This is a genomic window from Shewanella fidelis ATCC BAA-318, assembly GCF_000518605.1.
Taxonomy (GTDB): Bacteria; Pseudomonadota; Gammaproteobacteria; order Enterobacterales; family Shewanellaceae; genus Shewanella; species Shewanella fidelis.
The window spans coordinates 183,083-298,425 of record NZ_KI912460.1 but is presented as its reverse complement, the minus strand read 5'-3'; the positions used below and the strand labels follow the sequence as shown (position 1 = coordinate 298,425).

General features: G+C 41.3%; 97 protein-coding genes, 5 tRNA genes and 1 pseudogene (2 of these 103 running past the window's edge). 49 read left to right on the top strand and 54 right to left on the bottom strand.

Annotated features, from left to right (window positions below; translation table 11 throughout):
* Positions 1–670: the 3' portion of a 30S ribosomal protein S6--L-glutamate ligase gene (gene rimK, locus L884_RS23330; protein WP_237162656.1), read on the top strand. The gene continues 224 nt to the left of window position 1, outside the view; the window shows 670 of its 894 coding nt (coding positions 225–894); its start codon lies beyond the left edge, outside the window; the stop codon is at positions 668–670.
* 340 nt (positions 671–1,010) lie between these two features.
* Positions 1,011–1,286, top strand: a complete 276-nt coding sequence (locus tag L884_RS0119195; RefSeq protein WP_028769006.1) for a hypothetical protein — start codon at positions 1,011–1,013, stop codon at positions 1,284–1,286.
* A gap of 95 nt (positions 1,287–1,381) precedes the next feature.
* Here L884_RS0119195 and gap read toward each other — a convergent pair whose 3' ends face one another.
* On the bottom strand, positions 1,382–2,392 hold the full coding sequence (gap, locus tag L884_RS0119190) for a type I glyceraldehyde-3-phosphate dehydrogenase (protein ID WP_028769005.1): 1,011 nt from the start codon (positions 2,390–2,392) through the stop codon (positions 1,382–1,384).
* Positions 2,393–2,601: 209 nt separating this feature from the next.
* Positions 2,602–3,453 (bottom strand): DUF2989 domain-containing protein, encoded by an 852-nt coding sequence (locus L884_RS0119185; RefSeq protein WP_028769004.1) that lies wholly within the window; start codon positions 3,451–3,453, stop codon positions 2,602–2,604.
* A gap of 203 nt (positions 3,454–3,656) precedes the next feature.
* Between L884_RS0119185 and L884_RS0119180 the strand changes: the two genes are divergently transcribed.
* From L884_RS0119180 to L884_RS0119155, 5 genes are all read left to right on the top strand, one after another.
* Complete coding sequence (locus L884_RS0119180; protein WP_028769003.1) at positions 3,657–5,093, top strand: glyceraldehyde-3-phosphate dehydrogenase; 1,437 nt, start codon at positions 3,657–3,659, stop codon at positions 5,091–5,093.
* Between the two features lie 307 nt (positions 5,094–5,400).
* A tRNA-Gly gene (locus tag L884_RS0119175) sits at positions 5,401–5,476 on the top strand.
* 13 nt (positions 5,477–5,489) lie between these two features.
* Positions 5,490–5,563 (top strand) — tRNA-Cys (locus L884_RS0119170).
* A gap of 110 nt (positions 5,564–5,673) precedes the next feature.
* Positions 5,674–5,759 (top strand) — tRNA-Leu (locus L884_RS0119165).
* Between the two features lie 708 nt (positions 5,760–6,467).
* Positions 6,468–6,920 carry a hypothetical protein gene (locus L884_RS0119155; protein WP_156925725.1) on the top strand — a complete coding sequence of 151 codons (453 nt, stop codon included), beginning with the start codon at positions 6,468–6,470 and terminating at the stop codon, positions 6,918–6,920.
* Positions 6,921–6,991: 71 nt separating this feature from the next.
* Here L884_RS0119155 and L884_RS0119150 read toward each other — a convergent pair whose 3' ends face one another.
* The 6 genes from L884_RS0119150 to punR form a co-directional block, all read right to left on the bottom strand.
* Positions 6,992–7,321, bottom strand: coding sequence for a TusE/DsrC/DsvC family sulfur relay protein (locus L884_RS0119150; protein WP_028769000.1), 330 nt, complete (start codon positions 7,319–7,321; stop codon positions 6,992–6,994).
* A 1-nt stretch (position 7,322) separates the two neighbouring features.
* The gene (tusB, locus tag L884_RS0119145; protein WP_028768999.1) at positions 7,323–7,607 is read right to left on the bottom strand and encodes a sulfurtransferase complex subunit TusB; all 285 of its coding nucleotides are present in this window, start codon (positions 7,605–7,607) and stop codon (positions 7,323–7,325) included.
* Complete coding sequence (tusC, locus tag L884_RS0119140) at positions 7,607–7,963, bottom strand: sulfurtransferase complex subunit TusC (protein ID WP_028768998.1); 357 nt, start codon at positions 7,961–7,963, stop codon at positions 7,607–7,609. The genes tusB and tusC overlap by 1 nt, the downstream gene beginning before the upstream one ends.
* 19 nt (positions 7,964–7,982) lie before the next feature.
* Positions 7,983–8,372, bottom strand: coding sequence for a sulfurtransferase complex subunit TusD (tusD, locus tag L884_RS0119135; RefSeq protein WP_028768997.1), 390 nt, complete (start codon positions 8,370–8,372; stop codon positions 7,983–7,985).
* A 57-nt stretch (positions 8,373–8,429) separates the two neighbouring features.
* Complete coding sequence (locus tag L884_RS0119130) at positions 8,430–9,083, bottom strand: Bax inhibitor-1/YccA family protein (RefSeq protein WP_028768996.1); 654 nt, start codon at positions 9,081–9,083, stop codon at positions 8,430–8,432.
* A gap of 179 nt (positions 9,084–9,262) precedes the next feature.
* The gene (punR, locus tag L884_RS0119125; protein ID WP_028768995.1) at positions 9,263–10,165 is read right to left on the bottom strand and encodes a DNA-binding transcriptional activator PunR; all 903 of its coding nucleotides are present in this window, start codon (positions 10,163–10,165) and stop codon (positions 9,263–9,265) included.
* 117 nt (positions 10,166–10,282) lie between these two features.
* On the opposite strand from punR, the gene punC reads away from it, so the two are divergent.
* A complete protein-coding gene (punC, locus tag L884_RS0119120; protein WP_156925724.1) occupies positions 10,283–11,527 on the top strand; it encodes a purine nucleoside transporter PunC in 1,245 nt (414 codons plus the stop codon).
* Positions 11,528–11,616: 89 nt separating this feature from the next.
* A tRNA-Ser gene (locus L884_RS0119115) sits at positions 11,617–11,707 on the top strand.
* A gap of 282 nt (positions 11,708–11,989) precedes the next feature.
* Here L884_RS0119115 and L884_RS0119110 read toward each other — a convergent pair.
* The 3 genes from L884_RS0119110 to L884_RS0119100 form a co-directional block, all read right to left on the bottom strand.
* Positions 11,990–15,166, bottom strand: a complete 3,177-nt coding sequence (locus L884_RS0119110) for an efflux RND transporter permease subunit (protein WP_028768993.1) — start codon at positions 15,164–15,166, stop codon at positions 11,990–11,992.
* Entirely contained in the window at positions 15,163–16,359 is a 1,197-nt protein-coding gene (locus L884_RS0119105) for an efflux RND transporter periplasmic adaptor subunit (protein WP_028768992.1), read from the bottom strand. The genes L884_RS0119110 and L884_RS0119105 overlap by 4 nt, the downstream gene beginning before the upstream one ends.
* Before the next feature lie 451 nt (positions 16,360–16,810).
* Entirely contained in the window at positions 16,811–17,146 is a 336-nt protein-coding gene (locus tag L884_RS0119100) for a PBPRA1643 family SWIM/SEC-C metal-binding motif protein (protein WP_028768991.1), read from the bottom strand.
* Positions 17,147–17,494: 348 nt separating this feature from the next.
* Between L884_RS0119100 and L884_RS0119095 the strand changes: the two genes are divergently transcribed.
* A complete protein-coding gene (locus L884_RS0119095; RefSeq protein WP_028768990.1) occupies positions 17,495–18,415 on the top strand; it encodes a manganese-dependent inorganic pyrophosphatase in 921 nt (306 codons plus the stop codon).
* Between the two features lie 63 nt (positions 18,416–18,478).
* On the opposite strand, the gene L884_RS0119090 is transcribed toward L884_RS0119095, so the two are convergent.
* Positions 18,479–20,866 (bottom strand): Lon protease family protein, encoded by a 2,388-nt coding sequence (locus L884_RS0119090; protein WP_028768989.1) that lies wholly within the window; start codon positions 20,864–20,866, stop codon positions 18,479–18,481.
* 343 nt (positions 20,867–21,209) lie between these two features.
* Positions 21,210–23,597, bottom strand: a complete 2,388-nt coding sequence (locus tag L884_RS0119085; protein ID WP_028768988.1) for a U32 family peptidase — start codon at positions 23,595–23,597, stop codon at positions 21,210–21,212.
* Positions 23,598–24,060: 463 nt separating this feature from the next.
* Here L884_RS0119085 and L884_RS0119080 point away from each other — a divergent pair, with 463 nt between their 5' ends.
* A complete protein-coding gene (locus tag L884_RS0119080; protein WP_028768987.1) occupies positions 24,061–25,113 on the top strand; it encodes a hypothetical protein in 1,053 nt (350 codons plus the stop codon).
* Positions 25,114–25,283: 170 nt separating this feature from the next.
* A complete protein-coding gene (locus L884_RS0119075; RefSeq protein ID WP_037411210.1) occupies positions 25,284–25,925 on the top strand; it encodes a protein disulfide-isomerase in 642 nt (213 codons plus the stop codon).
* 368 nt (positions 25,926–26,293) lie between these two features.
* Here L884_RS0119075 and cmoM read toward each other — a convergent pair whose 3' ends face one another.
* Entirely contained in the window at positions 26,294–27,091 is a 798-nt protein-coding gene (gene cmoM / locus L884_RS0119070) for a tRNA uridine 5-oxyacetic acid(34) methyltransferase CmoM (RefSeq protein WP_211239216.1), read from the bottom strand.
* Positions 27,092–27,435: 344 nt separating this feature from the next.
* On the opposite strand from cmoM, the gene L884_RS0119065 reads away from it, so the two are divergent.
* Positions 27,436–27,774, top strand: a complete 339-nt coding sequence (locus tag L884_RS0119065; protein WP_028768984.1) for a DUF3703 domain-containing protein — start codon at positions 27,436–27,438, stop codon at positions 27,772–27,774.
* Positions 27,775–28,120: 346 nt separating this feature from the next.
* Here the strand turns inward: L884_RS0119065 and L884_RS0119060 are convergent, their stop codons facing one another.
* The 4 genes from L884_RS0119060 to L884_RS22415 all read right to left on the bottom strand — a co-directional run bounded on the left by L884_RS0119060 (position 28,121) and on the right by L884_RS22415 (position 31,863).
* Positions 28,121–29,410, bottom strand: coding sequence for a cytosine deaminase (locus L884_RS0119060; protein WP_028768983.1), 1,290 nt, complete (start codon positions 29,408–29,410; stop codon positions 28,121–28,123).
* Between the two features lie 10 nt (positions 29,411–29,420).
* Positions 29,421–30,686, bottom strand: a complete 1,266-nt coding sequence (gene codB / locus L884_RS0119055) for a cytosine permease (RefSeq protein ID WP_028768982.1) — start codon at positions 30,684–30,686, stop codon at positions 29,421–29,423.
* Positions 30,687–31,282: 596 nt separating this feature from the next.
* The gene (locus L884_RS22420; protein ID WP_037411208.1) at positions 31,283–31,576 is read right to left on the bottom strand and encodes an HU family DNA-binding protein; all 294 of its coding nucleotides are present in this window, start codon (positions 31,574–31,576) and stop codon (positions 31,283–31,285) included.
* A 2-nt stretch (positions 31,577–31,578) separates the two neighbouring features.
* Positions 31,579–31,863: an HU family DNA-binding protein gene (locus L884_RS22415; protein WP_037411206.1), complete on the bottom strand. Its 285-nt coding sequence runs from the start codon at positions 31,861–31,863 to the stop codon at positions 31,579–31,581.
* Positions 31,864–32,495: 632 nt separating this feature from the next.
* Here L884_RS22415 and L884_RS0119025 point away from each other — a divergent pair.
* Genes L884_RS0119025 through L884_RS0119005 form a run of 5 tightly spaced genes read left to right on the top strand, consistent with a single transcriptional unit; the run spans position 32,496 to position 38,551 of the window.
* Entirely contained in the window at positions 32,496–33,038 is a 543-nt protein-coding gene (locus tag L884_RS0119025; RefSeq protein ID WP_028768980.1) for a fimbrial protein, read from the top strand.
* 60 nt (positions 33,039–33,098) lie between these two features.
* The gene (locus tag L884_RS0119020; protein ID WP_028768979.1) at positions 33,099–33,860 is read left to right on the top strand and encodes a fimbrial biogenesis chaperone; all 762 of its coding nucleotides are present in this window, start codon (positions 33,099–33,101) and stop codon (positions 33,858–33,860) included.
* Positions 33,857–36,457, top strand: coding sequence for a fimbria/pilus outer membrane usher protein (locus L884_RS0119015; protein WP_028768978.1), 2,601 nt, complete (start codon positions 33,857–33,859; stop codon positions 36,455–36,457). Before L884_RS0119020 ends, L884_RS0119015 begins: the two co-directional genes overlap by 4 nt.
* Positions 36,450–37,274: a fimbrial biogenesis chaperone gene (locus tag L884_RS0119010; protein ID WP_028768977.1), complete on the top strand. Its 825-nt coding sequence runs from the start codon at positions 36,450–36,452 to the stop codon at positions 37,272–37,274. The genes L884_RS0119015 and L884_RS0119010 overlap by 8 nt, the downstream gene beginning before the upstream one ends.
* 2 nt (positions 37,275–37,276) lie before the next feature.
* Positions 37,277–38,551 (top strand): fimbrial protein, encoded by a 1,275-nt coding sequence (locus L884_RS0119005; protein WP_028768976.1) that lies wholly within the window; start codon positions 37,277–37,279, stop codon positions 38,549–38,551.
* Between the two features lie 82 nt (positions 38,552–38,633).
* Here the strand turns inward: L884_RS0119005 and L884_RS0119000 are convergent, their stop codons facing one another.
* From L884_RS0119000 to L884_RS22410, 4 genes are all read right to left on the bottom strand, one after another.
* Positions 38,634–39,836: a DUF3440 domain-containing protein gene (locus L884_RS0119000; protein ID WP_028768975.1), complete on the bottom strand. Its 1,203-nt coding sequence runs from the start codon at positions 39,834–39,836 to the stop codon at positions 38,634–38,636.
* Positions 39,837–39,839: 3 nt separating this feature from the next.
* Positions 39,840–40,484 (bottom strand): ParB N-terminal domain-containing protein, encoded by a 645-nt coding sequence (locus L884_RS0118995; protein WP_211239215.1) that lies wholly within the window; start codon positions 40,482–40,484, stop codon positions 39,840–39,842.
* Between the two features lie 180 nt (positions 40,485–40,664).
* Positions 40,665–42,221: a DHA2 family efflux MFS transporter permease subunit gene (locus L884_RS0118990; RefSeq protein ID WP_037411202.1), complete on the bottom strand. Its 1,557-nt coding sequence runs from the start codon at positions 42,219–42,221 to the stop codon at positions 40,665–40,667.
* 6 nt (positions 42,222–42,227) lie between these two features.
* Entirely contained in the window at positions 42,228–43,301 is a 1,074-nt protein-coding gene (locus tag L884_RS22410; RefSeq protein ID WP_051435696.1) for an HlyD family secretion protein, read from the bottom strand.
* A gap of 278 nt (positions 43,302–43,579) precedes the next feature.
* Here L884_RS22410 and L884_RS0118980 point away from each other — a divergent pair, with 278 nt between their 5' ends.
* From L884_RS0118980 to L884_RS22400, 3 genes and pseudogenes are all read left to right on the top strand, one after another.
* A complete protein-coding gene (locus tag L884_RS0118980; RefSeq protein ID WP_028768972.1) occupies positions 43,580–44,509 on the top strand; it encodes a PP2C family protein-serine/threonine phosphatase in 930 nt (309 codons plus the stop codon).
* A 366-nt stretch (positions 44,510–44,875) separates the two neighbouring features.
* Positions 44,876–45,867 (top strand): annotated as a pseudogene (locus L884_RS22405) (catalase family peroxidase).
* 895 nt (positions 45,868–46,762) lie between these two features.
* Positions 46,763–47,404 carry a DUF5677 domain-containing protein gene (locus L884_RS22400; RefSeq protein ID WP_037411200.1) on the top strand — a complete coding sequence of 214 codons (642 nt, stop codon included), beginning with the start codon at positions 46,763–46,765 and terminating at the stop codon, positions 47,402–47,404.
* 241 nt (positions 47,405–47,645) lie between these two features.
* On the opposite strand, the gene L884_RS0118960 is transcribed toward L884_RS22400, so the two are convergent.
* The 3 genes from L884_RS0118960 to L884_RS0118950 all read right to left on the bottom strand — a co-directional run bounded on the left by L884_RS0118960 (position 47,646) and on the right by L884_RS0118950 (position 50,169).
* A complete protein-coding gene (locus L884_RS0118960) occupies positions 47,646–48,398 on the bottom strand; it encodes an endonuclease (RefSeq protein ID WP_028768970.1) in 753 nt (250 codons plus the stop codon).
* Between the two features lie 107 nt (positions 48,399–48,505).
* Positions 48,506–49,759, bottom strand: coding sequence for a Y-family DNA polymerase (locus L884_RS0118955; RefSeq protein ID WP_028768969.1), 1,254 nt, complete (start codon positions 49,757–49,759; stop codon positions 48,506–48,508).
* A gap of 2 nt (positions 49,760–49,761) precedes the next feature.
* Positions 49,762–50,169, bottom strand: coding sequence for a LexA family protein (locus L884_RS0118950; RefSeq protein WP_028768968.1), 408 nt, complete (start codon positions 50,167–50,169; stop codon positions 49,762–49,764).
* Between the two features lie 726 nt (positions 50,170–50,895).
* Here L884_RS0118950 and L884_RS0118945 point away from each other — a divergent pair.
* Both L884_RS0118945 and L884_RS23325 read left to right on the top strand, forming a co-directional pair.
* Positions 50,896–55,140, top strand: coding sequence for an RHS repeat domain-containing protein (locus L884_RS0118945; RefSeq protein WP_028768967.1), 4,245 nt, complete (start codon positions 50,896–50,898; stop codon positions 55,138–55,140).
* Positions 55,130–56,050 carry an RHS repeat domain-containing protein gene (locus L884_RS23325; protein ID WP_245603169.1) on the top strand — a complete coding sequence of 307 codons (921 nt, stop codon included), beginning with the start codon at positions 55,130–55,132 and terminating at the stop codon, positions 56,048–56,050. The genes L884_RS0118945 and L884_RS23325 overlap by 11 nt, the downstream gene beginning before the upstream one ends.
* A gap of 2,294 nt (positions 56,051–58,344) precedes the next feature.
* Here the strand turns inward: L884_RS23325 and L884_RS0118930 are convergent.
* From L884_RS0118930 to L884_RS0118915, 5 genes are all read right to left on the bottom strand, one after another.
* Entirely contained in the window at positions 58,345–58,884 is a 540-nt protein-coding gene (locus tag L884_RS0118930) for a GNAT family N-acetyltransferase (RefSeq protein WP_028768965.1), read from the bottom strand.
* A 117-nt stretch (positions 58,885–59,001) separates the two neighbouring features.
* On the bottom strand, positions 59,002–59,343 hold the full coding sequence (locus tag L884_RS0118925) for a hypothetical protein (protein WP_028768964.1): 342 nt from the start codon (positions 59,341–59,343) through the stop codon (positions 59,002–59,004).
* A 246-nt stretch (positions 59,344–59,589) separates the two neighbouring features.
* Positions 59,590–60,882 (bottom strand): tyrosine-type recombinase/integrase, encoded by a 1,293-nt coding sequence (locus L884_RS0118920; RefSeq protein ID WP_028768963.1) that lies wholly within the window; start codon positions 60,880–60,882, stop codon positions 59,590–59,592.
* A 184-nt stretch (positions 60,883–61,066) separates the two neighbouring features.
* On the bottom strand, positions 61,067–61,309 hold the full coding sequence (locus L884_RS22940) for a hypothetical protein (protein ID WP_084221471.1): 243 nt from the start codon (positions 61,307–61,309) through the stop codon (positions 61,067–61,069).
* 141 nt (positions 61,310–61,450) lie between these two features.
* Positions 61,451–61,915 carry a hypothetical protein gene (locus tag L884_RS0118915; protein ID WP_028768962.1) on the bottom strand — a complete coding sequence of 155 codons (465 nt, stop codon included), beginning with the start codon at positions 61,913–61,915 and terminating at the stop codon, positions 61,451–61,453.
* A gap of 259 nt (positions 61,916–62,174) precedes the next feature.
* Here L884_RS0118915 and ccoN point away from each other — a divergent pair, with 259 nt between their 5' ends.
* The 11 genes from ccoN to ttcA all read left to right on the top strand — a co-directional run bounded on the left by ccoN (position 62,175) and on the right by ttcA (position 72,240).
* Positions 62,175–63,611, top strand: coding sequence for a cytochrome-c oxidase, cbb3-type subunit I (gene ccoN / locus L884_RS0118910; RefSeq protein ID WP_028768961.1), 1,437 nt, complete (start codon positions 62,175–62,177; stop codon positions 63,609–63,611).
* A gap of 12 nt (positions 63,612–63,623) precedes the next feature.
* Positions 63,624–64,238 (top strand): cytochrome-c oxidase, cbb3-type subunit II, encoded by a 615-nt coding sequence (gene ccoO / locus L884_RS0118905; protein ID WP_028768960.1) that lies wholly within the window; start codon positions 63,624–63,626, stop codon positions 64,236–64,238.
* A gap of 10 nt (positions 64,239–64,248) precedes the next feature.
* Positions 64,249–64,425 carry a cbb3-type cytochrome oxidase subunit 3 gene (locus L884_RS0118900; RefSeq protein ID WP_028768959.1) on the top strand — a complete coding sequence of 59 codons (177 nt, stop codon included), beginning with the start codon at positions 64,249–64,251 and terminating at the stop codon, positions 64,423–64,425.
* Positions 64,425–65,381, top strand: coding sequence for a cytochrome-c oxidase, cbb3-type subunit III (ccoP, locus tag L884_RS0118895; RefSeq protein ID WP_028768958.1), 957 nt, complete (start codon positions 64,425–64,427; stop codon positions 65,379–65,381). The genes L884_RS0118900 and ccoP overlap by 1 nt, the downstream gene beginning before the upstream one ends.
* A 147-nt stretch (positions 65,382–65,528) precedes the next feature.
* Positions 65,529–66,008, top strand: a complete 480-nt coding sequence (locus L884_RS0118890) for a FixH family protein (RefSeq protein WP_028768957.1) — start codon at positions 65,529–65,531, stop codon at positions 66,006–66,008.
* Between the two features lie 63 nt (positions 66,009–66,071).
* Positions 66,072–68,456 carry a heavy metal translocating P-type ATPase gene (locus L884_RS0118885; RefSeq protein WP_028768956.1) on the top strand — a complete coding sequence of 795 codons (2,385 nt, stop codon included), beginning with the start codon at positions 66,072–66,074 and terminating at the stop codon, positions 68,454–68,456.
* Complete coding sequence (ccoS, locus tag L884_RS0118880; protein WP_028768955.1) at positions 68,453–68,698, top strand: cbb3-type cytochrome oxidase assembly protein CcoS; 246 nt, start codon at positions 68,453–68,455, stop codon at positions 68,696–68,698. Before L884_RS0118885 ends, ccoS begins: the two co-directional genes overlap by 4 nt.
* Entirely contained in the window at positions 68,698–69,390 is a 693-nt protein-coding gene (locus tag L884_RS0118875) for a sulfite exporter TauE/SafE family protein (protein WP_028768954.1), read from the top strand. Before ccoS ends, L884_RS0118875 begins: the two co-directional genes overlap by 1 nt.
* Before the next feature lie 57 nt (positions 69,391–69,447).
* Entirely contained in the window at positions 69,448–70,200 is a 753-nt protein-coding gene (gene etrA / locus L884_RS0118870) for an electron transport transcriptional regulator EtrA (RefSeq protein WP_028768953.1), read from the top strand.
* A gap of 91 nt (positions 70,201–70,291) precedes the next feature.
* Positions 70,292–71,224, top strand: a complete 933-nt coding sequence (gene uspE, locus L884_RS0118865; RefSeq protein ID WP_028768952.1) for a universal stress protein UspE — start codon at positions 70,292–70,294, stop codon at positions 71,222–71,224.
* A gap of 80 nt (positions 71,225–71,304) precedes the next feature.
* On the top strand, positions 71,305–72,240 hold the full coding sequence (gene ttcA, locus L884_RS0118860) for a tRNA 2-thiocytidine(32) synthetase TtcA (RefSeq protein WP_028768951.1): 936 nt from the start codon (positions 71,305–71,307) through the stop codon (positions 72,238–72,240).
* 57 nt (positions 72,241–72,297) lie between these two features.
* Here the strand turns inward: ttcA and L884_RS0118855 are convergent, their stop codons facing one another.
* Together L884_RS0118855 and L884_RS0118850 are read right to left on the bottom strand one after the other, a co-directional pair.
* The gene (locus L884_RS0118855) at positions 72,298–72,921 is read right to left on the bottom strand and encodes a DUF2987 domain-containing protein (RefSeq protein WP_028768950.1); all 624 of its coding nucleotides are present in this window, start codon (positions 72,919–72,921) and stop codon (positions 72,298–72,300) included.
* Entirely contained in the window at positions 72,899–73,726 is an 828-nt protein-coding gene (locus L884_RS0118850; RefSeq protein ID WP_028768949.1) for a glucosaminidase domain-containing protein, read from the bottom strand. Before L884_RS0118850 ends, L884_RS0118855 begins: the two co-directional genes overlap by 23 nt.
* Positions 73,727–73,877: 151 nt before the next feature.
* On the opposite strand from L884_RS0118850, the gene yvcK reads away from it, so the two are divergent.
* The gene (gene yvcK / locus L884_RS0118845; protein WP_028768948.1) at positions 73,878–74,798 is read left to right on the top strand and encodes a uridine diphosphate-N-acetylglucosamine-binding protein YvcK; all 921 of its coding nucleotides are present in this window, start codon (positions 73,878–73,880) and stop codon (positions 74,796–74,798) included.
* Positions 74,799–74,862: 64 nt separating this feature from the next.
* Here yvcK and L884_RS0118840 read toward each other — a convergent pair whose 3' ends face one another.
* From L884_RS0118840 to lrp, 7 genes are all read right to left on the bottom strand, one after another.
* A complete protein-coding gene (locus L884_RS0118840; protein WP_028768947.1) occupies positions 74,863–76,056 on the bottom strand; it encodes an amino acid aminotransferase in 1,194 nt (397 codons plus the stop codon).
* A 288-nt stretch (positions 76,057–76,344) separates the two neighbouring features.
* The gene (gene serS / locus L884_RS0118835; RefSeq protein WP_028768946.1) at positions 76,345–77,631 is read right to left on the bottom strand and encodes a serine--tRNA ligase; all 1,287 of its coding nucleotides are present in this window, start codon (positions 77,629–77,631) and stop codon (positions 76,345–76,347) included.
* An 18-nt stretch (positions 77,632–77,649) separates the two neighbouring features.
* Complete coding sequence (gene crcB / locus L884_RS0118830) at positions 77,650–78,024, bottom strand: fluoride efflux transporter CrcB (RefSeq protein ID WP_028768945.1); 375 nt, start codon at positions 78,022–78,024, stop codon at positions 77,650–77,652.
* A complete protein-coding gene (locus L884_RS0118825; RefSeq protein WP_028768944.1) occupies positions 78,017–79,348 on the bottom strand; it encodes a replication-associated recombination protein A in 1,332 nt (443 codons plus the stop codon). Before L884_RS0118825 ends, crcB begins: the two co-directional genes overlap by 8 nt.
* Positions 79,349–79,357: 9 nt before the next feature.
* Positions 79,358–79,984 carry an outer membrane lipoprotein periplasmic chaperone LolA gene (gene lolA, locus L884_RS0118820; protein ID WP_028768943.1) on the bottom strand — a complete coding sequence of 209 codons (627 nt, stop codon included), beginning with the start codon at positions 79,982–79,984 and terminating at the stop codon, positions 79,358–79,360.
* 66 nt (positions 79,985–80,050) lie between these two features.
* On the bottom strand, positions 80,051–82,615 hold the full coding sequence (locus L884_RS0118815) for a DNA translocase FtsK (RefSeq protein WP_028768942.1): 2,565 nt from the start codon (positions 82,613–82,615) through the stop codon (positions 80,051–80,053).
* Positions 82,616–82,804: 189 nt separating this feature from the next.
* On the bottom strand, positions 82,805–83,308 hold the full coding sequence (lrp, locus tag L884_RS0118810; protein ID WP_028768941.1) for a leucine-responsive transcriptional regulator Lrp: 504 nt from the start codon (positions 83,306–83,308) through the stop codon (positions 82,805–82,807).
* Positions 83,309–83,488: 180 nt separating this feature from the next.
* Here lrp and ald point away from each other — a divergent pair, with 180 nt between their 5' ends.
* Entirely contained in the window at positions 83,489–84,604 is a 1,116-nt protein-coding gene (gene ald, locus L884_RS0118805) for an alanine dehydrogenase (RefSeq protein WP_028768940.1), read from the top strand.
* Positions 84,605–84,839: 235 nt separating this feature from the next.
* On the opposite strand, the gene L884_RS0118800 is transcribed toward ald, so the two are convergent.
* From L884_RS0118800 to L884_RS0118785, 4 genes are all read right to left on the bottom strand, one after another.
* The gene (locus tag L884_RS0118800) at positions 84,840–85,520 is read right to left on the bottom strand and encodes a response regulator transcription factor (RefSeq protein ID WP_028768939.1); all 681 of its coding nucleotides are present in this window, start codon (positions 85,518–85,520) and stop codon (positions 84,840–84,842) included.
* Positions 85,521–85,703: 183 nt separating this feature from the next.
* Positions 85,704–87,476: a DUF885 domain-containing protein gene (locus tag L884_RS0118795; protein WP_028768938.1), complete on the bottom strand. Its 1,773-nt coding sequence runs from the start codon at positions 87,474–87,476 to the stop codon at positions 85,704–85,706.
* Between the two features lie 227 nt (positions 87,477–87,703).
* Positions 87,704–89,635, bottom strand: coding sequence for a RecQ family ATP-dependent DNA helicase (locus L884_RS0118790; RefSeq protein ID WP_028768937.1), 1,932 nt, complete (start codon positions 89,633–89,635; stop codon positions 87,704–87,706).
* 95 nt (positions 89,636–89,730) lie between these two features.
* A complete protein-coding gene (locus L884_RS0118785; protein ID WP_028768936.1) occupies positions 89,731–90,609 on the bottom strand; it encodes an endonuclease/exonuclease/phosphatase family protein in 879 nt (292 codons plus the stop codon).
* Between the two features lie 159 nt (positions 90,610–90,768).
* Between L884_RS0118785 and cls the strand changes: the two genes are divergently transcribed.
* Both cls and L884_RS0118775 read left to right on the top strand, forming a co-directional pair.
* Entirely contained in the window at positions 90,769–92,226 is a 1,458-nt protein-coding gene (cls, locus tag L884_RS0118780) for a cardiolipin synthase (protein ID WP_028768935.1), read from the top strand.
* A gap of 78 nt (positions 92,227–92,304) precedes the next feature.
* Positions 92,305–92,961: a sulfotransferase family protein gene (locus tag L884_RS0118775; protein ID WP_028768934.1), complete on the top strand. Its 657-nt coding sequence runs from the start codon at positions 92,305–92,307 to the stop codon at positions 92,959–92,961.
* Between the two features lie 195 nt (positions 92,962–93,156).
* On the opposite strand, the gene L884_RS0118770 is transcribed toward L884_RS0118775, so the two are convergent.
* From L884_RS0118770 to astE, 6 genes are all read right to left on the bottom strand, one after another.
* A tRNA-Ser gene (locus L884_RS0118770) sits at positions 93,157–93,246 on the bottom strand.
* Between the two features lie 252 nt (positions 93,247–93,498).
* On the bottom strand, positions 93,499–94,566 hold the full coding sequence (gene nadA, locus L884_RS0118765) for a quinolinate synthase NadA (RefSeq protein WP_028768933.1): 1,068 nt from the start codon (positions 94,564–94,566) through the stop codon (positions 93,499–93,501).
* 133 nt (positions 94,567–94,699) lie between these two features.
* The gene (locus L884_RS0118760) at positions 94,700–96,280 is read right to left on the bottom strand and encodes a dihydrolipoyllysine-residue acetyltransferase (protein WP_028768932.1); all 1,581 of its coding nucleotides are present in this window, start codon (positions 96,278–96,280) and stop codon (positions 94,700–94,702) included.
* A 9-nt stretch (positions 96,281–96,289) separates the two neighbouring features.
* The gene (locus tag L884_RS0118755; RefSeq protein WP_028768931.1) at positions 96,290–97,267 is read right to left on the bottom strand and encodes an alpha-ketoacid dehydrogenase subunit beta; all 978 of its coding nucleotides are present in this window, start codon (positions 97,265–97,267) and stop codon (positions 96,290–96,292) included.
* A gap of 3 nt (positions 97,268–97,270) precedes the next feature.
* Entirely contained in the window at positions 97,271–98,449 is a 1,179-nt protein-coding gene (locus tag L884_RS0118750; protein ID WP_028768930.1) for a thiamine pyrophosphate-dependent dehydrogenase E1 component subunit alpha, read from the bottom strand.
* A gap of 183 nt (positions 98,450–98,632) precedes the next feature.
* Positions 98,633–99,670, bottom strand: a complete 1,038-nt coding sequence (astE, locus tag L884_RS0118745) for a succinylglutamate desuccinylase (protein WP_028768929.1) — start codon at positions 99,668–99,670, stop codon at positions 98,633–98,635.
* A gap of 284 nt (positions 99,671–99,954) precedes the next feature.
* Here astE and msrA point away from each other — a divergent pair, with 284 nt between their 5' ends.
* Positions 99,955–100,434 carry a peptide-methionine (S)-S-oxide reductase MsrA gene (gene msrA, locus L884_RS0118740; protein WP_028768928.1) on the top strand — a complete coding sequence of 160 codons (480 nt, stop codon included), beginning with the start codon at positions 99,955–99,957 and terminating at the stop codon, positions 100,432–100,434.
* A 57-nt stretch (positions 100,435–100,491) separates the two neighbouring features.
* On the opposite strand, the gene pgm is transcribed toward msrA, so the two are convergent.
* Both pgm and seqA read right to left on the bottom strand, forming a co-directional pair.
* The gene (gene pgm / locus L884_RS0118735; RefSeq protein ID WP_028768927.1) at positions 100,492–102,135 is read right to left on the bottom strand and encodes a phosphoglucomutase (alpha-D-glucose-1,6-bisphosphate-dependent); all 1,644 of its coding nucleotides are present in this window, start codon (positions 102,133–102,135) and stop codon (positions 100,492–100,494) included.
* Between the two features lie 159 nt (positions 102,136–102,294).
* Positions 102,295–102,852, bottom strand: a complete 558-nt coding sequence (seqA, locus tag L884_RS0118730; RefSeq protein WP_028768926.1) for a replication initiation negative regulator SeqA — start codon at positions 102,850–102,852, stop codon at positions 102,295–102,297.
* Between the two features lie 277 nt (positions 102,853–103,129).
* Here seqA and L884_RS0118725 point away from each other — a divergent pair, with 277 nt between their 5' ends.
* The 9 genes from L884_RS0118725 (at position 103,130) to L884_RS0118685 (ending at position 110,657) form a co-directional block, all read left to right on the top strand.
* Positions 103,130–103,897, top strand: a complete 768-nt coding sequence (locus tag L884_RS0118725) for an alpha/beta fold hydrolase (protein ID WP_028768925.1) — start codon at positions 103,130–103,132, stop codon at positions 103,895–103,897.
* Positions 103,898–103,996: 99 nt separating this feature from the next.
* Positions 103,997–104,218 carry a DUF2788 domain-containing protein gene (locus tag L884_RS0118720; RefSeq protein ID WP_028768924.1) on the top strand — a complete coding sequence of 74 codons (222 nt, stop codon included), beginning with the start codon at positions 103,997–103,999 and terminating at the stop codon, positions 104,216–104,218.
* A gap of 11 nt (positions 104,219–104,229) precedes the next feature.
* Complete coding sequence (gene ybfE / locus L884_RS0118715) at positions 104,230–104,502, top strand: LexA regulated protein (protein ID WP_028768923.1); 273 nt, start codon at positions 104,230–104,232, stop codon at positions 104,500–104,502.
* Between the two features lie 54 nt (positions 104,503–104,556).
* Positions 104,557–105,084: a flavodoxin FldA gene (gene fldA, locus L884_RS0118710; RefSeq protein WP_028768922.1), complete on the top strand. Its 528-nt coding sequence runs from the start codon at positions 104,557–104,559 to the stop codon at positions 105,082–105,084.
* 127 nt (positions 105,085–105,211) lie between these two features.
* Entirely contained in the window at positions 105,212–106,408 is a 1,197-nt protein-coding gene (earP, locus tag L884_RS0118705) for an elongation factor P maturation arginine rhamnosyltransferase EarP (protein WP_028768921.1), read from the top strand.
* A 45-nt stretch (positions 106,409–106,453) separates the two neighbouring features.
* Entirely contained in the window at positions 106,454–107,014 is a 561-nt protein-coding gene (efp, locus tag L884_RS0118700) for an elongation factor P (protein ID WP_028768920.1), read from the top strand.
* 354 nt (positions 107,015–107,368) lie between these two features.
* Positions 107,369–108,583, top strand: a complete 1,215-nt coding sequence (locus tag L884_RS0118695; protein ID WP_028768919.1) for a pyridoxal phosphate-dependent aminotransferase — start codon at positions 107,369–107,371, stop codon at positions 108,581–108,583.
* A 142-nt stretch (positions 108,584–108,725) separates the two neighbouring features.
* Positions 108,726–109,313, top strand: coding sequence for a 5'-deoxynucleotidase (gene yfbR, locus L884_RS0118690; protein ID WP_028768918.1), 588 nt, complete (start codon positions 108,726–108,728; stop codon positions 109,311–109,313).
* Positions 109,314–109,322: 9 nt separating this feature from the next.
* The gene (locus tag L884_RS0118685; protein ID WP_028768917.1) at positions 109,323–110,657 is read left to right on the top strand and encodes an anti-phage deoxyguanosine triphosphatase; all 1,335 of its coding nucleotides are present in this window, start codon (positions 109,323–109,325) and stop codon (positions 110,655–110,657) included.
* 187 nt (positions 110,658–110,844) lie between these two features.
* Here the strand turns inward: L884_RS0118685 and L884_RS0118680 are convergent, their stop codons facing one another.
* Entirely contained in the window at positions 110,845–111,468 is a 624-nt protein-coding gene (locus L884_RS0118680) for a YchE family NAAT transporter (protein ID WP_028768916.1), read from the bottom strand.
* Positions 111,469–111,798: 330 nt separating this feature from the next.
* Between L884_RS0118680 and adhE the strand changes: the two genes are divergently transcribed.
* Positions 111,799–114,414 carry a bifunctional acetaldehyde-CoA/alcohol dehydrogenase gene (gene adhE / locus L884_RS0118675; protein ID WP_028768915.1) on the top strand — a complete coding sequence of 872 codons (2,616 nt, stop codon included), beginning with the start codon at positions 111,799–111,801 and terminating at the stop codon, positions 114,412–114,414.
* Positions 114,415–114,493: 79 nt separating this feature from the next.
* Here adhE and L884_RS22390 read toward each other — a convergent pair whose 3' ends face one another.
* Complete coding sequence (locus L884_RS22390) at positions 114,494–114,949, bottom strand: ribosomal maturation YjgA family protein (RefSeq protein ID WP_156925723.1); 456 nt, start codon at positions 114,947–114,949, stop codon at positions 114,494–114,496.
* On the bottom strand, positions 114,936–115,343 hold the end of the coding sequence (creD, locus tag L884_RS0118665) for a cell envelope integrity protein CreD (RefSeq protein WP_028768914.1). 978 nt of this gene lie beyond the right edge of the window; 408 of the gene's 1,386 nt are visible here — the last part of the coding sequence; the start codon falls outside the window, past its right edge; it ends in the stop codon at positions 114,936–114,938. The genes L884_RS22390 and creD overlap by 14 nt, the downstream gene beginning before the upstream one ends.

The following is a 115,343-nucleotide window of genomic DNA, read 5'->3' as shown; positions in this document are numbered from 1 at the left end:
TGCACTTACACGTCACTTTGAAAGTTTAAATATTGAAGCACTCAATACGTCAGACGCGATCACACGCTCTAGAGATAAATTATTTTCTCTACAGTTGTTACAAAAGAATAATTTAGATATTCCTACCAGTGGTTTTGCTAACTCACCGGTTGATACTAAAGATCTTATCGATATGGTTGGTGGTGCACCACTTATCGTTAAATTGCTTGAAGGTACGCAAGGTAAAGGTGTGGTACTGGCTGAAACGACCAAAGCTGCAGAAAGTGTAATTAATGCATTTAAGTCGTTACGCGTTAACCTTTTGGTCCAAGAGTTCATTAAAGAAGCCCAAGGCAAAGATCTACGCTGTTTTGTGATTGATGGTAAGGTCGTAGCATCAATTGAGCGTACAGCAGCTCCTGGAGAGTTCAGAGCCAACATTCATATGGGCGGTAGTGCGTCTATTGTGTCTGTAAGTGCAGCAGAAAGACAATTAGCGATTAAAGCTGCTAAAACAATGGGTCTACGTGTTGCTGGTGTTGATATTATTCGCTCTAGCCGTGGTCCATTGTTACTTGAGATCAACTCATCACCAGGACTTGAAGGTATTGAATCTGCTACAGGTATCGATATCGCCGGTGCAATGATTGAATCGATTGAAAAGAAATTAGGTTGGAAAGCAGAAGATTAATTAGCTGACGCTCTAACACTGTTACTAAAGCGCAATGTAGTACTGACTACGTTGCGCTTTTTTATTGGCAAGAGGGCAACTTTTGAATTAATACCAATTAACCTTAAACTCGCATTAGCGGTTATTTATATCTCCTTGTTACCTCTATCTACACCTTAGTGCTTTCTTATGCCTAAGGCATCTAGGAAGCCTGCAAAGCCATGTAGTCTGACTGATACAGTATGACTGAGATTTTGCACTAGGGTGGCTAATAACACTTAGTCACTAACAGCAATTAGTATGACTCAAAATCTCTATGTGCTATTTTTAATGATTAGATTTTCAAGATTTGGAGTGAGCAGTGAAAACCGATGTCGATAAAATGTTAGTCAAGCATGATCAACTGATCCATTCGGAAGGCGTGAAAGTTTGCTCCCATACTCAAAGAGTCAAAGATGACTGGGTTTTACACACAGTTATGATAGATGACTGTGATACACCGTTTACTTTTAAGCGAACCAAAAAATATAAGAGCCTGTCAGGTGCACGAGTCAACATGACATATTATGCAGATAAACAGGGGATAGCTGGATTTGAAATTGATATTTTCAAAGTCGTACGAATTAAGCGTAGTTAAACGAGAAAGAGAACTTGTCAGTTTTTACAATTTTCTCAATGTCGGACACAAAAAAGCCCAGTAAAAACTGGGCTTTATCTTATATAGCTAACGAATTACTTCGCTGTCATTAATGCAACCGCGTTATCAAGCATACGGTTACTGAAGCCCCATTCGTTGTCGTACCAAGCCATCACTTTAACTAGGCGACCATTAACACGAGTTTGTGTTGCGTCGAAGTTAGAAGAGAATGGGTTATGGTTAAAGTCGATAGACACTAAAGGCTCGTGGTTAACAGCCAATACTTCACTTAACGGTGCTACTGAAGCTGCTTTCTCGATGATTGCATTAACTTCTTCTACAGTGGTATCACGTGCAGCAACAAACGATAGGTCAACCAGTGACACGTTTACTGTTGGAACGCGAACAGCCATACCGTCGAATTTACCAGCTAACTCAGGAACAACTAAACCAACTGCAGCTGCTGCACCAGTTTTTGTTGGGATCATTGACATCGCCGCTGCACGGGCACGACGTAAGTCTGTGTGGTAAACGTCTGATAGGCGCTGATCATTAGTATAAGCGTGAATCGTAGTCATTAGACCTGATTCAATACCAATTTCATCGTTTAATGGCTTAGCAAATGGCGCAAGACAGTTAGTGGTACAAGATGCGTTAGAGATCACAGTCATGTCGCTGGTGATCAGATCGTTATTTACACCGTAAACAACAGTTGCATCAACATTTTTACCAGGAGCTGAGATAATTACTTTTTTAGCACCAGCGTCTAAGTGTGATTGAACAGACTCTTTAGAAGTAAAGATACCTGTACATTCAAATACAACGTCAACTTCTAGTTCTTTCCAAGGTAACTTTGAAGGATCGCGCTCTTGGAAGGTGAGAATTTTGTCTTCGTTAACAAAAATGGCATCGTCAGCGTGTTCAACTTTAGCGTTGAAACGACCATGTACAGAGTCATATTTAGTTAAATGAGCATTGATCGATGCATCGCCTAAATCATTAAGTGCAACAATCTTGATAGGATAGTTCTTTTCGCTTTCGTATAGAGCACGTAGAACATTGCGGCCGATACGGCCATAGCCGTTAATTGCAACTCGGATAGTCATCTCATATCCCTCAGGTAAATGTTTTAAATAGGATCTGGTAGTAAAATTACCAAATTGACAGCCTTCGTCAAGTTTTATCGCTGATAAAAGGCCAATTATGGCAATATATTAAGTAATTTTTTTACACATCTCTCGATTTTACGCGAATTGAACACAATTTATTCATTTGCTTGATGTAGTACACGCTATTAGCTTAGAACTAAATGTGTTTATCCTGCCAAGTTTGTTTCTTTATCCAGCAACATTTTTAGCTTACTTTGCTGATAATTTCCAGCAGCCAATAAGCTGGCTAACTCATTCGCATCTTTATCGAGTTTTTGCTGTAATTTTCTATTGCCTTTAACTAAGGCTAACATTTGTGATTCAGTATATTTTGCATCGGTCATCAAAATATTAGTCATTGATAACCAGTATTCAACTTCTTGATTATTCTCATTACGGTAAAGTGTCGCTAACGCTAACAACCAATCAGGCTGGAAATTATCCTTGTTACTGCCATTTAGTGCTTGAGCATAAAGCGCCTTAGCTTTTGCAGGGTTAATTCTAAGGTAATAAGCAGCAAGCTGCGCGATAAGTTCGACATCTTTTATCGTGCCTGCTTTTTCGGCCGCAAAAAAAATATCTCCTGCTTTTACGTCATTAAAACGTGACCAGTGATAATAGGCGAGGTGAGGGTCGTTACTGCCTTTAGTGGTTTGCTGTAATTCAAATAATGTTTGCGAACTTAAGCCAAATGCTCTGGCTCTGTCGTTGGTGCGCTCTGGGTGTAATATATGCTGGACACCGGCGGCCAATTCGACACATTTGTTGTAATCTTCAAGGTACACTAATTGGTCATAAATTAGCTTGCCTGAAGGCTCTGGTGTGATTTTTAACTTATATCGGTTGCGAATTAGGTCGCCTTTTTCGAATCTACACCAACTATCTTTATGCAAATCTGCACAAAGTTCAGGATTTTTGTTACAAATAACCTGAGTATTTGAGGGGCCTTCACAGCCTAAAAGGCCAAAAAAACCGACAAATCCTAAAAATGATGTAAACATTACAAAATTTTTATTCAAACTCGACTCCGAGCGTAAAATTATCTAATAAAATTACAGCGTTACAGAAAATTTCTGACTAGCCTGACAGCTAACTTTTCATTACAATGGCGCCGACCAAACGGGGAAAGACACCCTACATAACACTAGATTATTGGTCTTTTCTTTTTGTTACTCAAACATTTCTGAATTTTAATCGGAAAAGTGAGATAAAGGATCTGTTAATGAGCGCTGATAAACACCTACAAAGTTGGCAAGAACGTTTCGAAATGGCTGAAGCAATGCAGCCGTTACTTGGTAAACTATACCGTAACCAAGGTGTAGAAGTTGTCGTCTATGGCAAACCGCTACTAAATGCTTCTACTATCGAAATCATCAAATCGCACCGTTTAGTGCGTCGCCATGTTGGTGAAAAACTAAGATTACGTGAAAGCTTCCCATTTGTTGAGGCTTTAAGTAAGTTAGCGGTAAAACAGTGTAAAGTCGATATCGGCAAACTCGCTGTTAACTACTGGCGCGAATATGCCGATGCGAGCCAAATCGAAGCATACATGAGCCGCGAACTTGCTGATGCAATCAGTCATGAAGATACTGAAGAAGCAAGAGATGTCGTACTTTATGGTTTTGGACGTATTGGCCGTTTACTTGCTCGCCTATTAATCGAAAGAACAGGTGTCAGCAATAAACTACGCCTACGCGCAATCGTTCTACGTGGCGGTCGTAAAGGTGATTTGGAAAAGCGTGCTAGTTTATTACGTCGCGATTCAGTACACGGACCTTTCAATGGTTCTGTGGAAGTCGATGAAGAAAACAACGCTATCATCGCTAACGGCACATACATTCAAGTGATTTATGCCAACTCTCCAGATGAAGTAGATTACACTAAGTTTGGTATCTCAAACGCATTAGTTGTTGATAATACCGGGATCTGGAAAGATGAAGATGGCTTAGGTTTACATCTGAAATCACCAGGCGCGAGCAAAGTGCTACTAACAGCACCTGCAAAGGGTGCGATTAAGAATGTTGTATACGGTGTGAATGAGTCAGATATTCTTGACGAAGATAAGATCGTATCTGCTGCAAGTTGTACCACTAACGCAATTACTCCTATCTTAAAAGCAGTAAATGATAAGTACGTTATCGTTAATGGCCACGTTGAAACGATCCATTCGTATACCAATGACCAAAACTTAATTGATAACTATCACAAAGCAGATCGTCGCGGTCGTAGTGCACCACTCAACATGGTTATCACTGAAACCGGCGCAGCTAAAGCGGTATCTAAAGCATTACCAGTACTTGAAGGTAAGCTAACCGGTAACGCTATTCGTGTTCCAACACCTAATGTGTCTATGGCAATTATTAGCCTAAACCTTGAGGGTGAAACGAATAAGCACGAAATGAACGAATATCTAAAAGATATGGCGTTGCAATCAGATCTACAAAACCAAATCGATTACACTGACTCAACTGAAATCGTATCGAGTGACTTAGTTGGCTCTCGTTACGCAGGTGTTCTTGATTCACAGGCAACCATTGCTGAAGGCAACCGTACAATTCTTTATGTATGGTATGACAACGAGTTTGGCTATAGCTGTCAGGTTGTAGGTGTTATGCAAAAAATGCTTAACCTAAACTACCAGTCACTACCTGTTGCATAAATAAGCTTAGTTAGTTATTTGTACAAATCGATAAAAGCCTTTTAATTATAAGAGGCTTTTTATTGCTGCTTTATATAAATCCGTCTGCCTTTTTCAGCAAACAGGGGAGAGCATCAATAAGCCACGAGCAGCAGAACTACGAAAAAGCAGGAAAAATAAGCGGCTTAGTTGTTTTTGATGAATTATGCGGCAAACAAACATAAAAATGGTTTTCTATGATTGACTCTGATGAGCAAATCGGTAGAATGCCATTCCGTAGTCAAGGGGAAGCGAACTAAGCGTCTACTTGATTAACTTAGATTGAAAGGCGACATTAGCTCAGTTGGTAGAGCGATACCTTGCCAAGGTATAGGTCATCGGTTCGAACCCGATATGTCGCTCCAATTTAATCAAAATGGCGCGATGGCAGAATGGCTATGCTGCGGATTGCAAATCCGTCGATCTCGGTTCGACTCCGGGTCGCGCCTCCATAAACTTAAGTGTTTATGAAGACAGAACAAGAATTTGGTGAGCTTTGTTTCTTCAACAAGAACGAGCAGTATTGATACCGACAGTACGTATCATCAAAATCAAAGAGTTTGCCCGTGTGGTGGAATCGGTAGACACAAGGGATTTAAAATCCCTCGCTGAATAAGCGTGCCAGTTCAAGTCTGGCCACGGGTACCATCTTCTCAAAGAAGAGTATTTAAACCAGCCATCGAGCTGGTTTTTTTACGTCTGAATTAAAGTAAAATCCCTCGCACTCTTCATTGAAATTAGGCGTGTCAGTTCAAGTCTGGCCACGGGTACCATCATTAAAGCCTCTGCATATGCGGGGGCTTTTTTGTATCTGATCATTTGAGTTGCGCTAAAGCACAAGGGATTACTTTTAATAAGATCGGTCTCGCTGAATAAGCGTGCCAGTTCAAGTCTGGCCACGGGTACCATCATTAAAGCCTCCGCATAAGCGGGGGCTTTTTTGTATCTTAGTACAAAGTGATTTTGAAATCCCTCGCACTCTTCATTGAAATCAGGCGTTTCAGTTCAAGTCTGGCCACGGGTACCATCATTAAAGCCTCCGCATAAGCGGGGGCTTTTTTTGTATCTTAGTACAAAGTGATTTTGAAATCCCTCTCGCTCTACATTGAAATTAGGCGTATCAGTTCAAGTCTTGCCACGGCGACCATCTTCATAAGGAAGAGTATTTAAAGCTACCATCGAGTTGTTCTTTTGTGTTTGAAATACTCTATATGACTAACATCTTGATTTGCCGGCGCTATAACTGTTGCCCTTATGACGGGTTATCCGGATTGTTGATCAGCTTAGATTAAGTGAACCTTAATCTAAGCGCCTTGTCTTATTGTAGAAATGTACTAGCGGTTCATAGGAGGAACTTTGAAGATAACCAGTACTATTCTAATAATGGCTTGCGCGGCACTAATCATATACCCGTTATGGGGCTTACTTAGCCCTGAGTCTTACTTGCATGAGCTGCTAGAAGAATTCCCCTCAGTGAATAAAACCAGTGTTAACCAAATTAAACTGGCAGCGCTAATACAGCTAGTAGAAAACGTAATTTTAGCTTCAGTGTTTATCAATCTGGCTCGCTATATACAAACGCCAACAAAACCTGCGCTACTTAAGTTTGCAGCATGCACTTTAATGATCTATCCATTGTTCGCAATGATTAGCCATTTTTTTATGGCAATGGCACTATCACAACACTTAAAGCAACCACTGTTGCACATTGAGTTGTCTGCAAATTCTTTGTTTTATATGGTGATGGGGGCTGCATTACTTGGGATTAATAAAGCTCAGTCGGCGACTTTTAACAATCAAATCGACTAATGCAATGCTGAACACTGTTTTATAGTGCTTTTTATATATTAACGCCCTCAAATGAGGGCGTTATTATTACATCAAATACATTTCGCAGGTTTAGGAAGACCTGCGATTTTAGTGGCCTGTTTAGCCGGTCCAACAGGGAAGAGGGTATAAAGATATTTTGAGTTACCTTTATCTTCCCCTAATTTTTGACCAATCGCCTTAACTAATACCCGGATAGCTGGGCTTGTTTTAAATTCGAGATAAAACTCTCTAACGAAGTTAACGACTTCCCAATGGGCATCGGTTAGCGTAATGTCTTCTTCTGCTGCAATAATTGGAGCGAGTTCAGGGCTCCAATCACTTACAGATTTTAGATAGCCTTGATGATCTGTCTCTATTTGTTTACCGTTAAACTCAATCATATTACCAACTAATTACTTTATCGTACTTAAGGCTAAGTGCTACAAACTCGCTGTAGTTCACTTGCTCTATCTGTTTTAAAAACCGCGTTAACCCGCGTGCAGCCACATCTTCTTGCGAGACATAGATTTTGTAGTCAGCTAAATGAGCTAAAACCTCAGCTTGTAGCAAGCAATTTACCGCATTGCCAGAGAGCAAAATACAGTCTGTTTGTTTGCGTGCGTAACGCAAGCAGGTGTTTAATGCACTACTGTTCGCAGGCGTATCTTTTATCAGATGTAAAATCATTAAAAAACCATCACCTCATCGACATGATCAAAATGTGCAGCTATCTCTTCAGCTGAGGATACTAATGCTGGAATACGCAGGTCGTTTTGCTGCAAATTAAATTCATGCATCGACTCCTGGCAAACAAGTACTGTATCAATATCATACAAGCCTAACGCGCCTAGGGTTGATATGTAATCTTTGCAACCAATAGATTCTGGATCTTGCTCTTTAAGTAAGGTTAATAATCCTTCTCCGGTAAATACTAAACTTACCTCTTGTTCGAAACTTGCACTTAATAACGCAAAGTCTAGGCCTTCACGACCGTGGGCTGTGCCGTGGGGTGCTTGCTTAAACACTATACATAACTTTTTCATAAACACTCACTGGCTAAAGCTAAAAGCAAATCAGCTTATCTGACTTTTCGATCCCGCTGACTAATTCACCCAAGCCGCCCATGGTAAAAGGGGGTTGCATATTCCAATGTTGCACTTGGTTTTCGCCTGCTTCAACTTCTGACAGTACACCACGCCGTAGCGCAGCTGATACGCAATTAACAAGTGCAATATTGTATTGCTGATGTAACTCAATCCACGCTTGTTTAAGATCAAATTCATCACTGGCTGGGCTATTAAGATGATTGGTGTTCAATACGCCGTCTTGATAGAAAAAAACCTTATCAATAGTGTGTCCGCTAGCCAAAGCTGCTTTCGCGAACTGGTAGGCATTAAAACTCGCTCCATTGCCGTAAGGGGCTGAGTTGACCTGAATAATAAATTTGCTCATGGAAAAAAAAATGGCCCTGTAATAGGACCATTTTAACTCAATTAAAATTAATTGGTATTAGTCATCACCGCCAACGCCCATTAAATGTAGTAGGGCAACGAACAAGTTTAAGAAATCTAGGTATAAAGCAATCGTAGCGCGAATGTAGTTGGTTTCGCCACCATTAACAATGTTGCTTGTATCGTAAAGAATGAAACCTGTCATCAATAGCGCAATACCTGCGTTTAGTGCCATAAACACCATGCCATTACCAAGGAACAAGTTTACAAGTAAACCCACAACCATAATAACTAGGCCGGCGATTAAGAAGCCACGCATAAATGAGAAGTCTTTCTTAGTCGTAACCGCATAACCTGAAAGTGCGATGAAGATAACTGAAGTTAAACCTAACGCTTGCATGATTAACTGCGGGCCATTGGCCATGCCTGCGTAGTGGTTAAGAATGTAACCTAATGACGCACCTTGCATACCGGTAAATGCAAATACCCAGAAGATCCCCGCACTTGAATCTGATTTACGTAGAGTCACAAATAACAATACTAAACTACCGATTGATAACCCAAGTGACATCATTGGACTGATAGCCAGTGCCATTGCTAGTCCAGCACATACTGCTGAAAATGCAAGCGTCATTGAGAGTAGCATATATGTGTTTTTTAGCAGTTTATTAACCTCAACGATTGGTCTGCTATACACGGACTGTTGCGTCATATCTTTCATTTCTTTCTCCGAAGACAAATATTCTAGCTATATATTTGAGCACAAGATAACCAAGGAGTTCCCAATTACCGCAAAAACGGGCTATTCCTATATGTAAGTTATTGAATCATACAGTAGCTAAAACCAGGTATAAAGGATTTAGCCACTTAAATTAGCTAGGTTAACCTAAGTTAATCTAACCAATCCTTATGCAGTTTTTCACTATCGCCTAAATAATCAAGCACCCAAGCCATCGCCGGGCTCTTATTCGTCGCATTCCAAGCTAAGCAGCAAGGACTCTTTTTATTCGGACGTTCTAACTGCTTTTCGATAAGCGCACCGGTTTTAATAAACGGAAAGGCGAAATGCGCGGGCATATAACCCACGCCCAGACCTTCACGAAAACAGTTTATTGCTCTGATCCAATCCGGTACCACCAGACGGCGCTGATTCTCTAGCAACCATGTCATTCGTTTTGGGATCTCCCGTGAAGTGTCTTCTAGGCAAATTGAAGGATATTGTCTAAGCTCATCATCAGTGAGCGGCCTGTCAATATCTGCTAAAGGGTGGTTTTTACCTACAAGAAAACACCATTCGATTTCTCCCATGTCGCGAAAGTGGTAATCGCCACCCACAGGAATGGCTGTGGTAGCGCCGATAGCGATATCACTACGACCAGTCGCGATGGATTCCCACACACCATTAAAGACTTCGATACGGATGATAAGCTCGACGTTGTCAAAGGTGCGGTAAAAATCGGCAATCAAATTACTGATTTTGTCGGCACGGACGATATTGTCGAGGGCGATAGACAGAGTAGGTTGCCAACCATTTGCAACACGGATGGTGTCTGCTCGCATGGTATCGATATCAGTCAATAAGGCTCTTGATTGCTTAACGAAATGTTCGCCGGCGGGGGTGAGGCTCACGCTTCTGTGATGTCGTTCAAACAGCACTACACCAAGCTCTTCCTCAATTTGCTTGACTGCATAACTGACGGCCGATGGTACCTTATGCAGTTTATTAGCCGCGGCGGTAAAACTCCCAACCCGGGCTACCATATCGATGAGTTGTAACGATTGTTCTGAAAGCATACTCACATCCTGCTGTGATTTTTTTTGATAGCTAATGTGAAAAATAAACGTTTCACAGCACATTAGCAAGTGTTTACACTGCGCGACTTTATTAAATCAAGATCAGAATTTTTAATTATGAACTCACTAACAAATGTAAAATACTACATTTTTCTAGCATATCTAGCGATATTAAGCATGTTAGGCTTTATTGCAACCGATATGTATTTACCTGCATTCAAAGCAATTGAAGACACAATGGCAACTTCGCCGTCTCAAGTGGCTATGTCTTTGACTTTCTTCTTAGCAGGTTTAGCCTTAGGTCAATTGCTATATGGCCCATTAGTAGAGCGCATTGGTAAACGTAACTCACTTATATTAGGTCTTGTCCTATTCGCTGCAGCAAGCTTTTCATTAGCGGTGAGTGACTCTATTTTAGTATTTAATATTTCACGCTTTATGCAAGCGCTTGGAGCCTGTTCTGCTGGGGTTATTTGGCAAGCGATTGTGATTGAAAAATATGATGCAGAAAAAGCCCAAGGCGTGTTCTCAAACATCATGCCGTTAGTTGCGCTATCGCCAGCATTAGCACCAATCCTAGGCGCGTTCATTTTAGAATCTATGGGTTGGCAGAGTATTTTTATCGCGTTAACAGGATTAGCTGCGGTAATGATCTTATTAACAGTTTGGTTCGTTCCAGCTGAAACTAAGGCAATTAGTCACGATAAAAAAGAGATCCGTTATTTCTCTATCCTAAAAAATACCAAGTTTTTGGGTAATGTGATTATTTTCGGTGCGTGTTCAGGTGCGTTCTTTTCGTACTTAACTTTATGGCCAGTGGTGATGGAACAACATGGTTTTGACGCTACAGCAATCGGACTTAGTTTTATTCCACAAACGATTACGTTTATTTTAGGTGGCTACGCGAGCAAGATCTTAATCCGCAAACTTGGCTCAGAAAAGACATTAAAGATCCTGTTATCAGTGTTTGGTACTTGTGCTATGTCTATTGCTGTTGTGACTATCGTGATCCAGGGACTAAGTATTTTCCCTCTACTAACGATTTTCTCAGTACTAGCTGCATGTAGTGGTGGTATTTATCCGATTGTTGTTAACGGTGCTCTTCAGGAGTTTCCTGAAAACGCTGCTAAAGCTGCGGGTTTACAGAACTTCCTACAAATCAGTTTATCGTTTGGTGCTTCAAGTCTAGTGGCTATGTGGGCGACAAGCGGAGAAGTGGCAATTGGCTGGGGGATCATGATCTGTTCTTTCATCGTATTTTTGGGCTTCAAGCTACGTAACTACAAAACTTGGAACGAAGTAAGCGAAGAGATAGTCATGCCAGATCCAGCACGTATTGCTATCGAGCAGGACGACAAATAATCGAATTGTATTAATCTTGGCCAAAGAGATAAATTTATTAATTTATCTCTTTACAAGCAAATTAGACCGCTATATTATTCGCGGCGTTCGGAGAGATGGCAGAGTGGTCGAATGCACCGGTCTTGAAAACCGGCATGGGTTTGTAGCCCATCTAGGGTTCAAATCCCTATCTCTCCGCCATATTAAGAGGAAAGGCTTCTAGTTATAGAAGCCTTTTTTCGTATTGGGAAACATTTTGACCCCTAGGGTTCCTATTGTTTAAAGCCTGCTATCTCTCGGCTAGATTTAGGGCATTAGGCTACGTATTTTCATAACGTAACAAACTCTAAGGTTAACTTTTTATGTAATGAAGCTCACTTTAAAATCGAAGCATAAGTTGAAGGGCTCTTATAGTTACTGTAATAAAAGATAAATAAAAAGCCTGAGCATTGCTCAGGCTTTTAGGTACATCAATAATGTCACTTACACGCTAACCGCTTCAGTCGTTGGCGTAGGCTCTTCAACACGAGACTTACTACCTATCATACGCTTGATATCCTCTATCATTACGTACAAACATGGGATTAGCACTAAGGTAACCACAGTTGCAAACATAACACCAAAGGCGAGGGATACTGCCATTGGGATCACCATTTGTGCCTGCATACTCGTTTCAGTCATGATTGGTACTAGACCAATGAAGGTAGTTAATGAGGTAAGCAAAATTGCTCTGAAGCGTCGGCAACCGGCTTCTAGCACCGCCAACTTCATTGCCACTCCAGACTCACGAGACTTGTTAATATAATCAACCATCACCAATGAGTCATTCACCACCACACCGGCAGCTGCAATAATACCGAAAACAGACAGTGCACTTAAATCGATACCGAGTAACATATGCCCAAGCACCGAGCCAATGATGCCAAATGGGATCACTGCCATAATCATAATTGGCTGAGAATATGACTTTAAAGGTACCGCCAATAAACTGTAAATCACCAGCATAGAGATAAGGAAGTCTCTTAGCTGAGTATCAGCGCTATCAAGCTGCTCTTGAATGTTACCAGCAACCTCACTTTTTACGCGCGGGTATTTAGTTAATAACTGCGGTAAAAAGTTATCACGAATATCTTTAGCTAGCTTAAATGGTTCAGCTTGATCAGCATCAACTGAGGCCCACACATTGATAGTGCGATTACCGTTCTCACGGCGGATGCTATTCACTCCGTCTGTGACAATAATATTGGCAACTTCAGAAAGGGGGATCTCAGCCCCTTGTGGAGTTTTAATCATCACATCAGAAACCTGAGCGATAGAGTTACGTTGCTCCTCTGGATAACGCAACATCACCTTGATCTCCTCACCATTACGCAAAATGCGTTGCGCTTCTAGACCATAAAAACTATTGCCTACTTGTCGTGCAATATTGGCAAGAGTCAATCCTAAGCTATTGGCTAATGGCTTTAACTCAAACTGGATCTCCTTGGTACTCGATTGTCGGCTATCGTTGACATCACCAACACCTTTGAGGCTATTGAGTTTTGCTTTTAGCTCTTTTGCAGCAGCAACTAATTGCGCATCATCTTTGCCTTCAAGTCTGAAACTAATGTCACCATCATCGCGGCCACCACCAAATAAACTATCTTGGATTGAAAAAGACTTCATGCCCGGAATTGACGGCATATTCTTGCGCCATAACTCCGCAACCGCGAAAGTATCAATAGGACGAATTTCAGGATCAACCAGTTTGGTTCTGATCTCTGCAGCAGTTCTACCTCTAAGCTCGACTTGTAGATCTGAAATCATTTTTTGGCCGTATTCGGCTTCAATTTCAGAATCGACTTTTTTCAACGCTTGCTCAACAGCTAAAGCTGCACTTAAGGTAGAGCGTTCTGACGCATCGGTATTCATCTCAAACGAAATGCGAGGGAAATCATGGGGGATTTTTGGTTGACCAATAAAGCGCACCAAACCGCCAGTATAAAGCCCTGCACAGACAAGAATAAGACTAATAAATACCATAATAACGGTATAGCGATATTTCACTGCAACTTCTAAAGAGGGGCGGTAATACTTAACGATGAGTATTTTTAAGCCTGAATCGACTTTACCTTGTAAGAAGTTAACCAGATTACGTAGCCAATCTAATGGGTTTTTCGAACCAGGTTTTACAATGGTTTTCTGTTTCATCCGCGCTAAATGAGCCGGCAGAATAAGTTTAGACTCAATAAGTGAAAAGATTAAACATAGGATCACCACGAAACCAATTGCCTGACCAAAGGCAGAGGAAGGGCCCGTGTCTAGTGTGATTGGTAAAAACGCGGCAATAGTCGTTAATACCCCAAAGGTTGCTGGAATCGCTACCCGTTTAACTCCGCGAATAACGTTATCTATGTGCTGGCCTTTTTCCTCGCACTCAGCATGGGCGCTTTCCCCCATAACAATGGCGTCATCAACGACAATACCTAACACTAAAATAAACGCGAACAGGCTTATCACATTGATGGTAACGTCAATCATAGCTAGCGGCATGAACAGTAGGGTACCTAAAAAACACACTGGTAAACCCATCATTACCCAAAATGCTAATCTTACCCGTAAGAAGAGTGCAAGCAGGATGAATACCAACACCGCACCGCTTTTCATACTGTCGAGCATTAAATCAAGACGACCTTGAAGGTAATAAGTCATATCTACCCAAGGCTCGAGTTTTACACCTTGAGGAAGCACTTCTTGCTTATCTTTAATATAGGCTTTAACGACATCGGCAACATCGGTAAGACTTTGATCATTCGCGGCACCAATAAAGAATGTCACCGAGTTTTTACCATTGAACTTTGAGTATTGAATGCCTTCTTCAAAGCCATCGATTACCGTTGCCACATCACCCAGTAATAAAGTGGTACCATCTTCAAGAGTAATTAGTGGCAGGCTCTCAAACTCATAGCCTACATACGCTTGGTTTTGAACCCTGAGGTTGATATAGCCATTTTCAGCGCGAATTTGTCCGGCAGACATGTTGCGCGAGTAACCTCGAACCGCTTCAGCTACATCGTTAAAACTTAAACCAAATTCACGTAATCTATCTTTACTGACCTCAATGGCAATCTCATATCCAAGGCCGCCATAAAATTCAGTGATGTTGACTTTTGGCAGTTGCAGCAGCTCGTCATGAATTTTTTCACCAAGATCTTTAAGTTGCTTTTGCGATAAGTCACCGTACAGACTCATATACATGACTTCTTGACGGATCTTAATGCGTTCTACTTTTGGTCGCTCCATACCATCGGGAAAACTAGAAATAGAATCGATTTCAGATTTTACCTCTTCGAGTACAACTTGAGGATCATAGGAATCTTCGACTCTAAAATAGCCTGACGACATATTACGGTTAGAGTAGGTGATAACACGCTTAAGGCCTTGTACGCTTTCAAGTGCCTCTTCGATTTTGATAGTAATTCCTTCTTCTACTTCCTGAGGCGCTGCGCCAGGGTAGACAGCGTTAAATTCGAGCCAATTAATTTCAACAGCCGGGAAAAATTGTTTACGAATCGTGTTAGCAGTAAGCAAACCACCGATTAGGATGATAATCATCAGCAGGTTTGCAGCAACACTGTTACGTGCAAACCATGCAATTATGCCTTTATTGGTATCGATCATGACTTATCCTTCTCTTCCATCGCTAATTGGGTTGCTTTGGGAGCGTCAGATTTATCATCTGTAGAGGAGTCATCAGGCAACGCGAGTTGCATGCCTTCAAGGGGATAATCAAGTGCGGACGTAATAAGGTTCACACCTTGTTCAAGACCAGCTGAAACGATAACCTTTGCGCCGATTTGGCGCACAATTGTGATGTCTTTGTATCTTAGCTTGCCTTCACTGTCTAACGTCGCAACTTGATTATTTACCACTAAATGGCGCGGAACTTCAGCGACTAACCCTGCATGAGTGCCATCAATACTCGCAGTAACATAAGTACCATAACGTAGCTCACTGTTATCAGAATTAAGTCCGTAAGGGTCAATCACTTCAGCAACTAAATATGTCATGCGGCTAGTGTTATCTACAACACCTTCGCTACGGACAATTTTTGCAGGCCATTGCTGTTTTACACCAGCGAATTCGCCGGTTAATACCACTTGTGAATCGACGCCTTTATTATCTAAAAACTGCAACTCTTTGTCGGCTATAGGTAAACGAACTTCTGCATGATCGGTACTTAACACATTACCGATGCGAGTGCCCATGCTGACATATGAACCTAAACCAATATTCCTTGCTTCAATTAATGAGTCGTAAGGCGCTCTGATAATCGTACGTTCAAGATTTCGTTTAGCTCGTTTCAGCCCAGCTTCAGATGAATTAAGCTTAGCCACTTCTTGTGCTAACTGAGGTTTACGTAAACTCAACTCAGTTGGTACACCATTTTCAATACGTTTCCACTCTTCTTCAGCTACTTTACCAAAGGCTTTTTCTTGCACTAACGTTGCTCTGGCCGATGCCATATTAGCTTTGGCATCTATCAACGCGGCTTCATAATCACTTGGATCGATCTTTGCCAGAATATCGCCTTTTTTAACGAAACCGCCTTTAACAAAACGCTCAGACAGATAAACGATTTCACCGTTAACCTGCGACACTAACTCAGTTTCATACTTAGGATGAACCACGCCATAAGAGCTAACGGCAAAGCTCATAGGCTTAATTTCGACCGCTTCGACCGAAACCAGAGGTGTGGTATCTAACTCCTCTTTTTCTTCAGGTGGTTTTTTTAATGCCGACATGCCGACAAAGCCAGCGGCGCCGACGGCGATGACTAGGAAAGGTAAAATAATCTGTTTTTTGGTAGCCACAAACACGTCCTCTTGTTGAAGCACTCAACTCAATGCCCAAATTTTTACTACTTCAAAACGTAAAAATGAGCAAAGCTAATTATAGTTTTGACTATATGTTAATTGAATTGACTAGTTGTAACATCTCAATAATGTAAACGGGTGTGACTAACGAACAGGTTTGTAAAACTTACTAGTGTATTAACGCTGCTCTATTTAGCTTCAAAAGCCAAGGAAAGAGTTTATAACAAGCTGATTATATGACTTATTTAGATTTTGAAGACGGAAATATTATCTTAAGTAGAAAGAGTATAATTTAGCTCAACAAAAGTTAAATTTATGTAAAGCTGTCTCTGAGTTAGCTGCTAAAAGTGGAGGGGAGAAAGGGGCGAATGAAGCGACTGGCGCAAAAGTATTAATTATGAAGACAAAAAAGCCCCATTAAGGGGCTTCTTTTAAAAGTGAAATGGCATTAACCGCAACACTTTTTGTATTTTTTACCACTACCGCACACACAAGGATCGTTGCGGTTAGGCGTTTTTTCAAAGCGAGTCGTTTGTGGTCTATTTAATAAACCTTCTAATTGTACGATATTCTCACTTTGCTCAGGATCGACAGTGATCACGGCCACCAGCTTGTTATCAGCTACAATTTGACGCACTTCGGCTTCTCTTTCTGCTGTCGTCACTGTTAATGTTAATGGGCTTTCGGCTGTGCCTGCTTTTACTTCACGTTTGGTGTTGTAACCATAGCTTTCATGCTTAGGCTTTGGCGTTTTACGGCCCTTAAAAAAGAATTTGTCAGACATTGCTATGGTACTCAATCTTGAAAAAGGAAAATTCAGGGCAAGCTTATACTACAAAAACGGCTAAAGTGGTACTTAAGCTATTATTGATAGTGCTTTTTAGAACCCTTTTTCGCCATATTGTGACTTAACCAATTACTATTTACGCTGGTGGACGCTACAAGAGGTCTGTTTCAACTCGCTTTCGTGTTTATAAGGCTACGTTTAATAACCTGATAACTCACTAGAAAGCTGCTAGATTGCTCGATAAAGCGAGTTTTAGTCAATTAAGTGGATATCTTAGACATTTTGCTATTTCCGCATCCGGTAAAACTTTGTTAAAATCGGCGCAAATTAAAGGAGAGTTTTACTATGCCAGTTTATGTTGTGGGCCACAAAATCCCAGATTCAGATTCAATTTGTGGTGCTATCGCACTTGCACATTTAAAAAACCAAATCGGTGAAGCATCAGTTGCAACACGTTTAGGTGAAGTATCACCTGAAACCGCTTTCATTCTAGAAAAGTTTGGTTTTCAAGCACCTGAGCTAAAGCTTAGCTACGCTGGCGAAGAAGTGTATATCGTAGATCATTCAGAGCTAACTCAAGCACCGGATGATATTGCAGAAGCGACTATCGTAGGTATTGTTGATCACCACAAACTTGGCGATCTAACCACTTCTACACCTTTAGAGTGTTGGATCCGTCCTGTAGGTTGTAGCAATACCGTCATCAAAATGATGTACGACTTCCACAACGTAGAGATCCCGAAAGATATCGCAGGCATTATGCTTTGCGCAATTTTAAGCGACACAGTGATTTTCAAATCACCAACTTGCACGACAGCAGACATTAAGTGTGTTGAAGCGCTAGCTGAAATTGCTGGTGTTGAAGACTACAAAGCATTAGGCATGGAAATGTTTAAAGTTAAGTCTGCAGTTGAAGGTACGCCAGCTCGTGATCTAGTGATGCGTGACTTTAAAGACTTCAACATGAACGGTAACTTAGTAGGTATCGGTCAATTAGAAGTTATCGACCTATCTGTGTTTGACGACATTAAAGCAGAGTTAGAGGCTGATATCGCTGCACTTAAGGCTGAAGGTAATCGTCACAGCGTACTATTGTTATTAACTGACATTATGAAAGAAGGTTCAGAAATGCTAATCGTCAGCGACGATGTAGCTAAAATTGAAAGTGCTTATAACTGTAAGTCAGAAAACAACAAAGTGTGGTTAGACGGTGTTCTAAGCCGTAAAAAGCAAGTTGTACCGCCATTACAAGACGTTTTTGCTTAAACTAAGCGAACCGAATTGAATAAAAAAGCCGAACTCATGTTCGGCTTTTTTGTTGGCTGTTGACTATTGCTTTGGGTTTTTATCACGTAAACCGTTTAATCTTGCTTGCGCTAACCCAAGGATACTATTCTTTGGATATTGCTCTTTAGCGTTAACAGCGCCGACCTTTAGATCCGTTAACAGCTCAATCGCCTGATTAACATGACTAATGGCCCAGATATGAAATTTTCCTTTTTCTACCGCATCGACAATATCTTTGCGAAGCATCAAGTTATGTACATTTGACTGCGGAATTATCACACCTTGGCTATCTTTGCGGCCGCGGATCTTACACACATCAAAGAAACCTTCAATTTTCTCGTTAACTCCGCCAATAGGTTGAGCTTCACCAAATTGATTCATAGAGCCGGTAATAGCGATATCCTGCCTTAGCCCGACACCAGCAAAAGATGACAACATGGCGCAGAGTTCTGCCATGGTTGCACTATCACCATCAACACCGCCATATGATTGCTCAAAAGTGAGGTGAGTCGATAATGGGATCTTATCCGTTTTGCCTAAGATTGAAGCAATATAAGCGGTTAGGATCATCACTCCTTTAGAGTGAATGCTGCCACTGAGTTCTACATTACGTTCAATATCAAACACTCGCCCCTCACCAAAAGAAGTTGTCGCGGTGATCCGGCTAGGTGCGCCAAACTGGTAATCTGTTGTAGACATAACCGAAAGTGCATTGACCTGACCAACCGTTGAGCCAGATGTACTAATGAGAGTTGTGCCATTAACAAAACTCTGCATAAAATCATCTTTAGCGCGACAGATCCGCTTTTCTTTATTGGCAAGGGCCTGCTCGACATGACTTAAACGGATCATATTGGCGTTGACCGAGCGAGCACAATAATTGGCTTCCCTTAATAGGTTAGCGATATCGACAGAATGCAATGACAACATGTTTTGATCGTCAGCTTGACGCGAGCTAAATTCAATTACGCGTGCAATCGCTTTTTTATCACAATGGAGCATTTTGTTGCTGTGAATTATGCTGGAAATAAACTGCGCATATTGCGCTTCTGACTTATCAGTACGTGGCATTTTATCTTCAAAGTCAGCAGTAACTCTGAATAATTCAGTAAACTCTGCATCATACTGTTGCAAAAGTTTGTAAGTAGCAAAATCACCAAATAATATGATTTTCACATCCAGTGGAATAGCTTCAGGATCCAGCGATATTGTGCCCGATAAGGTCACCTCACGCTCTAGCGAGGTTAGGCTAAGTTTGCGAGATCGCAGTGCACGCTTAAGCCCATCCCAAACATAAGGGTGCTCAAGTACTTTAACTGCATCAATCATGAGTACACCGCCATTTGCTTTATGCAAACTGCCGGGACGGATCAATGAAAAGTCAGTAAATACCGTGCCTTTGTACGTTGCATTTTCGACATAGCCGAAAATGGTGTGATAGTTTGGCGTTTCCTCAACAATAATAGGCTGCTGCTGCGATGTTTGAGAAACTAACACGTTGATTTGATAGCGCCTTGGCATCTTCTTCGACATTGATGCATAGGCGAGGGCAGCTTGCTCTTCGCTTTCTTCTAAGAAGATATCGAGATTGTCCAAAATGTCTTTATGCATCGCTTTTAGATATGCCTTAACATTTGGATGGTCTTTATATTGCTCTTTTAACGCATCAAACACATGTGCCAACACTCCGTCAGCGACTTGTTCATCATGCTTTTGTTGCTTCTCAGCGTATTCTTCTTCCCATACGGTAATTTGACGCACAATCCCTCGCAGTTGTGCTTCAAATTTTGAGATTGCCACCTGCATATCGTCTTGTTCTTTTGCAGACAACGCTAAATAGCTTTCTTCCGAATGAGGTTCTTCGCCATTTAGTGCAACCAGTTCATAATTTCCCTGTGGAGAAATCGTCAAGCCAACGTGGTGACGCTTTGCTTCTTCGGTTAACAGCAATAGCGCTTCTTCTTGCTTGGCAGCAAGCTGATTCTTAAGTTTATCAGCCCGGGTATAATACATTTCGTTATCAAACGCCAAGGGCAGTGACTTAAGCAGCTTAGCCATCAACTTTTCGATATCTTTTTTAAAGGTCAATCCCAGACCAGCCGGTAGTTTTAACACTTTAGGGCTGCGGGTATCATCGAAATTGACTACGTAACACCAATCATAAAGTGTCCGACCGTTACTATTTGGAGCTTGTCTGTTTAAATGACGCAGCACCATAGTGCGTTTACCTAGGCCATTTCTGCCTAACGCATAGATGTTGTAGCCTTTCTCTTTCATAGAGAGCGCAAATTCAACGGCTTGCTGCGCTCGAGCCTGACCAACAATTTCGTCAAGTGGTTCAAGATGTTTGGTTGACTTACAGTCTGAAGATAATTTTTTTAGCGCTGAGGCGCGATACAGCTTACTGCTGTTGAGAGGTTTTATTGGCATAATACATCCTCCTGATGACTGTCAATAATTCCACTCTATACCAGTTAATGGCAATATTTCGTGTTTTTTTACTAAGCGGGGTATTTTTAAGCTAAAACAGGGTTTGTTTGCGCAATAATTAAGCAAAACCCTGCGATTATAGCTTTAACTTGAAATCAAACAGTTTAACTTTGCCCATATTTATTTAGAAAAAACAGAATCTAAGCGCAGTTAACACAAGCTAAAACAGAATAGCGACTTAATGCCGCTATTCCTGTTAAATCAGTTTGCCAAAAGCTGTCTAAATCGATCAAAGCCGATAGCGATTGCTTTCAATAGTTTGTTAGCAATTTTTTGTTAGTTGCTACAACCCTTTTAAGTATTGGGCTCGGGTCGTGTTAGTCACTAAGCTGTTCAGTAATGCAAGGTCGACAGCTTCAGTAGCGGTTAATTGCTTGATGATAATTAATAAGCTATCTAGCACATTAGTTTGCCACTCACTTTGTGTTCGCACTGCGCGTAAATCTATTAATACTGAGTCAAACTTAGGCTTAAGATCTACCAACACCTGTGGATTATAGAAGTGCTGCTCGCTATAAAGCGCATTGTACTCACCGCGCTTTTTGTCGATAACAAACCCTTCATTATCTAGCTTGTTAATCAGGGTTTGCTTTTTACACACAGTTAAACATTCTTGGTCCATCACAGATTTTCGGCAACCTGACGATTGTAAAAACAGACATTGGCGGCTAACCATTAACATCAATGGGTGGTAAATGCTGTAGTGTAAACTAAAATCCCGAGGTGGTTTAATCGCTTTAAGCTGCTTGCAATTAAGTTCATTTGATAAAAATGCGCCACTACAACCTTGTTGCTGCAAACTATAGAGGCTCAGCGAGTTGCTGATGTTTAGATAGGGGCCAGCGATCCAATCAATGCCAAGCTCATTTGCAAGCACCCCCACGCCAGTGTTGTTGGTGACTATCTGTTTTGGCCGAACACTTTCTAAGAAGGCTTTTGCCGCAACGAGATCCCGTTCCATAATAACCGCACCAAACCAAGGAATGAGATCGGGCTGTTGCTTAAATATCCACATCAGCTTATCACTATGTGCGGCTATAGCATCTGGGATCAGGTAATAAGCAAAGATAGACAGAGTAGGGCTATGTTGCAATTTAGCTTGCTGCTTAAGGTTATCAAGCAACACTAAATCTTGGCGATTAGTTAATAATAGCGCCAATTTAGCATGCTTAGCGGCTACATTTTGCGATCCTTGGGCAGACTCGGCTTGATCATTGACGCAATCTTTCAAACTTAATCTGGCGCGAACCTCTTTTAAGCTCACGGGCTCAACCGGTAATCTACCTTGATTTAAGCCGATCAGGATTTGCTGCCTCATCTCTGACACTTCTTTAAAAGGCACGAATAATGAAGCTTGTAGCTGATCAAAATTTAGCTCAGCCAGTTGATATTCAGAATTGTTTAACCCCTGAAAACGCTTAGTCAGCTCTTCTACGGTTAACGCGTATTTGTCAGACTCGCTCAATATAGAGTGAGAAGTTACCGTAAATTCACGGCATTGAGGTTGCAGATCTAAACTGTATTTATGTTCGCGAACTTGCACACGGATCGCAAACTGTTGACCAAGCTTACCACTGATTAATAAGCTGACTGCAGGTTTAGCTAAACTCAACTGGGCGATCTGCTCACCAACACCCTCAATAATCTGGGTTTTCTCATCATAAAGCGCTTTTTTTACATTAACAGCAGGTGCTAAGCCGACTGTAGCAAGCCCGTTTGCTGGCGCTAGTGAAGTGATTTTACTAAAGTGTTGCACGGCATGATCACGAGGGTTGTCGATATACATGCTCTTACCAATGGCCCCCTGTAGATAACCATTAGAAAAATCTCGATTGAACACAGTAAACAGCGGCTTTTTATCACTGCTGATCTGTAATCCATCCCGTAAGCGATTTATTTGATTACGCCAGGTTTCGATGACTCGATGTACATAATGATATTTCTTAATTCGGCCTTCAACCTTAAGGGAGTCCGCCCCAGCAGCATAAAGTGCAGCCAAATCGGCGTAGGCTGAATTATCTTTTAGATTTAATGGGTACTGCGCGCCTACTTTTGTGGTTTGGTATTGATCTCGGCAAGGTTGGCTGCAACGACCACGGTTACCAGAGTTGCCGCCATATGCTGAACTAAAATAGCAAACACCAGAAAAGCCAATACAGTTAGAACCATGTACAAACACCTCTGTCAGCATATTCATACTATGGGCTTTATCTGACATCAGCTTAATTTCTTCAAGGTTTAATTCACGGCATAGATTAACCCGAGACGCACCTAAATTGGCTAAAAACGTTAGCTGCCCGGTATTGTGGGTGGTAACTTGGGTAGAAGCGTGAATGTCTAAGCTTGGGTAATGCTGCTTTAATAAGTAGAACAGCCCTAGATCTTGTACAATAACCCCATCAATTGCGGTATTTGCCAGTTGGTTTAATAACTTAAGTAGTGCGGGTAACTCGTGCTCTAACACAATAATATTTAATGTTAGAAACAACTTACAACCATGTTTATGGGCAATACGTAGCAAGCCATGTAATTCTTCGAAACTTAAATTCTCTGCCCGGGTACGGGCATTAAAGCTGTTTAGACCGCAATACACAGCATCGGCACCCGCAATGATCGCCGCTTTAATAGACGCAATGTCACCACCGGGGGCGAGTAATTCAAGATCTTTCATATTATTCCTAAACACGGGCAGCTAACTTATTGGAAAGCAGTGTGGCAAAACAGGTATTTCGCACGAAGTTTTTAAAGACAAGGCGTACATTGTATGAATAAGCCGAAGTCTTATCTATGTCAGCAAAATCTATTTTTCTAAACTATGACACTGATCCACAAGCAAACATCAAACAGTTAGCTAGTCAACTGAGAGAGTCCATTAGGATATCGAATCCAATATTGCGGTTTTATCGTATTTAGTTACACATCATCAGGCGAGGTAAACAGAGTAAAATGTTTGGTTTTTCTGGTATTAAAGCCAATTGGTTAGCATTAATACAATTTATGCTGGATTTATACGCATAAGATCGTAGACATTAGTTTTTTTAAAGAGTATTCATCTGGATTAGTGTAAGCTAAATGTTCTTGTTCTCAAGTAATTACTACTCGGAATATCATCTGTTTTCACTTAGAAGTCCACTATGTTTTACAATCAAAATCTCACTGAACGTTTCCCTAAAGGTCGATTTGCTATGTGGAGCGTTTATAGCTTTACTGGCGCTTCAATTTTAGCTTCGATAATTTTTTCATTACTGCTGTTCTTATCCATTGATGATGATCCAGTTATGCAACTGCTATTTGGTGGCTTAGCTGTGATATTCGAATTAGGTAAATTCTTTGCTTGGTATGAAGTCGGTGAGCGATACGCACGTAAAAACATATTTGGCATGTTTTCCGCGTTGGGTTTTTACGCCGTACTTGCGGCCATTTCAATTGGTGGTTCAATTGGCGGTATTAACAGTGCTACCAACAAAGCTCAAGAACATGTGCAAGTGCAGCAAAGTAAAATTAACGCATTCAACATGCAAATTGCCGCTATTGATAAGCAAATTGAGCTTAATAATGTAGCCGCAGAAAAATACATTCAGATGGAACGTATCGCCACAGGTGTTACGCGCATCCAAAAAGAAAACAATATTCTCCGTGAACAGCAGCAAAAACTAGCAATGCAACGTGATAACATACCGGTTGTAAGTCAAGGTTCTATTGTTGGCTTAATTGAGAGTTTAGCGCAATCTCTTAATATTAAAGCAGAAACGGCTCAACTAGGGCTGGTGGTATTTTTATCAATACTGTTAGATTTCTTTGCCGCATTTTTCGTCGGTTTGATTGGTGAAGAAAACCGATTTAGACAAAGATTCAAACAACAATCACAACAGCTTGAGCCAATTACTCTTGATGCTTATCGTCGCTTACACAGTGAAGGGACAGATTATATTCCACATTTTGAGCCTAAGCAGTTGCCTGAAGCAGAACCTAAGACAATGTACGAACAAGTGATTGATGTGTTAGCTGATAAACGTGTCAATTGCACTAAACGTGCAGTAAGCCAATATTTGGATATTAGCGCTGAAGAGGTAGATGAGATTTTTGCTAAGATGTTTGCCGCAGGCGTGGTAACCAAAAAACCGAATAATCACTATCAATGGCACGGCGTGACAGCCGAGATGAGCAATAACACTGAGCCAGCCTAAGACTTAGCGATTAAGTTAAAGTAAACCTTTTAAAGGAAGCCAATATCTAGGCTTCCTTTTTTTGTGTCTTTTTGCTGCAAAATTAAACGCACCAGTGTATTTGCTATTTGAATAAATTCGATAAAGCACTTAGGATCGCAGCATCGTAAAAACCAACAAGATTTCAGTAAATGCCAGCTAATCAGAAAGACAAACATCAAGATCCGTTAACGCTTTACTTCATTTATGACTCACACTGCCCGTGGAGTTATGCGACCACCCCGGTGGTTGCTGAACTAATCAATGCTTTTGAGTTTTCAGATCTGCATTTACTACATTGTGCTCACTTTAACGGCTCTGACGCACCTAAAAAAGCGCAAATAGAGCAGGTGAGTAAGCTAAGTAAAGTGGTTTTTGGTGACAACTACTTAACCCAAAATAAGCAAAAAGTATCGTCAATCAAAGTCGCTAACTTCATGTCTTGGGTACAGTCTAAACAAGCAAGTAAAGAGTTTGAATTACTCCAGGTGATCCAGCAACAGCATTTTGTTGCTGGCAACTCATTTGAAACTCGCGCCGATTTTGACAAGCTTATCAACCAATACAAGCTTTCACCTTCAAATAAGGTATTTAAAGATGCACTTAGTCACGAAGCGGAGAGTGTATTAGCTGGTATTGCAGAAATTGGTGAAGCAATTGGTACGAATGCATTTCCGGTATTAGTGATGACATCCGGTGATCAAGCAATCTTTATCGATCACTCGCAACATCTATCGGCTCCAGAGGGTGTCGTGGCAGCTGTTCGCAAAGAGTTAGCGGCATTAGAAGGCTAACCACTTAAGTCTGTAATTGAATAACCTTGCCTTGCTATGGTTCAAGGTTATTCAATAGGCTTACTATAAAAACCGCCTAAAGTTAGTTGTAGCAGATCCTAACTAACGCTACATAAAACACCACTAAACCAAACCACTTGAGTATCAACAACGTATCGAGCATGCAGTCACCTCTTAACAATTAATCCCACAATCATTAGCGTTCACTTGGTATAACGCCAAGTATCGAACTTATCGCATACTAGTTTGTGGGTTAAATTGTTAAACGCCTTCTAGGTAACCCTTATTAACTAGCCGATATCTGGTCTTTTTTTACCATAGCAAACATAGGTTAATCCCAGCTTAATAGAGCTGGTAATTTTTGATTATTACACTGCTTTTTTACGCGCATATACATGGATATAGCGCCCTAAAGATAAAAAAGGTTCTTGGCGACAAAGTTTTTGTTCCATGGCGACAATTTCTTCGAAACTAAAGTGGCCCATATCGTGGTTTTGCATATAGTCATGAAAAGTGCGTACGCCTGTTTTACCCAAGATCTCAAAACCTGCCTGCTGCAAACACTGATAAACTAACTCAGGTTTAATGCCTTGCTGTGGTTGTAACTTAAACCTTTTGCGGTGGGGCATACCTTGTTCAATATGTTTCAAATTGCCGCAGATCAGGTTTTTAAACAATAAACCGTTATAGTTGTAAAACATCACCGAAATGATGCCGCCGACTTTAACCTGATTACATAAACTGTTCAGTGCTGCAAGCGGCTCTGCTAGCCACTCCATTACCGCATGAAATAACACTAAATCAACGGCACCCTCTAAGTGTTCGGCAACCTGTTGCACCGGACTATGAATGAATTGAAAGCGTGATAGTAAGTTATTTTGAGCGATATCTTGTTTTGCTAGTGATAGCATTTCACTGGATAAATCACATAAGCTTACCTGATGACCAAGTGTTGCAATTTTCTGTGATAACTGGGCTAAACCACCACCTGCATCGAGTACTGTAAGTGCCGCTTTGTGATTATCATCAGGCTGTAACTGCTGCAAAATAGCTTCAATATCTTGCCAAACAACGGTTTGTCTTATTTCGCCTTTTGCTGTGCCATAAATACTTGCAGCAAATTTATGGGCTAAGTCGTCAAAATTTCTATCTTGTTTCACTGCCATCTTCTTTCGTTATACATTTGCGAGGGCTTTATCAGTCGCAAAAACAACTGGCCAAAAGCCACTAAAATCCACGGCCGCGGATTTTCTCATAGCAGGCGTATAATTAACATCTTCGAATGCTTAAATAGCGAAACGACACAAAATAAACTGTTATGAGTGCAAACAAAGAGGTGATAAACTCAATCCAGTTATCACGCAAGGATTGCATAAATATCTACACCGATGCATAAAAGTTAAAAATATCTCGGGATTATAGTTTTTACCATTCATATTTAACGCCTGTTTATGCAAAAAGCATTTGTTGAATACAACCCCCAGTTAATAATGAATCTAACGGAGAGCACGTGCACCAAAAACTAAAAAATGCCTTTGACTCTGAAATGCAGCAAGCCATTGCACAGTACCAACAGCATAAACTGGAGGACGCATTTTATCATTTAGAACGAGCACATATTCTCGGCCAGTCTTACACCTTGGCTCATACTCGCACTCATTGGTGGATGCTCAAAGTTGGTTGGCAACAAAGATCGCCTAAAGAGGTGTTTGGTCAATGCAGCCGCATAGTTGCTTCGGTTATATTTTCGAAAATTTGGGTGCCTTTAGGAAATACAGGTGGGACTAATGTTAATCCGCTAAAGCCTATGCCAATTCCAAAGGATCTGCAGAACAGTTTAAAACCCTAGCTGCAAGCAGCCTATAGGGTTTCAGAGGTAAAAAATGGTCGCGAATATTGCACAAGATCTAGTGATCCAAGTAAGCTGCCTACTTCTGCGTTGATTAGCTTTATAAGGGAACAACCATTATTGCAGCTATTCGCCTTGAATTAGTTTGCCAAAAACCGCTCTGAGTTGAGCAAATTCTTGTACTGATTGGTATTACCAATCATTAGGCTTTGAGCGAGCAGGGCAAACCGTACCAATGTGAGTTTATGCTGGCAAAGAGCATTAATAAAAAGGTCCATAACCTCGTGCTGATCAGAATAATCATTTAAGGTTATGGACCGATTTAGTTTGTAAACTCTATCTGTATTTAACGACGGAAAGTCACGTCTTCTACATCAGTTAAGTGGATCTGAGTTTGGGCAATTTTAGTTTCAGCCAACACCTTACCTTGACGTACTGAGTAGCGTACAGGCACTTGGCGACGTACTGCATCAAAGCCATTATCGGCAGGCAATACCAACAAGTTGCCCGGCTTACCTATTTCAATGCCGTAGTTGTCTTGAATATTCAAAGTACGAGCAGACTTAGTCGTAATTAACTCTAACGAATTATTGATCTGCTCGTAACCCATGATTTGGCAAACATGTAATCCCATGTGCAGAACCTGCAACATATTAGCTGTGCCCAGTGGATACCAAGGATCAAAAACGTCATCATGACCAAAACAAACGTTAATATCAGCAGCTAGCATCTCTTTAACACGGGTAATACCGCGGCGTTTCGGGTAATCATCGAAACGACCTTGCAGATGAATATTCACCAGTGGGTTTGCCACAAAGTTGATACCAGACATTCCAAGCAAGCGGAATAAACGCGAAGCATAAGCACCATTGTAAGAATGCATCGCCGTTGTGTGGCTAGCGGTTACACGCTCACCCATATTGTATTTATGAGCAAGCGCTGCAACGGTTTCAACAAAGCGTGATTGTTCGTCATCGATTTCATCACAGTGCACATCAATCAAACGATCGTACTTACGTGCAAGTTCGAATACGTAATGTAGCGATTCAACACCATATTCACGGGTAAACTCAAAGTGAGGAATAGCACCAATAACGTCAGCACCCAGTTTTACCGCTTGTTCAAGTAACTCTTTACCATTTGGGTAAGACAAAATACCTTCTTGTGGGAAAGCCACAATCTGGATATCAACCCAAGGTTTCATCTCTTGTTTTACTTCAAGCATGGCTTTAAGTGCAATAAGCGTAGGATCAGATACATCAACATGGGTACGAACATGCTGAATACCGTTAGCGATTTGCCATTTAAGAGTTTGCTTTGCACGTGCTTTCACATCTTCAATCGACAACATCGACTTACGCTCAGCCCAGCGTTCAATGCCCTCAAATAAGGTACCTGAAATATTCCAGCTTGGTTCACCTGCAGTTTGGGTTGTATCTAAGTGTACGTGTGGCTCACAAAATGGAGCAACCGCCATTCCACCTTCACCATCAATAACTTGAATTGACTCAGCATGTTCAAGTTTAGTGGTCATTGGGCTAATAGCCGTGAATTTGCCGTCTTCAATCAACAATTGTTGCAGGCCTTCGTGACCGTTAAGTGTCACATTTTTAATCAACATACTTGCTGATGACATGGTGGTTTCCTTATGCATTGGTTGCATTGTTACAATCTGATTTAACTGCTTGCTGACGTGTCACACGTTTTAGCAGTTCGTCAATTAATAGGTAGCTAACCGCACCGGCTAATACCGCATTGATAGGTACTATGCCTGGTAGTAGGTGGCCAGCCAGAACGCCAATAATTACGCCTGTTATGGCGGCCCAATTGACGCTGGAAAACTTAGCGTGAGTAAAATCTTTATATTTGTCACGGTTACGCAAGTAATCCGCAATGATGATGCCACCGATTGGAGGAATGGCAGCAGATAAGAAGGTCAGCCAACCAACAAAGTTATTATATAGCCATAGTGCGCAAAGCGTGCCAATAACACCGTTAAAAATTGACAAGTATTTACTTGGCAAACCAGTAATGTTTGAAAACCCTAAGCCCGAGGCATAAAGTGCATTGTCGTTAGTAGTCCAAATATTAAGACCCAAAATAATAATTGCCGGGATCAGTAACCCTTGTGCCATCATCACTTCAGAAATATCAGCTTGACCGGTGGCAGCCGCGCCCGCAGCGCCAAAGACAAACATTAATGAGTTACCAATAAAAAACGCAAACATGGTGACAAATACAGCTGTTTTTGGATTTTTACCGAAGCGCACAAAGTCAGCCGTCAACGTACCGGCCGAGATAAATGAACCGACTACTAGTACCAACGCGGTATTAAATCCAATTGGGGTTTCTGGCTCTACTGCCATTAAACCTTGCATTCCGCCCATTGAATCGACAGCCTGAACCACAGAGAAGCCACCGAACAGTGCAATAGCTGGCACGGCAACTGCTGAAAGGATCATAATGGCACCAATGCCGAAGTAGACAGTTAAGGTCATTAACAGACCAGAAATGATGATCAGTAGATTAGTGTCAATGCCAGTGGCTTTTTGAACTGGAATTGCAAACATTGCCACACCAACACCAAACCAACCAACTTGAGTGCCACCAAGAAGTAGCGAGGGTAACCATGAGCCTTTGAGGCCGAAAGAGTAACGAGCGAGGAGGTGAGTTGAAAGCCCTGTTTGGGCGCCGATATAACCGAGGAAAGAGGTATAAATACCGAGAATTAAATTACCAATGAGAACCGCAAGAACAAAATCATTAAAAGAGAGGCCAGTACCGAGTGTGCCTCCTGTCCACATACTCGCTGAAAAAAAGGTCAAACCTAACATAACCATTGTTAGGGATAACACACCTTTACGTGCCGAAATAGGCACAGGGCTTAAACTATAATTATTATCGCTTGCCATTTATTGTCCTTGGATTAAATAAAGAAAATACACGGCTTACCAGGTGAGCAATCAACACAAAAAGGGTGCTTAGGTACTGCATTTCAGGCAAACGGCGCGTATTTTAGTGACAACGAATACAGAGTCAAGCAAATAACTGCCAGCGATTACAAATCAATACAGCTGTATTTTTAAAGTGAATAATAATGGTGACTTTAGTTTCTTCTACTTTACATCTTTCATCTTGTAACTTAACCAAATACTCCCATTAACCGTAAGTTTTGACCAACCCAGTTAGTATAATCAGTCAGCTCAGCACTTCTGCCGCTCAAGTTCAAACTAATGCTTAATGCTGACATTGATTTATATAAAGTCGCAATTCCTGAGTAATCACCGTCAAGGTGATTGCTTATACTGTTCAACGAATTTTTCAGCATCCGATACATTCAAAAAATACATGTTTAATCGGTTTTTTCCATGAATGATAACCGCTTCAGAGTCGCAACAGTTAATCATCCATAGCCATCTTTTAACTTGTTTTTTAGTTGGCATCTGATTTAGACCAAAAGCCTTATTGTCGATTGACATTACCTCAACCCTCAATTGTGCGTAAGTCTTTAGTTATCGTCGATATACCTAATAGTGCTTCTCACGGGAGTAAACCTAGGCACTGACTTGTGCTTTGTTACCACTTTTTCCCCGGTTAATGGATTACGGCTTTCATAAGGCAAAACTTTAGTATATTTAACCGAGCCAAAGCGCTTAATCACGATGCGGTTTTGAGCGCTAATGTTGTCGATAAAAAAATCTCGCGTCGCTTTTACAATGGTTACGGCATCGTTTTGCGCGATGTTAAATCGTAATGCCAGACGTTCAGCAAGTTCGGCAATCGACACTTTGTTGTTCAACATATTCATATTTCCTTTTTTCTGAGTTTTTTAACAAAGGAAAACACAATGCGTTTTCTAGCTCGAATCGTATGCAAATCTCCGGTTTTAGGGTTGCGACCAACTCTCGCTGTTTTCTCTACCTGCTTTAATTGCCCCAAATTTGTTAAGTGAACAGGTCGTCCTGACATAGCAAGGCAAAGCATGTCATCTAACAAGTGATCACTCATCTTGTCTATTTGCTCATTAGTGTAGCCGTCAAGTTGATTACAAATATATTCAATTAAATCTTGGCGATTTTTATTAACCATGCTCCCTCCTTGGCTAAAGTCTTAACTATTTAAATAATAAAAAAGAAATGTTTTATATATCGAGTTAGATAAGTAAAATTAAAATCAGAACAGAAGCGCCTTATGAACCCAACCTCTGTTACATTAAATAAAAGCAAGCTTGTTCATTTAAAGCGCTGTAATTATTAAACTATCTGACTCGGAGGCTGAATTTCAACAAATTAATAGTTATTTATTATTAATATCATTAATAATTTATTAAAAGCACATCAATACAAGAGTAATAATTAATGTGATTAGTTTATACAAAAATACACTTTTAAAGGGTGACTATTACCCGTTATAACACGACATATTAAATGCATTTCAAATGTTCTACACCGGTGTAGATGAACAGTCCTCTACCACAAAACTAGCAATCAGACACAAGCAAATTTGGCGAAAAAATCCAAAGCCATTAACTGACCATCAAATGGAAATTAGGATAATTAACAACTTATAACAACATTTTACTATACGAACGATACCTCGGAAATCTTAAATTAAAAGAGCAGCGATTTAGGTTGCAATTTATGCCTATCTAGCAGTTATAAGACCTCTATTTAATTGTTTAGGTAGATAACTAAACCTTAATTTAACCAGATGGTGGATATATGAAGAACTTAACAAAGCTTTCGTTTATTTGTTTAACGGTGGCCTCAACAGGGTTACTACCAGTAACTAGTTATGCCGCTCCAAACGACATTACTTTTATAGGAGAAGTCAACGCTAATACCTGTGCAGTAGATATTAATGGAGATGCTGCTAGCCCCGTGGTGTTAATGCCTACGGTATCTACAGCTGATCTAGCTAGTTTTGGCTCAGAGGCTGGCGTTACCGAGTTTACTGTCAATATTAATGGCTGTGATGGTAGCGTTAATTTTACTGCAGGAATGGTATTTACAGGCATGGATAATGGTGTCGGAAACCTGTTAAATACTGGTACGGCTGGCAATGTTGCAGTGGCCCTAACTAAGGATGGTGGAGCAAACTTCGATTTTAGCTCTGGTAGTTATCAAGATGCCAGTGCCTTTATGATAACGGCACCTGTTACCTCGGGTAGTGAAGTCTACCAAGCAAAATATCGTTCTGATCTAGGTAGTGCTACGGCTGGTACGGTTATCGCCACGGTGAATTATGCCATTACTTATTACTAAGTATTTATTAACTATCTATTTTTTAGCCAGTAAGTAAAGTCAGATTCGCAGGGAGGCGTGATGCACAACTATCTGTATATGGGCAAATTAATCATCGGTTTAATGTTAGTTGTTTATACAAATTATGTTGATGCTGCCGTGGTTGCTAATAAGTCTAGGCTGGTGATGTTGGCTAAAACTCATAGTAGCAATGTCTTTATCAATACATTAGATGTCACACCTAGCATGGTTCAAGTTTGGGTAACACAAACCCACCAAATAGGTGATGTCGACTATCAAGATGATGCGCAATTTTTTGTCTCGCCCCCTGTTTTTAAGCTAAACAATAAACAAGGTCAACAAGTCAAAATCGTTTATACCGGCTCAGAGTTACCAAGCGATAGGGAGTCACTATTTTATTTTCACTTTTTAGTGATTCCGCCATTGGCGCAAACAGAAGGTGAAACAAATAATCAGCTAGTCATTACCCAAAAACACACATTAAAACTGTTTTACCGGCCAGAATTTAGCGGCTACCACATTGATGATGTGGTTAAAAATATCAAGTTTAGCCTAAACAAGGCAGCGGACGGCAGCTCAGCATTAGTACTTAAAAATAACAGTCCATTTTTTGTCACTATTCCTAAGTTAACTTACAGCAACACCTCTAAGGTTAAACGTGATTTAGTGCCGAAAGAGATGCTTGCGCCCTGGTCAAGTTTATCACTGTTGCTGCCCCCACAAGATCAACTGGCTAGTTCAGAAATAGAATTCACCTTAATTAATGATCAGGGAGGCAGGAGTCAGTTTGAAGCGCTTGTCAATCTAGAGGAAACGCAATGATGAATAATGCGGTTCCAACTCAACGTATTGGCGTCATGGTTAGCGCAATATTAACTTTAGCATCAGTGGCTTTTCCTCTGAGCCTTGTTGCGGCCGAAAACCAAGAGGCAGAGCAGCTCGAAGATGAAGTTATCATGATGAGTTCAGCCAGCCAAAGTCATACGCCTGAGTATATTTTTGACCCGCAAATCTTAAGTGCAACTGGCTTTGGTATTGATTATACCGGGTTTATAGACGGCGGCGCTTCGGCTGCAGGGGACTATTTAGTTGATATCATCGTTAATCAACGGGTGTTTAAAACCAATCAAACTGTCTCATTTTCAAAACAACAAGATGGTAGCCTTGGCCCTTGTTTACCCATTGAATTTTGGCAGAGCACTCAGCTTAAACTAAAGCAATACTATCGTGATGCGCTGATAAAAAGTGGTGCTGGTAGTAACTGCACCGATTTAAGTCAACTCCCAGAAGGTGTTGAGCTGACCGCCAACCTTAATCAATTGGCCCTTGATATCAATATTCCTCAACTGGCGTTGATTGAACCAATAAAAGACGATAACCGCGCCCAGTGGAATTACGGCAGTAACGCTGGATTTATTAACTATGACGTTAATCTTTATAGCTCAAGAATGAAGTCTGTAAGTAGCTGGCATAGCAATGGCTATTTAGGCTTAAGTAGCGGTATTAACTTAGGTCGTTTTCAACTTAGGCACAGAGCTACGTTAACCCTGACAAAAGCTAATCAAAACACGGATGTTGATTGGAGCGGCTACCAAACTTATCTGCAAACCATCATTCCTGAATTAGACAGCTATTTGAGAATAGGTGATAGCTACAGTAGCAATAGCCATTTTGGTAGTTCAGCATTTGTCGGCGTGCAACTTAAGTCAGAGCCGCGCATGAGGCCTTATTTTACAAGAAGCTATGCGCCTGTCATAACCGGGATCGCAGTAAGACCATCCACGGTGACCGTTAAACAAAAAAACGTCACCATTTACCAAGTCACAGTACCTGCAGGCCCATTTGAAATCAGTGATTTAACCCCCACCAGAGCTTACGGTGATTTACGGGTAGAAATCATGGGCGATGATGGACAAACAGCCAACTACAGTGTGCCTTTTTCTGCCACGCCCGATTCGTTAAGGCCTGGTGTTGACCGCTATGAGCTCTCTATCGGTAAATTGACTGATACTATAGGTAGCTCACCTTATTTAATCGATGCTTATTACGCCAGAGGCATAAACAACTGGTTAAGCCTTAATGCGGGCGGCAGAGCCTCTCGTGATTACTATGCCTTATCTAGCGGTGCGGTGTTGGGCTCAAGTTTTGGCGCTTTTGGTATTACTGGGATCTATTCAAACTCAAACTTAGCTGAAGACAATGAGTCTGGATGGAAGCTGGGGCTGGATTACAGTAAGAGCTTTAACTTTGGCACTAATATCGCCTTAGCCAGTTTTTGGTACTCCACTGAAGGCTACAGAGACTTGCAACAAAGTCTCAATGAGAAGGAAAAGTCACAGGCGTTAAATTTAGTCGAAGCCGGCCGTTACAGCGATTATTCAACGAGGCAAAAAACCTATGCGTCAGTGAATATCAGCCAGCAATTACAGCAATATGGTCAACTGGTTCTCAATGGTAGCTTGACCCAGTATCGAGATAATCGACCAACAAGTAAACAATTACAAATTGGCTATTCCAACTCATGGAGAGAGGTGAGTTACAACCTATCATACCTACGTCAATTTGATGGTTATTTAGCAATGCAAGATGATGAGCAGTTTATGTTGACCCTGTCTGTGCCGTTTAATTTCCACGGTAAACGTTTTTTGTCGAGTGCAGGGATTTCAACCTCAAGCAATAATGGTGAAAGCTATAACGGCACCTTAACCCATTTACCCAGAAACCATCAAGATCCTGTTTATAGCGTCAATGTTAATTATGAAACCTTGGCCGAACACCAAAGTAATCGCAGGTTTGGCGTCAACGCATCTAAGCAATTTGACCATGTGCAGTTCAATGCCGGCGCCAGCAGTTCAGACCATTCTTATCAAGTTAACGTTGGCGCAAGAGGCGCGTTTGTCGCCCACGGCGGTGGGGTCAATATGACCAATACCCTAGGTGAAAGTTTCGCTATTGTTGAAGCGAAAAAGGCACAAGGCGCCAAGGTGGGCTTTAGCGGCGCTAAAATTGATAGTAATGGTTATGGGGTCATCAACCAGTTGTCAGCATTTTCGCCTAACGTGATTACGGTAGATACCAATGGCCTAGATAGCGATGTGGAGCTGATTGATAATGGCCGTAGTATCGTGCCGATTGCAGGCTCAGCGGTGACACTCGACTTTGTAGCCAAAAGCGGCATTAGCGCATTATTTAAAATACGTCTGGCTAATGGTGAAATACCGCCACTGGGGGCGGTGATTAAAGACCAGCAAGCCGTCACCCTTGGTTATGTGGGCCAAGGCGGACAGGGCTATATCCGTTTACAACAACCTCAAGGCCGCTTACATCTCAGTTGGGCTGATAACACTTGTCGCGCCGATTATGTTATTAGCGCATCAACTCCTAACAAGATGCATAAACAGGAGCTGAGCTGTGAGTAAGTTATCATTAATTGAAGCAAAGCTGGGCGGTCAACAATACTGCCACATAATGCTGATATTTGTGCTCTTGAGTGCATGGTTCCCCCAGCCGTTATTTGCTGGCGTAGGCCTAGATAAATCTCGATTTGTCTATATTGTTGGCACTAAAAGTGCGCAATTTCGGCTAGTTAATCACAACGCTTATCCGGTTATTGTCAGTTTGTGGCTGGACTCAGGAGACATGAGTGCGACTCCTGAGTCAACAACAGCGCCATTAATCGTCAGCCCACCGATAGTGCAGCTTAACCCTAAAGAAGTGACCACAGCGAAACTGATTGATGCTGGCATTACCGAGGGCTTACCAGATGATAGAGAGTCACTGCTGTGGCTGAATGTACTTGAGCAGCCGCCATTTGAAAAACAGACTTCGGCTGAGCAAGCTATGACCGAGCAGGTTATGGCCATCGCTATGCAGGTGCAATACAAGGTGTTTGTTCGGCCTACATCAATAAAACCCAATAATGACGCCGCATTCAAGCAAATCACATTTCTCTTAGTAACAAGAAAACAAGCAGCACCAATATTACAACTGCACAATCCAACCGCCTATCACCTGAGTCTCAAGCAGCTACAGCTCTTGGGCAGTTGTGGGCAAAAGATAATGATTAACGATGTGCTTAAGCCCTATGCAAAGAAAGCCATCAGCTTAGATGCTGACATACAAGCAAGTTGTATTGAAACGGTTGAATACCGCGTTATTAACGATGAGGGTAAAACCATAGTGATGAATGCACCAGTAAATATAGGCACTGCAGTTATTAGCGAGCAGGGAGGTTAACCATGAGCGGCACAGTAAGGTGTAAATACCTTTTATGTATCATGCTTTCTTTGAGCGCGGTTAACGCCAATGCGACCTGCGTTCGCCAAAGTTGGAGCGCTCCGGGGGATGGCTCCCCAGGGGCTATGGGTTGGCCTACAAGCATTAATGTTGCAGCCGTTTCTAGCCCTTTACAGCCAACTGGTACTGTTATTGCTGAAACAACGGCTCCGATGACCCAATTTGGCCGCGCTGGGGGCTATGATCCTGAGTTAATTTTATACATTTGCGATGCAGTTGATGCAGGCAGCCTTTATGAGCTGTATGCCACCGATGGCGGTGTTGATATGGCTGGGAGGCAAGAAGATGGATTAGCATACGGCATACCGGGCGGTTACCGAACTGCACTAATAAACACCGTTGCCCGTATTACCCATCTAGGCACGGGACAATACTTCTCGAGATATTGGAAAGAACGCCCCCTAACAGGGCTTGATACCGATGGTAGCGGCAATATTCTTGTAAAAGCCAAAAACTTCGCCACCATAAAGGCTGAGCTCATCAAGGTGCCGACTACCGAAGGTTGGTCTTTTACCGATGCAATTTATAACTACAGTAATAGCTTTGGCTTTCTCGCTTTTAAAGGGCCTGGACTTTGGACCTCGCTCATCAATGCAGGAGACGATTCGCAATCAGTATATCACGGCTGGTATGATGACTGGCCGGGGTCGATTGCATTACATAATCAGGGGTTAACAATCCGTAGGGAGCCCCACTGCGTATTTTTAACGGTGACACCTAGCGTTACCTTTGCGTCTATGTCGGCAAGTACATTGAACTCTGGGGGCGATGATACGCAAAGCTTTAACTTAAGCTACCAATGTGAAAACAGTTATTCACCGGGGGTGAGTGCTGGAGAGTTTTCATATGCCTTTAAAGTTGGTGCAGAAACGGTTGCTGCCGCGCCCTCTGTTGGGATAAATGTTGGTGGCGGCAGTGGGGTAACGCACCTTTTAGACAATGGATATGTGAGTAACCCCGGCTCGGCAAAAGGTGTGGGAATTAGAATTACCGACCTTGATACCACCACGGATATTAATTTGGCGACCAATGAATTAGTTATGGGCGGTGGTAACCCTGACGGTTGGTATTCCGCAGTGGGGGGAGCACCAAGTGTAAGTGGCACTACCACTGTTTGGAGCCGAAGTTTTTTAGCCACTCTTGAAGCCTTGCCCGGAGAAACAGCTACAGCAGGAACGGTTCAAGCGACCGCTAGAGTATTTATTAGAATAAACTAGCAAGGTTAAGGTGGTTTGCTGGCAACAAACCGCCTTAACAGAAGTACAATCCCATTTAACTGGTTTAAAACTCAAAATAAGTTTATAGGTATTTGTTATAGCTCTCTAAATGTCTTTGAGATATCTTCTTCGAAGGTGCAAAAGACAACCCTCGACACCAGTAATCATTTTTTATCAGTACTTTACATATTCGACGCCAACTTGGCACTTTTAGTTTCGCCTCTAATTTTTTATCTTCGAAATCATTAATTCGCCAGATCCCTTGAGCTTTACCATTATTTTTCCACCACAGTAAAAACTTAAAAATGCGTTCTCGATAATGGCTTGCCATATGCGGTGGCATGCTATTAAGCAGAAACTTGCTATAGGACTTATAAGTGTGTCCTGCTGGTAGCTCAAAACGATAATAGCCGAGAATTCGTCCCTGATCTTTACTGTATCTGGCACCAAAGTTACAACCATTAACTCTTTGAACAAGCTTTTCCCATGTATGAGGCTCTAGGATTTGGTAAAGCCATAAGCCTTTTCTTTGATCATCGCCGAATGGTTGACATAATCGTTGTAAGCTCAAAGGGACTCCAGCTTTATGCATCAGATCATATATATGGTTGTAATTCCAATGATTCTTACCATTTGCAGCCCATACGTCTTCAGTTTTCCAATCGTAAATAGGATAACCCTTATAAACTTCAGAGGTCACTTTAGTGGTCCAGAAGTATTGTTGATATTTTTCTTTATTACGATTTTTAATGGTTTTATAACGGTTTAGTGACTCGTCGGCTCTAATGCCGATTAAACAAGCGACTTTACCTCCATGCTTAGCCTGATACCAAAGGCTGAACTCATCGACAAAATCTTCAAACTCCATTCCAAAATAGAAAAAGTTAAAGTAGTTAATATCCGAAATCACTGAGGCATGTTGCGGCATCGGCCTAAGCCATTTATCTTTTTCTTTAGGATCCCAGCAAATCCACTTGGGCTGAAACTGACTAATCGCGTTACGCAAACTTAACGGCAAACAGATCCAGTAGGCGTTGACTTCTTTTCTATCTACCATATGGTTGATTAACTCAACCGTATGTTGATATTGCGCCTCCATATCAATAATGAGCACGTCAATTGGTAACTGGTTACGCGCCTTAGCAACCTCAATAGCAAGATTTAACAGTACAGCTGAGTCCTTACCGCCGGAGAAAGAAACAAACAGATGATCAAACTCATCCAGAATAATATTCATTCGCTCTGTTGCAGCCTCAAACACATTTAATCCTATGGACTTTTTCATCTTCTATTCCCATGCCTTTGAGTACTTTCTATCAGCAAATGCTTCAGCCAGACCGGTTAGTTGCTGCATTCTCAGCACTTCATCAGGATCCATGCCTAGCTCTGTTCCTATTTTCTCGTCTGACCAACGTGCTCCTTTGAGCTTAATCACCAAGTTGGCAGTGAGTTCTACCTGATGGGCACCTCTAGCCATGTTGTGGCGAACAGATGCAGAAATCCGCTCCTCTTTTTTTCTTTCTATGGCAACAACCGGTATGTAGTTTTTTAGAGAGTCAGCAATCTCGGTATGCTCGCGAACTAATTTGCTGCGGTGATAACCGTCAATAATCTCTACATAACCACTTAGATCAGGCGAGCCTACAACAACGGGCATGGTTACCCCGTCTGTTAAAATTGAGTGCTTGAGTAGTTTGTATTCGGGTGGCGCGACTTTGTTGGGGTTAAAGTCGTTGTTGAGTACGTTATCTCTTTCTACCAGTTGAACGTTTAAAACTGGGTGTTTTATTGATACAAACTTGTACAGCATGGCTGAGACTTCATTATATATCCGTACTTTGTCACCATCTGTGAGTTTAAATCCCGGCATTCCTAGCTTGTTCAACACCCGACGAATTTCGTTTACTTCTTCTTGAATAAGCTTTTCTTCCATAAACCCTGCTATTACAAATATTTATAATAAGGTTCATGGTATTTGTAGCCACATAACCATGACAAATTAATAGTTATTAAAAGATTTAAACTCTTTAATATTATTAATTTTCGCAAATATTCAACAACTGGCAATAGCATGGAGATTAACTAAATTACCGAAGAAAGGCTGTTACTTAAATTAAGCAAGCCTTTTAGGTTTAAATAAGGCCAGTAGCGGGATTAAACATAAATATGAAATTAATAAAAATCCAAAAGTGTACACAAATGCCAATAGCGTTGACTGCTGTAGTAACATCGTTTGTAACTGACTGATAAATTCTGGATTAGTGATCTCAACGCCTTGAGCATGTGCAGCATTTTGTAAAACAGGGTTACTTGGTGATAAAGCTCCACCAAGTTGGTTCCATTCTTGTTGTTTAATGCGTGTAAAATAGGTATTAACAATCGAGATCCCAAACGAACCGCCTATAGTTCGACACAAATTAAATATTACTGCGCCACCGACAGTATCTTTAGGAGATAAGCTGGCATAAGCCAACTGACTCAATGGCGCAAATACTAATCCCATACCAGCTCCCTGAATAATACTGGGTAGTAATACCCAATAGATATTAATTTCTAAGGTATAGTGTGTCATTAGATAGGTACCTAAGGCATTTAGTGATAATCCAATAACAATCAACACTCTGGCGTCTACTTTATCCATATAACTTGCCATTGCTATCAGCACAAATGCTGAGGTTAGGCCTCTCGGCGCCATTGCAAAGCCTGTAGTATCAACCGGATAATTCAATAACTGCTCTAACATCATAGGTTGTAGCTGGGTAATACCAAACATCCCCATCGAAAAACCCGCCATGACCAGACAAGACATAGCCAGATTTCGATCCCGTAATAGCCAAACTGGAGCTATTTCACTTTTAGTCATAAATGAACGTGCGACAAAAAAAACAATCGAAATTATGCTGATAATTGTCGCGAATAGTATGGTATTTGATTCAAACCATGATTCATCATTTCCGCGATCAAGTACCATTTGTAATAGGCCAATTCCTATGGTCATCGCTATAACAATGGGCCAGTCAATTTTAGGTTTTCCTTTGCCACTAAGCTTAACGAATACAAAAATTAACGTTAGACAAATAGCGCCAATGGGCAGATTAACGTAAAAAATCCAACGCCAATCCATGTTTTCGGTAATGACCCCACCTAGCGTCGGCCCTAAAATTGGTCCGAGTAGCACCCCTACACTAAAGAGTGCCATAGCTTTACCACGCTGCTCTGACGGATAAATTTGCACCATAATAGATTGGGATAGTGGGATAACGGATGCGCCAAATGCTCCTTGCATCACTCTGAAGGTAACCATTTCAGTTATAGTATCTGCTTGGCCACATAACGCAGAGCTAATGATAAAACCACTGACTGAAAACAATAATAACTGACGGATCCCAAATTTGAGCGCCAGAAAACTCGCTAATGGGATAAATATCGCCTCTGCCATAGAATATGAAGTTAACACCCAAGTAACTTGATCAGATGTCACCCCTAATGCCCCCATCATATGGGGCAGGGCTACATTCGCTATCGTCATATCAAGCAATACCATGATTGCTGATAGCATCACCGCCAAAGTAACTAACCTACGATTAGCTTCACTCAGTACTGTACTGTTGCCATCTACTGTATTTTTTGCCAGATCTGATTGGGCTGTAATTTGATTTTCATTTGCCATAGTCAGCTACTTGTTAGGCGTCGCTTTCTTGGATTTGCTATCAATATCTGCAGGCGTTGAATCTATTGAAGCCAAGGTGTTTATCGTTACCTCTGCACTTGCGCCGACACGCATTGGAAACTTCGGATGTTGATTTTCATTTGTAAGTCGTATTAATACTGCAAAACGTTGTGGCACTTTAACCCAGTTACCTGTCGCATTTTCAGGTGGCAATAATGAGAATGAAGCACCACTTGCTGGCGATATGGCTTCAATAACACCGTTATAATCTACTGATGAATAGAGATCTAAGCGGATATCCGCGGGTAAGCCTACTTGCAATCTTTCAAGCTGAGTTTCTTTAAAGTTTGCTTGCAACCAATAGGTGTTATCAGCGACCAAAGGCACTAGTGCTTGCCCTGGGGATACGACACTTCCTGCATGCACCGCCAATTTACCTAACTTACCTGTGTGTGGAGCAAAAATATTAGTGTATGACAGCGACAAACTTGCTTGGCTTAAGGCTGCTGCAGCTTTTCTAACATCAGGAGCAGCATCGCCTTGAGCCCCCTGCGCTTTAATTAGCTGTGACATAGTCGCTCTTGCAGCAATAACATTTTCTTCGGCGGTAGCCTGCTTTGCTTTAGCATCATCCAGATCTTGTGCAGGCAGTAGTGATTTTGCAACAAGCTGCTTAATACGTTTAAAAGTGGCTTGAGCATCACTTAACTGCGCAACAGCGCTTCGGACATTAGCACTGGCGGCTAAAATCGCATCGTCAGAAGCTGCATTATTTTGTAAAGCTATTGAGTAGGCGGCTTGTGCCTCGTCAAGCTTTGCTTGAAATGGTGCTGGATCAATTTGTACTAATAAATCACCTTTATTGACCTGTTGGTAATCTGTTGTATTAACCGAAATAACTTTGCCACTTACCTGTGGTGCAACGTAAATAATATCCGCATGAACATATGCATCATCGGTGCTGGGGTAATGTTTTTGATGTTGAATATACCAATAGCTTAATGCAATAACTGCCGCCAAAAGTACACTTGCAACCGATACATTTCTAAGAATTGAGGTTTTGCCGCCTGTTTCGCTCATTATTGTTACCATTTAGCTTTATTATTCTGACTCACACTAAGACTCTTTAACGACAATGGTTGAGTTACTAATAATTGTCATTAATAACAAATAGTAGACTCTGACCAACGCTGCCAGTACTCGTTGAAAATAAACTGCAAAATGATTGCCTTATAAACGAAGAAACTTTCACAAATTGATAAACGGTGAGGGCGTTCTAATCAGAAACCACTTTAGCCTGATGCTTAGCGATACCATAAACCTGTGTGGTGAGTTATATTGAGCGACAATATAAGGTTATGGCAGATAAGAATTACACTATGGAACAAGAGGCAATAAAACAACATATTCAGTTGTGGCTAAATCGACCTATCGAATCAGGCGCGGTACGTGAGTTACTTAACTCGTCAGTCGCTATGGCCAGTGACGTAGGCAATATTAGACCTGAAAACCAAGATCGTGTTGTTTGTGTGCAAGTCCAAGTGTCGGCAGCTAAATCTTTTATCATAGGTGTGCTGTGTGATGGTATGGGCGGCATGGCATCAGGCGCAGATTGCGCAAGTTTAAGCATTGCGTCATTTCTAACAAGCTGTATCAAAAATCAATTAATGCCAATTGGCGAGCGGCTAATCACTGCGGCTGAAGATGCTAATAATGATGTTTACTCGCAATACAGTGGCAATGGCGGTGCAACCTTATCTGCTTTTATCTTAGATAGTGAAGGGCAGTTTGAAGCTATCAATGTCGGTGACAGCCGAATTTATGCCAATCTATCCCATGGCATCAAACAATATTCGATAGATGATACCTTTGCAGGCCAAAATGCAGACGCCGCTGGCGTACATTTAAGTAAAGGCTTGTTGCAATTTATTGGCGTGGGCGCAGACCTAAAGCCACAGCTAGTTAAGTTTCCAAAAATTCGTCAAATTAAACGGTTAATTTTGACTTCTGATGGCGCGCATTACATTGAGGCGAGTACCTTTAAACAGATCCTTAATCAACGTTTTTCGGCAGCAGAGCTATGCACAAGAATTATTGATGTATCTAAATGGTGCGGCGGTTACGATAATACCTCAATATTAATTGCTAATGATGTATTAAAGATTTTTGCCAACACTGAAGAAACTGCGATCCCAATTGGAACCGTGAAACTCACTGACGCATTTGGTGAGATCCATTTTATTGGTGTTACAGCGCTAGACACGTTGGATCCAATAGTCAGAATTTAAGCTCATTAAAACGAAATAACTGTATTACTGACGTAGCAAAATTTTAGTTACGTCAGCAACACCTTAGCCAAACCTTTATCATCAAGCTTAACCTAAATACCAATTGCTAACTAAAGAACAAGCCAACATAGCGCATTCCTTTTTTTAACCACCAGCACATTGAAATATTTTGTTGTTTTCTCCTGTCTTATTCCTTGGGGTTTAATTGAAGTTCAATTGATTTTAATTAAACACAATTAAAGCAATAAGTTAAGCATACTTACTGCGTGTCGTGTACCGCTTTTAAAAGCTGCGGGAACCGATTTTAAAGGACGTTTACGTTCAACAGTCTCTCTATTTTTTTAGCTGTTTTATAAAGGAACTACCATGCATTCATCCGTCTTATCTTTAGCCATTAAAACCTGTTTAATCACGGGTTTTAGCGTCTTTTCATCTTTTGTTTTCGCTGCTGATAAAACCAGTGCTGAACTGGTTGATGCTGTCAATGGAACACCGGATCTTACTAGCCGCGAGGCAGGGAAAAAAGTAAAGTTGCGCAATCATGCCAAAGGGTTTTGCACGTCAGGGCATTTATTCCTAACCCTAAATTGCAAGACTCGTTAGCCATTCCTTTTTTTAAGCAAGCAGAAATTCCTATTACTGCCCGTTTCTCACTTGGGGGAACGAACCCTCACGCATCGGATAAAGGTGCTGGGCGCTTTATGTCGCTTAAGATTGACGGAGACAAGGAAAGTCTTAATTTTGTAACCACAAACTCTCCGGTATTTTTTGCCAGTAACTTAGAAGAGTTTTTTAATTTTCAAACAAAGGTGAAGCAGGGAGCTGAAGGTAAGCAATGGCTTGTGGAAAATCAGCCTAATGCTAAAGCGTTTTTTGATTTCATCAACACCTTGCAGCCAAGTGCCAGTTTTGCCAATAGTCGCTATTTTGGGGTTAACAGTTTTTTGTTTAGTGCCAATAATGGTGATATTAAGCCCGGCCGTTGGAGTTTTGAACCTGTTGATGGCGTTATTAACCTTAGCCAAACTCAACTTGAGGCATTACCAAGCGACTTTCTAAAACAAGAAATGTTAACTCGGATCCAACAAAAGCCTGCAACCTGGGATCTGTACATTAAATTCGCTGAACCAAGTGATGAAATTAACGATCCTACTGTTTTGTGGCCAGAATCACGCGAGCGTCTTTTAGTGGGGCAAGTGGTGATTGATGGGCGCAGCGATAGTGAAACTGCAACCATGCAGTGTGACAAAGGAATATTCAATCCAGTATTGTTACCACAGGGGATCAAACCATCCGCAGATCCTATCTTAAATGCGCGAACTCCCGCGTATATTGAATCATTTATCCGCCGCCAGTAATGATCTAAAACCTATTCGCCTTAGACAAATATAGGGCGAATAGGGCAGCGGTTTAATATGAATGATGAGTTCAACTACTCCTCAGAACTGCTGTTTAATATGTTGTGTTTTTCAATTATTATCGTCTTAATTTTTAGACAAAGTAAAATTACAGTTTGCACAATAAGGACAAGATAAACAGTATTTAGACCTGTATAGTCAGCAGATATTAAAAAAATAAAGGTGATCAAGTAGATTAGATAAAGGTTTGTTATTTTATATTCTAGTAAAAAATACAACCAGAGGGATACAGCAGCGCTAAATAAAATAACTATCCACACGTTAACATCAGAAAAATCAAACTCCCTTATGTATAACAACAGCATCAATACGGCTATCAGTATTATTTCTCGGTATGTCTTATAGAGTATCTTCATAAGGGTATCGCTAATAGTTAACAGTGAATCGCTTTGCAGATTTTTTTTTAATATACCCTAAAGCATTAAACTCGGTAATAGTCCAAAGGAACTACGCAACCAGTTAACTGTTCTAGGACCTTCACCAGACCTCACTATTTACGCTAAGGCCGACTGTTTTTTATCGGTTATAAATAAATTCTGTCATTGTCGTGTAAGCGTGAACTTCGCTGACTCACTTATCCCCCTGAATCATCGCATAGGCTGAGCCTAGTGACTTTTTCTTCCTGTGTGAATATTACACTTTAAGCACTGCAGGAGGTTCTTTGTTTTACTCAGATAAAAAACAAGGAACCGATTCTCTCCGTGTTCTAACCAATTGTTAACATACTGGTTTGCTGTTAGTCTTGAGTGATTAAAGTATTGGCGAGCTGTTCTTATTAAGAAACCGTTCTTATTGGGAATTGAGCCTAATATACTGTTATAAAGCAAGGTAGATAATGAGTTCAAATAAAGTAGATGATTGGGTTGGACTATTGCAATTTCGAGATGAGAAATTCGCATCGTTAGTTCACGACAATCTACAGGAAAAGTACATCATTGCATTAGCAATTAGGGTTACGGAACTATGCTTAGATGCTGTAGTTCTTTTAAATAATCATCGAATATCATCAGTCCCTATAGTTTTACGCTCTGCATTAGAAACTTTCGCAGATCTCCAATGTTGCATTAAAGACAAAAGTTATCCTGAGGCTATGACAAAAGCTCAATACCAACGGCTTTACGAGCTTCAAAAACATATTGAAAGTGATAAAGCGGCAGAATACAGAAAGTTAGGTAAAAAGCTCTCCGTGTGGGATCGCTTCAAAAAAGCTGATTTAGTTGAATTGTATAATGGCTACTATTCGATGTTGTCAATGTACGCACACGGCAATGTAGGTGCTTTAATCGAGAGTAACTCGAAAGATTCCCAAGTTTTACTGGGATCAGCCTACGATGATGAAAAGTTACTTCAATTTTTCGAACAAGCAATAAACTTGGCAGCTCTTTCTATTCGAGACAGTTTAGAATTCTTTGGGGTAGATAAAGCTACGCTTGAGTACCCACAAAAGATACTCGATAAGTTCAGCAAAGCTTTATAACAAGCAATTCAAGCAGCCCCTTAACGTGTGGCATTTTTGGTTTGCAGATATCTCTGTGGTTATGGTGCTATGCAGAAACTATCGTTGTGCGTTTCGGGCTACTTAATCGGGCGTTACTGGATACCTGATTGCAATACTTTTCCTAATAAGAGTCATCTACTTAAAAGCTTTGACTCTTACCAATTTCTGCCTAAACACAAGTTAAGTCGTAGCCACCTATAAAATGGCTACGACTTCTACTCTAGTTGTAACCCATAGTTTCACATCGAGAGTAAACAATATTGTTTCTGTTTTTTTGAATCTTCTCAATGCGCTCGGCTCGTTTACATTCCCATTTGCTCACGGGGAATTGCTTGTCCCAAGCGGTCATTAGCTGCTTTTGTTGTTTACTCATTTTGTATCGTGGGTATGCTTGCTCCATATACAAATAGGTTCTTGCGATTCTGCCTCTTGAGCCAATTGTCGGCTCAACTTTTCTATCATGAACCTTTACTTCGCAACTACCAAAGCTCGAACCAGAAGAGGGAAGCATTGCAAAGTTGTAGTTAGCTCTGGTAGCGTTCACTGCGCCTACCGCTGGATACAAGTTATATAAATCAGATTGCATTAAACGGTAATCGTGATTTACTTTCTCGGCACATTTACGGCCTTTGAAGTTTTTGCCTTTGTTATTTACACAATTAGGGTGGCCATCACGCCACTCTGAAAAGGTTCGGCCAAAGTTTTCTGCAGGAACAACATGTTCCCATTCAACTCTTTTGGCACGCTTAACGTGCTTTTCAGTTGCAAATCCACGAGGAAGTTTGATGTTTTTCTTGCTATCAAACTCTGCATTACAATAAAGCGTTACACGATGGTCGTAATAAACTTTACGTTCGAGTGTTTTCTTTGCTTTATTAAATGACTTTATGGTTGTATTGCCTTCGCCAGACTGGGCAAACGTAGTTAAGGGCAGCAGTGCTGCAATAGCGATAGAGAGTGTACGGATATTCATAAGGTTCTGATGAAAATAGTTTGGCTGATTTTGCCTTAACTATCAGTGGGTTTACAGTTGAAATCAGCGCGATTTAATTAAACTTAATTAATCAGAATCTACTTTGATTAACATTTAATCAAAGGAATGTCTTTCCAGCGTGTAGTGTATTGCGGCGTCAGCATTTCTCTGCGCATCCCCCATTTTTGCGATATACCTTGGGCAGCGAGAAACAAGGTGTCAGTACCGTACTTGGCGTTGATTTTATCCAGCACCAACATCTTGCTTGGATTTCTACCTCCCTCGAATAAATCGCCTTGCAGATTGGCTTCACTGCACAAGTTAATCAGTCCAACCCCGATTTTGTAATAACGAATAGTGGGATTGAATCTAACCATTGCAGCCTGAGTTGCTGCCTCAATGAGTTCGCAAGTGTCATTTGTTGGGTATGCAAAATGGTGCAGATATTTAAACCCGTTCGGTTGTTCGTCAAAAGGTGAGTTTGACGCAAACACCAGCATGCTTTTGCACAGTGAACCTTGAGTTCTTGCTTTAGCGGCTGCAGTTGAAGCGTGTTTACTTAACGCTTGGCATAATGAAGGCAAATCAGTCACTCTGTTGCCAACACTGCGAGTTGAAAATATCTGTTTCTTGTCAGCTCTTGCTTCATCCCAAGTCTTGCACACTTCGCCGTTTAGTTCTCGTACCGTTCGTTCAAGTTCAATACTGAATTGCTTTCTGGCGATGCCGGCTTTCATTTGTGACAAGGCATAGGCATTGTGAATGTTCATTGTAGCAAGCCTTTTGGCTATGCGGCTACCAACGCCCCAGACATCATTGGTTTTCATGGTTTTTAAAATTGTTGAACGTTGCTCATTGTTAGTAATGGCGCAAACGCCATTATAACCAGGGAGTTTTTTTGCAGCATGATTAGCGACTTTGGCTAAGGTAAGTGTCTCACCAATTCCAACACAAACAGGCAACCTCGTTTCTTTCCAAACGGCTCGCCTAAGTTTTAATGCGTGCTCGGTTAGGCAAGGTATAGCGGGGTAGCAGTGCTTAAACGATAAAAAAGACTCGTCAATACTGTAGATATGCTGCTGTGGGGCAAAACGGCCAATCACCTCCATCATAGATGCAGATAAAGAGCCGTAAAGCTCATAGTTTGAAGACAACGCGATAATACCTTTTTGCTCACACAGCCTTTTTGCTTCAAAGTAAGGACCGAACTTTTTAATGCCCGCTTCTTTCGCCAATCTATTGGCCGCAACAATACAACCATCATTATTACTCAACACAATGATAGGGCGGTTACGCCATTCTGGCCTAAAAACCTGTTCAGCACTGCAATAGAAAGAATTGGCATCGACAAGCGCATACATGGTTAATCATTCTCAAGAATAGGGCTTTTACGATGACAGCGTATTGAGCGTATAACCACGCCTTCAACACTAAAGGTATCGTGTTCAAGGATAGGCGTGCTCATGTGTGCTTCGTTGGCAGACAAAAGCAGTCGGTTTACTTTATCGATAATCTTGCACACAAATGCGCCATTGTAGTTAGCAACGATAATGTCTTGATTGCGCACATCAACATGCCTATCAACAATCAAGATATCGCCATCAAAAATACCAACGCCTTCCATGGAGTCACCATTGGCGAGTCCGATGAATGTTGAGCTTGGGTGCTCAATCAATAACTCATCAAGGCTAAGTGGAAGCTGTCTATAATCGGTAGCAGGAGATTCAAAACCTGTGATACCTGCACTGGCCAAAATTGGGATAATATTCATTCAAAAACAACGAAAACTGTATATTTATACAGTATAGCGGTTTTTCATTGATAGTCACAATAAAGTTTGCAGCTTCTCAGGCTAAACGTCGCGGAATAGGGCGTATAAGACGAAGACGTTTTGCACAAAATTAGTCAGCATAAATTTTCGGCCATGTCTTTCTACTTTTGAGTCAGCGAGTCTGCGCTGAGTCACTTTTGCCCTCAAATTGGTTAGCCTTGGAATGAAGGCTGATTACATTTTTTTGTGCTTGTTGCTACGGGGTAGCTGGTTTGAGCTTGTAGCTGAATCGCTGTCGATCGCCCCAAGTACGTCCGTGTAGGCTCAACGAAAACATCCATGTTTTCGACGGCTTCAGCCGCATCTACACTGGGTAATTGGAGTAATCATTAGGTTATAGAGTTTGGTTTCTAACTAGGAAATGTCCCTTTATTAGTTTCGCCTATATGACAACACAGAATTAAATTGGTGAAATTTTAATTAGTAAAACTTATAAATAACACCTTGACGACACTCCTTTACAATTGGCACTAAGTGGATGACCGTGAACCTATAGCTTACCTCTTTTAAAGGTTTACTAGATATTTGGATCGTAGGTCAAATAACTCTTGATTATTTGTAAGTTGTGTAAATCTCTTTGAGGTTGACACCTATAAATGTTCATATAGCGCCTACTTAATTACATGTTTCTTTAATATGTAAAAAATCAATAACAAGGATAGGTTTATGATACTGCTAAGAAAGTGCAGTTGGCTCACTTTTTTACTAATAAGCTGTTCGTCTGCGCAAGCCGATGAAGCTTATCAATCTCAAATGGACTATTTAAGGAACTATACAGACAACCAAAATATAAATTATGAACTTAATAGCTATAAATCCGATCTTTTTGGAGAAAACCTGAGCCTTTACAATGGCACATTGAGGTTTGAAAGGCGGGATGCTGTCATTCCTGGCAATTCTAATTTAGATATGTCCTATAGAACTTTTTATCAAACGTATATGCCAGACTCCTTAGGCTGGGAAGAAAATATTCCAAGAATTGAAGCGTTTTCTGCATATAGCCATGTAACAAAAAAATCATCATTACCTACCGACTGGCAACTTGGAAAGTTCTGTAGTGGAAATATACAAAAATCCAGAGATGGCATAGATGAAGAAGCTAGCCGAGCATTTCATACAACGCCAAGAATTGTTATCCCAGGTATCGGCTCTGAAGCATTGTTATTCAATAATGGTTCTATCGGTAAGTCAACTAGCGAGTACCGCTTTATCACCCGAAATAAATGGATTGTGAGCTGTTACTCAGAGCATGGAAGAGAAGGGTTTAAAGTTAATTTACCTAATGGTCATATTTACTATTTTAATAACGGCGATGGAGTAACACCTGAAAAATCACTAAATGTAGAGGGTGCATTTATGGTCGTTTTACCTGATAGCCCTCATTTTAGAGAGCATACTGGAATATATGTATCAAAAATTGAGGATAGGTTTGGCAATCGTCTAAACTATAAATATTCAAAAAAAGGATTAAAATCTATTTCGAGTAATGATGGTCGGAGAATTGAGGTACATTATAATGGGCAAGAGAAAACAGTCCTAGCAACTGATTCTACTAACAGTTATCAACAAAAGTGGATTTATAATAATGGGGTTATTACTAGACCAGATGGTAAGAAATGGGAGTATAACCTATATCAAATAGATGCTTGGCCGTCTGACGAACTTCTAGATGGAGGAGCATCAAACCCACCATGTATCTTGTTTTCACAGCTTTCAGGAACGATGAGAGTTAAACACCCTGATGGTGCTGTCGGTGAATTTAGCTTTGAAGAGCGATTCCAAAATAAAGCTCGAGATTATGCTTGGGGTTTTCTCGCGCCTTGTTATAAAACATATAGTTTAGTGAAGAAAAAAATAAAGACTGGCAAAGAAGAGTTTGTATGGGAGTATGATTACTCATCGTCTTGGCGTTCTGGGTTAAGACAGTTTAAAGCAGGGAATGCTATTCCTGAAGGATATAAAATTCCATCTCCAGTCCCTAGCAATGTTGATAGACATTTAACTAAAACAACAACGATAACGTCACCTAATCAAGATAAAACCATACATTATATTAATCGGGACCATTATAGCTATCTTGAAGGTACAACGGTCGCTGAGGAGGTATACAGTAAGAGTGGACATTTATTAAGACAAATCGAGTATAGTCACAAACGCTCTGGGACGTATGGCAGTCGTTCTGTGACTCACGTTGAAGGTAATTCATTTTTAAATATTAATGCAGCAATTTTGAATAAAACGAAAACGAGTCAGAGCGGTGATATTTTTGAAAAGAAAATAAATAAATTTGACTCTTTTGACAAACCTCTTTCAATAACCGAAACGAGCAATAACGGTGAAGATGTTAGGTATTCTCTAAAGTACGATAATGACCGAACACATTGGGTTCTATCTAAGTTAAAAAGTAAAGATACTGTTGGGGTCGGCAGTTTCCCCGATGTTGAATATAGCTACTACTCACCAGAGAGTGCACACGCTTCTTTATTATACCAAGTGAAAAAATTCGGTAAACTTCAAGCCACATTTAGCGAGTATCATCCTGATGGAAATATCAAAAGAATTGACTATGACTCAAGTGGACTTAGGTATTCTAAATTGGAAGATTACTATAGGGGCCGCGCTCGCAAAATAACATTGCCTTGTGCTACCCCAAACGCTTGCAATACGGTTAATGGAAGTACAACTAATACAATGATTGCTAAGTCAACAATTAATGGCGATGGTACGACAGGCAGTATTACCGATTTTAGAGGACACAAAACTACATATAACTATAATCCAATCGGCTGGCTCACTAAAATTGATTATGGTGACAATAAATGGACCGATAAATTAATTAACTATACACAAGTTAATTATGCAGACGATGGTATTGCTGGTAGTGAAATTGTTGTTGGGCAATTAAAGCAAACAGTAACTCAAGGGAATTATGAGCGAGTTAGGTATTTTGATGGATTATTACGACCTACTTTAACCAAAGAAAGGGATAAAAGTAATGATGATACAATTAGGTACCAACAAACAGTATATGATTTTGAAAACAAACCAACACTAGAGTCTTTCCCAAGTGGTAACGCAAGCAATATGATGGGGGTCGAAACCAAATATGACGCATTGGGGCGTGTAACTGCTATAAAACGAGAAAGCGATGACTCTAGCACAGAAATAACATATTTAAGTGGTAATAGAAAACAAACCTCTGATGCTAATCAAAACATCACTACTAGCACTTACTACGCATATGGTCATCCCAGTTTTAATGCCCCCACTTTAATTGAGGCGCCAGATAGTAGCGATATAGAGATTAGTTATAACAAATTTGGACAAGTGAAGAGTATTACTCAAAAAGGGGTCACAGAGAAATACTTGTATGATAATCATCAGCAGCTCTGTAAGACCTACCGACCAGAAACGGGGGTAACCGCTTTTGGTTATAATGCTCAGGGCCAAAGAATATGGCGAGCAGAAGGGACTAATGGGGGCAGTGATAGCTGTGCAGCATCATCAGTCCCAGCCTCACATAAAGTCATTATGAAATATGATAATTTAGGTAGACTTAGAACTGAGCTTTTTCCGGAACCAAGCCTTAATAAAAATTACTCTTATGATTTGAATGGTAACTTGTCCTCATTAAATTCAGGTAGCGGTAACAGCGCTATCACTTGGGAGTACAAATACAACTCAATCAATTTGTTGGAAGAAGAAACTTTATCGATGGATGGTAAAAGTTTTTCGCTTGACTGGACGTATAACAATCTAGGAGCGCTATTATCACTTAAATATCCTTCTGGAAGAAAAGTAACTTATTATCCTAATGCCCTTGGTCAACCAACTAAGGTGAACGAAGGTACTGTAAACTATACAAACAATGTTAAATATCATCCAAATGGGACAATTAAGCAGTTAACTTATGGTAACGGCATTGTCCGTAACATTAATTTGGATACCAGTGGGCGTATTGATGAGATAAAAGACTTCAAGGGGGCCAGACATAAACTCAATATAGACCCACGTTACGACTTAAATGATAACGTTGTAGGTGTTATTGACTGGATTGACCGCAGTAATGACATTGATAATATGCGTTATGATGGCGTCAATAGATTGCTATCTGCTGATGGTAAATGGGGAAGAGGTTATTACCGTTATGATGGCTTAGGGAATATCACGAGTCGCAGTATAAGTGGTTCAGTTATTAATTATAATTATAACCATTTAAATCAATTAGACAGGCTAACTGGTGCATATGCTTACCGCTATCGTTATGACTCCCGAGGTAATGTTATCCATAATGGTCGCTATAATTTAAACTTTAACCATGCTAATCAATTAACGGCAGCCAAAGGGTTGGCTTATCGTTATGACGGTCATAATCGACGAGTAAAAAAACAAAATGATTACAGTATATATAGCCAAGGTGGGCAACTGTTACATCGTGAAAAAGCCAATGGAAAAAAGACCGATACCATTTACTTAGGTAAACAAATCATTGCGGAAATAGATCTAATAGGAGATATTAACCAGCCCCCTCCAGAATTACCAATCGCTAAACCCAGTATTAACCTTAAATTTTCGACCCATAATCTTGGAGGTGATAGAGGCTGTAGAAAAAATTTAGGATGCATTACTCCAATATATCCCTCTCCATATAAGCAATCACAATTTGAGCCTTTGCCTCCTGTTGATTTTCCTGAATGGTACTTATTGTCATGGACGACTAAAGGAGCAGAAACTTGTTCTGGTCAGATATTACGTAATGGTTCAGTTAATAAAATTTTAACTGGCACAAGTCAAATGGGTATTAGCTTTGGAAATGATGGAGCCTTGTATCAAGCAAGTTTAACGTGTGTTGGCCGTGGTGGTTCAACCACTAAAACAGCAATTATTGGGGGGAATGGCGATGAATACTAATGAATATGTTGGGATACGCTATATATCAACAACACTATTATTGATTTTATGTTTAATGACGAGTCCTCTTGAGGCCGCTCAAACCATACGTTATCAACATACCGACATGTTAGGTACACCAGTAATGGAAACCGATGAAGCAGGTAATGTCATCAGCCGAAGTGTGTACGAACCATTTGGTAAGCGTCTTGGTGGTGAAAAAGCGGGTATAGGTTATACAGGTCACTTGCAAGATGAAGATCTAGGGTTAACCTATATGCAGGCACGATACTATGATCCACTGATTGGGCGGTTTTATTCGAATGATCCGAAAGGCTTCTCTAATGTACATAATTTTAACCGTTATGCGTATGCGAATAACAATCCTTATAAATATATTGATCCTGATGGAAAAGAAGCTCTTTCCTTTTCTGTTACTTTAAATATTCCTGCTGTAATGGAACTTGTACCAAATAGCATTGACCACTCTGTTCAAGGGTTTCAAATTTCAGCAAACTTCTCCTTTCCGGGAATGTCGGGTAATGGGAAGTATGGGGCTGGTTTGTCTATAGATGGTACTGTTGGTGGTGAAATTGGTACAGAGCAAGATCCTAGAACAGGTAAGAATTCAAAGTTTTCAGTTGGAAAATTTGTAAAGTCTTTCTTTAAAACTAGTTTAACTGGTAGTGTTGGCTTTAACTGGACTAAAGAAGGCGTTACAGATGTCCAGAATGGAATGAGTGATGTTCAAGTTGGCGGTAATGCTGTAATAGCAGGGGGAGCAATTAGCCAAGATATTAGTGGCACAACCACTGGCGCAGAGTTTTCTATCGGGCCGGGAGTTAATGGTGGTGCAACTGCTGATATACCTATTGTAGGTATTGCTGTAGAGGAAGACAAAGGTGTGGTACTAACAGGAGGAAGTAATTAAATGATAATAATATTAGTTTTGTTAGGTATATGTTTTTTGTCTCTTTTCATTGGGGTTTTGTTGGCTCCAAGTTCAGTGAACAAAATAAAACTGGAAAGTGATTATACGAAAATGGAGATTTTACAAATTCCACATATATTTCTGAAGAGCTGGTATGAGCCGAATAAATTATTTGTACGAAAAATGATAATTACAGGAGCCATAGGGTTGTTCATAGGTTTCATTTCATTATATGTCTTAAGTAAATATGGGCTAATAGGTTAAGTGAAATAATTTATTAATTCAGGCAGGTTATTTTAAGCCGAGGTTTCCGGTTTTAACGCTTATCACTTTGGCTATAAATACTCAGTGCTCAGTGAAGAATCTGATACTAGAGTTAGCATGTCTCCAATGTAATCCGTTCAGTTACTCATGTTTGCCTCGAGTTTAACCATGATTCAGTGGAAGTTAGGGCTTAACTTAGTCCTGTTGATAGCAAACAAAGCGATATGAATGAGAAACAGCATTTAAAAGAGCAAGTAAGCTTATAAAGGCGTAGCCAGAAATGTACCGACAGGATGACTCAATAGTTAGTATCGATACCTAATAGATCCTAAAGTCGTGACTGAGATTCTCAAATTATCTGACAATTTCCATAAGTATAGAAAGAGCTAGTTAACCACGGACTCTATTTAACATAATATACATTGTACGCATAATTGTATGTCAGTGTCTGAGGTGGCAATTAACCGTAAGAATGGCCTCATTTCTCTCAACTAAACCTTTTCTTGGTTTATCGACCTAAACTGAAATTCAGTTGGCTTACTTATCAGCTTGAATGTTTAAACCTTACATAGCTTTTAATCTGATTGCTCAATATGGTGCTACTTTTCTTATCAATGGTGTTCGTTATCTAGTTAGAAAATGTTTAACTGTAAGTTCTTTTGCTTGAGAGCTTTAGCCAACACTTGGTAATCAGTGGTTACTCTGTACATGAAAACGGAGCTCAGTTATCCCATGCTTGCTCAATCATATCTCTGACAACACCCACCGGTATTAAGCAGTTATGAGCAAAGTAAATGCAAGCGACGTATTCAGTTGCAAGACTTTGCTATGCCAGCAATAAACATATAGCTTGGTTTTCTGCCAGTTTTGTTCTGATTACCTAAGACCAAATGATTTGTTTATTACGCCTATAACAGCCAGTAAATTCGGAATTTAACTCAGACTTTACGTTGCGCTACGTGAAATCTGATGCACTGTGCTAAGCAAACTTTAAAAGTAGCCACACAGCGCAACGGTTAATTTCACCCAATTCAGCATGACAATCAATCAACTAGCTTAATTTGTCTTTGCTAAAAATCGAGTATTGAGAGCCGAAAAATCAAAGTAAGCGATAATCGACTAGCTCAAAACAACGTTTTCATAAATCAAGCATAAAGCTATCTAAGTGACATAAGTCACAAGTGCAATCGTTCAACAAAACTTAGATAGTAACAACCGGTGTAATTTAAGCCTTTCCAACTAAGTTAACCTAGTAAACCGTTGCAGATTTGCGATAAATTATCGCTTATGTTTAGAGTGCAAATCGCGTAAAAGTATTCGCCTAAAGCTATGTCCTTCAGTACACAGGAATCTGAAGTGCTCAGTCTCATAATCTCTTGTAAGCATGCTATTGCATGGCGTATTTGCCTGTCATTGTTTTAGGTTACACAAAGATAATTGCACAAATTCAAGCCTATAAAATAACTTATTGATTAGCTTACAAGGTGAATAACAAAACGATAAAGTCAGCAACAGATGGACTGAAAAAGCCCTTTTTAACCAATTGCCGATAATGTCACTTATCGGCATTAACTGATCACAAAAAACGACTCGTAAAACAGATTCAAACTACCTCAGCAATAATGTTAGCTTTGGCGAACGATAATTAGGTTACTAATAAAGTTAGATATTTAACGGCCTTTAAGTGCTAGTTAGCGATAAGCCAAAGCTTTAGTAATGCTCTGCATGTGTAATGGATATCAATCTTAATTCGTTCAAAGGCTGTGTGGTTAGCCTCTGGTTTTGCACCTTCTCTGTTAGGTTTTTAGCAACAGAGATGTCTCAGGTATACGCCCTACTATATATCGCCCAAGTTTCAATGACGCACAAAAAACTATATACGACAGAAGCTTAAAGTGATTCTTCATTTTAAAGCGTCTCAAAGTCTTACCGCACTGTTGGTCGTTTTAATCGTAAAATGAGCAAACAACATCCAATATCAGGTTAAATGCGACTCAAACTCCCTACTCTATTTTCTTTCACCAACCTCTTTATATAGCCACAGGTCTCGACATAACAGTATAAGACAATGACTTACCGTCTATTCGAAACATGTCTTTGATCTCGCCACACTTTTCAAAGCCAGTACTTAAATATAACTTTTGCGCTGCCAGGTTATTTGACAATACCCATAGATCAACAAACTCAATTACGGGTTGATTAGCGACCCACTCTAGCATGGTATTGATTAATTGCTTGCCGAGTCCTTGTTTACGAACACAACGGTCAACCCCCATACCCAGTAATACTCTATGTTGTGTGTGCCTTTCAGCATGGGATCTGATATCAATGTGCCCTACTATCTTGTTGTTATCGTCTAAAGCCAGCCAAAGACGTCGCCAACCAAGCTGAAATAATTCAACGTTAATGCCATCAGCAAAGCGAGCCTTCATTGCTTCATTCACTGATGATTCGGTTTTAGACATCGGCTGAAAAAGATGGGTATCGCCGACACCATTGTCTGACAAATGATCATTTAAATAACTGAAGAAACTTGTTAAATCCTTTTGCGTTGCTTGTCTTATTTCCATATAGCCCCCTTTCCAAACCCTTTCCCCACAGAGGGAGCAGACGTCTTTTTTATTAGTTAGTTTATTTTACGGCAATAATCAGCCTGATTTTAAGCAGTTTGCTTTATCTAATTAGTGTTATGCCATTAAACCCAAGCCTACTTTAACGCTGATGATCAACATAAAATAAACTAGCAGGCTGATCGATTTTCTGCGGCGGCGCTCAAGTAATTCCTGCACCACAATACCTTTGCTACTGAGCAATTGTGATTGCCACAAAAAAAACCACAATATTTTTAGTGTAAACTGTTGTTTATTAATAACTATATTTGATGTTTTTATAGGAGATAGCACTAAAGAAGAGAATATCACCTCTTGTTTGTTCTTTATCTCAAAACGTGTTGTAAAGCGGTCATAGGAGACCACTACCGTTTGCTCTGCAATTGTATGAGTTTGTTTTTGGATCCTTTCAAAAGCCATATTTGCTGAGACCTATTGTTATTATTATGCTTCTTAGACAAATGCCTACGCTCGATTGACTGAGTGGAAAATTAACAATGTAACATCATTGATGTAAAGCAGTTAAGCTGACAATAGTGCGTGACAATAGCGCCTAAATTACTTCAAACTGTAAATTGATCTATTGTGCTATTGCTCCGACACAGTCTTTTACAGCGCATAGACATACTACTATTGGTATCGATTTATCGCTGTTTATATAAGTAACTAGTCAATTCCCTGCAACCTATCAAACGATTTATTCTGTGCACTTTCATGGCGCTCTATTTGCGAGGTATGCAAATATTGCGAGGTGGTATCGATACTTTCGTGGCCTGCATCGGCTTGAACATGCGATAGTGGTCTGCCATTAATATTGATGTCATGGGTGATGCCTGTGTGGCGAATATTATGAATACTTAAGCTACGCATTTGCTCAGCATCACTCACAAAGCCGTCACGTTCGATACTGTTAGCAGCAATTTCAATGATTTTGTCAACTTCTTCGCGGATTTGACGAATGCCAAGATTGGCGTTTAGCATACCTACATCGCGGCCCCGTCCGGCTGCTTTTTGCCTTACGATTAACGGATGCTGCTCAGAGGCTGACGGATAATCACTTAGCTTTAAGTAGCGTCGGTAATCTACGAGTGCTGCTAATAATGCTTTAGAGATCGCCACACTTCGACTCTTGCCACCTTTACTTTTAGGGATATGGAATCGCCAAATACCGGTTTGACTGTTGTGCTTAAATTGGCTCATAACCGGTGTATACCCCGCCCTTGCCGACACTTCAGAAACCCGTAAGTAACATGAATAAATGAGTTTGATTAAAAATAGGCTGCGTTGGTGCAGTTCCGGCTGTTCTTTAGCTAGCTTTTCAACGGTTGCCATAATGTAAGACCATTGCAGTTCGGTAAAAGCCAGTTGATTGTCATCGTCACTATTTAAGCGATATTTTTTGCTTGAAGAAAAACGACTTTTATTTAGCCACATTTGTGCGGGGTTTTTCTCGCAATAATCTTCACTCATTAAATAACTGAAGAAACTCGATAAGATCGCAATTTTTGTTTTAAGCGCACTTTCACTTAATACATAAGGCGTTACTTGGCCGTCTTTTTTATTGCCTCTAAACGGTAACCAAGTCGGGTTGGGTACTCTGTCACCTGTATGCTTATCGAGCTTAAACTGCGCTACATTGAAGTAACCGATAAGTTTGGTTGGCGGTTGCTGGCAATAATCTACATATAGGCCAATCTCTTTGCGGCCAATTCCACTGACATTTAACCCGACTACGTCAAAGCACCAGTGCAAAAAGGTCGTCAATTCACTCCGGTAAGCTTTGTAGTTGTTCTCATTGTATTTTTGTTCAAACAACCAGTCTGTTGCTAACTCGAAAACTAAGCCGGCTTCATCAAGTTTAGTTAAACTTAACTGAGTAATATGCTGGTTAACCAATGGGTTGCCTAGTTGAATAAAGTCGATAGAGTCAAAAAGCGGGATAACAGGTGGTAGTTGCATAAAACGCCGTCAAATTAGATAAGCTATAGCAGTATTTTATACTGATTGGCGATAATCAGGAATTTTTAAAACAATTTCAATAATGTGCTTTCACTTTAGGGGGGGAAGCAAAAGCACTTTTGTACGCGTATGAACTAGCTTGGAGTAATTAATATTGCCTACTAATCAATGTCGCTAGTGAGCCTTATACAACCTTAGAAGTCAGAATATTTAACGATCCACTACATTTTGATTTGCAGTGTTCCTGACATTGCTTATCACAATGAATGCGTTTTTCACAGCTCCAAAGACAAAGCTGCCATACGGCTTGTTTGGTTTCTGTATCTAAGCATTTAAAGTCAGCGGCGCAAAGCAGCCCTTGTTGGATCAACTGGGCGATTTTATCTTCAGGGATACTAATATTTAATCGTCGAGTTGAAGTTTCCATAACGTTAGCTCCAAGGCATTAAGAACGAGTTAAGCTTAATATACCTAAATGATAATGATTATCAACAACTCTTTTATAGAATTGCCTATCCCCTTTTAGAAATCTGACTAACTGTGCGCTTATATTAGCATTTATCGTGTGTTAACCCGGATTATCGGCAAGGAAATCAAAAGTAGTAAACAACTCTTTATCATCAATTGTGAAGCTCACAATTGCGCTCCAAACCATATAACCACTGCTACAAGAACCGTATACGAACTCTCCTTGATAGTGTGTTTTATCAGTTTGAGCTAAATTTACCGGAATAACCCCCATAAACATGTCTCTACCTTGCAACTTCACTTTTAAGTCTGTCACTGATTTTGATGTAGTAACAAACATGGTCAATGGCTTTTCGCTTGGGGCTTGCCAAGGGTTTAGACTTAACTGGATTTCAACATCAGCAACAGTTTTAGCGCAAACGTCAGTTTTAAAACTGCAAAGCGTAGGATCTTCGGGCTGTGTCACTGTGATAGATTCGTTATTGGGCTCACAGCCTAGTAGCAATAAGCCAAAAACACTTGCAGTAACAAAGCGCAATACTGCTGAATTGTGAGTAACTTGCACGATAATTAACCTTTACATCATTAGTTTTAACATTCTATTGATTACCTTGATCTAGATCAACTTATCAAACCCCTTAATTCCTATCTTTTTTGATGTAGCTCAAGTATCATGGCGTTGCCTTGCGTTACTTCAATAAATGCAAGGTTACATATTGACAGCCAACCCTTGTTTCCGATAGGAGGCTTGCATTAGTTGTCATTTAATCGGGTAGAGTTTTTCTCTACAACAATAAGTATAAGTAATAAGCAGTGGAAGCAATATGATGAACCATTCCCAGCCTCAAGGCGCTGATTACAACTACACCGTCGTACGCCAATTCGCGTTAACCACAGTTTTGTGGGGAATTGTTGGTATGGCAGTAGGTGTACTAATCGCAGCTCAGTTAATCTGGCCGCAGCTAAACTTTGAAACTCCTTGGTTAACGTATAGTCGTCTACGACCACTACATACGAACGCCGTGATTTTCGCGTTTGGTACTTCAGCCCTTTTCGCCACATCCTATTATATCGTTCAACGCACCTGTCAAACTCGACTATTTGCACCTAAATTAGCTGCATTTACGTTTTGGGGTTGGCAAGCCATCATTCTATCGGCAGCTATCAGCTTACCGCTTGGTATTACCAGTGGTAAAGAATACGCTGAACTAGAGTGGCCAATTGATATCGCCATTACTGTTGTGTGGGTTTCCTATGCAGTAGTGTTCTTCGGCACTATCGTGAAACGAACCACCTCCCACATTTATGTGGCTAACTGGTTCTTTGGTGCCTTTATCATCACCGTTGCTGTACTTCACATAGTTAACTCTATGGCTGTACCGCTAACCATGACCAAGTCTTACTCACTATATAGTGGTGCTGTCGATGCCATGGTGCAATGGTGGTATGGTCACAACGCAGTTGGCTTCCTGCTAACAGCTGGTTTCCTTGGTATGATGTACTACTTCGTACCTAAGCAAGCTGGTCGCCCTGTTTATTCGTACCGTCTTTCTATTGTTCACTTCTGGGCTCTTATCGCACTGTACATTTGGGCTGGTCCTCACCACCTACACTACACTGCACTACCAGACTGGACTCAGTCACTTGGTATGGTAATGTCGCTAATTCTATTCGCTCCTTCTTGGGGTGGTATGATTAACGGTATTATGACCCTATCAGGCGCTTGGCATAAGCTACGTACCGACCCTATCCTTCGTTTCTTAGTTGTTTCATTGTCTTTCTACGGTATGTCTACCTTCGAAGGCCCAATGATGGCAATTAAAACAGTTAACGCATTGTCTCACTACACTGACTGGACGGTAGGTCACGTTCACTCTGGTGCATTGGGCTGGGTTGCTATGGTATCAATCGGTTCACTATACCACTTGATCCCAGTACTGTTCGGCCACGGTCGTATGTACAGCACAAACCTAATTAATGTTCACTTCTGGTTGGCAACAATCGGTACTGTTCTATATATCGTTTCAATGTGGATCTCTGGTGTTATGCAGGGTCTAATGTGGCGCGCAGTTAACTCTGACGGTACATTGACTTACAGCTTCGTTGAAAGCTTAGAAGCATCTTACCCGTTCTACTTTGTTCGTTTCCTAGGTGGTGCATTCTTCCTTGCAGGTATGTTCTTAATGGCATACAACGTAATCCGTACTGTTAAGGCCCCTAAAGATTCTTTGCCAGCAATTGCTGAAGCAAAAGCAGCTTAAGGAGTAGATTCGATGAAATTTAATCATGAGATAGTTGAAAAAAACATCGGTCTATTAGGGATCTTTACTGTTATCGCAATCAGCTTTGGTAGCTTGGTTGAGATTACGCCCCTACTTTTCCAAGAAGACACAACTGAACCGCTAGAAGGCCAAATCCCTTATACAGCGCTACAGATTGAAGGTCGTGACATCTACGTTCGTGAAGGTTGTTATAACTGTCACAGCCAAATGATCCGTCCTTTACGTGCTGAAACTGAGCGTTACGGTCACTACTCTGTAGCTGGTGAATCAGTTTGGGATCACCCATTCCAGTGGGGTTCTAAGCGTACTGGTCCAGATTTAGCTCGCGTTGGTGGTCGTTATAGCGATAAATGGCATGAGGTTCACTTAATTGACCCACGTGCTGTTGTTCCACAATCAAATATGCCTGCATATCCTTGGTTAGCTGAAAACAAACTGACTGGTGATCTAACCGGTGAGAAGATGGATATCTTGCGTAAGCTTCACCCAACACACAACTTGTACACGGATGAAGAGATTGCTGGCGCTAAAGACGCAGTGAAAGATAAGACAGAGCTTGAAGCTTTGATTGCTTATCTACAATCACTAGGCCACGCGCTTAAATAAGGAGGCAAATATGGATTACGGCACATTACGTGGAGTGATAACCATAGTAGTAATGGTGACCTTCGTCGGTATATTTGCTTGGGCATATAGCTCGAGCCGAAAAAAGCAATTTGACGATGCTGCTAACTTGGTTTTCTCTGATGAGGAAATGAGTTCTGCATCGAACGGCTCAGGAGACAAAAAGTGATGAGTGACTTCTGGAGTTTATGGATTATCGTACTTACGGTAGTGGTAATCATTGGCTGTATTGTTCTACTACGTGCTTGTTCTAAGAACAACACTGGAGTAGAAGAAGGCGAGTCAATGGGTCACACCTTTGACGGTATTGAAGAACTAAATAACCCACTGCCAAAATGGTGGAGTTACATGTTCTACATTACTATCATTTTCAGTGTTATATATTTAGCACTTTACCCAGGTCTGGGTAGTTTTAAAGGCTTTTTAGGTTGGACGAGCTCAAACCAAAGCGTTCGTACAATTGAAGAGTCAAAGCAAGCAGTTATCGACGCACAAGCTGAAGGTCGCTGGGTACAGTACGACCAAGAAGTAAAACATGCGGATGAAAAGTATGGCCCTATCTTTAAGGCTTATGCTGATACACCGCTTGAAGAGCTAGTTAAGAATGAAGAAGCGCTGAAAGTTGGCGGTCGTTTATTCCTACAAAACTGTGCTATGTGTCATGGTAGTGACGCACGTGGTAGCAAAGGCTTCCCTAACCTAACTGATGATGCTTGGTTATACGGTGGTGACTTAGCTACTATCAAGACATCTATCATGAACGGTCGTCACGGTATGATGCCACCTAAAGGTGGTTTACCAATCGAAGACACCGAACTTGAAGGTTTAGCTGAATATGTAGTTAAGCTATCAGGCCGTGAGCATGATGCTGCACTAGCGGCACAAGGCCAAGGTTCATTCATGAAAGGCTGTTTCGCTTGTCATGGTATGGACGGTACTGGTAACAAGTTTATGGGTGCACCAAACTTAACTGATAATGCATGGGTATATGGCGGTAGCCGTGGTGCCATCATTCAATCAATTAAGAATGGTCGTACAGGCGTTATGCCTGCATGGAAAGATGTATTAGGTGAAGAAAAAGTTCACGTAATTACAGCTTACGTATACAGCTTGTCTAACAAGTAATCACATAAGGTTAACACCGAGTGTAATATAAAGGCCTCGTCACAAACGAGGCCTTTTTTTTAAGTGATAACTCACACTTTTATGGGTAAAATGATGTTTGTTTTCCCAGAGTTTAATAATTATTTTAATAAGTAAAGGTGGTAAATAATGTCTACTCCACAACCCTGGTATAAGCAGTTTTGGCCTTGGTTTCTTATCATTTTGCCGTTATGTGCCGTCGTTGCGAGTATAAACTTATTGATGGTTGCCATCGATAACCAAGATCCATTAGTCACAGAAGACTACTATAAAGAAGGTAAAGGCATTAACATCGATCTACGTAAGATAAAACAAGCCAAACAGTTGGGTATGAATTATCTACTTGAGTTTGATGATAAGTATGTAGAGATCTCACAACATGGCGGAGACACTTACCTTGCCGCTTTAAGTATTAGCTTTTTCCACCCAACATTAGCCGAGCGCGACTTTTCACAAATCGTTACCGCTGACGCTAACGGGATCTACCGAATTGATTTAGAGCAGCCAATTTCAGGCCCTTGGGAAGTGCGTATTGAAGGTTATGATCAAACTTGGCGTATTCAACAGCGCGTTACCTTAAAAGACGATCAAGAGTACTGGTTAAACTAATCTACTTATGCCCTAGCCCGCTGTTTTGGCAGCGGGTTTACATCTTAAAAAGAATCACATTTCATGAGTCAAGCAAACTGCTTTCATTGTAATGAACCTGTGCTAACAGGACAGCAATTCACCACCCGTATTAATGATGTCGAGCAGTTAATGTGTTGCCCAGGCTGCCAAGCTGTTTCACAAGCAATTATCGATGCTGGGCTTACTAACTATTACAAATTCCGTACTGAGCCTGGTAGTAAGCAAACCGCGCTCGTGCCAGAAGAGTTATCTAACTTTAGCGCCTATGATCTGCCAGAAGTACAACAAGATTTCATTCAACTTCGCGATGCCTTAAGCGAAGTGTCTCTCACGGTTGATGGCATCACCTGTGCAGCCTGTGCATGGCTAATAGAACATAAAATTAAAAAGCTTAATGGTGTTGCCAAAATCCAAGTTAACTCCACGACCCAGCGAGCATTGATTGCTTGGGATAGCGAAAAAATAAAGCTCAGTGAAATCCTTAACCAGATTAGTCTTATTGGCTATCAAGCCGCGCCGTTTCAGGTTGATGAGCAAGAAACGAAAAGTAAAAAAGACAGCCGCAAATTTCTCTTAAGGCTCGGGCTTGCTGGTTTTGCCACCATGCAAGTGATGATGTTCGCCCTCGCCCTCTACTCTGGTTATTTTACCGATTTAGATCTTGAATACCGCGACTATTTTCGTTGGGTAAGCATGTTGTTTGCCGCCCCAGTCGTATTCTATTCAGCGCAACCATTTTACTTTAGCGCAGTGCGCTCAATGTTAATGGGCAGGCTGAATATGGATGTTTCAGTAAGCATTGCCATTTGTGGCGCGTATATCGCAAGCTGCATTGAAACCATAAACGGCACAGGTGAAGTGTATTTCGAATCCGTGTCGATGTTCACTTTCTTTTTATTACTTGGCCGTTTCTTTGAGCAAAATGCCCGTCAAAAAGCTTCTGTAAGCTCGAGTAATCTGCATAAACTCGTGCCATTAACTGCGCAGTTACAAACTAACGATGGCTTTGAGGAAGTGCCGGCCAAACGTTTAGCCATTGGTGACGTCATCTTAGTTAAGCCAGGCGAAGTTATTGCTGCCGATGGTGTCGTGGTCGAAGGTGTTAGTGCTGTCAACGAAGCCATGTTAACTGGTGAACAAATGCCACTTGCAAAAGAATTAAATGCGCAAGTGTTTGCTGGCACCATTAATATTGAACAACCTATATTAGTTAAGGTCACTGCGTTAGGCCAAGATCAGCTCGTAGCAGAAATTATCCGCTTGCAAGAGATTGCATCTAACAATAAGCCTAAAATCGCCTTATATGCGGACAGGTTTTCTAACTACTTTACTGCAGCGATTTTGCTTATCGCGACACTGACCTACCTATTTTGGTATTTTTATTCTCCAGAAGACGCATTTTGGATCACCCTATCAGTATTAGTTGCGACCTGCCCTTGTGCACTTGCGCTTGCCACACCGACAGCGGTTACCTGTGGTACTGCAATTATGACGCGCTTAGGTATTATTACTCGCCGCAGCGGTGTTTTTGAACGTTTACCTAAAATTGAGCATGTTGTATTTGATAAAACTGGTACGTTAACACTTGGTAGCTTGTCAATTACCGATATTGAACTGACTGGTGAACTCACAAAGCAACAAGCGTTAACTTATATCGCAGCGTTAGAAGCTGGTTCTTTGCATCCAATAGCAAAGGCGTTTAGCCCTTACTTTAATAAAAGCTATCATGTAACAGAGCGCCAAAGCGTTGTCGGCAAAGGACTCACAGGCTATATCAATGGTCAATTTTGTAAGCTTGGTAGCCAGCAATTCGTTAATCAGAGCAATGATACTGAAACCAGTACCGTAGTTTGGTTAAGTTGCGATGATGTCGTACAAGCTAAAATCAGTTTGAATGATGAAGTTCGTCCAGAGACTGAGTTTGCGGTTCAGCAACTAAAACAACTTGGCTGTAAGTTGAGTATCGCCAGTGGTGATAACTCAACAGAAGTTGTCGCGTTGGGTAAGCGCCTTGGGATCAGTGATACTCATCAAGGCCTGTCGCCCCAAGGTAAACTGCAATTAATTGATCGTTTTCAACAACAAGGCCAAGTCGCCATGTTTGGTGATGGTATTAACGATGCCCCAGTGCTTGCAGGAGCCAATCTATCTGTCGCAATGGGAAGCGGCGCGGCAATTTCAAAAAATAGTGCCGACATTATTTTATTAGGCGATAATCTGTCTCGTTTTGCTGATGCGGTCAAAGTGGCCAAACTCACTGGTCGAATTATCAAACAGAACTTGTTTTGGGCGCTGGGATATAATTTGTTTATTATTCCATTAGCAGTAACTGGCCATGTTGCGCCTTATATTGCGGCAATTGGTATGTCTGCAAGTTCATTAATCGTAGTTAGCAATAGTCTTCGACTTCTTAAGGTTCGTTTATGAGTATTATTTATGTGCTAATTCCAATTGCGATGATTTTTGTATTAGTCGCTGTAGGTATTTTTTTCTGGGCGGTAAAATCAGATCAATTTGATGATCTTGAAAAACAAAGTGTTTCAATCCTGTTTGAAGATGATAAAGCCGATAGCGACACAGCAGGAGCCAAAAGTTCTAGCCCGTCAGCAAAATCAAATATTGAAAACGATAGCAACAAAAGCAATTCAAGCAGCACGAGTAACAACTAGTGGATGATTACAGCTTAGTTGGCGCACTCATCGTTGGCTTAATGGGCGCAGGCCATTGTATCGGCATGTGTGGAGGCTTGGTCGGTGCCTTATCAGCGAATCTGCCTAAACAGCAAGCCGGCAATGCACTTGTGAATCAACTGGGCTATTTACTGAGTTACAATAGTGGCCGCATTATTAGCTACACCTTGGCGGGCGCGTTGGTCGGTGCCAGTACCAGTGCTTTAGGTTTAATGTTTAACGCTGACATTTATTTGCTCGTTTTACGTATTTTCGCTGGGGTAATGATGATAATTACCGGCCTCTATATAGCGCAAATTTGGGCTGGCGTTGTACAAATTGAAAAACTAGGTAAAGGACTTTGGCGCTTAATCTCGCCAATCGCCAATCGGTTTATTCCAATCAAAAACCGTGGTCATGCATTTATCGCCGGAAGTTTATGGGGCTGGTTACCCTGCGGTTTAGTTTATAGCATGTTGACCTGGTCAGTGGCCGCAGGTAACGCCGTTGACGGCGCCTTGATTATGCTAGCCTTTGGTATAGGTACCTTACCCGCATTGTTAAGCGCAGGCATTGCAGCCAGTAGTTTTAGCCGTTTAGTGCAAAATAAAGCCGTGCGGATAATTAGCGGACTGGCGCTGATAGCCTTTGGGGTACAAACCTTATACATAGCTATCGCTCAGCTTAGCTAGCCCCAAATATCAAATTAGTTTACCATAGTAAGTGAACAGTCAAAATTGAGAGAAACAATGTCAGCAGATAACAACAAGAATCGCCGCCAAATGGCTTCAGGATGCGCGATTCATTGTCATGATTGCAGTATGGGCACACTTTGTATTCCGTTTACACTGAACTCTAATGAATTAGATCAGCTTGATGAAATCATTGAGCGTAAAAAACCCGTTCAGAAGGGTGAACCAATTTTTAAATCTGGTGATCCGCTTAAGTCTTTGTTTGCTATTCGTTCTGGCACAATTAAAAGTTACACCATCACTGAACAAGGCGATGAACAGATCACTGGCTTCCATTTGGCTGGCGATGTCATCGGTTTTGATGGAATTCACTCGCAATTTCACCAAAGCTTCGCTCAAGCCTTAGAAACCTCAATGGTTTGTGAAATTCCCTATACAACCTTAGATGAGCTTACCGGTAAAATGCCTAAGCTTAGACAGCAAATCATGCGCTTGATGAGTAATGAAATCCAAAGTGATCAAGAGATGATTTTGTTACTTAGTAAAAAGAATGCAGAGGAAAGATTAGCTGCATTTATTAGTAACCTCGCAAAACGATTTGGTAGCCGTGGCTTTTCACCAAGAGAATTCAGATTAACAATGACCCGTGGTGATATCGGTAACTACTTAGGCCTAACTGTTGAAACGATTAGTCGTTTGCTTGGCCGCTTTCAAAAAGCTGAATTAATTGAAGTTAAAGGCAAATATATCACTATTTTAGATATTGACGCCTTAAGCGAACTATCGGGCAACAGCAATATCGCAAGATAGGAATTATTCGGCCAACCGCTTGATCTAAAACAAGACAAATTCATCTGATTGGTGCAAGATGAAACTAGACGATATTAGATAAGGAACCGTTATGATGGATTATCAAAAACTCCTTGTGGTTGTCGATCCTACGACAGATAAACAAGCGGCTCTAGCGAGAGCCGTTGAATTGGCATCAGAAAGCCAAGCCCAAATTACGGTCTTTCTTTCGATTTTTGATTTCTCTTATGAAATGACCTCTATTTTGTCAGGCCAAGAACGTGAAGCCATGCGTGAAGGCGTTGTTAACCAACGCAAGGCTTGGCTTGAAGACATAGTCAAACCTTATGCTAAAGATGGCGTTATTATCAATCTTGAAGTTGTTTGGCATAACCGTCCTTTCGAAAGTATCATTAAATACGCGATAGATAATCAGTTCGATTTAATCGTTAAAGGTACACACGAGCACGACAAACTCAAATCTGTCATTTTCACGCCGACCGATTGGCACCTCATGCGTAAAGCCCCTATTCCTGTGCTATTGGTTAAAGAGCACGATTGGCCGGTTGCGGGTAAGATTGTTTGTGCAGTAAACGTTAGTGCTGAAGATGAAGCCAACGAATCGCTCAATGGCAAAATCGTTGCTCATGCGCTTAAACTTGCTAAGCAATTCGACGCTCAAGTTCATTTAGTTAATGGCTACCCTGGCACGCCAGTAAACTTGGCAATAGAGCTACCAGACTTTGATTCTCACACATACAGTGAGACCATTCGCTTACAACATGAAGAACGAATCAATTACCTAGCCAACGCTTACGGGATCCCAGTTGAAAACTGTCACGTAAAAGAAGGACTACCAGAAGATGTCATTCCAGATCTTGCCATGCAATTGGATGCTGAACTGGTAATTCTAGGTACCATTGGTCGCACCGGACTCTCGGCGGCATTAATCGGTAATACTGCCGAACATGTTATAGACAGCATTAATTGTGATCTGTTGGCAATAAAGCCTGATGGCTATAAATCACCATTAGAAGAGCTATAACTACTTTATAAGCTTTACCCACAGCCCATAAGCTGGAATAATACGCGCCCTGAACTATTGTGTACTAGGCGCGTTTTTTTATGTCCGAAGAATTAACCCCAAAACAAGTTACCCGCAAATCAAAACTGCAAAAGCGTTTACGTGCAGAAGTTGGTCGTGCGATTGCTGATTACAACATGATCGAAGATGGCGATCGTGTGATGTGCTGCCTATCGGGTGGTAAAGATAGCTATGCAATGCTTGATATTCTGTTGAATCTTCAAAAACGTGCTCCAATCCAATTTGAGATTGTCGCTGTTAACTTAGACCAAAAGCAGCCTGGCTTCCCTGAAGACATTTTACCTGCTTATCTAGATACCCTTGGTGTGGCTTACCATATTCTTGAAAAAGACACCTATTCAATCGTTAAAGATAAGATCCCTGAGGGTAAAACCACCTGTTCGCTATGTTCTCGCCTGCGTCGCGGTACTCTCTATGGTTTTGCACAAAAGATTGGTGCAACTAAAATTGCACTCGGCCATCATCGCGATGACATTATCGAAACCATGTTTTTAAATATGTTTTTTGCAGGCAAAATGAAGGCTATGCCGCCTAAGTTATTGTCTGATGATGGCGCTAACATGGTGATCCGCCCATTGGCATATTGTCGTGAAAAGGATATTGCCGAATACGCAGGCCTGAAAGGTTTCCCAATTATTCCATGTAACTTGTGTGGCTCACAGGAAAACCTTAAGCGTGCAGCAGTTAAAGATATGTTGGTTCAGTGGGACAAGCAACACCCAGGGCGTATTGAAACCATCTTTACAGCAATGCAGAACACTTCACCTTCACAGGGTGTTGACCGTGAACAATTTGACTTTATGTCATTAAAACGCGACCCAGATGCGCCTATGCGCGGTGATGTTGCCGAGTCAGATCTACCTGCATTTGATTTTGTTGATGTCGCTAATAATGGTCACATTAACTTAGATGCTGCTAGCCGTATTGATGTTGTTAGCACCTATACGCCAGACTAAATTAACAGTTAAGAACAAAAAGCCCTGCAATGCAGGGCTTTTTTATGGACTCTTTTGCTATTTTGTTGTCCAAGGACTTATCACCTTAGGTGCAACTGAAGTCTTTAACACCTTTAAGCTATTGAGTTGTTGCATACTCAAACGATAAGTTCCAGTCACAGGGATCACTTTATCATCAATATAAAGCGTTGCATCGTCATTAAACTCAAGATTTAACCCAGCAATATCGGCAGCGAAGTAACGCATTGGGAAACCTTGAAGACGATCAAGTAATGCATTCATCTCATCACTTATCTGCAGCAATTCACTTTGCTCATACTCTTGCTTGGTATTTTTCGCTCTCACTTGCATTGAAATAGCGCAAGCATCAAGTTTCCCCTCTACCTCTAAGTTGATTAGTGCCCTATCCGACTTAAGTTGGTTGTCATAAGGCAAAAATAAGCGCTGATCTTTGGTGATAGTTAACGGAAAGGAATCCTTTTCAGTAGTAATAGTTCCACTCTTAACTAAGCAACCGTTGGCCTTAGATACCGAGAACGCTAACTCTACTAATTGATAATTACCTTTATTTACTTGTTTTAATCTTTGGTAAAAGCCTTGGTATTCAAGCGATATAGGCGCGGCCTGACTAACACCTGTCAATCCTAATAAAATACAGCTAAGCAGCAGTTGTTTTTTCATTGTTATCCACTAAAAATCGTTGGTTATGGCGAAGCATTTCGAGTAGCTCATCTATATAAGCTTCTTGACGTTCCGAGTAATTAATCAGTCCGTAAACGAGATCCTGTGCTCGTGGGGTTTTATTTTGCGCTCTTAGATCTGCTCGAATTGAGCGTAATAACGAATAAGCTGCATTAGAGTTTAAGTTGCGCATGTATGATGCTACTGAATCTTCAACGGTTTTAAATAAGGCAACTTCATGGGATAAGCCCTCAGTTCGTGATTGCGGCACTAAACCACAACCCTTTCTAAAACACCATTGACCAAAAAAGTTCAGCCCCTCTCTTGCAAACCTTGAAGTACCCCAGCCGGTTTCATTAGCAGCTTGGATCAACACCATCTCTTCTGGGATCACATCCACACGAACAAGCAAAGTATCTATATTGGCTAGCGTTAAGCTTCTCAAGGTGTACTGATATTTCTCAGAGATCTGCTGCAATCTAAACTCATCAGCTTCGGTGAGTTTTTTATCACTCACGATTTGGCTGCGAATGCTTATTAAAAAATTTCGTTCGTCTTGAATGATGGCATTTTGGTGTCTAATTGACGGTCTTAAAAAGTCAAAGAACGCCTTTTTCTTATCACTTACCACTTTAATCGCAGCAAAATCTGGCACCGCATTAGCGACTGCAATATTTTTAACTGCTTTACCTAATTGTTGCTCATTTTTTTCTTGTGATGGAATAAATACAGTTTTTAGCCATAGCAAAACCACAATGACTAAACCTATTGCAATGGTAAATATACCAAGTTTGCCTGTTTTCACTCATTCTCCTTTATCAAATTGAATGCAATACGTGATCACTAGTCATTATATGCTAGCTGGTCGCGATAATACATCGAGAAAATAGTTACTGATTTATGTATAATCTCTGATTAACTCATTATTTTGGGTATTCAGGAAGGAGGCCCCTACAATGAAATCAAATAGGCTTAATCAATACAACCGTGTGGTAGCCATAGGTGGCGGACATGGCTTAGGCCGAGTGCTTTCGTCCTTATCTTTTTTAGGACCAAAACTAACAGGGATAGTAACGACAACTGACAACGGTGGTTCAACAGGCCGCCTCAGAGCCGAAAAGGATTGTATCGCTTGGGGCGATCTGCGCAACTGCCTTACTCAACTCGCAAGAAGACCATCTGTGGGCTCTTTATTGTTTGAATATCGTTTTAATGGAGAGAGCGAGTTAACCGGACATAACCTTGGTAACTTAATGTTGATGGCACTTGATGAGTTATGTGTACGGCCTTTAGATGCGGTCAATCTTGTGCGAAGCTTTCTCAATATTGAAACACGCCTTATTCCAATGTCAGAAGAGCCGACCCACCTTGTTGCTTTGCAAGCATGCGGCCAAAGTGTGTTTGGTGAAACTAACGTTGATAAAATGCAGGACAGGCCAATCGCATTATCACTAGATCCTGAAGTACAAGCGACTAGCGAAACCTGCGAGGCGATACAACAAGCAGAACTTATTATTTTAGGGCCTGGAAGCTTTTTAACCAGCGTTATGCCACCGCTATTATTGCCAAAGATAGCCAACGCTTTGGCACAGTCTAACGCTGAGGTCATTTTGATTGATAACTTGACTAAAGAACCTTCATCGATCGCTAATTGTACACTAGATCAAAAAGTTAACTGGTGTCATCAAGTGCTTGGCCTAAAGATAATTGACCAAATATTATGTCATGGCGAGCAATCATACCAAGAAGGCAACATTTGCTACTATCCACTTCGAAGCTCTCACCATATCGGATTACATGACCGTCAGGCGCTTGCGGATGCTTTGTCCTATATGGTTAGTCAAAATGCCCACTTAGTGAATATAGAATCGGCTTAAGCGAAGTGTCACTATTTTATACCAAAAAAGGACCCTAAGGTCCTTTTTGGTTTAAAGGGGATGCTTACAGCACTTTAGCAATAGCCGCGCAGATCACTGGCATGTTGGTTTTAGTCATACCTGCAACACTGATACGGCCAGAACCCACAATATACACTGCAAACTCATCACGTAAGCGGTTAACCTGCTCTTTGCTTAGACCGGAAAAGCTAAACATACCGTTTTGGTTTGAAATGAAATCAAAGTTTTGTGTTACGCCTGCTTGTTTTAGCGACTCCACAAACAGTGTGCGCATTTCAGCAATACGCTCTCGCATCTCTTTAAGCTCGTCATGCCATAGTTGTTTTAGCGTCGCATCTTCTAAAATCGTGCTTACAATAAGTGCGCCATGCGCTGGTGGGTTTGAGTAAGAAGCGCGAATAGTGCTCTTGATTTGACTAAATGCATTAACAGTCTCATTACTGGTCGCGCCAACAACCGTTACCGCACCAATACGCTCATTATAAAGACCAAAGTTTTTAGAGAATGAGTTAGCAACAATAAGCTCAGGAACTGTATTGGCAAAAATACGTAATCCTTGGGCGTCTTCTTCTACACCCGCGCCGAAGCCTTGATAAGCAAAGTCGAATAATGGCACTAGTCCTTTCGCTAAACAAAGATCAGCAATTTGTTGCCATTGCGCACTATTTAAATCGATACCTGTCGGGTTATGGCAGCAGCCATGTAACAATACCAAGTCACCCTCTTTAGCAGTTTCTAGGTCGCTAACCATAGCGTCAAAATCAAGGCCATGGGTTTCAGCTTTATAATAAGTATATTCGGCGATCTCTAATCCAGCTGTACTAAAGATATTATTGTGGTTTGCCCATGTTGGGTTACTGATCCAAATTTTCTTTGAGTCTGTATGGCGTACTAGAAATTCTGCCGCCACACGTAAAGAACCGGTACCACCTGGCGCTTGAGCAGTTAGCGCACGTTTTTCAGTTACAACACTATGCTCTGAGCCAAACAACAAACTCTGAACGGCACGGTTATAGGCTTCAACGCCTTCCATACCGAGGTAGCTCTTGCTTTTTTCTGTAGCGAGTAGCTTTTCTTCAGCAAACTTCACAGACTTTAGGATTGGGGTCTGGCCGGATTCATCTTTATAAATACCAACACCTAAGTTCACTTTTTCTTTGCGAACATCAGCTTTGAATGCTTCTGTTAAGCCTAAGATGGGATCAGCTGGGGCCAGTTCAACCTGGGAAAATATCATGACGGCTTTCCTAAATATTTGAAGTGTAGGGTTATCGCGTGTATTTATAACATTGAAGCGTTAAGGGAGAAAGCGAGATTTATTACTAATAGCAATAAATGCGGCTTAGGCTATGTTTCTATAACAAACGCGCCATTTAGCTATCTATTTGTCATTATAAAGGTAAAAAACTGATAATTAGCTAATGGCCAATTTTGTAAAGCGTTTACAAAACTTAACGCTAGTCAAATAAAAAGGCCTTTAACTGTCGTTAAAGGCCTTTCAGCGTTAAGTTTACCCTAACTAAGATTAACCGATTTTCTCTAAACCGCCCATATAACCGCGTAGTGCTTCAGGTACAGTAATTGAGCCATCTGCGTTTTGATAGTTTTCTAAAACCGCAACAAGTGTGCGCCCTACGGCTAAGCCTGAGCCGTTTAATGTATGTAATAAACTTGGCTTCTTGTCTGCTTTACCTTTATAGCGAGCTTGCATACGGCGTGCTTGGAAGTCTTGCATGTTGCTACATGAAGAGATCTCACGGTAAGTATTTTGTGCTGGCAACCAAACTTCAATATCGTATGTTTTAGCAGAACCAAAGCCCATATCGCCAGTACAAAGCACTACTGTACGGTACGGTAAACCAAGCTTTTGCAATACAGTTTCAGCGTGGACTGTTAACTCTTCAAGCGCTTGCATTGAGTCTTCAGGCTTAACAAGTTGAACCATTTCAACTTTATCAAACTGATGTTGACGAATTAAACCACGAGTATCTCGGCCATAAGAACCTGCTTCACTACGGAAACACGGTGTATGCGCAGTCAATTTGATTGGCAAATCTTCTTCTTCGATGATTGCATCACGCACTAAGTTAGTTAGTGGAACTTCCGCAGTAGGAATGAGGCTTAGGCCTTGTCCCTCTTCTGTTGCTGGCTTGGTATGGAATAAGTCTTCACCAAACTTAGGTAGTTGCCCAGTTCCTAACAAGCTGTCTTCATTCACAAGTAAAGGCACGTAAGCTTCAGTGTAACCGTGCTCAGTTGTATGTAAATCAAGCATGAATTGAGCCAACGCGCGGTGCATACGTGCGATTTGGCCTTTCATTACGATGAAGCGTGAACCGGTAATTTTCACTGCGTTTTTAAAATCTAAACCTGCTAGATTTTCACCAAGCTCAACGTGATCTTTTACTTCAAAATCAAATTCAGTCGGCGTACCCCAACGGCGAACTTCAACGTTTTCTGATTCGTCAGCACCAACTGGTACTGATTCATCTGCCAAGTTTGGTACGCTCATGGCAATTGAATTTAACTCTTCAAGTAACGCTGCTAATTCAACTTTTTTCGCGTCTAATTCTTCGCCTAGAGATCCAACTTGAGCCATGATAGGCGCAACATCTTCACCTTTAGCTTTAGCTTGACCAATCGATTTAGAAATAGCGTTGCGTGATGCTTGTAACTCTTCAGTAGCAACTTGTAGCGACTTGCGCTTCTCTTCAAGTTTGCTTAGACGATCTACATCTAAAATAAATCCACGGGTAGCCAAACGCTCGGCAGTCACTTCTAATTCATTACGTAAAAATTTTGGATCTAGCATATTTTATTATCTTAATAGTTAAAAACGAGAAAACACTAATTGTTGTCCAAGGTAGACGACGAATATACACACGCCAACATTTACAACAACATTCAATACGGCTTTCACCAAGAAGCCCTCTTGCATCAACAGTAAGGTTTCATTGGAAAAAGTAGAAAACGTAGTGAGAGCACCTAACATACCCACACCAATAAACGCCTTAATCTCTGGGCTAAGTTCGCTTACTTGTCCAAGGGCAAAGATCACCCCCATTAAAAACGAACCTAAGATATTGACAACCAGTGTACCAAAAGGAAATCCACTACCAAATACCTGAAGCATCAATAATGAGATAAGATAACGAAAAACTGCACCAATTGAGCCGCCTAAGGCGACAAAAAGAACATTATTCATATCTTTTGACCTCACTTTGTTGGTCTAACTGCTTCAACTGAGCCAACTTATCTTTAATACGCTTTTCAAAACCGCGTTCAGTTGGATAGTAAAACTGCTGTTCGCCCAATGCTGACGGGAAATACTTTTCGCCGCTTGCATAGGCATTTGGTTCATCGTGGGCATATCGATAACCCTCGCCATAACCAATATCTTTCATCAGTTTAGTTGGCGCGTTACGTAAATGCTCTGGTACCGGTTCATGGCCTGTTTCTCTGGCAAATTGTCTTGCTTGTGCGAAAGCGGTATAAACTGCGTTACTCTTAGGCGCACTCGCTAAATATAGCACCGCCTGCGCTATTGCTCGTTCGCCTTCAGCAGGACCGACGCGATGGAAACACTCCCAAGCATTTACTGCTACAGTCATCGCCATAGGATCAGCATTACCTATATCTTCAGAGGCGATGGCTAACAAACGTCTAGCGATGTATAACGGGTCACAGCCGCCTTCTAACATTCGACAAAACCAATACAGGGCTGCATCTGGTGCAGAACCGCGTATCGATTTGTGTACTGCTGAAATTAAGTCGTAATATTGATCGCCATTTTTATCAAAGCCAGCAAGTTGTTGACCAGCAACCTCAGTGATCATCTGCTCAGAAAAGACTTCACCATCTTTGAGCATATCGCTCATCAACTCAACCAGATTCAACGCTTTACGTGCATCACCATCACATACATGGGCAAGCTTTAATGCGACATCAGCAGGCATAGTTAACTTACGTTTACCCAGACCTCTTTCTTCATCGTCTAGCGCTTGCTGAACAATATGGGTTAACTCTTCTGGCTGTAAGGGTTTAATAAGATACACTCGTGCACGAGATAAAAGTGCATTGTTGATCTCAAATGATGGGTTTTCCGTGGTCGCGCCGATAAAAATAACGGTACCGTCTTCAATAAAAGGTAAGAAAGCATCTTGTTGGCTCTTATTGAATCTATGTACTTCATCAACAAACAATAACGTCCGCTGCCCACGGGACTGGGCAACGTTTTTTGCATGTTCAATTGCACTACGGATCTCTTTAACGCCCGAAGTCACTGCCGAAATTCGTTCGACATGAGCATTAGCGTAACGTGCGACTAACTCAGCTAATGTTGTTTTACCTGTTCCCGGCGGTCCCCAGAACATCATGGAGTGGGCTCGCCCGGCTTCTAAGGCTTGTCTTAATGGTTTTCCTTCACCAAGTAAATGAGCTTGGCCAATATACTGCTCAATCGTTTCTGGACGCATTCGCGCTGCCAATGGCCTAAAATCAGGGGCGAAATCAAAACTTAAACTAGACACTAATTACTCTTAATTTGTTAACTTTAGGCGCTGGTCATCGATATCAACATCATCGGGCACCACGAACTTAAATAAATCACGATCATTTTCTGCGATCTTGTTTTGGTTACTTAAGCGAAAATCACTAATGTTGCCTTGCTGATCAGTTAATACCATTTGGGTTAGCGAGGTTTGATTAAAGCAAACTTGCACTTCTGATACGCCACTGTCGGTATCTTTTGGGCTAATATCAAAACAGTTATCTTTTTGCTTAACATTATATTGTGACCAAGTTGCATCATCTGAATGCACTAACAATGCAATTGGCGAAGCATTAATGGCTTGATTAATATCCATTACAGACACTTCTTCTGCAAAAGGGTTATATACCCAAACATCGGTTCCATCTGCAACAATTAATGACTCATCAGGCGCTGTTAAATGCCAATAAAACTGATTAGGTTGTGATAAAGCAAACACGCCTTCACCGGTTTGGATAACTTTATTATTCAGATCGGTAACTGTCTGGCTAAAGTCTGCTTTTAGACTTTTTATCTCTGCAAGCTTTACCTTTAGGTTTTCTGCATCTGTTGCTAGCGCAGGAACTTGATAAAGCATTGGCAAACCCAACGCCGCAATCGTTAATAATCTTTTCATTAAACTCTCCGAATACCCCAGCATTGTATGGGGTACACTTAAATGATTCTGTGATCCTAGCCAGCCTTAAACGTAGTCTTTCGGTGGCGGTGGTGCTAATACTTCACGGTTACCGTTGTGACCTTGTGAACTCACTACCCCCTGCATTTCCATCTGTTCGATGATCCTTGCTGCGCGGTTGTAACCGATCTTAAATTTACGCTGTACGCTTGATATTGACCCTCGACGAGTTTGGGTTACGAAAGCAACAGCTTCATCATAGAGTGCATCGACATCTTCTTCAGACTCGCTGGTTTCACCTGGTAGTAACACTTGTTCGCCTTCCGCCGAACCTTGCAAAATCTCATCAATATATTGTGGCTTACCACGCGCACACCAATCGGCAACAACTTTGTGAACCTCATGGTCATCAATAAACGCACCATGAACACGGTTTGGTACACTGGTACCCGGTGGTAAATACAACATATCACCCATACCAAGTAAGGTTTCAGCACCTTGTTGATCTAAAATTGTTCTTGAATCAATTCTAGATGAAACTTGGAAAGCCATACGTGTTGGGATGTTTGCCTTAATCAAGCCAGTGATGACATCAACCGATGGACGCTGTGTGGCTAAAATTAAATGAATGCCCGCTGCACGTGCCTTTTGGGCGATACGCGCAATGAGTTCTTCAACTTTCTTACCAACAATCATCATCATGTCGGCAAATTCATCAACTACCACGACAATAGAAGGCAATTTGTCTAGCTCAGGAGCTTGGGGATCCATACTATCTGATGCTTTCCAAAGTGGATCCACTATAGGTTGCCCCGCCTCTTTTGCGTCTTTGATTTTAGCGTTGTAACCTTTTAAATTACGTACACCAAGTGCAGACATCAGTTTGTAACGACGTTCCATCTCGCCAACGCACCATCTCAATGCGTTTGACGCTTCCTTCATGTCGGTAACAACTTCACATAAAAGATGTGGGATCCCTTCATATACCGATAGTTCCAACATCTTAGGGTCAATCATGATAAAACGAACATCATCAGGACCTGACTTATACAGTAAGCTGGTGATCATTACGTTTACGCCTACAGATTTACCAGAGCCCGTTGTACCGGCAACTAATAAGTGTGGCATTTTACCAAGATCAACCACGACTGGAGCGCCCCCAATATCGGCGCCCAGTACCATACTTAGGTGAGATGGATCTTCTCTAAAGGCCTCACAATCAAGCACATCCCGCATAAACACGGTTTCACGGAATTTATTCGGTAACTCAAGGCCAACATAAGCTTTACCCGGGATCACTTCTACTACACGGACATTCTCTGCAAGTAATGAACGCGCAAGATCTTTTGACAAGTTAGTAATTTTCGACGCTTTAATACCTGGCGCTAATTCCAACTCAAAGCGAGTGACAACAGGGCCAGGATAAACACCAACAACATTCGCAGTAATGTTAAAGTCAGCAAGCTTAACTTCAACCAATTTGCCAATCTGCTCTAACTCCTCTTCCGTTATCGGGTTTTTCTTACGATCAGGAATATCAAGTAAAGAGATACATGGTAATGGCGTTGTAGGCACCTGAGGTTGGTCTTCTTGTCCTGGCAGCACAACAATACCATCAACGATTTTTACTTTATCGTCTGCGGCAACTTTGTTGGCAGTTGGCACAGGTTCTGCGCCAACAGACGCATTATTGTTAAAATCAATAACCTCAAGATCTGGATCATCATTATTGGTTGAAACCCATGGCGCAACAACGTCGTCATCTTGTGGCTTTATATCGATGCTTTCAGGTTGACTTGTTTTTGCTAGGATTTGCGGTTCGACTCGAGGCTCAACCCGTATAACAGGCTCTTTAGCTTTTCCTTTCTGAGCAACATCATTGTTATGCGCTTGTTCTTGGCTAGCGTAATCTTCACCGTCGTCTTCTGTTTCTGACTCATAACGGTCTGCATTGCGACGTTCTTTGAAACGTTCAACAACAGACATAAAGCCACGAGTGTCTTCTGTTTCACCAATATTTGGTTTAAAACGACTTGGTAAATTTTTAATTGATTTAAAAAGCCAAATAGTTGCATAGCCGGTCAAATCAATCACGGTTAGCCAACTAATGCCGGTTAATAAAGTAAAACCAGCGCCCACAAAACACAGTAATAATAGTGTTGTACCTAAGGTGTTGAAGTAAGGCAACATAGCTTCAGCAATAACGTCACCAGCAACGCCACCAGCAGAGAAGCCATAAATACCATTAGCATTCATGCCAGCTAAAGCAGCAAGACTCAACACAATCAGCAAAAAGCCAATTAATCGAAGACCAACGGAAAAGTAATCTATTTCTAATAACTTATGAGTTCGCTTAAACAGTAACCAGCCAGTTAAAGCAATAATAATTGGTATGATGTAGGCACAGTAGCCAAAGAAATAAAACAGCACATCAGCCAACCACGCACCGACTGCACCGGTTAGGTTTTGAATTTCACCATCAAAATGAGACTGGCTCCAGCCAGGATCGGATGAATGAAAGCTGCTTAATGCAATTAAGACGTAGGTTGCTAACATGCAACAAATAATGAGACTACCTTCCAGTAAACGCTGTATACCGGATAGGGTTTTAACGCTATTTCCCTTAGACAATGGAAAACCTACACTAAAAAATATTAATTAGGCACAAGATACCAGAATTTAAGACTTTTTGCAGCGTTTGCTGCTTACCGGGATAAGTGCATAAATATGCATGCACGGAATTTGCAACACTTTGTATCAGTAAGCGTTTAAACTAAAAAAAGGGCCATAAAGGCCCCTTTTTACATCAAAGTCTAATATTTACAGTTCTGTCACTGTATTGATTGCGACACGATTAGTTTGCTTAACTTCTTCCATCACAACATAAGTTCGAGTATCTGAAACCGCTGGTAGTTTTAGCAATGTTTCACCTAAAAGACGACGGTATGCAGACATATCTGATACTCGAGTCTTTAGTAGGTAGTCAAAATCACCAGAAACAAGATGACATTCTTGAATATCATCTAACAGTTGCACAGCTTTGTTAAATTTATCAAAAACTTCAGCTGTATCACGGTTTAATGTGATCTCAACAAACACCAATAAAGAAGCGCCTAAATAGTGTGGATTAACCAAAGCCGTGTAACCTTTGATATAACCTTGTTTTTCAAGTCTTTTTACGCGTTCCAGACAAGGGGTCGGGCTCAACCCTACTCTTTTAGACAACTCTACATTAGAAATTCGGCCATCAATTTGCAATTCATTAAGTATATTTCTATCGATACGATCTAAGTCTTTTATAGGACTCTTTTTATTATTAACCATATTTATAACCCTGGTTGTCATTAACAACGATATTATTATCTGCTAAAGCAAAATCTTCAGCAGCATAAACTACGGAATGAATACTATACTAGATTTCCCTGAAACATTCACGTTCAGGCAATATAAAATAACAATTACACCCATATTAAATGGGTTTTTATGCGAAATTGAGGCTCGAAGATGATTATAGGTGTTCCAAAAGAAATCAAAAATCACGAATATCGTGTAGGCATGGTTCCATCAAGCGTTCGCGAACTAACTTCACGTGGTCATGAGGTTTTTATTGAAACAAATGCCGGTTCAGGAATTGGCTTTAGTAATGAAGACTATATTGCTGTTGGCGCAAAAATTCTCGATACTGCTGCTGAAGTATTTGCGCAATCAGAAATGATTGTAAAAGTAAAAGAGCCGCAAGCAGTTGAACGTGCAATGCTCAGAGAAGATCAGCTTCTGTTTACCTACCTACACCTTGCACCAGATTTACCTCAAACCGAAGACCTTATTAAGAGCGGTTCAGTGTGTATCGCTTATGAAACTGTAACCGACGATCGTGGTGCCCTTCCCCTACTAGCACCAATGTCAGAAGTTGCTGGCCGTATGTCAATTCAAGCAGGCGCAATGGCACTAGAAAAATCTATGGGCGGCCGCGGCATGCTGTTAGGTGGTGTTCCAGGTGTTGAACCTGCAAAGGTTGTCATTATTGGTGGCGGCATGGTTGGAACTAACGCTGCACAAATGGCTGTTGGTCTTGGTGCTGACGTAGTCATCCTTGACCGTAGTATTGATGCATTACGTCGCCTTAATGCTCAGTTTGATAATAAAGTTAAAGCTATCTACTCAACTGCTGATGCAATTGAAAAGCATGTTTTAGAAGCTGACCTTGTTATTGGTGGTGTTTTGGTACCTGGTGCAGCAGCACCGAAGCTAGTAACAAAAGAACATATCAAACGCATGAAGCCAGGCTCAGCAATTGTTGATGTAGCTATCGACCAAGGTGGTTGTATTGAAACTTCACATGCAACAACTCACCAAGATCCTACTTATATTGTTGATGATGTTGTTCATTACTGTGTTGCCAATATGCCTGGCGCTGTAGCACGCACATCTACATTTGCATTAAATAACGCAACGCTTCCTTACATTATCAAGCTAGCACAACTAGGTTATAGAGAAGCATTGTTACAAGATAAGCACCTGCTTAATGGTCTTAATGTAATGCATGGTAAGATCACTTGTGCCGAAGTTGCTGAAGCTTTAGATATGGAATTTGTTGACCCAACAATTCTACTTAAGTAAACAACGCGTTAGCGTTTCAGCTTAATAAGATAAAGGGAGCATATAGCTCCCTTTTTTGTGTGACGGCTATCGAGCTAAGACCCGATGTTTTAAAATGTTTCGCCTAATAAATCTCACCGTTTCGACTCACTACAAATACAGCCCTGCTCCACCTGCCACAAAAAAGCCAGCTTAACTAGAACTGGCTTGAGTAGTTATACCAATTAGTATTCAACTAACCAATAAAATTTCAATGTTAACATGCAACTGCAAAGCTATATCCTTTGCCTCTTACTGTATTAATAAGGCTTTTGGGTAATTGCTTCTCCGATAATTTACGTCGAGTATTGCTGATATGCATGTCTAAGTTTCTATCGAATTGACCTAACTCTTTTTGTAACACTCGACGCTGCAATTCCTGCTTTGTGATCACTTGTCCTTTTCGTTCAAACAGATACTTAAATAACTTGAATTCTGTTTGGGTAAAAGATACTAACCTTTCAGAAATAGAGATCATAAAACGGCTATCATCAAAGTGGATCTCCTGAACTGGCTCTGTTAATTCCATATTTTCTTTAACCACTGCAATTCTTCGCAGTAATGCATTGATCCTTACAGTAAGTTCTCTATGACTAAAAGGTTTACTTAAAAAATCATCCGCCCCAAGTTCATAAACTTTAATCCGCTCTTCCTCCGCGTCCAAGGCAGAGATCACAATAACGGGTGTCTTATCCACTCTGAGCTTTAAGAGTTCGATTCCATTGAGTTCTGGCATGTTAAGATCCAACAAAATCAAATCTTGCGTCGTTGATTTGAGTTTATCGAGCGCCTCTACACCGTTATTGGCAACAGTGACAATAAAGCCTTCCTTTTCCAAAACGGGCTTAAGCGCGCTTTGGAATACAAGATCATCATCTACTAATAATACGTGTTTCATCTTTTTAAGCTTAATGCGAATTGTTATCATTTAGATTACAATAAACAAATCTCTTTTACTAGCCTAATTAACTTAACAAAGCATAAGTTTTGCTATTTTTTTCTATGAAACAAAAAAGACCAGCAGCAAAAGCTACTGATCTTTATATTTATCGATTAATGACTGTTTTTATAAACGATTAAATTACTTATTCAGCATTAACTCACGAATATATTTAACTGGCGCGCTACCGTAGCTTAAAAACTCTTCGTGGAATGCTTTAAGATCAAAATCATCCCCCTTGAGTGCCTTATACTCCTCTCTAAAATCATAAATCTCACGGTAACCTGAGTAATAACTTGTTAATTGAACTTGGCTTAATGTTGCTCTACGCCACTTACCTTCTGCTTCGGCTTGCTGCTGGAACGCTTCATTCATCATCAAGTCTAATGCTTGCGCTTCAGTCATGCCCTTTACTTGAATGCTATAGTCTAGGATGGTGTTACAAATGACGCGTAAGTTCCACTTATAGTACATCAGCCACATTTCAGGCTCGAAATTACCATAACCCTGTTCTAACATCATGCGTTCGGTATAAACAGCCCAACCTTCTACCATAGCCCCATTACCAAATAAGCTCTTAATCAAACTTGGTGATTCGTTTGAATAAACAAGTTGAGTGTAATGACCTGGAATCGCTTCATGAATATTGAGTACCTGCAAAATCCAGTGGTTATATTCACGTAAATAACTTTCTGCTGACTCATCACTCATGCCGTCAAGTGGCGTGACATTATAGTAAGTATTACCTGACTTCTCATAAGGGCCAGGTGCGCTAATTGACGCTCCAGCATAACCGCGCATATAAGCAGGCGTTTCTCGGACCACCAGCGGTTTATTCGGATCTAGTGTGACTAGATCCTTAGCTTTTACGAAATCAACCAGTTCAGGGATCTGTGCACGAACTTCATCTACAAAGTCATCACGTTTAACGTGCTTAGCAGACAACTTGTCAATTAGCTGCTTAATAGCAACTTTATCATCGCTCGGAATAGCGGTATCAAAATACTTATCCCAAATTTGGTGGGTGATTTTAATCATTTCACCCTGTACGCGGTTTTTATCTGCAACTGCTTTTTCATAAAGTGTTTTACCACTCATGCCCGCTTGGATGTCATAGGCAAACTTTTGCTCGTAAAGTTCTGCACCGATACGAAAACTTCTCGCACCTTGTTCCTTCAAGTCTGCTTCTAGTGCTTTCAACCAGTCGATATGCTCATTGATTGCAATCGAAACCTTATTGAAGCGACTTGCAAATAAAGCTTTCTCATCGTTAGTAAGATCTGAGGTAATTGCTTTGTCCAGTAGCTCACTTGAAAAAACTGAAAATGCGCCTTCATTTTGCATAATGGCAAGTTGAGTGTGCTCTAATGTCGGCTTACTGATATTTTCTCTTGCTGCCGCATAATAAGCTGGTACGTTTTCCATTCTAGCCAAAACTGAGCGTAAGCGTTCAGTTAACGGTGCAAAATCTTCATTGATAATTTGCGCAAAACCTCCAGAAACATTGTAACTAGCAGGGTTCCATTGCCACGACTTAAATGTTTCTAAATCCCACTTCATTTCTGCAAGCAAATTCTCGATCAGACGATAATCAGTCAACATCGCCGGACTCATCACATTTGGGTCAAACTGACTTAGTGCCAATTGCTGAGTATCGATAAAGGCGAGTGTAGCTGCTCGCGTTGCTGCATTAGGTACTTTCAACACTCCGTCATATTTATGAAAGCCGCTATACAATGCCCAAGTTGGTGACTCAATCCAAAGTGCATCGATAAAGTTTTGGCTAAATTGGTCGAATGCTATTTTTTGATCGGCAATCTTAACCGCTACCACTTCATTGGTTGGTTGGGTTTGGCAAGCAGTTAAACCGGCAAGCGACAATGCGATAGCCAATGGCAACACGGCTTTTTTCATGATGTATTCCCTTAATTTGCAAGTTTGTGGTCTACGCCACTTTTATTATCGCTGCAAGTAAATCATGTTCTGCTACTTTTTTCAGTAAATTATCCAAAATAAACAACCTTTGTTACATAACTCAAACCATTAGTGCGATTAAATTAACCTTGGCCAAAAAGCTAAATTTATATTGAACTCAAATAATGGAGGTGGCGGCTAGCTGATATTTTCATAGCAAGTAATAACTAGCGATTAAAATTTTGCTCGACCCAAGCCAACACCTCTTTAAATCGATACTGTTCAAGCTGTGCAAATCCGCTAATTTGACGCATTTTTAACTTGGTAAATATTGGCGTCGTTAGACCACACAAAAAGCGGCTCAACAGAATGGGAGTCGCTTTTGCCTCTAGCTTTGTTATCGCTTGTTGGCAAACAGCGATGAAGTCTAAATCATCTAATGGTGCTAACGGTGCAGGCTTAGGCAAACGCGCAGATTGACCAAGACAAACGCTACAATGGCCGCAAGGTGCTGTAAGGTTATGATCTGAAAAGTACTGAGCTAACTGCAAACTTAAGCAAGATTCGCTGTCAAAAAAGTCCACTAACTGATTTATTCTGTTAACTTCACTTTGTTCTTTGATACTAAAGCGCTCAAATAACCGAGCAGCGACAGTATCATTAATGTTTGCACTATATACGTCATATACTTGTGTTAACTGTTTACTTTGTAACTCAATCAACTGTTTCTGATGTAAATAATCCAGCGCTTTAATTGCGCGGTCTCGGCTACCGGGTATTAATTGCTCTAACTTGGCAAAATTGGCGCTATACCAAATTTTAGCTTTATCAGAACTATCAAGCACTGCATTAATAAAAGTCTGCCGTTGAGGATCAAATAGACTTAACAATTCAGACAGAGGTAGCAACAACTTAAAACGATAGTCAGCAAAATAACTGTACTTAGGCTTTATCACTCTTAGCATCTCTAAATATACCAATAGTGTTTTAAGGCTTAACTGGCGTATGTTGGATTCGTTTGACAGTGGTGTTAACAATACCTCCCACTGCGTGCCGACAGCCGCTGCCTGGCTAATTTCCTCTATTATAAAATCTATCGCACTCGCTTCGGGCGTATCACCGTAGACAAAGTTCTCCAGCACGTTGAGATTATCGCGGTTAGCTAGAACTAAGCAGTCAGAGACCAAACCATCGCGCCCTGCTCGGCCTATTTCCTGAGCGTAATTTTCTATCGACTTAGGTAGATCAAAGTGCGCCACAAAACGAATATCGCTTTTGTCTATCCCCATACCAAAGGCAATAGTAGCCACAATGACGTTAAGCTCACCTGTCATAAATTGGTTTTGGATTGATTTACGTTTATCACTGTCCATGCCAGCGTGATAAGCAGCCGCATTAACCCCGGCGCGCAATAGTTCTTGAGCGACCATTTCAGTACTTTGTTGCAAAGTCACATACACTATCCCGCTTTGACCCTGGCGTTGATTCAACCAATCTTTTAAGTAAGGCAGTTTTTGTGAACTTGGCATACCAAGCGCCGCTAAATTTAAGTTGGCTCGATAAAAGCCTGTTAGCGTCACATATTGCTTCTGTATCGAAAATTTACGCCCCATATCTTCTACCACCTGCGCAGTCGCAGTCGCGGTGAGTAACAGAACTTGTGGAATATTTAACTGTTTTTGATAAGCCGGCAATTTCAAATAATCCGGACGGAAGTTATGCCCCCATTCTGAGATACAGTGAGCCTCGTCAATCACCAATAATGAAATTGGCACCGATGAAATAAACTTTCTGAAGCGTTCATTGTTTAATCTCTCAACCGAGATCATTAAGATTTTAATGGATCCATCTGCGACGCCTTGCATAACAGCGCTACTTTGCTCATTGGTTTGAGTAGAATCGATTGATGCAGCAGCAATACCTTTACAGCTTAGGAACTGAAGTTGATCATCCATCAAAGCCAATAAAGGCGATACAACTAACGTCAGATGCGGTAGCGCAAGGGCCGGCAATTGGTAACACAGAGATTTACCCGATCCCGTGGGAAAAATTGCCGCAGCACTATGACCTTTTAGTACATTTTCTATCACCTCGCCTTGTCCTGGACGAAACTGATCAAAACCAAAATACTGCGCAAGCAGGCTGTGAGCGCTTTCCATAAATATCCCTGTTGTAATAAGGCGAAATTGTCAGTAACAAGCTAACAAATTAATATTAAAAATGATTGGGGCTTGTAGCATTAAGAGCTAACAGTTTACTTAAGACTTTGTAGTTTATCTGGATATTGCTTTTCTAATCTAAAATAGGCTTTTAACGGATTATGATCTGAGCTGGTTGTTATGATTGACTCAGCCTTTATCAGCTCTAAATTACGATAATAGATATGATCTAAATGGTGACCAAAAAATGCTGTTCTAGAGTCGTGTTTAGGTACAGCTTCAACCAGTCCTGCGCCTTTGACTATTTCGGCAATCGCCAAGCTACGTTGCTCGCTCCATGTGTTCATATCTCCAGCAAATATTATCGGCCCTTGGTGATCCTGCATCGCTTGTTTTACAACATTTAACTGCGCAAGATACTCATCAATACCAAAGGTAAAATTAATACTATGGATATTTACGACTAGCAGCTGACTAGCATCACTCAACAAATAATATGACACTAGCATAGACTTCGGAAAGTTAATGTATGGCTCAGCTTTTCTAAACACACAACTGCTCAGTGCTTTATCTCGGCTAAGGTTCATAACACCTATAGCCTCACTTGAGAAGTTAAACGCGCGCGCTAACAACATATAAAGCTGTTGTTCCTCAAGAACTGACTTTAGCTCTTGCGTTAGCTGTGCTTCTTGTAGCAAGAGTAAATCTGTACGCTCAATCAATTGGGTTAAAGTTTGCTCCCAGCCATCACTTTGCTGTTTATACAAATTCCATGTCGTAATATCTAATTTGCCATGTCTATCTAGTGGCGCTTTTGTCGTTTGAGTAATGCACTGAGTTACCTGACTTTGACCTATCTCATTTGTCAGTAAAACATCTTCAGTGGGGATTTCAGTCGCATCATATACATAGAGAATAACCGCCACGAGGGCGATAAGCGCGAGGAAAATAACTTTACGAATAATTTTTGCCATAGCGAACTAATTTAACTCTGAACTTAGATTTAAAGTAATCTTTTCATTATAATAGCTTATAAGTTTAGCCACATAATCATTCAATAGAAATTTAAGTTTAGTTAAGCAACATTATGCTTTTCTGGCTGAGTCTCCGAGGAACTAACTATCAAACACAATATGTATGAGTTTTACCAGCTATTAACCATCGCTGGGGTATTTGTATATTGGTTAGTGATTGCCGGGATCAGCATTCGAGTCGTGGCAAAGAGGCGCTCTATTGGCGTATCGCTCGCTTGGTTAATGATTATCTATATCGTGCCGTTAGGTGGCGCTTTTGCTTATTTGCTATTTGGCGAACTTAATTTAGGTAAAAAAAGAGCATTACGTGCAGAGCTAATGTTTAAGCCATATGGTGAGTGGTTTAAAAAGCTATACGAATATCGTCAATATCGCCCCCATGTAGCAAGTCTTTATGGCCAATCAATTAGTGCCATTTGCGAGAAACAAGTCGGCATTCCTGCTCTAGCTGATAACCACCTCACCCTATGTAGTGAAACTTACGAAATTTTAGATCAGCTAATTGCTGATATTGACCAAGCTAAGCGCACAATTTTACTGGAATTTTATATTTGGCATCCCGGTGGCCGAGCTGATGACGTAGCCAATGCACTGATCCAGAGTGCCAATCGAGGAGTACAGATCCGGTTATTGTTGGATGCCGCTGGCAGCAGGCACTTCTTTAAGAGTCATTGGCCAAAGCAGATGAAAGCCAGTGGTATTCAAGTGATAAGCGCCCTTGAAGTATCACCGTTTCGTATGTTCTTTAGACGCTTAGATCTGCGCTTACATCGTAAAATAGTGGTCATTGATAACGTCATTGGCTATACAGGGTCAATGAATCTAGTTGACCCCAAATACTTCAACCAAGATGCTGGAGTTGGCCAATGGATAGATGTGATGGTACGTATTACCGGTCCATCTGTGCCTGTGTTAAATAGTATTCATGCTTGGGACTGGGAGGTAGAAACCAATCAACGCTTTCTACCGGAACCGCCAACATGTCTTGCCCATGATGACAGCGAAATTACCGACTTAGTACAAGTCATTCCCTCAGGACCTGGAATGCGTGAAGAGGTGATTCACCGCGTATTATTACAAAGTATTTATCAAGCACAGAAAAGCATCGTCATTACTACGCCCTACTTTGTACCCAGTGATAACCTGCACATGGCGCTTGTTATCGCCGCTCAGCGTAATGTCCAAGTCGATATTATTATTCCTGATAAAAACGATTCAATCATGGTTGAGTGGGCTAGCCGGGCATTTTTCAGCGAGTTACTTGAAGCTGGCGTGAATATTCACCGTTTTAAAGGTGGGTTACTGCACACGAAAAGCGTTGTTATCGATAGTAACCACTGCTTAATAGGCACAGTAAACTGGGACATGCGCAGTTTATGGCTTAACTTCGAAGTTACATTAGCGGTGGACAACCTTGAATTCACTGAAACACTGCAGCAGGTGCAACAAGGTTATTTGGCTGACGCTGATCAAATTTGTCCAATCCAATGGGAAAAGCGCTCTTTAGCAAATCGTACCGCAGAGCGACTGTTTTACTTGTTTAGTCCTTTGTTATAACTAACGCAAATAACGTTCTCAGTTTTTCTATTTCAGCAAAACCGCTGTGACCGACTGCACAGGTGTTTTTAGGTATTTATGAATAAAGTTTTTATTATTGGACTGCCACGCACCGGAACGACCAGTATCAGTGTCGCCATGCTAGATTATGGTTTTAACGTGGCACACACTGCTTACACTAAACAAGCGTTTACTTTAGCGGACATCATCTCAGACTCGCCGTGTTTTTGTGACTACAAAGAGCTTGATAATTTGTTTCCTGACTCCAAGTTTGTGTACCTTGAGCGGGATTTATCCCTGTGGATCCCATCGATGCAGATGCTAGTTAACAAAATGAAGGCAGAGCTTCACCCTACTACAGGTAGCTTTAATCCAATTTTAAAGCGCACCTTTAACCACACCTTTGAGTTGGCAACAACAGCAGTACCAGATGATGCTGATCACCTTAAAGCCTGCTACTTACGCCATCAACGCGAAGTATTAGATTACTTTAAAGATCGTGATGATTTTTTGCGGATTGATATCAGTCATCACACCAGCCTTACACAGTTACTCGACTTTTTAGGTGTGACCTATTGTGGCAAACCTGTATTTCCACATCTGAATATGGGCAGAAAGGTGGCTTGTTGGAAAGAACATAAACACCCGAATAAGGTAAATGCCAACAGCGCTGGTCCTGAGCATAGAAAGTTCTTTGATTACCCTAAACAGCGTAAATGGCTCTCCGCTAAATAATAGCGAGCCATATAAAGCTAGCTTTGAAAATAAATGAAGGCAACCACTAAAAAGTTCCATTTCAAATAGATAACAGTACTCCCCTTTATATGTAGGGGGAGAACAGATAATCAACGGGATTATCAATTGAATTTAAAATATTAAGGCTCAGATGCAAAAAATCCCGTTATCTTGCGATAACGGGATTTCGAAATATGGCGGTGAGCGAGAGATTCGAACTCTCGTTAGGGGTTAACCTAAACACACTTTCCAGGCGTGCGCCTTCAGCCACTCAGCCAGCTCACCGATGCAATATCTTTTACGTGTTTAGCATCACGGTCGCTAAAACATAATATCTGACAAACAGTTATTTGCTAAGCAACGGAGCGCTACTTTACTGAAATAGCCCTATTGCGTCAAGACAATTAAGGCTTAATCTCAAGCGTTTGCATAATTGCTAGACAATAATGCTATATCATTGCAATTGCTCAGGTGTTTTACTACAACACTCACAAAAAAGCCCGCTTAAGCGGGCTTTTTTCGACTCAGCATTAGAGCTTAAGCATTACCTTTCACTTTCATGTTTAAGGTCGCGGCAAAGTCTAACATTCTATCAAGTGGCTTTAACGCATCTACACGTAATTTGTCATCAACAAATATCTCGTGTGCACTTGGATCTTTATTTTCTAACGCACTTTCAATTGCTTTAAGACCGTTCATTGCCATCCAAGGACAATGTGCGCAGCTCTTACAAGTTGCACCATTACCACCGGTTGGCGCTGCGATTAAATTCTTATCTGGTGCAGCTTGCTGCATCTTATAAAAGATACCTTTGTCTGTTGCCACAATAAAGGTGTCATTATCCATTGTCTGAGCAGCCTTAATAAGCTGACTAGTCGATCCTACAGCATCTGCTAGCGCAACCACGCTTGCTGGAGACTCTGGATGTACCAGCACTGCAGCATTCGGATGAAGCTTTTTCAGTTCACGTAGTGCCTTAGATTGAAACTCATCATGAACGATACACTCGCCCTGCCACATCAACATATCTGCGCCGGTTTGCTTGGCGATGTAGCTGCCTAAGTGGCGATCGGGGCCCCAGATAATCTTTTTATCTTGGCTATCTAAGTGCTCAACAATCTCTAGTGCAATACTTGATGTCACTACCCAGTCAGCGCGGGCTTTTACCGCAGCAGATGTATTGGCATACACCACAACGGTATGATCTGGATGCGCATCACAAAACTCACTAAAGGTATCAATTGGGCAACCTAAATCAAGTGAGCATGTCGCTTCTAGGGTTGGCATTAGAATTGTTTTATCTGGACTTAAAATCTTAGAAGTTTCCCCCATAAACTTAACGCCAGCAACAATCAGTGTTTTTGCCGGATGATCGCGGCCAAAACGCGCCATTTCTAGTGAATCCGATACACAACCGCCCGTTTCTTCAGCTAAGGCTTGAATTTCAGGATCGGTATAGTAATGGGCAACGAGTACCGCATCTTTCTCTTTTAAAAGCTGCTTAATTTTTGCTTTTGATGCGGCTTTTTCTTCATCTGACAAAGGAATAGGTTTAGCCGGGAAAGGATAATCAATATTTTCGATAATTGGGGCAAACGCGCTCATAGTACAACCAAAGGGCAATAACAGATTAGCGGAATTATACGGAATAGTTCACAAATTTAAAACTCATATAGCGATATTGCCCATAAAAAAAGGCGCTCTAATGAGCGCCCTTAACTTTGCCTGTTCACAAAGTCTATTGCATAGCTAATAGCATTTCTTGTGGCTGTTCTAGGTAGAGTTTCCACAAGTTACAAAAACGGGCAATGGTACCACCGTCTATCACGCGGTGATCGCCTGACCAGCTCACTTGCATGATCTTACGTGCTTCTACTTCGCCTTTATCGTTAAACCTTGGTAACACTTGCAATTTACCTAAAGCGACAATAGCGACTTCCGGTTTATTAATAATTGGCGTCGCCACTGTTCCACCTAAAGCGCCAATATTAGAGATAGAAATGCTGCCACCTTTTAGATCAGCAGGTGCAACACGTCCACTTCGGGCATCATTGGTTAAACGGGTGATCTCTGCTGCAATTTCTAAGATCGTTTTATCTTGGACGTCTTTGACATTTGGTACTAATAAACCAACCTTTGAATCTACAGCCATACCTATATTATGGCTGGCTAAAAACGTCTGCTCGGTACAATCGGCATTTACTCGGCTATTCATATCCGGGAATTGCGATAACGCTAGTGACATAGATTTCATAAAGAATGGCATCATAGTGAGCTTTAACTCATCTGTAGAGTACTTTTTCTTCATACTCTCACGCAGCGCCACTAACTCGGTTAAATCAAACTCTTCACAATAAGTAAAGTGAGGGATTGTCGATACCGATTCAGACATCATCTTAGCCATAACCGCGCGAACGCCCTTAATAGGCTCAACTCTGTCTGTTGCGTGATTTACGTTTACCTGCTCGGCGGATTGACTGACAACATTAGCGCTACTTGCTGTAGCTGCAGTACTCGCACTTTGCCCTGACTGATGTCGTTCGATATCTTCTTTGTAAACTCGGCCATTTTTACCAGAGCCAGTTACCGACGCAATATCAATGTCTAAACTACGCGCTAAACGGCGAACCGCAGGACTTGCCAGTGCCTTACCTTGTGCAACAGGAGCTGAATTATCAACTTTTTGCGTAGATATATTATCTTCAGCAGCGGATGCGTCGTTCGCTGTCACTGTAATTACAGCGGCATCAATCGCCACTTCAATGGCAAATAGTGGCTCATGTACTTTGGCAAGCTGACCTTTACGGTAATGTAGTTTGGCAATTTTACCGTTCTTAATCGCAGGGATCTGTACCAGCGCTTTGTCAGTCATGACATCAGCTATAGGTTGATCTTCAACAACTGTGTCACCCTCTTCGACTAACCACTCAACCAGTTCGCACTCAACAATCCCTTCGCCGATATCAGGTAAAAGAAACTCTTCAATACTGACAGCTGGGCTGATATTTTGCGTACTAGCAACCTCTTGCTGTTCCACATCTTCACTTGCTAACACTGGTTGAGCAGAGCTTTCGCCCTCTTGCGCTATATCAACGGAATATAAAGGCGCATGCACTTTTGCAATCTCACCTTTGGCATAGAATAGTTTAGTGATCACACCTGCATTTGGCGCTGGGATCTGCACCAAAGCTTTATCTGTCATCACATCGGCAATAGGTTGATCTTCAACGACACTGTCACCTTCTGCTACTAGCCATTCAACAAGTTCACATTCAACAACACCTTCACCGATATCCGGCAGAATAAAATCTTTAATCATCACCGGCTCCTAAAAGTTAACCGAAGCAAGAATCGCTTCATAAGTTTTTAATGCATCTGGCATGTATTCTTTTTCGTGGATCAAAGGATACGGTGTATCTAAACCACAAACTCGAGCAATAGGCGACTCGAGGTATAAGAAACACTCTTGTTGAATTGTCGCGGCAATTTCACCTGCAAAACCGCCGGTTAAGGGCGCTTCATGGTTGATAAGCAAACGCCCTGTCTTTTTAACTGATTCAGCAACGGTATCTACGTCCCATGGTGCGAGTGTTCTTAGGTCGATAATTTCGCATGAAATACCTTTTTTAGCCGCTTTTTCAGCAGCTTGCTCAAGGATCTCCATCTGGGCGCCCCAACCTAACAAAGTAATGTCAGTCCCCTGCTGGACGACTTCTGCTTTACCTAGCTCGATAACGTGCTCACCTTCAGGCACTTCACCGACCGAGGCGCGATAAAGACGCTTAGGCTCAAAGAAAATCACCGGATTTTTATCGCGAATAGAAGCGATTAACAGGCCTTTGGCTTGTTCTGGGTTACGTGGCACAACCACTTTTAGTCCAGCGGTTTGGGTAAAGTAAGCTTCAGGTGATTGCGAATGATAATGCCCACCAGCAATTCCACCACCATATGGCGTTCTGAACGTTAGACCACCAACATCAAACTCACCACCACTGCGGTATCTAAACTTGGCACTTTCATTAATAATTTGGTCTATTGCTGGAAAAATATAATCAGCAAATTGAATTTCGGCCACTGCCGTCATGCCGTTTGAGGCAAGACCATTGGCAAAACCTGCAATACCTTGTTCGGTAAGTGGTGTATTAAAACAGCGCTCACGGCCAAACTTCTCTTGCAGGCCCGATGTTGCTCTAAATACCCCACCAAAATGTCCGACATCTTCGCCAAACACAGTCATTGTTTGATCTGCTTCCATTTCCGAGCTTAGGGCCTCGTTAATGGCTTGCAACATATTCATTTGAGCCACGGCTTATATTCTCCCTGCGCTTTTTGGATAGGCTTCTGGATATTTTTTTACATGCTTTTTAAGCTCTGCTAGCTGCTTTTGCAAAATAGGCGTTGGCTTATCATATACGTCACTAATAATTTCATCGATGTGAGGAGTCGGCACTTTTTCCGCAACTTTTAGCTGTGCCAATACCTCTTCACGATATTTCACATAAAGTTCGCTGTCAGTTTGCTCATCCATCCAGCCTTTATTGACCATCCATAGCTTAAAGCGCTTAACAGGATCATGCTGTTGCCACTTCGCTTCTTCCTCTTTTGAACGATAACCTGAAGGGTCATCTGATGAAGAGTGTGCACCTAGGCGATAGGTCATTGCTTCAATTAACACCGGCGCATTGTGCTCTAGGGCATATGCTCTTGCTTGTTGTGTAGCGGCGAGTACGGCTAGCATATCGTTACCATCAACACGGATAGTATGCATGCCATAACCGACACCGCGACTAGCGATGCCGTTGCCTTTAAACTGCTCATCTGTTGGAGTAGAGATGGCGTAACCATTGTTGCGACAGAAGAAAATAACCGGAGTGTTTAGCACCGCGGCCATGTTTAAACCGGCATGAAAATCACCTTCAGATGCAGCACCTTCACCAAAATAACAGATGGCGATATTGCGTTTACCTTGTCTCTTTAAACTATAAGCAACGCCTGTTGCTTGGGGGATCTGAGTGGCTAATGGCGATGAAATCGTCTGGTAATTTAATGCCTGGCTACCGTAATGGATCGGCATTTGGCGGCCTTTACCAAGATCTTTTTCATTACTGAACATTTGATTCATAAATTGTTCGGTAGTGAAACCACGATAGCGCAGTGCGGCATGCTCACGATATTGAGCTAAAATAACATCGCCGTCATCTAAAGCCGCTGTACTGCCGACTATTGACGCCTCTTCACCGGTGCAGGTCATGTAAAAACTGATCCGCCCTTGACGCTGCGCTCCCAACATACGCTCGTCTAATACTCGGGTAAACACACAGGTGTCGTGGATTTTTTTAGCTAAAGTCTCGTCGATAACAGGCAAAACTGCGTTTTCATAGGCAGTACCGTCTGCTTGTAACACTTTTAAAATTGGGATCGCCAATGAGTCTTTATCAAGAAAGCTCACGCGATGGACTGTTTCAGCATGGGTTGTTGCGTTGCTCATAATGTGCTCTTGTTATTGATGGCGCCGCTATAGTCACTGCAGCAACGCCTTTCTATTTTAATACGCGGGAAGAACATTACGTTAACGTAAACTAACTCTCAATACTTCCCCTCATTGAAACCACAACTTAGCGACTCTGTGCATGTATATATTGGTTTACATGCACAGTTATTCACTCATCGATTAGTCGATATTGCTATCATCCGCTGCCTTTAACATAAGTACCGTACGTTGTCCGACTGGTACTTTGGCATTTGGAAATACAATCGCTTCAAATTCGTGCTCAACGGTGACTTCTTGACCACCTTCTTTTGCGAGGATATAACCCCGTGGGAATGCGGTGAAGTTTTCTACGTCATTAGCGAAGGTAAATTCAAAGTCATCAAAGTGCTTATTTACTGAACGGCACACTTGATAAAGATTTACACGTTTCAAATCAAACTCTGGTAACTGTAGATCTTGACCGCTTAACAATAAAGTTAACATCTCTTTCATTGCAATAAAGCGCGTCATATCGTTTTGCCCCATAGGGAAAACCTTACCTAATTCAATGGTAAATGCGTCGGCTTGATAGTTTTGTGAAGAAAAGTAACTGAATGTTGTTGTAGGTTCGTGGTGGAATAAAATGGTATTAACGCCGCAAGACTCAAGAAACATGATCTGTTCGCGGCTATATTTGCGCTCTCCACGGTATGGATAGATTGCAAATTTTTCATGTTTAGAGCCACGAATTGCGGTATGAAGATCATAATGAATACGCTGTCTACCCGCTTGTTGTGAACTAAAGAATCTATCGACATATTGCTCAAGGTTTTTCGCTCGAACACGTTCAGGATTACTCAGTCCCTCGCCTTTAGAATGGGCGCCGTTAAATAGTCGATTTAAGTTTTCATCGATAAAACGCGTACCATTATGGATAGCTGGCGGGTTACCAATCAAAAACAGCACTCGCTCAGTTAATTGGAGCTCTTCACTGAGCATCTTAGTCATTAAATCATTACATAACTCAATGGGTGCAGTTTCATTACCGTGAACAGCACATGAAAGTACAATGTCTTTACTGTGTTTGACATTTCGCGGCTCAAATACAATAACCCCCGTATCCCAAACCTCGACATGCACTTGATTATCAAGTGTAAATTCAAAACTTTCGGCAAGGTGCTGAGGATGAGCTAAGGTCAGCGCTAAAAAGTCCTTCGACAGCTTCAATTCATGAACCACAAACTACTCCTTATTATCGGTTTGTTAGCTTTACGTCCCTTAATACCCCATAAAATACATGGTTCTCGTGGGTGACAGTCACTAATTCTGTGTCGCATAGTAGCATAGATAGCATTTGATTCTGCTAGGGATCCACCCAGTTTGTATAACAATTATTCAGCTAATCAAATTTGTGCTTGCAATAGCAGCAAAAATAAAACAAGATAAAGCCATCTAGCCATCCAAACGGCTAAATATGCTAATCTAAAACGATTAGCTGTAGTTTTGGTTTAAGGAGAACAACAATGGCATTAGCTACATTTGGTGCAGGGTGTTTTTGGGGCGTCGAGTATTTTTTCCGTCAAGTTAACGGTGTGATAGATTGCACTTGTGGCTACATGGGCGGTAAAGATCAGTTCACTCGTTACCAAGATGTCAAACAAGGTATTACCGGCCATGCAGAAGTGGTACAGGTTAGCTTCGACCCAAGTGTTGTATCCTATGAGGAGTTGCTAGCAGTGTTCTGGCAAAACCATAACCCCACTACCCTAAACCAGCAAGGTGGTGATATTGGAACCCAATATCGCAGCACAATTTTTTTCCACGACAAACTGCAAAAACAGCAGGCCGAAGACTCAAAACTTGCACTGATAAAAAGTCAAAAATGGGGCTGTCGTGCGATTGTCACTGAAATCGTCCCTTGCCAACAATTTCATCAAGCAGAAGAGTACCATCAAGACTATTTAGCTAAAAATAACTTACCAAGTTGCCATATTAGCTACTAAGCATAATGCGACCAATAGAAAAGGCACCCTCAGGTGCCTTTTAAAGTTGAAACTATATTACTTTAGCGCTTCTGCCACTATTAGCTGCGCTTCTTCTATTAATCTTGCTAAATGGGCTTCACTCACGAAACTTTCTGCATAAAGCTTAAATAACGCTTCTGTACCTGACGGACGAGCAGCAAACCAGCCCTTCTCTGTTACCACCTTGATACCGCCAATCGCTGCATTATTGCCGGGTGCATGGGTAAGCTTTTGTACAATGCTATCGCCAGCAAGGTTATCAGCGCTAATCGAATCAGCTTTAATGTTAGAAAACTTAGCTTTGTCTTCAAGACTGACTGGACTATCGATACGTTGATAATAGCTTTTCCCAAATTGAGCTTCTAGTTCGTCATAACGTTGTTGTGGCGTTTTGCCGGTAACTGCCAACATCTCGGCCGCAAGTAAACATAAGATAAAACCATCTTTATCTGTACACCAAGTGCTACCATCTTTTCTTAAGAATGCAGCGCCAGCGCTTTCTTCACCGCCAAAGGCAAACTGGCTATTGGCTAGACCATCAACAAACCACTTAAAACCAACTGGCACTTCTGCCATTTGCTTATCATGTAAAGCGCAGACTTTATCGATCATTGCACTTGAAACCAGTGTTTTACCTATCACCATATCTGCAGTCCACTCTGGACGATGGCTAACAAGGTAATCAATTGCAACAGCTAGAAAGTGGTTTGGATTCATTAAACCGCTGCCAGGACAAACGATGCCATGACGGTCATAATCAGGATCATTACCTAGGCATAAATCAAAACTATCTTTATGAGCTAGTAGGCCTGCCATCGCATAAGGTGATGAGCAATCCATACGAATTTTGCCGTCTTTATCTAGCGGCATAAAGGCAAAGCTTGGGTCAATCTTGTTATTCACAACGGTAATATCTATGCCGTAATGGCGCGCTATAGGCTGCCAATAAGCGATACCTGAACCACCTAACGGATCAACTCCAAGTTTAATTTTGGCATTGGCAATAGCCTGCATATCGATAACATTTTCAAGATCTTCTACATAGGGAGTAATTAGATCTTGCTCTGTCAGCAGTTCGCTTGCTAACGCTTGTTGATAACTAACCTGCTTAACGCCAATGAGATTATTGGCTAAATAGTCATTAGCTTTGTCTTGGATCCAAGTCGTGATCTCGCCTTCGGCTGGACCACCATGGGGAGGATTATATTTAATCCCGCCATCTTGTGGCGGGTTGTGTGATGGAGTCACAATCAAACCATCAACTAACCCTGTTGCTTCAGCAGTTTTGTTGGCACAAATAATGGCATGAGATACAACTGGAGTCGGCGTGAAGCCATCATTCTGATGAACGACGACATTAACCCCATTCGCAACTAGAACCTCAATAACAGAAATGGCTGCCGGCTGCGATAATGCGTGGGTATCGATACCTAAAATTAACTGGCCTGTGATATTGGCTTGTTTACGATAATCAGCAACCGCTTGTGCAATCGCCACAATATGCGCTTCATTAAAACTGCTACTCAGCGCGCTGCCACGATGACCAGAAGTCCCGAAACAGACGCGTTGACTCACTTCTTCGACATTTGGGCGCAAACTATAATACAGGCTAACGAGTTTTGGGATATTGACCAAATCCTTTTGCTCAGCAATTAATCCTGCTCTCTTATGTGTAGCCAATGACTTTCTCCTTTATGGCGTTTTGCTATGACGCATACTTTTAGAAATTACTTTAATGCGTTTTTAATTACGATTTATGCTTGCTGTAAAAACAAGCAAAGGTTTGCCGATACTGCAGCAAACCTTTAACTAAACATTTTCACAGTTAAGCAGTTAGCGTTAAATCTTAGCTGCTATTTCACTGATCTGCGCTTCATCTGTACCGAACTGCATCAATACTTCAGACAAAATTGTGCGCTTTTTAGCGGTATTATTGTTAGTTGTTACCCAAAAACCGCTTTGACCTATCTCTTTTGGATTAGCCGACTTACTTGCTTTTAACAGTGCATCTTTTGAGGTCGCAAAATACAAACGGTCACGACCTTGAATTTGCAATACTTGTTCAAATTGCTTAGGTGACGCCAAGTAGACTGTATCTAGAATAAACAGGAAACGTCCTACCGCACCTTTTTGATTCGCCAGCAACTCTGCATCAATTAACGTTGAAAAATCAGAAACAGGCTTAGCTAACTTAGCTGCAGGCTTTTGCACCACTTTTTCAGGCTTGGATTCGACTTCAAGGCTTGGATGGCTTATTTCTTCAGGTGCATCTTCAACCACTGAATTAACTTGTAATCCCAATATACGGCGTAAAATATCCGAAGCGCTCTCGCCAATTTGCTCTGTTTTACTGGCGATGTGTCGATAAAGCTCTTCATCAACTTCGATATATTTCATAATGGTAGTCTTCCTTAAATAGAACAGCACAATAGCGTTGTTTCAATGGGGCGATCGCAAAAGATCCCAATTTATCTCCCCAGTGTAGCGAGGTTTAGAGCCTTGATAAAGCGTCATTAAATGAAAACTGCGATCCAACTGAAAAAGAATTCATTTAATGAGCGATCTTTGTCGATATTTTATTCTTCACAATGGATTTCGCTACTAACGGTTGGATTTCTCAACTATCCAAGGCACAATCTCGAGCAAGTTTTTAAGCCGCAGGCAATATACAAAGATGCACTACACTATCAGTGGCCAAGGGCCGATTGTTATTTTGATCCATGGCCTATTTGGCGATTTAGATAATTTAAAAGCATTAGGTAAAGAATTAGAAACAGCGTTTACCGTGGTGCGCGTAGATGTGCCTAACCATGGCGCTAGCCCAAGAATCAGCCAAATGAATTATTTAACTCTTGCTGATGACATGACTAAGCTGATCACCGATTTATGCGGGCAATATGGCAATCAAAAAGTTACCCTTGTTGGGCATTCCATGGGCGGTAAAATTGCGATGGCGACGGCACTTCAGCACCCTGATATAGTGAATAAGCTGGTGGTAGCTGATATCGCTCCCGTGAGTTACCATAGTCGCCACGATAACGTGTTTGCCGCATTAGAAAGCATGCCGCTAGAAAAAATTAACGACCGCCGTCAAGCGCTAACACATATGCAAAATGCAGGGATCGATGACGGCACCGCACAATTTCTTTTAAAATCATTAACTCGTACTAGCAATGGTTTTGAATGGAAACTCAATCTTCAAGGACTAAAAAACAGCTATCCTGACATAATCGCTTGGCCTAACTTCGATAGTGCTTATCAAGGTCCATGCCTATTTATTCGTGGCGGCGATTCAGATTATGTAACCGCAGCGCATCGTGACGCGATCATGAGTCAATTTCCACAAGTTACCGCTAAGACAATTGCAGGTACAGGACATTGGTTACATGCTCAAAAAGCCAGCATTTTTAACCGTATAGTTAAAAACTTTATCCTTGAATAGCCAATTAAATTTAGCGGCACAAACATGTAAAGCTTATAGCCGCTCGAAAACTTATATGGTATATTCCCGCAACTTTTTTGGCCGAGGAAGGAATGGCAAATGTTGATGCAGTACATGGAACAGATCGAAGCACTAGGCTTAAACCTGTTTTTTGCAGCCATTTTCTTTTTTATTGGTATGGCCATTCAAGATGTACTCAAGCAAGGTAAAGTACCAAAGTTTGGGCGTTACATCGTTTGGTTAGTGTTATTTCTCGGCTGTGCCGGGTTTATTGCAAAAGGAATTATACAGATGACCTGGGAAGGCTCAGGCATCGGGTAAATAAAAATTCAATGGCAAAAGAAACATCAGATAGAACCACCATTGATCTGTTTGCAACAGAAAAGCGGCGTGGTAGACCTCGTAGCAACCCTTTGCCACGAGACCAACAGCTCAAAATCAATAAAAGAAACCAGATCCAGCGTGACCGAGCTAACGGATTAAAGCGAATAGAGTTAAAGGTGTCACAAGATTTATATGACGCCTTGAATGAACAAGCTATGGCCAGTAATATCAGTCGTAGCCAGCTAATTGAATCTATACTACAAAAGCAGGTTAGAAACTAACCCACTTTTTAGTACATGCACCATTATAGTTAACTAGATATTAAAGGAACAACAATGGCAACTGTAGGTCTTTTTTTCGGGTCTGATACAGGCAACACCGAAGCCGTAGCCAAAATGATCCAGAAAAAACTGGGCAAGCAAATGGTTGAGGTAAAAGATATTGCCAAAAGTACCAAGGAACAAATCGCAGAATATGATCTGTTGATTTTCGGCATTCCAACTTGGTATTACGGTGAAGCACAATGTGATTGGGATGACTTTTTCCCAGAACTTGAGCAAATAGACTTTGAAGATAAGCTAGTCGCAATCTTTGGCTGTGGCGACCAGGAAGATTATGCTGAGTACTTCCTAGACGCAATGGGCATGGTAAACGAAATCGTTGAAGCGCGTGGCGCAGTTGTAATTGGTCATTGGCCAACTGCAGGCTACGATTTTGAAGAGTCTAAAGGCCTAGCAGACGAAAACCACTTTGTTGGTTTAGGTATCGATGAAGATCGCCAACCAGAGCTAACCGAAGAGCGTGTTGATGCTTGGGTTAAACAAATCTACGAAGAGATGTGTTTAGCAGAGTTAGAAGACTAATAAAATAAAGCAGTTATTGCTTAAGTTTTATTGTACAAAGCGGCATATTAATATGCCGCTTTTTTGTCGTTGTAGACGCTTGTAGTTTTTTCTAGCAGTAGTACAAGACACTTACATTGGTTATTACATGGTAAACGATTCAGCTAACCTTTTGCATTGGGATATTTTTTGCGCTGTAGTAGATAATTATGGCGATATCGGTGTCACTTGGCGTTTAGCCAAGCAGTTATCCAATGAAAAAAAAATCGATGTCTGCTTATGGGTCGACGATCTACGTAGTTTTTCGCATATTTTGCCACAGTTGGATCCCCTACTCACCACTCAGGTTCACCATGGGATCACTATCAACTTATGGTCTAGTCCATTAGCAATTGAGTACCAACCAGGTAGCGTATTAATAGAAGCGTTTGCCTGTGAGCTGCCAGATGAAGTAAAACACGCTCTATTAACGCTTCATGTTCAACATAAGGCGGACCCAAGGCTGCAACAACCGCCCGTTTGGATTAATCTTGAATACTTAAGCGCTGAGTCTTGGGTGGCAGGCTGCCATGGTTTACCATCAATGCAAGCTAATGGGCTTAAAAAACATTTTTATTTCCCAGGATTTAGCGATAGCACCGGTGGATTACTTTGCGAGCGCGAGCTATTCCAACGACGTGATGAATGGCAGAATAATCCACTTAATAGAATGGCCCTGTTTTCACAGTTAGGCCTTAGCGGTATTAATCCACAAGACACAGTTATTAGTGTTTTTAGCTATGAATCTGCCGCTTTACTTGCTTTGTGTCGATTATGGCAACAAAGCGAACAGGTTATTCATGCTCTCATTCCCAAGGGAAGAAGCCTAAATAGCTTAACTTGCATTTTACCTAAGCCAATAGATGAACTGAATTCAGGCGAGCAGATCCACCTAGGCAATCTAATCATTCATGTTTTGCCTATGACAGATCAAGAGGGCTACGATAAGCTTCTTTGGAGCTGTGATTTTAATATTGTGCGCGGTGAAGATTCGTTTTTACGTGCTCAATGGGCTGCAAAACCGTTCATTTGGCACATTTATGTACAAGAAGAGGACTATCATCTAATAAAATTAGATGCCTTTATGCAAGTTTACTGTAATAATCTGCCGCCAGAATTAGCAAATAGCTGGCAAGCGCTAAACCTTGCTTTTAATCAAGAGCAAGGCGAACAAGCGATCAAGCACTGGCAGCAACTAAATTTAGTCAATTTGCCATTATTGCAACACGCAAAACAGTGGCCAGTTGACGCAATAAATGATGTAGATCTTGCATCTCGACTAGTTCAATTCGTCAAAAATAGCTAAGATACTACGTTTAAATAGAAAATACCTAAAATAGGAAATAGTATAATGAAAACTGCTCATGAACTCCGTCCAGGTAACGTGATCATGTTAGATGGCAGCCCATGGGTTGTTCAAAAAACTGAAACAACTCGTTCTGGCCGTAACGCTGCTATCGTTAAATTAAAGCTTAAGCACGTTCTACAAGATTCAACCACTGAAAGCACCTTCAAAGGTGAAGACAAGATGGAAGATATCATTCTAGAGCGTCTAGATTGTACTTACTCTTACTACGCAGATCCTATGTACGTATTTATGGATTCTGAATACAACCAGTACGATGTTGAAGCTGAAAACCTAGGTGACGCTGCTGCATACATCGTTGACGGTATGGAAGAAACTTGCCAAGTAACTTTCTACGAAGGCAAAGCTATCTCAGTTGAACTACCTACTTCTGTAGTACGTGAAGTAACATACACTGAGCCTTCAGCTCGTGGCGATACTTCAGGTAAAGTAATGAAGCCAGCAACTATCACTGGCGGTAGCACGCTAAGTGTTGCAGATTTCGTTAAAACTGGCGACATGATTGAAATTGATACTCGTACTAACGAGTTCAAAAAGCGCGTTTAATCTTAAATACGCTCTAAGAAAGCCAGCATTTGCTGGCTTTTTTGTTTTTACAATTAATGATGGAAATTTGGTCACTTAATATTGAAGTAAGCTTATATTTTCAAAATGCTAAATTAGGCTTTATATTGTGACTTGTTGATACTTTGCCATCACTCACACTACAAAAAACCGCCAAAACAACATTAAATATCGTAAAGTGTATCTCTAAAGCCTTAAAATAAGATCATATTCTTTTTTAACCCGCCAAATTAGGCATTTAATCCTTTATTTGTTGTTTGATTTTAGCTATTGTGCCTGCAACTAAGCCAAATCCTTAACTTGGCTAATCTTTATAAAAGCATTTTCGAGGTGTAGATGCGCCCAATTATCAAATCCAATAAATTAGATTCTGTATGTTATGACATTCGTGGTCCAGTGCATAAAGAAGCACGTCGATTAGAAGACGAAGGCCACCGTATTCTAAAGCTAAACATTGGTAACCCTGCCCCATTTGGATTTGAGGCCCCAGAAGAGATCGTACGTGATGTGATCTTAAATCTACCAAGTGCTCAAGGTTATTGCGAATCAAAAGGCCTGTTCTCTGCTCGTAAAGCTATTGTTCAACACTATCAATCCCAAGGTATTTTTGGAGTTGATATCGAAGATATCTATATTGGTAACGGTGTATCAGAGCTGATTGTGATGGCTATGCAAGGCCTACTGAACAGTGGCGATGAGATTTTAGTACCTTCACCTGACTATCCATTATGGACTGCAGCAGTGCATCTATCAGGGGGTAAAGCACAGCACTACCGCTGTGATGAAGAATCAGACTGGTTTCCAGATCTGGAAGATATCAAGAGTAAAATCACCCCAAGAACACGCGGTATTGTGCTAATCAATCCCAACAACCCTACTGGTGCTGTTTACTCAAAAGAGCTCATCCTAGAAGTGATTGAGTTGTGTCGCCAAAACGACATGATCCTATTCGCTGATGAGATCTACGATAAGATTTTATATGATGAAGCTGTACATATTCCTGCAGCCAGTTTATCTGATGATATCTTGACCGTAACCTTTAACGGCTTATCAAAAGTCTACCGCGCAGCAGGCTTCCGTGTTGGCTGGATGATGCTTACCGGTAATAAGAAAGCAGCAAAGAGCTATGTTGAGGGACTCGATATGCTCGCTTCTATGCGCCTATGCGCTAACGTACCAAGCCAACATGCTATTCAAACAGCGTTAGGCGGCTATCAAAGTATTCAAGAGTTAGTGCAACCGGGTGGTCGTTTGCGTGTTCAACGCGACGCGTGTGTTGAAATGCTAAACTCTATTCCCGGCGTTAGCGTTAAAACGCCAAAGGGTGCGCTGTATGCGTTTGCTAAGCTTGATCAGAAGAAGTTTAACCTTAGGGACGATGAACGCTTAGTTTTAGACTTACTCAAAGACCGCAAGATCCTGTTAGTACAAGGCTCTGCCTTTAATTACCCAGAACCGGATCATGTGCGAGTTGTGTTCTTGCCATACAAAGAAGAACTGACTAAAGCCTTGTCTGAATTTGGTGATTTCTTAGGTAGCTACAAACAGTAGTGCTAAGTTTAGCTGAGGCTTGATAAAGCACAATTAATCTAGATATCAAAGATTAACCATTAAAAACGACCTGCGGGTCGTTTTTTTATATATTAACTGTGCTAGTCTCAAGGAGTTGTCATTTGTTGAATAAAGGAAGTATATGAGCCACTTATTCGCCCACCTCGCTAGAATGAAATTAATTCAACGCTGGCCACTAATGTACAATGTAAGACCAGAGAATGTTCAAGAGCACTCTCTACAAGTCGCTATGGTCGCGCATTCTCTTGCAATTATTAGCAACAAAATATTTGATGGCAACTATAACCCATACCAAGCGGCAACCATTGCGATATTTCATGATGCCAGCGAAATTTTAACCGGTGATCTGCCTACGCCTGTAAAATACTTTAATAAAGAAATTGAAGCCGAATACAAAAAGATTGAAGCGATTGCCGAACAGCGACTCCTTGAAATGGTTCCCGATGAGTTTAAACAAGACTATCAAGCGCTGTTAACTAGTGAACACGCGGATCCTGAATATAAAGCATTGGTTAAGTCAGCTGATACGCTGTGTGCTTATCTTAAGTGCTTAGAAGAGAAGCGTGCAGGAAACAGTGAATTTAACACCGCACAAAAACGCCTCGAGCAACGGCTTAAGAGCGATAGCAATCCTGCCGTTAACTATTTTATCGAGCACTTTATTCCGAGTTTTACTCTCGACTTAGACGATATTAACCGTCTGTTGTAAGGAGCCTGCATGACCCATTCAGTTTGGAATAAAAGACGTTTAGGCGAAGATAAGCACAGACGCAATGATCACCGCAGCCCGTTCCAACGCGACCGAGCACGAATTTTACACTCAGCAGCCTTTCGGCGACTGCAAGCCAAAACCCAAGTGCTTGGCGTTGGCATGAATGATTTTTACCGTACGCGCCTGACACATTCATTAGAAGTATCGCAAATCGGCACCGGGATCTGTGCCCAGCTTAAACAGAAACAGCCCCAATACCAAGCGTTACTCAGCTCAATGAGCCTAATAGAGTCTTTGTGTCTGGCGCACGATATTGGCCACCCACCTTTTGGCCATGGTGGTGAAATCGCTCTTAATTATATGATGCGTGATCATGGCGGTTTTGAAGGTAACGGCCAGACCTTTCGGATCCTAACGGGTTTAGAACCTTATACTGAACATTTCGGTATGAACCTGTGCCGACGTACATTACTAGGGATCTTAAAATACCCTGCACCTTTCAGCCTGCTATGCAGTCCCGATAAACACTGCCAAGTTGACAATTTCCGACAGTTAAAACCCGCTGACTGGCAGCCTGTAAAAGGGATATTTGACGACGATATAGCAATACTAGACTGGGTACTAGAGCCATTGTCTGAGACAGACAAGGCACTTTTTCTATCTAGCTATAAAACAGAAAACAGCAAGCATAAACGGACTCGGTTTAAGTCCTTAGATTGCTCAATAATGGAGCTTGCTGATGATATCGCTTACGCCGTGCACGATTTAGAGGATGCAATCGTGATGGGGATAGTTAACCAATCACAATGGCAATCTGATGTCAGTAATCTGTTAATCCATTCTGATGACCCATGGATAAACCAAGAGTTTGCAAGTATAAGCGAGAGGCTATTTTCAGTTAAGCATCATGAGCGCAAAGATGCTATCGGTACCCTAGTGAATGGATTTGTCACGGCCATTTCTATACAAGATATACAAGGCTTTGAAGAACCGTTACTAAAATATAATGCTGCATTAGAGCCAGCTTTTGCAGAAGCGCTTAATGTGTTAAAGCAATTTGTCTATAAATACGTGATCCGCAAGCCTGAAATTCAGATGCTTGAATATAAAGGCCAACAAATAGTGATGGAACTGTTTGAAGCTTTCATCTCAGATCCTGAGCGTCTATTACCTCTCAACGCACAGCAGCGCTGGCAAACAAGTGAATTAAGCAAAGGTAATAGTCACAGAGTGATCGCCGATTATATTTCGGGTATGACCGATGAATTTGCGGCAAAGATGCATCAACATCTATTCAGCGCTAAATCGGGTTCAATGATGGAGTTAAGTAGCGAGTTCTGATACCAATCAGTACAAGAAGTTGATCAACTCAGAGCGGTTTTTGGCAAACTAATTCAAGGCGAATAGCTGCAATAATGGTTATTCCCTTATAAAGCTAATCAACGCAGAAGTAGGCAGCCAAAAAACAATAAAGGCACTCATAAAGAGTGCCTTTCGCTTATTTGGCTAGGCTTGTATTTGCTTAAGGTTAACTAGGAAAGAACCCCTTAACTCCCGCAGCAATAACCTCTATGCCGATAGACAGCATCAATAGCCCCATCAAACGGGTAATAACGTTAATACCAGTATTACCCAAGATCTTAAAGATGATTGGTGCCATTCTAAATAAAGTGAAACTAAGCAAGCCAAACAACACAACGGTAATCGACATACCGATTAAGTTCTCTAGGCTATTGTGTTCAGCTGCAGATACGATTACCGAACTAATTGCCCCGGGACCCGCCATCAGTGGCAGCGCTAACGGCACTACGGCAACAGATTCCATACCCGATGCTTCACGGTCTTCTTCTTTGTTGCGCTTAACCTCACCAAGTTTACCTTGTAGCATCGACATCGCGATGATGGCAATCAAGGTTCCGCCCGCAATCCTAAAAGCCGAAAGTGAAATGCTAAACATATTTAAAATATGCTGTCCCGCAAAAATGGTGACCAACAAAATCACCACCACGGCAAAGTTGGCCACTTTACCGGTATGGTTGCGCTCGGCTTCGGTTTGGTGGCTAGTTAAACTCACAAAAACCGGTAACAATCCAAATGGATTAATTATCGCAATTAAGCCGAGAAAAAATTTAACGTAGAGTGTTAAATCCAACGTCTTACCCTCAACGCGCCCAAGGCGTTATATGTTCATAAAAAATGTGGCGCTACTCTAACTCATGAGTGTTAAAACAAAAAATGAGATTTTCTATCCTAAATCACAACTTTTAATAATAGTTGCTCATTTCAATTTTAAACACTGTGTTTAAATCACAACATCAGTAGCCTAGTATGGTTATAAAATTACAAATAGCAGCAGTTATGCGGTGCACATCACAGAATAAGGCCCCTATAAAGTGTAATTTTTATTCATAGAGTGAATATTAGAGCAGCAGAGAATGTTTAGCCAAATTCGGTTTGGCTAAATTTTTTCAGGATTGCCACTATGACAATAACCAATGAGCAACAACTTAATCAGTTAGTCGAACGAGTAAAAGCAGCCCAGCAGGTATTTGCCAACTATTCTCAAGAGCAAGTGGATAAGATATTTAGGGCCGCAGCGCTGGCTGCTGCAGATGCGCGGATCTCACTGGCCAAGATGGCGGCAAGCGAAACTCAGATGGGGATAATTGAAGATAAGGTGATTAAAAATCACTTTGCATCCGAGTACATTTACAATAAATACAAAGATGAAAAAACCTGCGGTATTCTTTCAGAAGACAGCACATTTGGTACTATCACCATTGCTGAGCCTGTCGGCATTATCTGCGGTATCGTTCCAACCACCAACCCAACCTCTACCGCAATCTTCAAAGCCCTTATCAGCCTTAAAACACGCAATGGTATTATTTTCTCCCCTCACCCTCGCGCTAAACAATCTACGACCACAGCTGCACGTATCGTATTAGAAGCGGCGGTTGCTGCCGGTGCACCAAAAGATATTATTGGCTGGATAGATGAACCCTCTGTTGCGCTATCTAACCAGTTAATGACCCATAAGGATATCAATCTAATTTTAGCGACTGGTGGCCCAGGTATGGTAAAGGCTGCCTACTCATCGGGTAAACCCGCCATTGGCGTTGGCGCAGGTAACACGCCTGTTGTCATTGATGAAACTGCCGATATCAAACGCGCGGTAAGCTCTATTTTAATGTCAAAGACATTTGATAATGGTGTGGTATGTGCCTCAGAGCAAGCTGTGGTTGTGGTTGACTCTATTTATGAAGAAGTAAAGCAACGTTTTGCCAGCCATGGTGCGTATCTGCTCAATGAAAGTGAAACAGCCTCTATGCAGGACGTCATTTTAACCAATGGCGGACTCAATGCCGATATCGTCGGCCAAAGTGCCGCTAAAATTGCCCAAATGGCCGGTATTGACGTGCCCCGCTCAACAAAAGTATTGATTGGCGAAGTCACAAACATAGATGACACAGAAGCCTTTGCCCACGAAAAACTGTCACCGTTACTGGCAATGTACCGGGCGGTCAATTTCGAAGAAGCACTCGATAAAGCCGATGCATTGGTAAAACTAGGTGGTATAGGTCATACATCAGGGCTTTACACAGATCAAGATAACCAAGGCGAACGCATCACTGCTTTTGGTTTTAGAATGAAAACCGCCAGAATACTCATTAACACGCCTGCTTCACAGGGAGGGATTGGTGATCTGTACAACTTTAAACTCGCACCATCACTCACCCTAGGCTGTGGGTCTTGGGGGGGCAACTCTATTTCTGAAAATGTTGGACCGAGTCATCTAATTAATAAAAAGATGGTCGCTAAAAGGGCTGAAAATATGCTGTGGCACAAACTCCCGTCTTCTATCTATTTTCGCCGTGGTAGCTTACCTATCGCCCTTGAAGAGTTAAGTGATAAAAAGCGCGCGTTAATTGTTACCGATAAGTACCTTTTTAATCATGGTTACTGCGATGAAACACTTAAAATTCTCAAAGGGTTAGGCATTGAAACCGAAGTATTCTATGAAGTAGAAGCTGATCCTACGATGCAGATCGTTAAACAGGGAGCTAAAGTCGCGCAAAGCTTCCAGCCCGATGTGATCATCGCGTTAGGCGGTGGCTCACCAATGGATGCAGCCAAAATCATATGGGTAATGTACGAACACCCAGACGTTGACTTCGGCGATTTAGCGTTACGTTTTATGGATATCACTAAGCGGATCTATAAGTTTCCGAAATTGGGCGTAAAAGCCAAAATGGTTGCGATCCCGACCACATCTGGCACAGGTTCTGAAGTCACACCATTTGCTGTTGTGACCGATGAAGAGACAGGAATGAAATACCCTATCGCTGACTACGAACTCACTCCCAATATGGCTATTGTTGATCCTAATTTGGTGATGGATATGCCAAAGTCGCTTACCGCTTTTGGTGGTATAGATGCGATTACACATGCCCTAGAAGCCTACGTTAGCGTAATGGCAAATGAATATAGTGACGGTCAAGCGTTACAAGCGCTAGATCTACTATTTAAGCACCTTCCAGACGCTTACGAACATGGTGCTAACGCGCCTATCGCGCGCGAGAAAGTGCATAACGGTGCCACTATTGCTGGGATAGCTTTTGCTAATGCCTTTTTAGGTATTTGCCATTCAATGGCCCATAAACTTGGCGCGGAGTTTCATCTAGCCCACGGTTTAGCCAATGCGCTATTAATCAGCAATGTGATCCGTTTTAACGCAACAGACATGCCGACCAAACAGGCCGCATTTAGTCAATATGATAGACCGAAAGCGCTTTGCCGCTATGCAAAGATCGCTGAATATTTAAAACTTGAAGGTGCAACAGCCGAAGGCATTACAGATGAAGAAAAAGTCGAAGCACTCATTAAAAAAATTGATGAGCTCAAGGAGAAGATTGGCATTCCACGCTCAATCCAAGCAGCGGGGATCAACGAGGCCGATTTTATTGCCAAACTCGACGAGTTAGCTGAAGATGCTTTCGATGACCAATGTACAGGTGCCAACCCTAGATACCCATTAATTGCCGAGTTAAAACAACTACTGCTCGCCAGTTACTATGGCAATGATTATAGCGACGAGTAATGCTTAGCACAGTGAATTAAATTAACGTTTCAACCGAAAAAACCTAGCACAATTGGCTAGGTTTTTTGTTTTATTATTTTTAGTGCGCAATTTTGACTGTAGCACTGCGATGTAAAATCCATTCAATAACCAAACAGATAACCGCTCCTGTTATGTAAGCAATTAAATCTAACCAATCAAATGTTGCCCCCAAAATGGTACTGAGTGCTGTTCCCGGCTCAATACCAAGTAACTTGGGCAACTTAAGGTATTGAGCCAATTCAACACTAAAGGCTATTGATAACGTAATGAAGATTAACGTTCGAGCTCTAAGTCTTAAAACACTCGAAAGTAAAAAATATAACCAGATCACGACCAGCACATCGCCCAATACCGGTCTAATCAGTGTATCGCGCACATATAGCGCGATATAAATAAGCCCGACTAAAATCAATAAGCTCGCTAACGCCTTCGCCCCGCAAAATCTTATGTAGCTGTTTATAGTGATTTTGCTTTTAACATTAAACTTATCAGCAGTCATTTTAGGCCGTCTCATGCTTGGTCTCGGCACTGCTTACTTGTTTGGCGACTGATTGTTGAGTGCTATTAGCATACCAATCAACATTTCTAGTTAAGATCATGACTAAGCTTAAAATCGCAAAACATAACAGACTGCCCATCAACAATGCATAGCTTTCTGCTTGAAGTAGACCAAACAACATCGCATAAAGAATAAGTAAACATACACCAAACAGCTTACCCTGTTTAGCACTGGCCAACATACCGCCGACATAAATACTCAGCAACACAGTCGATGCTATAGCTGACAATGCATAAGCCCAATTAAAGCCAAGATGCTCACTCAATGAGATCAGTAATAGATAAAACAATGCTAGAGCCAAACCAACAAAGCCATATTGCACTGGGTGCATAAGACGAGCTTGAAATAT

What these genes read in the sequence shown, in the direction of transcription:
- nadA (WP_028768933.1), bottom strand. Translation starts at nt 94,566, where the DNA reads ATGAGCGCGTTTGCCCCAATTATCGAAAATATTGATTATCCTTTCCCG.
- L884_RS0119090 (WP_028768989.1), bottom strand. Translation starts at nt 20,866, where the DNA reads ATGCCAATAAAACCTCTCAACAGCAGTAAGCTGTATCGCGCCTCAGCG.
- L884_RS0118685 (WP_028768917.1), top strand. Translation starts at nt 109,323, where the DNA reads ATGACCCATTCAGTTTGGAATAAAAGACGTTTAGGCGAAGATAAGCAC.
- L884_RS0119025 (WP_028768980.1), top strand. Translation starts at nt 32,496, where the DNA reads ATGAAGAACTTAACAAAGCTTTCGTTTATTTGTTTAACGGTGGCCTCA.
- yvcK (WP_028768948.1), top strand. Translation starts at nt 73,878, where the DNA reads ATGAAATCAAATAGGCTTAATCAATACAACCGTGTGGTAGCCATAGGT.
- tusC (WP_028768998.1), bottom strand. Translation starts at nt 7,963, where the DNA reads ATGAAAAAGTTATGTATAGTGTTTAAGCAAGCACCCCACGGCACAGCC.
- L884_RS0118925 (WP_028768964.1), bottom strand. Translation starts at nt 59,343, where the DNA reads ATGGCTTTTGAAAGGATCCAAAAACAAACTCATACAATTGCAGAGCAA.
- L884_RS22390 (WP_156925723.1), bottom strand. Translation starts at nt 114,949, where the DNA reads ATGAGACGGCCTAAAATGACTGCTGATAAGTTTAATGTTAAAAGCAAA.
- L884_RS0118855 (WP_028768950.1), bottom strand. Translation starts at nt 72,921, where the DNA reads ATGAAAAAACAACTGCTGCTTAGCTGTATTTTATTAGGATTGACAGGT.
- msrA (WP_028768928.1), top strand. Translation starts at nt 99,955, where the DNA reads ATGGCATTAGCTACATTTGGTGCAGGGTGTTTTTGGGGCGTCGAGTAT.
- L884_RS0118980 (WP_028768972.1), top strand. Translation starts at nt 43,580, where the DNA reads ATGGCAGATAAGAATTACACTATGGAACAAGAGGCAATAAAACAACAT.
- L884_RS0118750 (WP_028768930.1), bottom strand. Translation starts at nt 98,449, where the DNA reads ATGAGCAACGCAACAACCCATGCTGAAACAGTCCATCGCGTGAGCTTT.
- L884_RS0118930 (WP_028768965.1), bottom strand. Translation starts at nt 58,884, where the DNA reads ATGGAAATAAGACAAGCAACGCAAAAGGATTTAACAAGTTTCTTCAGT.
- L884_RS0119100 (WP_028768991.1), bottom strand. Translation starts at nt 17,146, where the DNA reads ATGTCTGACAAATTCTTTTTTAAGGGCCGTAAAACGCCAAAGCCTAAG.
- uspE (WP_028768952.1), top strand. Translation starts at nt 70,292, where the DNA reads ATGATGGATTATCAAAAACTCCTTGTGGTTGTCGATCCTACGACAGAT.
- L884_RS0118990 (WP_037411202.1), bottom strand. Translation starts at nt 42,221, where the DNA reads ATGGCAAATGAAAATCAAATTACAGCCCAATCAGATCTGGCAAAAAAT.
- L884_RS0119180 (WP_028769003.1), top strand. Translation starts at nt 3,657, where the DNA reads ATGAGCGCTGATAAACACCTACAAAGTTGGCAAGAACGTTTCGAAATG.
- L884_RS22940 (WP_084221471.1), bottom strand. Translation starts at nt 61,309, where the DNA reads ATGGAAACTTCAACTCGACGATTAAATATTAGTATCCCTGAAGATAAA.
- L884_RS0118695 (WP_028768919.1), top strand. Translation starts at nt 107,369, where the DNA reads ATGCGCCCAATTATCAAATCCAATAAATTAGATTCTGTATGTTATGAC.
- L884_RS0118890 (WP_028768957.1), top strand. Translation starts at nt 65,529, where the DNA reads ATGTCTACTCCACAACCCTGGTATAAGCAGTTTTGGCCTTGGTTTCTT.
- L884_RS0118900 (WP_028768959.1), top strand. Translation starts at nt 64,249, where the DNA reads ATGGATTACGGCACATTACGTGGAGTGATAACCATAGTAGTAATGGTG.
- cls (WP_028768935.1), top strand. Translation starts at nt 90,769, where the DNA reads ATGTATGAGTTTTACCAGCTATTAACCATCGCTGGGGTATTTGTATAT.
- L884_RS0118725 (WP_028768925.1), top strand. Translation starts at nt 103,130, where the DNA reads ATGCACTACACTATCAGTGGCCAAGGGCCGATTGTTATTTTGATCCAT.
- ccoP (WP_028768958.1), top strand. Translation starts at nt 64,425, where the DNA reads ATGAGTGACTTCTGGAGTTTATGGATTATCGTACTTACGGTAGTGGTA.
- L884_RS0118760 (WP_028768932.1), bottom strand. Translation starts at nt 96,280, where the DNA reads ATGATTAAAGATTTTATTCTGCCGGATATCGGTGAAGGTGTTGTTGAA.
- L884_RS0118795 (WP_028768938.1), bottom strand. Translation starts at nt 87,476, where the DNA reads ATGAAAAAAGCCGTGTTGCCATTGGCTATCGCATTGTCGCTTGCCGGT.
- punR (WP_028768995.1), bottom strand. Translation starts at nt 10,165, where the DNA reads ATGCTTTCAGAACAATCGTTACAACTCATCGATATGGTAGCCCGGGTT.
- L884_RS0118785 (WP_028768936.1), bottom strand. Translation starts at nt 90,609, where the DNA reads ATGGCAAAAATTATTCGTAAAGTTATTTTCCTCGCGCTTATCGCCCTC.
- L884_RS0119080 (WP_028768987.1), top strand. Translation starts at nt 24,061, where the DNA reads ATGTTTTACAATCAAAATCTCACTGAACGTTTCCCTAAAGGTCGATTT.
- L884_RS22420 (WP_037411208.1), bottom strand. Translation starts at nt 31,576, where the DNA reads ATGTTGAACAACAAAGTGTCGATTGCCGAACTTGCTGAACGTCTGGCA.
- L884_RS0118800 (WP_028768939.1), bottom strand. Translation starts at nt 85,520, where the DNA reads ATGAAACACGTATTATTAGTAGATGATGATCTTGTATTCCAAAGCGCG.
- punC (WP_156925724.1), top strand. Translation starts at nt 10,283, where the DNA reads ATGAACTCACTAACAAATGTAAAATACTACATTTTTCTAGCATATCTA.
- lrp (WP_028768941.1), bottom strand. Translation starts at nt 83,308, where the DNA reads ATGGTTAATAATAAAAAGAGTCCTATAAAAGACTTAGATCGTATCGAT.
- L884_RS0119020 (WP_028768979.1), top strand. Translation starts at nt 33,099, where the DNA reads ATGCACAACTATCTGTATATGGGCAAATTAATCATCGGTTTAATGTTA.
- earP (WP_028768921.1), top strand. Translation starts at nt 105,212, where the DNA reads ATGGTAAACGATTCAGCTAACCTTTTGCATTGGGATATTTTTTGCGCT.
- tusB (WP_028768999.1), bottom strand. Translation starts at nt 7,607, where the DNA reads ATGATTTTACATCTGATAAAAGATACGCCTGCGAACAGTAGTGCATTA.
- ccoO (WP_028768960.1), top strand. Translation starts at nt 63,624, where the DNA reads ATGAAATTTAATCATGAGATAGTTGAAAAAAACATCGGTCTATTAGGG.
- etrA (WP_028768953.1), top strand. Translation starts at nt 69,448, where the DNA reads ATGTCAGCAGATAACAACAAGAATCGCCGCCAAATGGCTTCAGGATGC.
- L884_RS0119005 (WP_028768976.1), top strand. Translation starts at nt 37,277, where the DNA reads ATGAGCGGCACAGTAAGGTGTAAATACCTTTTATGTATCATGCTTTCT.
- adhE (WP_028768915.1), top strand. Translation starts at nt 111,799, where the DNA reads ATGACAATAACCAATGAGCAACAACTTAATCAGTTAGTCGAACGAGTA.
- L884_RS0118955 (WP_028768969.1), bottom strand. Translation starts at nt 49,759, where the DNA reads ATGTATGCGCTTGTCGATGCCAATTCTTTCTATTGCAGTGCTGAACAG.
- L884_RS23325 (WP_245603169.1), top strand. Translation starts at nt 55,130, where the DNA reads ATGAATACTAATGAATATGTTGGGATACGCTATATATCAACAACACTA.
- ald (WP_028768940.1), top strand. Translation starts at nt 83,489, where the DNA reads ATGATTATAGGTGTTCCAAAAGAAATCAAAAATCACGAATATCGTGTA.
- L884_RS0119085 (WP_028768988.1), bottom strand. Translation starts at nt 23,597, where the DNA reads ATGAAAGATCTTGAATTACTCGCCCCCGGTGGTGACATTGCGTCTATT.
- L884_RS0118995 (WP_211239215.1), bottom strand. Translation starts at nt 40,484, where the DNA reads ATGGAAGAAAAGCTTATTCAAGAAGAAGTAAACGAAATTCGTCGGGTG.
- crcB (WP_028768945.1), bottom strand. Translation starts at nt 78,024, where the DNA reads ATGAATAATGTTCTTTTTGTCGCCTTAGGCGGCTCAATTGGTGCAGTT.
- L884_RS0118945 (WP_028768967.1), top strand. Translation starts at nt 50,896, where the DNA reads ATGATACTGCTAAGAAAGTGCAGTTGGCTCACTTTTTTACTAATAAGC.
- efp (WP_028768920.1), top strand. Translation starts at nt 106,454, where the DNA reads ATGAAAACTGCTCATGAACTCCGTCCAGGTAACGTGATCATGTTAGAT.
- ttcA (WP_028768951.1), top strand. Translation starts at nt 71,305, where the DNA reads ATGTCCGAAGAATTAACCCCAAAACAAGTTACCCGCAAATCAAAACTG.
- seqA (WP_028768926.1), bottom strand. Translation starts at nt 102,852, where the DNA reads ATGAAATATATCGAAGTTGATGAAGAGCTTTATCGACACATCGCCAGT.
- L884_RS0118720 (WP_028768924.1), top strand. Translation starts at nt 103,997, where the DNA reads ATGTTGATGCAGTACATGGAACAGATCGAAGCACTAGGCTTAAACCTG.
- L884_RS0118960 (WP_028768970.1), bottom strand. Translation starts at nt 48,398, where the DNA reads ATGAATATCCGTACACTCTCTATCGCTATTGCAGCACTGCTGCCCTTA.
- L884_RS22400 (WP_037411200.1), top strand. Translation starts at nt 46,763, where the DNA reads ATGAGTTCAAATAAAGTAGATGATTGGGTTGGACTATTGCAATTTCGA.
- L884_RS0118920 (WP_028768963.1), bottom strand. Translation starts at nt 60,882, where the DNA reads ATGCAACTACCACCTGTTATCCCGCTTTTTGACTCTATCGACTTTATT.
- L884_RS0118840 (WP_028768947.1), bottom strand. Translation starts at nt 76,056, where the DNA reads ATGATATTTTCCCAGGTTGAACTGGCCCCAGCTGATCCCATCTTAGGC.
- ccoS (WP_028768955.1), top strand. Translation starts at nt 68,453, where the DNA reads ATGAGTATTATTTATGTGCTAATTCCAATTGCGATGATTTTTGTATTA.
- fldA (WP_028768922.1), top strand. Translation starts at nt 104,557, where the DNA reads ATGGCAACTGTAGGTCTTTTTTTCGGGTCTGATACAGGCAACACCGAA.
- L884_RS0119060 (WP_028768983.1), bottom strand. Translation starts at nt 29,410, where the DNA reads ATGTCATCAGCAAGTATGTTGATTAAAAATGTGACACTTAACGGTCAC.
- cmoM (WP_211239216.1), bottom strand. Translation starts at nt 27,091, where the DNA reads ATGGCAGTGAAACAAGATAGAAATTTTGACGACTTAGCCCATAAATTT.
- codB (WP_028768982.1), bottom strand. Translation starts at nt 30,686, where the DNA reads ATGGCAAGCGATAATAATTATAGTTTAAGCCCTGTGCCTATTTCGGCA.
- ybfE (WP_028768923.1), top strand. Translation starts at nt 104,230, where the DNA reads ATGGCAAAAGAAACATCAGATAGAACCACCATTGATCTGTTTGCAACA.
- L884_RS22410 (WP_051435696.1), bottom strand. Translation starts at nt 43,301, where the DNA reads ATGAGCGAAACAGGCGGCAAAACCTCAATTCTTAGAAATGTATCGGTT.
- L884_RS0119095 (WP_028768990.1), top strand. Translation starts at nt 17,495, where the DNA reads ATGCCAGTTTATGTTGTGGGCCACAAAATCCCAGATTCAGATTCAATT.
- ccoN (WP_028768961.1), top strand. Translation starts at nt 62,175, where the DNA reads ATGATGAACCATTCCCAGCCTCAAGGCGCTGATTACAACTACACCGTC.
- L884_RS0118885 (WP_028768956.1), top strand. Translation starts at nt 66,072, where the DNA reads ATGAGTCAAGCAAACTGCTTTCATTGTAATGAACCTGTGCTAACAGGA.
- L884_RS0119110 (WP_028768993.1), bottom strand. Translation starts at nt 15,166, where the DNA reads ATGATCGATACCAATAAAGGCATAATTGCATGGTTTGCACGTAACAGT.
- gap (WP_028769005.1), bottom strand. Translation starts at nt 2,392, where the DNA reads ATGACTATCCGAGTTGCAATTAACGGCTATGGCCGTATCGGCCGCAAT.
- L884_RS0119015 (WP_028768978.1), top strand. Translation starts at nt 33,857, where the DNA reads ATGATGAATAATGCGGTTCCAACTCAACGTATTGGCGTCATGGTTAGC.
- tusD (WP_028768997.1), bottom strand. Translation starts at nt 8,372, where the DNA reads ATGAGCAAATTTATTATTCAGGTCAACTCAGCCCCTTACGGCAATGGA.
- L884_RS0119075 (WP_037411210.1), top strand. Translation starts at nt 25,284, where the DNA reads ATGCCAGCTAATCAGAAAGACAAACATCAAGATCCGTTAACGCTTTAC.
- lolA (WP_028768943.1), bottom strand. Translation starts at nt 79,984, where the DNA reads ATGAAAAGATTATTAACGATTGCGGCGTTGGGTTTGCCAATGCTTTAT.
- L884_RS0118790 (WP_028768937.1), bottom strand. Translation starts at nt 89,635, where the DNA reads ATGGAAAGCGCTCACAGCCTGCTTGCGCAGTATTTTGGTTTTGATCAG.
- L884_RS0118950 (WP_028768968.1), bottom strand. Translation starts at nt 50,169, where the DNA reads ATGAATATTATCCCAATTTTGGCCAGTGCAGGTATCACAGGTTTTGAA.
- yfbR (WP_028768918.1), top strand. Translation starts at nt 108,726, where the DNA reads ATGAGCCACTTATTCGCCCACCTCGCTAGAATGAAATTAATTCAACGC.
- L884_RS0119000 (WP_028768975.1), bottom strand. Translation starts at nt 39,836, where the DNA reads ATGAAAAAGTCCATAGGATTAAATGTGTTTGAGGCTGCAACAGAGCGA.
- L884_RS0118775 (WP_028768934.1), top strand. Translation starts at nt 92,305, where the DNA reads ATGAATAAAGTTTTTATTATTGGACTGCCACGCACCGGAACGACCAGT.
- L884_RS0119150 (WP_028769000.1), bottom strand. Translation starts at nt 7,321, where the DNA reads ATGATTGAGTTTAACGGTAAACAAATAGAGACAGATCATCAAGGCTAT.
- serS (WP_028768946.1), bottom strand. Translation starts at nt 77,631, where the DNA reads ATGCTAGATCCAAAATTTTTACGTAATGAATTAGAAGTGACTGCCGAG.
- L884_RS0119130 (WP_028768996.1), bottom strand. Translation starts at nt 9,083, where the DNA reads ATGACGCAACAGTCCGTGTATAGCAGACCAATCGTTGAGGTTAATAAA.
- L884_RS22415 (WP_037411206.1), bottom strand. Translation starts at nt 31,863, where the DNA reads ATGGTTAATAAAAATCGCCAAGATTTAATTGAATATATTTGTAATCAA.